The organism is Streptomyces sp. CC228A, from assembly GCF_021390935.1.
Classification (GTDB): Bacteria; Actinomycetota; Actinomycetes; order Streptomycetales; family Streptomycetaceae; genus Streptomyces.
The window spans coordinates 1-115343 of record NZ_JAJPUI010000002.1 but is presented as its reverse complement, the minus strand read 5'-3'; the positions used below and the strand labels follow the sequence as shown (position 1 = coordinate 115343).

The 115343-nt window shown below is 72.7% G+C and carries 70 protein-coding genes, 1 tRNA gene, 3 rRNA genes and 10 pseudogenes (1 of these 84 running past the window's edge); 59 read left to right on the top strand and 25 right to left on the bottom strand.

The genetic code is table 11. From position 1 onward, the window contains the following. Positions 1 to 538, bottom strand: partial view of an adenosine deaminase gene (locus tag L6E17_RS05925; protein WP_236239742.1) — the 5' portion only. The gene continues 488 nt to the left of window position 1, outside the view; 538 of the gene's 1026 nt are visible here — the first part of the coding sequence; the start codon lies at positions 536 to 538; its stop codon lies beyond the left edge, outside the window. Positions 539 to 826: 288 nt separating this feature from the next. Between L6E17_RS05925 and L6E17_RS05920 the strand changes: the two genes are divergently transcribed. Both L6E17_RS05920 and L6E17_RS05915 read left to right on the top strand, forming a co-directional pair. Further along, the gene (locus L6E17_RS05920; protein ID WP_374109005.1) at positions 827 to 1300 is read left to right on the top strand and encodes a DUF4190 domain-containing protein; all 474 of its coding nucleotides are present in this window, start codon (positions 827 to 829) and stop codon (positions 1298 to 1300) included. Positions 1301 to 1696: 396 nt separating this feature from the next. After that, positions 1697 to 2178 (top strand): annotated as a pseudogene (locus L6E17_RS05915) (DUF4190 domain-containing protein). Between the two features lie 464 nt (positions 2179 to 2642). On the opposite strand, the gene L6E17_RS05910 reads toward L6E17_RS05915, so the two are convergent. Beyond that, positions 2643 to 3185 carry an NADAR family protein gene (locus L6E17_RS05910; RefSeq protein WP_236239741.1) on the bottom strand — a complete coding sequence of 181 codons (543 nt, stop codon included), beginning with the start codon at positions 3183 to 3185 and terminating at the stop codon, positions 2643 to 2645. A 175-nt stretch (positions 3186 to 3360) separates the two neighbouring features. Here L6E17_RS05910 and L6E17_RS05905 point away from each other — a divergent pair, with 175 nt between their 5' ends. The 7 genes from L6E17_RS05905 to L6E17_RS30885 all read left to right on the top strand — a co-directional run bounded on the left by L6E17_RS05905 (position 3361) and on the right by L6E17_RS30885 (position 12856). Continuing rightward, positions 3361 to 4923 (top strand): gamma-aminobutyraldehyde dehydrogenase, encoded by a 1563-nt coding sequence (locus tag L6E17_RS05905; RefSeq protein ID WP_236239740.1) that lies wholly within the window; start codon positions 3361 to 3363, stop codon positions 4921 to 4923. Between the two features lie 112 nt (positions 4924 to 5035). Continuing rightward, positions 5036 to 6283, top strand: coding sequence for a spermidine/putrescine ABC transporter substrate-binding protein (locus L6E17_RS05900; protein WP_236239739.1), 1248 nt, complete (start codon positions 5036 to 5038; stop codon positions 6281 to 6283). Positions 6284 to 6446: 163 nt separating this feature from the next. Further along, entirely contained in the window at positions 6447 to 7598 is a 1152-nt protein-coding gene (locus L6E17_RS05895) for an ABC transporter ATP-binding protein (RefSeq protein WP_236239738.1), read from the top strand. Next, positions 7595 to 8530 carry an ABC transporter permease gene (locus tag L6E17_RS05890; RefSeq protein ID WP_236239737.1) on the top strand — a complete coding sequence of 312 codons (936 nt, stop codon included), beginning with the start codon at positions 7595 to 7597 and terminating at the stop codon, positions 8528 to 8530. The genes L6E17_RS05895 and L6E17_RS05890 overlap by 4 nt, the downstream gene beginning before the upstream one ends. Then, positions 8530 to 9336: an ABC transporter permease gene (locus L6E17_RS05885; RefSeq protein WP_236239736.1), complete on the top strand. Its 807-nt coding sequence runs from the start codon at positions 8530 to 8532 to the stop codon at positions 9334 to 9336. Before L6E17_RS05890 ends, L6E17_RS05885 begins: the two co-directional genes overlap by 1 nt. A gap of 29 nt (positions 9337 to 9365) precedes the next feature. Then, the gene (locus L6E17_RS05880) at positions 9366 to 10784 is read left to right on the top strand and encodes an FAD-binding oxidoreductase (RefSeq protein ID WP_236239735.1); all 1419 of its coding nucleotides are present in this window, start codon (positions 9366 to 9368) and stop codon (positions 10782 to 10784) included. A 422-nt stretch (positions 10785 to 11206) separates the two neighbouring features. Beyond that, positions 11207 to 12856 (top strand): PP2C family protein-serine/threonine phosphatase, encoded by a 1650-nt coding sequence (locus tag L6E17_RS30885; RefSeq protein ID WP_236239734.1) that lies wholly within the window; start codon positions 11207 to 11209, stop codon positions 12854 to 12856. 64 nt (positions 12857 to 12920) lie between these two features. Here L6E17_RS30885 and L6E17_RS05870 read toward each other — a convergent pair whose 3' ends face one another. After that, positions 12921 to 13661, bottom strand: a complete 741-nt coding sequence (locus L6E17_RS05870) for a GNAT family N-acetyltransferase (RefSeq protein WP_236239733.1) — start codon at positions 13659 to 13661, stop codon at positions 12921 to 12923. Between the two features lie 384 nt (positions 13662 to 14045). Here L6E17_RS05870 and L6E17_RS05865 point away from each other — a divergent pair. Then, positions 14046 to 14534, top strand: a pseudogene (locus L6E17_RS05865) (hypothetical protein); the annotation flags it as partial. 605 nt (positions 14535 to 15139) lie between these two features. Here the strand turns inward: L6E17_RS05865 and L6E17_RS05860 are convergent. The 3 genes from L6E17_RS05860 to L6E17_RS05850 form a co-directional block, all read right to left on the bottom strand. Next, positions 15140 to 15946, bottom strand: coding sequence for a phosphatase PAP2 family protein (locus tag L6E17_RS05860; RefSeq protein WP_236239732.1), 807 nt, complete (start codon positions 15944 to 15946; stop codon positions 15140 to 15142). A 137-nt stretch (positions 15947 to 16083) separates the two neighbouring features. Beyond that, entirely contained in the window at positions 16084 to 17418 is a 1335-nt protein-coding gene (gene gabT, locus L6E17_RS05855) for a 4-aminobutyrate--2-oxoglutarate transaminase (RefSeq protein ID WP_236239731.1), read from the bottom strand. A 405-nt stretch (positions 17419 to 17823) separates the two neighbouring features. Next, positions 17824 to 18975, bottom strand: coding sequence for a LuxR family transcriptional regulator (locus tag L6E17_RS05850; protein ID WP_236239730.1), 1152 nt, complete (start codon positions 18973 to 18975; stop codon positions 17824 to 17826). Between the two features lie 371 nt (positions 18976 to 19346). Between L6E17_RS05850 and L6E17_RS05845 the strand changes: the two genes are divergently transcribed. The 13 genes and pseudogenes from L6E17_RS05845 to L6E17_RS05785 all read left to right on the top strand — a co-directional run bounded on the left by L6E17_RS05845 (position 19347) and on the right by L6E17_RS05785 (position 38621). Continuing rightward, on the top strand, positions 19347 to 19856 hold the full coding sequence (locus tag L6E17_RS05845) for a stress protein (protein WP_236239729.1): 510 nt from the start codon (positions 19347 to 19349) through the stop codon (positions 19854 to 19856). 275 nt (positions 19857 to 20131) lie between these two features. Next, complete coding sequence (locus tag L6E17_RS05840) at positions 20132 to 20626, top strand: stress protein (RefSeq protein ID WP_236239728.1); 495 nt, start codon at positions 20132 to 20134, stop codon at positions 20624 to 20626. A gap of 87 nt (positions 20627 to 20713) precedes the next feature. Then, positions 20714 to 23143 (top strand): annotated as a pseudogene (locus L6E17_RS05835) (ATP/GTP-binding protein). A gap of 493 nt (positions 23144 to 23636) precedes the next feature. Further along, positions 23637 to 25198 (top strand): annotated as a pseudogene (locus L6E17_RS05830) (PucR family transcriptional regulator). A gap of 606 nt (positions 25199 to 25804) precedes the next feature. Further along, on the top strand, positions 25805 to 26758 hold the full coding sequence (locus L6E17_RS05825) for an EamA family transporter (protein ID WP_236239727.1): 954 nt from the start codon (positions 25805 to 25807) through the stop codon (positions 26756 to 26758). 159 nt (positions 26759 to 26917) lie between these two features. Continuing rightward, on the top strand, positions 26918 to 28363 hold the full coding sequence (locus L6E17_RS05820) for an aldehyde dehydrogenase family protein (protein ID WP_236239726.1): 1446 nt from the start codon (positions 26918 to 26920) through the stop codon (positions 28361 to 28363). A 173-nt stretch (positions 28364 to 28536) separates the two neighbouring features. Next, positions 28537 to 30474, top strand: a complete 1938-nt coding sequence (locus tag L6E17_RS05815; RefSeq protein ID WP_236239725.1) for an acyl-CoA dehydrogenase family protein — start codon at positions 28537 to 28539, stop codon at positions 30472 to 30474. 575 nt (positions 30475 to 31049) lie between these two features. After that, the gene (gene dxr, locus L6E17_RS05810; RefSeq protein WP_236239724.1) at positions 31050 to 32324 is read left to right on the top strand and encodes a 1-deoxy-D-xylulose-5-phosphate reductoisomerase; all 1275 of its coding nucleotides are present in this window, start codon (positions 31050 to 31052) and stop codon (positions 32322 to 32324) included. After that, complete coding sequence (locus L6E17_RS05805; protein WP_236239723.1) at positions 32321 to 33622, top strand: RIP metalloprotease; 1302 nt, start codon at positions 32321 to 32323, stop codon at positions 33620 to 33622. Before dxr ends, L6E17_RS05805 begins: the two co-directional genes overlap by 4 nt. Positions 33623 to 33804: 182 nt before the next feature. Further along, a complete protein-coding gene (gene ispG, locus L6E17_RS05800) occupies positions 33805 to 34959 on the top strand; it encodes a flavodoxin-dependent (E)-4-hydroxy-3-methylbut-2-enyl-diphosphate synthase (RefSeq protein ID WP_236239722.1) in 1155 nt (384 codons plus the stop codon). 430 nt (positions 34960 to 35389) lie between these two features. After that, positions 35390 to 36235 (top strand): GNAT family N-acetyltransferase, encoded by an 846-nt coding sequence (locus L6E17_RS05795; protein WP_236239721.1) that lies wholly within the window; start codon positions 35390 to 35392, stop codon positions 36233 to 36235. A 10-nt stretch (positions 36236 to 36245) separates the two neighbouring features. Beyond that, the gene (locus tag L6E17_RS05790; RefSeq protein ID WP_236239720.1) at positions 36246 to 36803 is read left to right on the top strand and encodes a GNAT family N-acetyltransferase; all 558 of its coding nucleotides are present in this window, start codon (positions 36246 to 36248) and stop codon (positions 36801 to 36803) included. A 111-nt stretch (positions 36804 to 36914) separates the two neighbouring features. Next, positions 36915 to 38621: a proline--tRNA ligase gene (locus tag L6E17_RS05785; RefSeq protein WP_236239719.1), complete on the top strand. Its 1707-nt coding sequence runs from the start codon at positions 36915 to 36917 to the stop codon at positions 38619 to 38621. A 38-nt stretch (positions 38622 to 38659) separates the two neighbouring features. On the opposite strand, the gene L6E17_RS05780 is transcribed toward L6E17_RS05785, so the two are convergent. The 4 genes and pseudogenes from L6E17_RS05780 to L6E17_RS05765 form a co-directional block, all read right to left on the bottom strand. Next, complete coding sequence (locus tag L6E17_RS05780) at positions 38660 to 39619, bottom strand: slipin family protein (protein WP_236239718.1); 960 nt, start codon at positions 39617 to 39619, stop codon at positions 38660 to 38662. Positions 39620 to 40316: 697 nt separating this feature from the next. Further along, a pseudogene (locus tag L6E17_RS05775) lies at positions 40317 to 41229 on the bottom strand (aminoglycoside phosphotransferase family protein). 54 nt (positions 41230 to 41283) lie between these two features. After that, on the bottom strand, positions 41284 to 41700 hold the full coding sequence (locus L6E17_RS05770; RefSeq protein WP_236239717.1) for a ferritin-like domain-containing protein: 417 nt from the start codon (positions 41698 to 41700) through the stop codon (positions 41284 to 41286). After that, a complete protein-coding gene (locus L6E17_RS05765) occupies positions 41697 to 42326 on the bottom strand; it encodes a hypothetical protein (RefSeq protein ID WP_236239716.1) in 630 nt (209 codons plus the stop codon). The genes L6E17_RS05770 and L6E17_RS05765 overlap by 4 nt, the downstream gene beginning before the upstream one ends. A gap of 156 nt (positions 42327 to 42482) precedes the next feature. Here L6E17_RS05765 and rimP point away from each other — a divergent pair, with 156 nt between their 5' ends. From rimP to truB, 7 genes and pseudogenes are all read left to right on the top strand, one after another. Then, on the top strand, positions 42483 to 42980 hold the full coding sequence (rimP, locus tag L6E17_RS05760) for a ribosome maturation factor RimP (RefSeq protein WP_236239715.1): 498 nt from the start codon (positions 42483 to 42485) through the stop codon (positions 42978 to 42980). A gap of 2 nt (positions 42981 to 42982) precedes the next feature. After that, complete coding sequence (gene nusA, locus L6E17_RS05755; RefSeq protein WP_236239714.1) at positions 42983 to 43987, top strand: transcription termination factor NusA; 1005 nt, start codon at positions 42983 to 42985, stop codon at positions 43985 to 43987. 221 nt (positions 43988 to 44208) lie between these two features. Continuing rightward, a complete protein-coding gene (locus L6E17_RS05750; RefSeq protein WP_236239713.1) occupies positions 44209 to 44496 on the top strand; it encodes a YlxR family protein in 288 nt (95 codons plus the stop codon). A 160-nt stretch (positions 44497 to 44656) separates the two neighbouring features. Then, positions 44657 to 47714 (top strand): annotated as a pseudogene (gene infB, locus L6E17_RS05745) (translation initiation factor IF-2). Positions 47715 to 47875: 161 nt separating this feature from the next. Continuing rightward, positions 47876 to 48169, top strand: coding sequence for a DUF503 domain-containing protein (locus L6E17_RS05740; RefSeq protein WP_236239712.1), 294 nt, complete (start codon positions 47876 to 47878; stop codon positions 48167 to 48169). A gap of 61 nt (positions 48170 to 48230) precedes the next feature. Next, on the top strand, positions 48231 to 48692 hold the full coding sequence (rbfA, locus tag L6E17_RS05735; protein ID WP_236239711.1) for a 30S ribosome-binding factor RbfA: 462 nt from the start codon (positions 48231 to 48233) through the stop codon (positions 48690 to 48692). After that, on the top strand, positions 48692 to 49591 hold the full coding sequence (gene truB / locus L6E17_RS05730; protein WP_236239710.1) for a tRNA pseudouridine(55) synthase TruB: 900 nt from the start codon (positions 48692 to 48694) through the stop codon (positions 49589 to 49591). The genes rbfA and truB overlap by 1 nt, the downstream gene beginning before the upstream one ends. 616 nt (positions 49592 to 50207) lie before the next feature. On the opposite strand, the gene L6E17_RS05725 is transcribed toward truB, so the two are convergent. Beyond that, the gene (locus L6E17_RS05725) at positions 50208 to 50810 is read right to left on the bottom strand and encodes a hypothetical protein (protein WP_236239709.1); all 603 of its coding nucleotides are present in this window, start codon (positions 50808 to 50810) and stop codon (positions 50208 to 50210) included. Between the two features lie 451 nt (positions 50811 to 51261). Here L6E17_RS05725 and L6E17_RS05720 point away from each other — a divergent pair, with 451 nt between their 5' ends. From L6E17_RS05720 to L6E17_RS05710, 3 genes are all read left to right on the top strand, one after another. Beyond that, the gene (locus L6E17_RS05720) at positions 51262 to 52458 is read left to right on the top strand and encodes a hypothetical protein (RefSeq protein ID WP_236239708.1); all 1197 of its coding nucleotides are present in this window, start codon (positions 51262 to 51264) and stop codon (positions 52456 to 52458) included. A 148-nt stretch (positions 52459 to 52606) separates the two neighbouring features. Further along, positions 52607 to 54376, top strand: coding sequence for a hypothetical protein (locus L6E17_RS05715; RefSeq protein ID WP_236239707.1), 1770 nt, complete (start codon positions 52607 to 52609; stop codon positions 54374 to 54376). A gap of 58 nt (positions 54377 to 54434) precedes the next feature. Continuing rightward, positions 54435 to 55391 (top strand): bifunctional riboflavin kinase/FAD synthetase, encoded by a 957-nt coding sequence (locus L6E17_RS05710; protein WP_236239706.1) that lies wholly within the window; start codon positions 54435 to 54437, stop codon positions 55389 to 55391. Positions 55392 to 56437: 1046 nt separating this feature from the next. Here L6E17_RS05710 and L6E17_RS30410 read toward each other — a convergent pair. The 4 genes and pseudogenes from L6E17_RS30410 to eccE all read right to left on the bottom strand — a co-directional run. Then, a pseudogene (locus L6E17_RS30410) lies at positions 56438 to 56830 on the bottom strand (MinD/ParA family protein); the annotation flags it as partial. An 11-nt stretch (positions 56831 to 56841) separates the two neighbouring features. Beyond that, positions 56842 to 58860, bottom strand: a complete 2019-nt coding sequence (locus tag L6E17_RS30405; protein WP_268984912.1) for an SCO5717 family growth-regulating ATPase — start codon at positions 58858 to 58860, stop codon at positions 56842 to 56844. Between the two features lie 357 nt (positions 58861 to 59217). Beyond that, the gene (locus L6E17_RS05700; RefSeq protein WP_236239705.1) at positions 59218 to 60051 is read right to left on the bottom strand and encodes a hypothetical protein; all 834 of its coding nucleotides are present in this window, start codon (positions 60049 to 60051) and stop codon (positions 59218 to 59220) included. After that, positions 60051 to 61427, bottom strand: a complete 1377-nt coding sequence (gene eccE / locus L6E17_RS05695) for a type VII secretion protein EccE (RefSeq protein WP_236239704.1) — start codon at positions 61425 to 61427, stop codon at positions 60051 to 60053. The genes L6E17_RS05700 and eccE overlap by 1 nt, the downstream gene beginning before the upstream one ends. 222 nt (positions 61428 to 61649) lie before the next feature. Between eccE and eccB the strand changes: the two genes are divergently transcribed. The 7 genes from eccB (at position 61650) to L6E17_RS05660 (ending at position 68667) form a co-directional block, all read left to right on the top strand. After that, positions 61650 to 63200, top strand: a complete 1551-nt coding sequence (gene eccB, locus L6E17_RS05690) for a type VII secretion protein EccB (protein WP_236239703.1) — start codon at positions 61650 to 61652, stop codon at positions 63198 to 63200. Between the two features lie 383 nt (positions 63201 to 63583). Continuing rightward, positions 63584 to 64696: a type VII secretion-associated serine protease mycosin gene (gene mycP, locus L6E17_RS05685; RefSeq protein WP_374109004.1), complete on the top strand. Its 1113-nt coding sequence runs from the start codon at positions 63584 to 63586 to the stop codon at positions 64694 to 64696. A gap of 90 nt (positions 64697 to 64786) precedes the next feature. Further along, the gene (locus L6E17_RS05680; RefSeq protein ID WP_236239702.1) at positions 64787 to 65215 is read left to right on the top strand and encodes a hypothetical protein; all 429 of its coding nucleotides are present in this window, start codon (positions 64787 to 64789) and stop codon (positions 65213 to 65215) included. Between the two features lie 17 nt (positions 65216 to 65232). Beyond that, complete coding sequence (locus L6E17_RS05675; RefSeq protein WP_236239701.1) at positions 65233 to 66621, top strand: WXG100 family type VII secretion target; 1389 nt, start codon at positions 65233 to 65235, stop codon at positions 66619 to 66621. 10 nt (positions 66622 to 66631) lie between these two features. Next, positions 66632 to 67891, top strand: coding sequence for a S8 family serine peptidase (locus L6E17_RS05670; protein ID WP_236239700.1), 1260 nt, complete (start codon positions 66632 to 66634; stop codon positions 67889 to 67891). 87 nt (positions 67892 to 67978) lie between these two features. After that, a complete protein-coding gene (locus L6E17_RS05665) occupies positions 67979 to 68299 on the top strand; it encodes a WXG100 family type VII secretion target (protein WP_071282378.1) in 321 nt (106 codons plus the stop codon). Positions 68300 to 68361: 62 nt separating this feature from the next. Beyond that, complete coding sequence (locus L6E17_RS05660; RefSeq protein ID WP_236239699.1) at positions 68362 to 68667, top strand: WXG100 family type VII secretion target; 306 nt, start codon at positions 68362 to 68364, stop codon at positions 68665 to 68667. A 147-nt stretch (positions 68668 to 68814) separates the two neighbouring features. Here the strand turns inward: L6E17_RS05660 and L6E17_RS05655 are convergent, their stop codons facing one another. The 7 genes and pseudogenes from L6E17_RS05655 to eccCa form a co-directional block, all read right to left on the bottom strand. Continuing rightward, on the bottom strand, positions 68815 to 69048 hold the full coding sequence (locus L6E17_RS05655; RefSeq protein WP_236239698.1) for a DUF397 domain-containing protein: 234 nt from the start codon (positions 69046 to 69048) through the stop codon (positions 68815 to 68817). A 224-nt stretch (positions 69049 to 69272) separates the two neighbouring features. Further along, positions 69273 to 70229: a hypothetical protein gene (locus L6E17_RS05650; protein ID WP_236239697.1), complete on the bottom strand. Its 957-nt coding sequence runs from the start codon at positions 70227 to 70229 to the stop codon at positions 69273 to 69275. A gap of 265 nt (positions 70230 to 70494) precedes the next feature. Beyond that, positions 70495 to 71340 carry a hypothetical protein gene (locus L6E17_RS05645; protein ID WP_236239696.1) on the bottom strand — a complete coding sequence of 282 codons (846 nt, stop codon included), beginning with the start codon at positions 71338 to 71340 and terminating at the stop codon, positions 70495 to 70497. Positions 71341 to 71509: 169 nt separating this feature from the next. Then, complete coding sequence (locus L6E17_RS05640) at positions 71510 to 72430, bottom strand: hypothetical protein (RefSeq protein ID WP_236239695.1); 921 nt, start codon at positions 72428 to 72430, stop codon at positions 71510 to 71512. Positions 72431 to 72435: 5 nt separating this feature from the next. Continuing rightward, the gene (locus L6E17_RS05635; RefSeq protein WP_236239694.1) at positions 72436 to 74847 is read right to left on the bottom strand and encodes a PPE family protein; all 2412 of its coding nucleotides are present in this window, start codon (positions 74845 to 74847) and stop codon (positions 72436 to 72438) included. 2 nt (positions 74848 to 74849) lie between these two features. Continuing rightward, positions 74850 to 75296: a hypothetical protein gene (locus tag L6E17_RS05630; protein WP_236239693.1), complete on the bottom strand. Its 447-nt coding sequence runs from the start codon at positions 75294 to 75296 to the stop codon at positions 74850 to 74852. A 338-nt stretch (positions 75297 to 75634) separates the two neighbouring features. After that, positions 75635 to 79590 (bottom strand): annotated as a pseudogene (gene eccCa / locus L6E17_RS05625) (type VII secretion protein EccCa). Positions 79591 to 80600: 1010 nt separating this feature from the next. Here eccCa and eccD point away from each other — a divergent pair. The 6 genes and pseudogenes from eccD (at position 80601) to L6E17_RS05595 (ending at position 87864) form a co-directional block, all read left to right on the top strand. After that, positions 80601 to 82072: pseudogene (gene eccD, locus L6E17_RS05620) on the top strand (type VII secretion integral membrane protein EccD). 181 nt (positions 82073 to 82253) lie between these two features. Continuing rightward, complete coding sequence (gene rpsO, locus L6E17_RS05615) at positions 82254 to 82544, top strand: 30S ribosomal protein S15 (RefSeq protein ID WP_071266937.1); 291 nt, start codon at positions 82254 to 82256, stop codon at positions 82542 to 82544. 470 nt (positions 82545 to 83014) lie between these two features. Continuing rightward, positions 83015 to 85246: a polyribonucleotide nucleotidyltransferase gene (locus L6E17_RS05610; protein ID WP_236239692.1), complete on the top strand. Its 2232-nt coding sequence runs from the start codon at positions 83015 to 83017 to the stop codon at positions 85244 to 85246. Next, positions 85243 to 86622 carry a pitrilysin family protein gene (locus L6E17_RS05605; RefSeq protein WP_236239691.1) on the top strand — a complete coding sequence of 460 codons (1380 nt, stop codon included), beginning with the start codon at positions 85243 to 85245 and terminating at the stop codon, positions 86620 to 86622. Before L6E17_RS05610 ends, L6E17_RS05605 begins: the two co-directional genes overlap by 4 nt. Before the next feature lie 37 nt (positions 86623 to 86659). Then, positions 86660 to 87412, top strand: a complete 753-nt coding sequence (gene dapB / locus L6E17_RS05600) for a 4-hydroxy-tetrahydrodipicolinate reductase (RefSeq protein WP_236239690.1) — start codon at positions 86660 to 86662, stop codon at positions 87410 to 87412. Between the two features lie 5 nt (positions 87413 to 87417). Beyond that, positions 87418 to 87864, top strand: coding sequence for a hypothetical protein (locus tag L6E17_RS05595; protein WP_236239689.1), 447 nt, complete (start codon positions 87418 to 87420; stop codon positions 87862 to 87864). Positions 87865 to 88032: 168 nt separating this feature from the next. On the opposite strand, the gene L6E17_RS05590 is transcribed toward L6E17_RS05595, so the two are convergent. Both L6E17_RS05590 and L6E17_RS05585 read right to left on the bottom strand, forming a co-directional pair. Beyond that, positions 88033 to 88644 carry a PH domain-containing protein gene (locus L6E17_RS05590; RefSeq protein WP_236239688.1) on the bottom strand — a complete coding sequence of 204 codons (612 nt, stop codon included), beginning with the start codon at positions 88642 to 88644 and terminating at the stop codon, positions 88033 to 88035. Between the two features lie 95 nt (positions 88645 to 88739). After that, positions 88740 to 88976, bottom strand: coding sequence for a hypothetical protein (locus L6E17_RS05585; protein ID WP_236239687.1), 237 nt, complete (start codon positions 88974 to 88976; stop codon positions 88740 to 88742). Positions 88977 to 89074: 98 nt separating this feature from the next. On the opposite strand from L6E17_RS05585, the gene thyX reads away from it, so the two are divergent. The 7 genes from thyX to L6E17_RS05550 all read left to right on the top strand — a co-directional run bounded on the left by thyX (position 89075) and on the right by L6E17_RS05550 (position 98876). Further along, on the top strand, positions 89075 to 89899 hold the full coding sequence (gene thyX, locus L6E17_RS05580; RefSeq protein WP_236239686.1) for an FAD-dependent thymidylate synthase: 825 nt from the start codon (positions 89075 to 89077) through the stop codon (positions 89897 to 89899). Between the two features lie 197 nt (positions 89900 to 90096). After that, positions 90097 to 90996 (top strand): 4-hydroxy-tetrahydrodipicolinate synthase, encoded by a 900-nt coding sequence (gene dapA, locus L6E17_RS05575; RefSeq protein ID WP_236239685.1) that lies wholly within the window; start codon positions 90097 to 90099, stop codon positions 90994 to 90996. 106 nt (positions 90997 to 91102) lie between these two features. Then, the gene (locus L6E17_RS05570; protein ID WP_236239684.1) at positions 91103 to 92788 is read left to right on the top strand and encodes a ribonuclease J; all 1686 of its coding nucleotides are present in this window, start codon (positions 91103 to 91105) and stop codon (positions 92786 to 92788) included. A 485-nt stretch (positions 92789 to 93273) separates the two neighbouring features. After that, positions 93274 to 94799 (top strand): 16S ribosomal RNA (locus L6E17_RS05565). A 318-nt stretch (positions 94800 to 95117) separates the two neighbouring features. Then, a 23S ribosomal RNA gene (locus L6E17_RS05560) occupies positions 95118 to 98240 on the top strand. A 75-nt stretch (positions 98241 to 98315) separates the two neighbouring features. Beyond that, positions 98316 to 98432, top strand: a 5S ribosomal RNA gene (rrf, locus tag L6E17_RS05555). The 16S, 23S and 5S rRNA genes sit together here with 1 tRNA gene alongside, the layout of an rRNA operon. Before the next feature lie 371 nt (positions 98433 to 98803). Beyond that, positions 98804 to 98876: transfer RNA gene (locus L6E17_RS05550), tRNA-Thr, on the top strand. A gap of 74 nt (positions 98877 to 98950) precedes the next feature. Here the strand turns inward: L6E17_RS05550 and L6E17_RS05545 are convergent. Continuing rightward, the gene (locus L6E17_RS05545) at positions 98951 to 101614 is read right to left on the bottom strand and encodes a SpoIIE family protein phosphatase (protein WP_236239683.1); all 2664 of its coding nucleotides are present in this window, start codon (positions 101612 to 101614) and stop codon (positions 98951 to 98953) included. A gap of 333 nt (positions 101615 to 101947) precedes the next feature. On the opposite strand from L6E17_RS05545, the gene L6E17_RS05540 reads away from it, so the two are divergent. The 6 genes and pseudogenes from L6E17_RS05540 (at position 101948) to pgsA (ending at position 114906) form a co-directional block, all read left to right on the top strand. Next, entirely contained in the window at positions 101948 to 107494 is a 5547-nt protein-coding gene (locus L6E17_RS05540) for a HAMP domain-containing protein (RefSeq protein WP_236239682.1), read from the top strand. A 276-nt stretch (positions 107495 to 107770) separates the two neighbouring features. Beyond that, positions 107771 to 108448 (top strand): two-component system response regulator, encoded by a 678-nt coding sequence (locus L6E17_RS05535; protein ID WP_236239681.1) that lies wholly within the window; start codon positions 107771 to 107773, stop codon positions 108446 to 108448. 144 nt (positions 108449 to 108592) lie between these two features. Then, positions 108593 to 111400, top strand: a pseudogene (locus L6E17_RS31380) (DNA translocase FtsK). A 269-nt stretch (positions 111401 to 111669) separates the two neighbouring features. Further along, positions 111670 to 112503 carry a helix-turn-helix domain-containing protein gene (locus tag L6E17_RS05520; RefSeq protein ID WP_236240369.1) on the top strand — a complete coding sequence of 278 codons (834 nt, stop codon included), beginning with the start codon at positions 111670 to 111672 and terminating at the stop codon, positions 112501 to 112503. 163 nt (positions 112504 to 112666) lie between these two features. Further along, complete coding sequence (gene rimO / locus L6E17_RS05515) at positions 112667 to 114190, top strand: 30S ribosomal protein S12 methylthiotransferase RimO (protein WP_236239678.1); 1524 nt, start codon at positions 112667 to 112669, stop codon at positions 114188 to 114190. Next, the gene (pgsA, locus tag L6E17_RS05510; protein ID WP_236239677.1) at positions 114187 to 114906 is read left to right on the top strand and encodes a CDP-diacylglycerol--glycerol-3-phosphate 3-phosphatidyltransferase; all 720 of its coding nucleotides are present in this window, start codon (positions 114187 to 114189) and stop codon (positions 114904 to 114906) included. Before rimO ends, pgsA begins: the two co-directional genes overlap by 4 nt. Positions 114907 to 115343 lie beyond the last annotated feature (437 nt).

Sequence of the window (115343 nt, the reverse complement as noted above, 5' to 3'; positions counted from 1 at the left end):
GCGGGCGCGGCACGCCGATCTCCGGGCCGCCGAGCCCGAACGACACCAGGCCCTCGGGCCGCAGGTCCACGGCGAGCCTCGCGGTCTCCGCGGCGGCTTCGAGGCCGGCTTCCCCGGGGATGTCGAAGCACCACCGCAGGATCACGCCGAGTTCGGTCTCGGCGGCCCGGCGGGCGTCCTCGATGGCCTCCATGAAGGCCCGCTCGTCGATGCCGCGCCGGGTCGAGCTGTACGGGGTGACGGTGAGCTCCGCGTACCGGATGTTCTGCCGGGCCATGTCCCGGGCCACCTCGTACGTCAGCAGCCGGACGTCCTCGGGGGTGCGGACGAGGTCGACCACCGACAGGTAGACCTCGATGAAGTGCGCGAAGTCGGTGAAGGTGAAGTAGTCCGCCAGTGCCTCGGGGTCCGTGGGGACCTTCGAGTCCGGGTGGCGCGCGGCCAGTTCGGACACGATCCGGGGGGACGCCGAGCCCACGTGGTGGACGTGCAGCTCCGCCTTGGGCAGCCCCGCGATGAAGGGGTGCAGATCGGTCATCGGGGGTCCTTCGTGTGAGGGGGCCGTCCCTGGTCACGGGCCATCGTAAGCGGGTCGTTAGCATGGCCGGACCACGATGGGGGAGGCCATGACAGACAACCACGACCGCAACGACCCCTGGGCGCCGCCGGAGCGGCCGGCCGCCCCGCAGGGCCCCGCCGACGCGGGCGGCCCCGCGGAGCAGGGCCCGGTCGACCTGGGCAAGGCGGGCCCGCCGCCGGTGCACCAGCAGCCGACGGTGGCGTCCATGCCCGCGCCGGGCTTCGCCGCCCCGCAGGGCCCGGCGACGTGCCGCCGCCCCCGGTCGCGCCCGGCGGGCCCGCGCAGCCCGCCCCCGGTGCGTACGGCTATCCGGCACCGCCCGCCGCGGGCCCGCAGGGCGCGTACGGGTACCCGGCGGGCCACCCCGGCTACGGGCCGTACGGCCAGGGCGGTTGGGGCCCGGCCCCCAACAACGGGATGGGCATCACGGCGATGGTGCTCGGCATCGTCTCGCTGGTGACGTGCTGGCTGTGGGGGCTGGGGATCATCCTCGGCGCGCTCGCCCTGGTGTTCGGCATCATCGGGCGGAAGCGGGTGCAGCGCGGCGAGTCGAGCAACGGCGCCTTCGCCACGGCGGGCATCGTGACCGGCTCGGTCGGCATCGTGCTCGGCGCGGTCATCCTGGGCGCCATGATCTGGGCCATCGTCCAGGAGGAGAACCGGAACGGGCAGGACGCCCCGTACCGGACGGCTCCGGTCGCCGCGGAGGCGCCGCGCTAGAGGCGGCGTCCGCACAGCGGCGGCGTCCGGCGGCGGGGCGGACCGGACGGCACCCCCACAGGGGCGGCGCCCCTGTGGGGTGGGTCGGGCGGCGTCCTGTGTGCCGGCGTACGGCGGAACAAGACGGCCGCTGCGGTGCGGTGCGGTGGCGGACTGCGGCTGGTGGACCCGCCGGCGCCCGCAGAGGGGCGGCGTCGGGCGGCGGGGCGGTGGCCACCGGACGTGGCGCTCGGACCGGGACGGCGGGGACGCGGCGCCCGGCGTCCGGGCTGGAACGCGAGGGACTGGACGTGGCGCCCGGACGGGCCGCGGGCGCGCTCCCTGGGGAACAGGCGTCCCCGACCTGATCGCAGGGCCCTACGATGGGCCGACCAGACTCACCGGAGGGGGACACCCATGTCCGATCCCAATCAGCAGCCCGGCGGCTTCGGGCCGAGCCCGTACGCCCAGGGGCAGCAGCCGCAGCCCGGGTACGGCTACCCCGCCCCGGACGCCGGCGCGCAGCCGGGGTACGGCTACCCGGCGCAGCCGCCCGCCCCCGGCTACCCCGCGCCCCCGGCCGGCGCCCCGTACGCCGCGCCCGCGCCGTACGGCGCCGCCCAGCCCGCCAACGGCCTCGGCACGGCCGGTCTGGTGTGCGGCATCATCGGCGTCGTCCTGAACGTGACGGTCGTCCTGTGGTGGGCGGCATCATCCTCGGCATCCTCGCGATCATCTTCGGCGCCGTCGGCCGCGGCAAGGTCAAGCGCGGTGAGGCGACGAACAAGGGCGCGGCCACGTCCGGCCTGGTCCTGGGCATCATCGCGACCGTGCTGCTGCCGTCGATCATCCTGCTGGTCTTCGCCAGCTTCCTCGGTATGGCGGGCGCGGCGGGCTGACCCGCCGCGTACCGCCCTTCCGGCCCTTCCGGGGCCGCGGCCGCGCCGCACGCCGACCGGTGTGCCCCCCTCGCCCGACGCACCCGCGCCGGGTCCTGCGCGCCGGGCCCCGGGCCGGTGCGAGCGGCACCCCGGACCGGCGGTGCGGCGGCTGCCGCGGCCGGTGGCGGCATCGCGCGGCATCGCCCGCGCCCGGCGCGCGGGCGGTGCGCGGACCGCGGCGCGTCTGCTCGTCCGACGGGCGGCACCCCGTATCACGCTGACGGAGCGCCGGGACGGCTGGCCGGACGCCGCCCGCGCCGCCGTCGACGGGCGTCCTGCCGGCGCCGGGCAGTGCGGGCAGGGCCCCGGCGGGTCCGCTCGGCGGCCCGGTCAGGCGGGTCCGCTCGGCGGCCCGGCCCGGCCCGCCCCGTGCCGTCCACCCCGCCGCGGGGCGCGGCGCACCGGCGGACCGGCCGGGCCCGTCAGCGGAGCTGCTCCCGGGCGTCCATCAGGGCGAACCCCAGCAGGTTCAGCCCCCGCCAGCGCGCCGGGTCCGAGGCGCGCTCGTCGTCGGCGGCCAGGCCGATGCCCCAGACGCGGTCCACCGGGCTCGCCTCCACGAGCACACGCCGGCCCGTGTTCAGCAGGTAGTCGCGCAGGTCCGCGTGCTGCCCGAACTTGTGGACGCTGCCGGCCACCACGATGCCGAAGCGCTCCTTCTTCCACACGGCCTCGTCGAAGCCGCGCACCAGCCGCCCCGCCCTCTTCGCCACCGCCGGGTTCGGCGCCAGGAGCGCCTGCCGCTCGGCCTCGGCGTCACCGAAGAGGCGGGCCTTGGCCGCCATCATCCAGTGCTCCGCCGTCGCGTACCGGACCCCGTCGACGGTGAACGGCGCGGGCCACCACTGGCTGAGGCAGGACGCGCCGATCCTGCCGTCCGGCTGCGGGCGGTGCCCCCAGAAGTGCAGGAACTTCACCTTCTCGCCCCTGCTGACCTGCTCGATCAGCCCACCCACTCGTTCCATGCACGCCAGCCTCGCACCCGCCACGGACAGTCCGTACGGGAATTTTCTGCCGCACACGACAGTTGGTCGACCGAATCCGTCGCGTAACCAAAAGGCAACAACGGAATCCCTTGTTGGAGCCTGCGCCCTCTGTCAGGATCGGCACTCAATTCAGGCCGGGACAACGGAGAGCGTCATGGGGAACGGCTGCCGGACAGCCCAGACAGCACAGACACCCGACAAGGCGCAGGACACCGCCGCCGTACAGAAGCGGTTCGCGCCGGGTGCCCAGTACATCGGAGGCCGGCTGCGGCCGGGCACCTCGGGCCGCACCCACACCGTGACCGACCCCGCCACCGGGCGGGAGGTCCTCACCTACGAGCTGGCCGGCACCGCCGACGTGGACGCCGCCGTCGCCGCCGCCCGGGGCGCGTTCCCCGCCTGGGCGGGGGCCACCCCCGCCGAGCGCTCCGACGCCCTGCACCGGTTCGCCGCCGTCCTCGCCGAGCAGGCCGAGGACCTCGCGCGCGCCGAGTCCCTCCAGTGCGGCAAGCCCCTGCGGCTGACCCGGGAGTTCGACGTCCCGGGCACGGTCGACAACACCGCCTTCTTCGCCGGGGCCGCCCGCCGGCTACAGGGCCAGTCAGCCGGCGAGTACAGCGCGGACCACACCTCGTACGTCCGCCGGGAGCCCATCGGGGTCGTCGGTTCCATCGCGCCCTGGAACTACCCCCTCCAGATGGCCGCGTGGAAGATCCTCCCGGCGGTCGCCGCCGGCAACACCATCGTCCTCAAGCCCGCCGAACTCACCCCGCTGACCTCGCTGATGTTCGCCCAGGCGGCCACCGAGGCGGGCATCCCCGACGGGGTGGTCAACATCGTCACCGGCGCCGGCCGGGACGCCGGCGAGCACCTCGTCTCGCACCCCGACGTGGCCATGGCCTCCTTCACCGGCTCCACGGCCGTCGGCCGGCGCGTCGCCGAGCTGGCCACCGCCACCGTCAAGCGCCTCCACCTCGAACTCGGCGGCAAGGCGCCGTTCGTCGTCTTCGACGACGCCGACCTGGAGGCCGCCGTCCACGGCGCCGTGGCGGGCGCGCTCATCAACACCGGCCAGGACTGCACCGCCGCCACCCGGGCCTACGTCCAGCGGCCGCTGTACGACGCCTTCGTCGAGCAGGTCGCCGCCCTCATGGGGACCGTACGGCTCGGCGACCCGTACGAGGCGGGCACCGACCTCGGGCCGCTCGTCAGCCGCGCCCAGCGCGACCGCGTCGCGGGCTTCGTCGACCGGGCCCGCGCGTACGCCACCGTCGTGACCGGGGGAGAGGTCCCCGGCGGCGCCCTGGCCGCCGGCGCCTACTACCCGCCGACCCTGGTCGCCGGAGCCGCCCAGGACAGCGAGATCGTGCAGAGCGAGGTCTTCGGACCGGTCCTCGCCGTGCTGCCCTTCGACACCGACGACGAGGGCCTCGCCCTCGCCAACGACACGCCGTACGGGCTCGCCGCCTCCGCCTGGACCCGCGGCGTGTACCGCGCCGGCCGCGCCACCCGCGAGCTCCAGGCGGGCTGCGTGTGGGTCAACGACCACATCCCGATCATCAGCGAGATGCCGCACGGCGGGTACCGGGCCTCCGGCTTCGGAAAAGACATGTCAACGTATTCCTTCGAGGAGTACACCCAGGTCAAGCACGTCATGTTCGACAACACCGCGGTCGCGAGGAAGGACTGGCACCGCACCGTCTTCGGCGGCCGCTAGGCCGCACCTCACGGACCGCACCGGCACCGCACGGCACGGACGGGGACCGACAGCCCGCAGGGACGCCGCCCGACCAGCGGCCCCGACCCCTCCCTCCCGAAAGGCACAGCGCATGGAGCAGTACGAGCCCGACAGCCTCTCCGCGGCCCAGGTGGCCGCGATGCGGCGGAGCCTGGCGAACGGCAGGGCCTCCCTCACCCGCCGCTCGCTGCTGCGGGCCTCGGGCGTCGGCGCCCTCACCCTCGGCGGCCTCGGAGCCCTGAGCGCCTGCGGCATCCCGCCCGCCAAGCGGGAGGGCCAGGGCACCTCCTCCACGGACCACTCGGCCGCGGAGAAGACCCTCGCCTTCTCCAACTGGACCCAGTACATCGACATCAGCGACGACGAGAAGCACCGCCCCACCCTGGAGGCGTTCACCCGGCGCACCGGCATCAAGGTCAAGTACACCGAGGACATCAACGACAACGTCGAGTTCTTCGGCAAGATCAAACCGCAGCTCGCCGCCGGCCAGGACACCGGCCGCGACCTGATCTGCGTCACCGACTGGCTCGCCGCCCGCATCATCCGCCTCGGCTGGGCCCAGAAGCTCGACCCCGCCAACCTCCCCCACGCCTACGCCCACCTGGCGCCGCAGTTCCGCCGCCCCGACTGGGACCCGGGCCGGGCCTACTCGTACCCCTGGACGGGCATCTCCACCGTCATCGCGTACAACATCAAGGCGACCGGGGGCCGCAAGGTCGACTCCGTCACCCAGCTCCTCGACGACCCGAAGCTCAAGGGCCGCGTCGCCTTCCTCCAGGAGATGCGGGACTCCGTCGGGATGACGCTGCTCGACATGGGCAAGGACCCCGGCAAGGTCACCGACGGCGACTTCGACGCCGCGCTCGGCCGCCTCCAGAAGGGCGTCGACACCAAGCAGATCCGCCGCTTCACCGGCAACGACTACACCGGCGACCTCAGCAAGGGCGACATCGCCGCCTGCCTCGCCTGGGCCGGCGACCTCATCCAGCTCCAGGTCGACAACCCGGACATCCGCTTCGCCATCCCCGCCGCCGGATACATGACCTCCACCGACAACCTCCTGGTGCCCGCGCAGGCCCGGCACAAGACCAACGCCGAGAAGCTCATCGACTACTACTACGAGCTCCCGGTCGCCGCCCAACTCGCCGCCTACATCAACTACGTGTGCCCCGTCGACGGCGTTGCCCCGGAGCTCGCCAAGATCGACCCCGAGCTGGCGTCCAACACGCTGATCCTGCCGGACAAGGCCATGGCCGCGAAGTCGCACGCCTTCCGCTCCCTGAGCACCGAGGAGGAGACGGCGTACGAGGCGAAGTTCGCCAAGCTCATCGGAGCGTAGGCGGGCCGGCGCCCGCACCGGCCGTGCCCGCCCGCACCGGCCGTGCCCGCCCGCACCGGCCGTGCCCGCCTCCGCAGGCCCCGTGCCCGCCCGGGGGGCGTCCACCCCCGGACCCCGAACCCCGCCTGAACGGCGCCCGTCCTCACACCTGGGACCACGACTCATGACGACCGACACCCACGCCGGAGGCGACCTCCGCCTCACCGGCATCAGCAAGACCTACGGCTCCTTCTCCGCCGTCCACCCGCTCGACCTCACCGTCCCCCAGGGCTCCTTCTTCGCCCTCCTCGGCGCCTCCGGCTGCGGCAAGACCACCACCCTGCGCATGATCGCCGGCCTGGAGGACCCCACCACCGGCACGATCCACCTCGGCGACCGCGACGTCACCGAGCTGCCCCCGCACAAGCGGCCCGTCAACACCGTCTTCCAGTCGTACGCGCTCTTCCCGCACCTCGACATCTCCGAGAACATCGCCTTCGGCCTGCGCCGCCGCGGCGTCACCTCGGTGAAGAAGCAGGTCGACGAGATGCTGGAACTCGTCCAGCTCGGCGACAAGGCCAAGCACCGGCCGCACCAGCTGTCCGGCGGCCAGCAGCAGCGCGTGGCCGTCGCCCGCGCCCTCATCAACCACCCCCAGGTGCTCCTCCTCGACGAGCCGCTCGGCGCCCTCGACCTCAAGCTGCGCCGCCAGATGCAGCTGGAGCTCAAGCGCATCCAGACCGAGGTCGGCATCACCTTCGTCCACGTCACCCACGACCAGGAGGAGGCCATGACGATGGCCGACACGGTCGCGGTGATGAACGGCGGCCGCGTCGAGCAGCTCGGCGCGCCCGCCGAGCTCTACGACAACCCGCGCTCCACCTTCGTCGCCAACTTCCTCGGCACGTCCAACCTCATCGAGGCCGAGGTCCTCGAAGCGGGCACCGACGTCACCGTCACCGCGGGCGGCGACACGCTGCGCCTCCCCGCCGACCGGTGCGCCGCGCCCACCGCCGCCGGCGGCACCCTCCTCCTCGGCATCCGCCCGGAGAAGATCACGCTCGCGCACGCCGACGACGCGGACGAGGTCCCCGCCGGACGCAACAAGGTCACCGGCCGCATCTCCGACACCTCCTTCATCGGCGTCTCCACCCAGTACGTCATCGACGGGCCGGCCGGCAGCGGCCTCCAGGTGTACGAGCAGAACATCGAGCGGGACCCGCGGCTCGTCCCCGGCGCCGAGGTCGTCCTGCACTGGAACCCCGCCCACACCTTCGGCCTCGACGCCGCCCAGGACCGCTCCGCCGGCGTGGAGACGGTGGAGGGCGCCGCATGACCGCGCTCACCGGTGCCCCGCCCGCGGCGAAGCCCCCCGCAGCCGCCCCCGCCCTGCGCAAGCGCTCCACCCGCAAACGGCTGGTGCCGTACTGGCTGCTGCTCCCCGGCATCCTGTGGCTGCTGGTGTTCTTCGCGCTGCCGCTCGTCTACCAGGCGTCCACCTCCGTCCAGACCGGCTCCCTGGAACAGGGCTTCACGGTCACCTGGCACTTCCGGACGTACGCGGACGCCCTCGGCGCGTACTACCCGCAGTTCGCGAAGTCCCTGCTGTACGCCGGGACCGCCACCCTGCTGTGCCTGCTGCTGGGCTACCCGCTCGCGTACCTCATCGCGTTCCGCGCGGGACGGTGGCGCCACCTCCTGCTCGTCCTCGTCATCGCCCCCTTCTTCACCAGCTTCCTCATCCGCACGCTGGCCTGGAAGACGATCCTCGCCGACGGCGGCGCGGTGGTCGGGGCCCTCGACGCCCTGCACGTCCTCGACGTCACGAGCGCGCTCGGCATCACCGAGGGCGACCGCGTGCTCGCCACGCCGCTCGCCGTGGTCTGCGGCCTCACGTACAACTTCCTGCCGTTCATGATCCTGCCGCTCTACACCTCGCTGGAGCGCATCGACCCGCGGCTCCACGAAGCCGCCCACGACCTGTACGCCTCGCCCGCCACCACCTTCCGGAAGGTCACCTTCCCGCTGTCCATGCCGGGCGTCGTCTCCGGCACGCTGCTCACCTTCATCCCGGCGAGCGGCGACTACGTCAACGCCGAACTGCTCGGCTCGACCGACACCAAGATGATCGGCAACGTCATCCAGACGCAGTTCCTGCGGGTGCTCGACTACCCCACGGCGGCCGCGCTGTCGTTCATCCTCATGGCCATCGTGCTGATCATGGTCACGGTCTACATCCGCCGGGCCGGAACGGAGGACCTGGTCTGATGCCGCTGCTGCGCTGGATCCGACGGAACCTCGTCGTGCTCGCGGGCCTCCTCACGCTCGCGTACCTCGTCCTGCCGAACATCGTCGTGATGGTGTTCTCCTTCAACCGGCCGCAGGGCCGCTTCAACTACGAGTGGCGGCAGTTCTCCCTCGACGCCTGGAAGGACCCCTGCGGCGCGCCCGACCTGTGCACCGCCCTCGGACTGTCCCTCCAGCTCGCCGCCTGGGCCACCCTCGCCGCCACCGCCCTCGGCACGATGATCGCCTTCGCGCTGGTCCGCTACCGCTTCCGGGCGCGCGGCCTGATCAACTCGCTGATCTTCCTGCCGATGTCGATGCCCGAGGTCGTCATGGCCGCCTCGCTGCTGACCCTCTTCCTCAACATGGGGGCGGAGCTGGGCTTCTGGACGGTCCTCATCGCCCACATCATGTTCTGCCTCAGCTTCGTCGTCGTCGCCGTCAAGGCGCGGGTGATGTCCATGGACCCGCGGCTGGAGGAAGCCGCACGGGACCTCTACGCCGGCCCCGTGCAGACCTTCCTGCGCGTCACCCTGCCGATCGCGGCCCCCGGCATCGCGGCCGGAGCCCTGCTCGCCTTCGCCCTGTCGTTCGACGACTTCATCATCACCAACTTCAACTCCGGCACCACCGTCACCTTCCCGATGTACGTGTGGGGCTCGGCCCAGCGCGGCACACCCGTGCAGATCAACGTCATCGGCACCGCCATGTTCGCCATCGCGGTCCTGGTCGTCGTCGCCGGGCAGTTCCTCGCCGCCCGCCGGAAGCGCACCGAACACCTCAAGTAACACCGGACACCCTGAGGGAGTTGGAAGTCATGGCCCCAGTCGCCATGCGTACCGCTGCACGATCACTCTCGGACGCCCAGCCCGTCCCCTACTGGCTGGAAGACCCCGGCAAGCCCGCCGCGCGGCCCGCCCTCACCGCCACCGAGCACTGCGACCTGCTCGTGGTCGGCGGCGGCTACAGCGGACTGTGGACGGCGCTCCTCGCCAAGGAGCGCGACCCCCGGCGGGACGTGGTGCTCATCGAGGGCCGGGAGGCGGGCTGGGCCGCCTCCGGCCGCAACGGCGGCTTCTGCGCCGCCTCCCTCACCCACGGCTTCGGCAACGGCCTCGCCCGCTGGCCCGGCGAGCTCGCGCAGCTGGAGGAGCTCGGCGCCCGCAACCTCGACGCCATCGAGGCGGCGGTCGCCGCGTACGGCATCGACTGCGACTTCGAGCGGACCGGCGAGATCGACGTCGCCACCGAGCCGCACCAGCTGGCCGAACTGGCCGAGCTGTACGAGGAGGCCGACCGGCTCGGCCTCGCCGACGGCCTGGACCTCCTCGACCGCGACGCCGTGCGCGCCGAGGTCGACTCGCCGACCTTCCTCGGCGGGCTGTGGGACCGGCGCGGCGTCGCCCTGCTGCACCCCGCGAAGCTCGCCTGGGGCCTCAAGCAGGCCTGCCTGGACGCCGGAGTGCGGATCTACGAGAACACCCGGGGGCTGTCCCTCGGCACGTCCGGCGCGTCGATGGCCGTCCGCACCCCGTACGGCCGGGTCCTCGCCCGCCAGGTGGCGCTCGGCACCAACGTCTTCCCCGCCCTGGTGCGGCGCCTGCGCCACTACACCGTGCCCGTGTACGACTACGCCCTCATGACGGAGCCGCTCACCGAGGCGCAGCTGGCCTCCGTCGGGTGGCGGAACCGGCAGGGCCTCGGGGACAGCGCCAACCAGTTCCACTACTTCCGGCTCACCGCCGACCGCCGCATCCTCTGGGGCGGCTACGACGCGATCTACCCCTTCGGCGGCCGGGTCCGCGCCGAGCTGGACCAGCGCCCCGAGACCTACCTGACGCTCGCCGAGCACTTCTTCCGCTGCTTCCCGCAGCTGGAGGGCGTCCGCTTCAGCCACGCGTGGGGCGGGGCCATCGACACCTGCTCCCGCTTCTCCGCGTTCTTCGGCACCGCCCACCGCGGCCGGGTCGCCTACGCGCTGGGGTACACCGGCCTCGGTGTGGGCGCGTCCCGGTTCGGCGCGGACGTGATGCTCGACCTGCTGTCGGGCGAGCCCACCGAGCGCACGGCGCTGGAGATGGTCCGCAGCAAGCCGCTGCCGTTCCCGCCGGAGCCGTTCGCCTGGGCCGGCATCGGCGTGACGAAGTGGTCTCTGGCCCGCGCCGACGCCAACGGCGGCCGGCGCAACCTGTGGCTGCGGGCGATGGACCGGTTCGGCCTCGGCTTCGACAGCTGAGGGCGCCCGCACGGCCGCGGCAGGCACCCGGGCGCCGGGGGAGTGAAGGGCGCGGGGTGCGGGGTGCGGGGTCCGGGGTGCGGACCGGGGGCGGTGCGGACGCGGCGCCTCCGCCTCCTCTGCGGCTCCCGCGGCCCCCGGGGCGCCTCGGAGCGCGGGCCGGCCGCATAGGGCCGTGGCCCCCGCGCTGCCCGCGCCGCCCGGGCGGGCGCGTTTACGATCGGCTCCTCCGGCAACGCGGTAGCTGGTCCACCCGGGCCGCTGCGCGTCCACCCGCGGGGAGGTCACCCCATGACGCAGCCGGGCAACTTCGACGTCGTGTCGCTGAAGGCGTACATCGAACGGGAGACCGAGGCCCTGCGCAGCGACGTGCGGCAGGTGACGGAGGAGGCGGCAGCGCCGCTTCCCGGGACTCCTCCCGGGTGGCGGCGAGGGCCGAGCGCGAGCTCGCCGAGGCGGCCGCGGAGCAGCGGGACCGGGCGGCCGGGGCCGTCGAGCAGTGCCCCTGCGGCCAGGGCGACGGCCCGGTGCACCTGTGCGTCGGTGCGGGCCCGGACCACGACCCGGAGCGGTGCCTGTGCGCCGCGCTGCCCGCCGTCCCCGCGTCCGCCGCGCTCCTGGAACCGGTACGGGACGGCTCCGGCACCGTCACCGACTTCCTCATCCGGGCCGGGAACCACGTCCGCTCCGCCCAGTGGCTGGCCCCGCCGGACCAGCAGGTCGGCCGCAGGTACCTCGCGGCCCTGCCGGGGGCGGCGGCGAGCGGCCTGCGCGACGCGCTGGTCGAGGTGCTGGAGACCGGCAGGGCACTGGGCGGCCTGGTCGTGGACTACACCGAGGAGCGGTTCGGCCGGCTGCGGCGCGTGCAGCTCGTGCACCACGCCGCCCGCTGCGGCGACCGGCTGCTGATGACGTGGCGGCCGGTGCGCAGCCAGGCGGAGCTGCTCACCATCGACGCGCAGCACCTGGCGTCGATGGGCTGGGGCCGGTGGGACCTGCTGTCGGGCACGGTGTCGTGGTCCGAGGGCATGCAGCGGATCTTCCGCGCCGACCCGCAGCTTCCGTGGTCCCTGCTGGAGATGTGCGACGCGGTGCTCCCCGCGGACGTCCAGGCGTTCGGCGAGTTCGCGGCGTCGGTGCTGGCGGGGGAGGAGCCCGCCTGGACCCGGATCCGGTTCAACGTGGTCGGGGAGGTCCGGACGGTGGACCTGCTGGGCAGGCCGGTGGCCGACACCGACGGGCGGCCCTGGGCGGTGCAGATGGTGGCCCGCGATCTCACCCCGCAGATGCGCAGCCGGCGCCGCCTGGTCGCCAAGGAGACGGAGGCCCGCCAGCTGCGGCAGCAGGCGGAGGCCGAGCGCCACGTGGCCTCGGTCCTGCGGGAGGCGGTGCTGCCGACGTACTCCTCGGGACTCGCGGAACTCGGCATCAGCGCGGCCGCCGCCTACCTGCCGGCGGAGGAGGACGCGGCCGTGGGCGGCGACTGGTACAAGTGCCGGCGCCAGCCCGACGGGCAGGCGCTGATCGCGGTGGGCGACGCGCAGGGCCACGGCCTGGACGCGGTGGCCCGCATGGCGCAGCAGCGGTACGCGACGGCCGGGCTGGCGCAGACGGGCGCCAGCCCGGGGTCCGTGGCCACCTGGCTGAACGAGCTGGTGGCCACGGACCCCGCCGCGGCGATGGCGAGCGTGGTCATCGGCCACATCGGCCCCGAGCGGATCCTGCGCTGGGCGTCCGCCGGGCACCCCGCGCCGCTGCTGCTGCGGGACGGCACGGCGTCCGCCCTGCCGACCGAGCACCGGGGCCCCCTCCTCGGCGCACTGCCCGGCCACGTGTACGAGACGGCCGAACTGCCCCTCGCCGACGGCGACCTCCTGCTGCTCTACACCGACGGCGTCGTGGAGCGGCGCGGCCAGGACATCACCGAGGGCGTCGACGCGCTGGCGCGCCGCCTGGTGTCCCTCGGCAGCGCCGAGCCGCAGCGGGTCGTCGACCGGCTGGCGGAGGAGTACGGGAGGGCGTCCCACGAGGACGACGCCTGCCTGCTGGCCGTACGCCTCCGCAGCCCGTAGCCGTAGCGCACGCGGCGTGCACGGCGTGTGGCAGCGACCGTGCCCCGGGCCCGGCAGCCGGGCGTCAGGCGGGCATGAGCCGGCTCGCCGCCGCGTCCGGGTCGCCGTGCGGGTGCCGATCCGGCGCAGGGAAGGACGGGGCGAGCAGCCGCACCTCGTGCCCCGCCGACAGCCGCAGCTCGATGATGGACCGGACGGTCGGCCACTCCTCGCGCAGTACCGAGTAGAACGCCGTGTCGCGCACCACCCCGTCCAGCCCGCGCGAGTGCGCCCGCCGCACGCCCTCGCAGGTGGCGCCGAGCCGCTCGATCGCCGTCCGCGACCGGCTGTTGCGGGCGTCGGCGCGCAGCGAGATCCGCCGCACGCCCCACGTCTCGAAGGCGTGGGCGAACATGAGCAGCTTCGCCTCCGTGTTGGCGCCCGTGCCCCGGGCGCTCGCCGCGATCCACGTGTTGCCGATCTCGGCGGCGTCCGGCACCGCCGTGACGGGATCCCCGAACGGTACGCCCGTGACCGGCGGCCACACCATCGGCCCCCGCCAGTAGTCCAGTTCGACGAACCGGGTGGAACCGATCACCCGCCCGTCGGCGGCGCTGAGCATCGCGAACGGCAGGGCGCGCCCCGCCGCCTGATCGCCCAGCGCCCGGGCGATGTAGTCGCGCGCCGCCTCGGGCCCGTCGGGCACCGGGGTGAAGGCGTACGCGGCACGATCCTGAGCACCGGCCTGGGCGAGGCCCTCCGCGTGGCACATGGCCAGCGGCTCCAGGCGCACCGTGCGCCCGTCGAGGACAACAGGTACTGGCAACGGAACATCGGTCTTTCACGAGCAGGGGAGCTCCCGCGCCGGCGTCGCGGCGCGCGAGTGAGGGAGAGGCTCGCCGGGCGGGGCCGTCCGTGTCACCGACGGGTGTGCACGGGCGGGCTGAACCGATGCGGCACCGGGGCGAGGAGCTCAGTATGCAGCCACGGAACCCCGCTGAACAGAACCCTGGGAGAAGGCGTGCGCACGCGCGGGTGAAACCTCTCACCACGCTTGCCGCGCCCGCTGTGCGCCCCCGTGAGCCCGTTCACTCCTTCGTGGTCTCCCAACCCGCGTAATGATCCGCGGCCACCCCCCTCTCCCTGTGTGAACGCACTGCTCACAGGGGCAGTCACACACGTCCGCAGACGGACAGGGAGGCTGTGCGCGATGACAGGTTCGGGGGCTTCGGGAACGTCCGGCTCCGGCTCGGCCGGGGCGAGGACACCAGAGGCCAGGGCGGCGGTGGAGTGGCTGGTGTCGGTGGCACCGGACCCGGACGCCTGCCGGTGGGAGTGGGAGCGCAGTCCGACGGGGGTCGCGCTGCTGCCGGCCGGGCGGCGCTGGGACGTGCTGATCATCCCGGGCAGGCTCGGCTACCCGACGCTCGACGTGCTCCAGCGCCTCGTCGGCCGGCCCGGCCCGGTCCTCGCGGACTTCGGCGACGCGCGCATGGGCTTCTTCGTCCCGCCGGGCACCGCGGCCCGCTGGGTGGGTACGGGGGTGCGCACCGCCGGCCGGGGCACCTGGATCGTGGTGCCGTACCCGGGGAGGACCACCGGCGGAGTGCGCTGGCTGGTGCTGCCGGACGGCGCCGGCACCCTCACGGATCCCGTGCTGCTGGAACTGGCCCTGCACGAGGCGGCCGGCAGCCTCGCCGGGCACACCCGCAGCGCCGAGGGCGGGACCGCGGCAGGGCGCCCCGGGCACCGGGCCCGGAACGGGGCCGGCAGCCCCGGGCACGGGGGCGGGGCCGGGGCGCGCCCCGGGCACGGGGGCGGCGGTCGCGTCGCCGGGGACGACCCCGCCGACGACCGGGGCGGGGACGCACCCGCGGAGGGCGGAAAGCACCCGCGCGAGCACGCCGAAGACGGCACGGGCGGCACCGTTCGAAGCGGCGGGGACGCACACGGCGACGGCGGGGAGGGGAACGGCGGCGGCACGGGCGGGACGGGCTGAGCGGCGGGGACGCACCCGACGGCGGAGGCGGCGAGGCGGCAGCAGTCGGCGCCGGAGGCGGTGACGTAGTCGGAGGCGACGGCGGAGGCGGTGAGGCGGCAAGAGGCGACCGCCGGGCGAAACGGGCCGGGAGGGCCGGCGGGGTGGGCGGCTGGGGGTGCAACCGGTCGCACGGGCAGCGGCGGAGGCGGCTGGGGGTGACACGGGTCGGGAACGGCGGAGGAGGCCGCCGGGGGTGAAGTGGGCCGGGCGGCCGGTGGCGGAGGGCAGCCGGGTCTGCAGGCCGCCGCCGGGCGGAGCGGGGGTCAGACCGGACCGCTTCGGCGGCCGGAGGCCCTCGCGGAGCTTCGACGGCCGCGTACCGCCCGCAGCAACAGCCCCAGCCCGCTGAACAGCAGCACGCTGCCCACCACGTCCAACGGCCAGTGGTAGCCCCGCAGGACGAGACCGCACCCCGTCGCCGCGACCGCGGCGGCGGCGACCGGCAGCAGCAGGCGCCGGTGCACCAGCAGCGCAGCCCCGCAGTACGCGACGAGGGCGGTGGCCGTGTGCCCCGACGGGTAGTAGCCGGCCGCCTCCGTCAGCGGCCCCGGCCGGGCGAGCAGCAGCTTCAGCGGCACGACCAGGGCGGGGACGAGGACCATGGCCGCGCCCGCGTACAGCGCGTGGGCCCGGCGGCCGCGCCCCACCGCGTAGACCATGGCGGCCAGCAGCACCGGCAGCGCGACGGGCAGCCCGCCGAGATCCGCACCGGCCTCGGTGAGCCAGGCAGGCCCGCGCCCGGCGAGCAGGCGCCCGGCGCGCTCGTCCAGCCGCAGCAGCGGGCCCCGGACGGCGACCTGCCAGGTGACCAGTGCGAACCCGCACAGCAGGAGAACGGCGGAAACGGAAGCCGGCCGCCCAGGAACAGGGGGGAGTGTTCCGGGGCGGCCGCCTGGACCGGTGTGCAGCCGCGCGCCCCGGGGGGTGTGGGGCGGGCGACGGTCCGATCGGTGAGGAGTGCCGGAGCTGGAAGCGCCGGCGGTGTGCGCTGAGGCACGCCCAGGACGGGGCTGGGGAGGCCCCTGCCTGGTGCCGCCCGCAGTCTCCTGCGAGCGGGGTTCTTCTCTCATCCACCACGACCGTACGACACACGGGAGGGGGGCCGACAGCCGGCTTTCCAACCCGCCATCGGCCCCCCACAGCTTCTTCACGTACCCGCCGGTCACCGGCCCGCGGGCACGGTCCGGCCGACCGGCCGGGGGATTCCTCAGACGCGGGCGAACGCGCCCTCGATGATGTCGAGGCCCTCGTTCAGCAGGTCCTCGCCGATGACCAGCGGCGGCAGGAAGCGCAGCACGTTGCCGTAGGTGCCGCAGGTCAGCACGAGCAGGCCCTCCGCGTGGCAGGCCTTCGCCAGCGCGGCGGCGGCCTCCGGGTTCGGCTCCTTGGCCGCCGGGTCCTTCACCAGCTCGATCGCGATCATCGCGCCGCGGCCCCGGATGTCACCGATGATCTCGTACTTCTCCTGCATGGCGGCGAGGCGGCCCTTCATGACCTCCTCGATGCGCTTCGCCTTGCCGTTGAGGTCGAGCTCCTTCATCGTCTCGATGGCGCCGAGCGCACCGGCGCAGGCCACCGGGTTGCCGCCGTAGGTGCCGCCGAGGCCGCCCGCGTGCGCGGCGTCCATGATCTCGGCGCGGCCGGTCACCGCGGCCAGCGGCAGACCGCCCGCGATGCCCTTGGCGGTGGTGATCAGGTCCGGGACGATGCCCTCGTCCTCGCACGCGAACCACTGGCCGGTGCGGCAGAACCCGGACTGGATCTCGTCGGCGACGAAGACGATGCCGTTGTCGTTGGCGAACTTCACGATCTCCGGCAGGAAGCCCTTCGCCGGCTCGATGAAGCCGCCCTCGCCGAGGACCGGCTCGATGATGATCGCGGCCACGTTCTCCGCGCCGACCTGCTTGGTGATCTGGTCGATGGCCTGCTTGGCGGCCTCGGGACCGCAGTTCTCCGGGCCGGTCGGCCAGCGGTAGCCGTACGCCACCGGCACCCGGTACACCTCGGGCGCGAACGGGCCGAAGCCGTGCTTGTACGGCATGTTCTTCGCCGTCAGCGCCATCGTGAGGTTGGTGCGGCCGTGGTAGCCGTGGTCGAAGACGACGACCGCCTGGCGCTTGGTGTGGGCACGGGCGATCTTGACGGCGTTCTCGACGGCCTCGGCGCCGCTGTTGAACAGCGCCGACTTCTTGGCGTGGTCGCCCGGGGTCAGCTCGGCGAGCGCCTCCGCGACCTCCACGTAGCCCTCGTACGGGGTGACCATGAAGCAGGTGTGCGTGAAGTCGGCGAGCTGCGCGGAGGCGCGGCGCACGACGGCCTCGGCGGAGGCGCCGACGGAGGTCACGGCGATGCCGGAGCCGAAGTCGATCAGGCGGTTGCCGTCGACGTCCTCGATGATGCCGCCGCCGGCGCGGGCGGTGAACACCGGCAGCACGGAGCCCACGCCTGCGGCGACCGCGGAGACGCGGCGTGCCTGAAGCTCCTGCGACTTCGGGCCGGGAATGGCGGTGACGACGCGGCGCTCCTGCGGGATTTCGGTCATGCGGGGCTCCTGGGGGTGCTTACGGACGCTATGTCTCTACTTTCTCCCGCAGGCTAGGCCCGGGCAGGCCGACCGGGCATGCGCCGTTCGGGAGTGGTGCGGCGGATCCCGTTGTCCGCCGCGGACATAGCGCGCGCGCCCGCGTGCGCCGTCCTCGCCGGCCGTACCGTCCTTTGCCGGCATTCCGGGCTCGCTGCCGTGCCTGCCGCCGCCCTGGCAGGGCCTGTCTGCCTCGCCGTCATCGCCGTCCTCGCCTGCCGTGCCTGCCGCGCCTGCTGTCCCTGGCTGGGCCTGCCGCTGCCCCGGCTGGGCCTGCGTGCCGTGCCTGCCGCGCCTGCTGCCCCTGGGGAGGACCTCGGCCTCAGAGGGTGCCGCCCGGGGCCGGGTCCGGGGGCGCATCCGTGATCAGCGAGGGCCCAGGGGCGGAGGCGTCCCCGCGTCCGGGAGGGAACCGGCGCCGGCCGGGGGCGTCCCCGTGGCCAGGCGCGGTGCCTGCGCGGCCGCGGGCGCGCCCTCCGAGACCGGAGGCGCGGCGGACGACGGCCCCGCGGCCGTGTGCGGCGGCGCCTCCACGGGCCCGGCCGCGGCCTGCCGGGCGAGCAGGAAGCCCGCCTGGAAGCGGCTGGTCGCGCCGAGCTCCTCCATGAGCTCCGACACGCGCCTGCGGCAGGTCCGCAGCGACATGCCGAGCTTGCGGGCGATCACCTCGTCCTTCGCCCCCGAGACCAGCCACCGGACGACAGCCTCCCGCAGACAGCTCTCGGTGGCCTTCGAGTACGAAGGGGCGAACGGCTCCGCCATGTGCCACAGGTGCCCGAACACCGCCGCGAGGAACGCCACCACGGACGGTTCCCGCACCACCGCGGTCGCCTCGGGGTCGTCCGGCACGGGCAGGAACGCCGCCGCGCCGTCGAACACCAGCAGGCGTCCGAACAGCCCGCCGAGGGTGCGGATCTCCGCCCCCGCACCGCCCACCTCCTCGGCGTACCGCTGCGCCTCCCGGCTGTGCCGGGCCGTGTGCTGGTACAGCACCCGCAGGCGCACCCCCCGCTCCAGCAGCTCCAGGTCGCGGGCCGCCTCGCTGCCGGGCCGCCGGCACCCCGGGTGCCCGACGGGCCGGGCGGTCAGCACCTCCTCGGTACAGCGGGCCGCCGCGTCCGCCACCAGCCGCGCCACCCGGTCGTGCGGCCCCACCACCTCCACCGCGTCCGGGGCCCGCCGCCGGCGGTGCGCCTGCTCGTACACCGGCCCCAGGGCCTCAAGGCGTGCCCTGGCGCGTTCCAGGGCGTCCAGCCGCCGCCGCAGCCGGCCCTCCTCCGGGCCGATCAGCTCGGCCGCCGCGGTGTACGGGCTGACCGCCCTGATCCCCCCGGCCGCCTCCGCGGTGGCGAGCCGGTGGTCCGTCAGCTCCGCCAGCGCCTCCTGCACTTGCCGCTGCGAGACGCCGAGCGCCGCCCGGACGGACTCCGGGGTCGCCGCGCCCCGTTCCAGCAGATGGGCGTAGGCCCGCCGGGCCGTGTCGCCGAGGTCCGACGGCGTACTCGTGAACGTGTTCATCGTGCCCCCTCACCTTCCTGCCAGGCCGCTTGCTGAACGGGGCGGACCCTGGACCGGAGGTCCGTTCCCCACGCATTCTTGAGGCGCCGGGAAAAGGCGCCGGAAAACATCGGCCGCCGTATTACCGGAGCTGAATTCACGTTCAGTCGAAGCAATGGCATGAAGCTCGCTCGGTCTGTCCGTACACCAGGGCGAGGCCCTGCCCCCGCGCCCATCCTAGGAGAGTTGAGACCGCTCTCAATGGTTGCCTGGTGGCGTTTTCCGGACAGCTGTCCTTATCCCGGAAGGGTGCTTTTCCGCCACCCGCGGAATTGCCCTGCGCGACGGGCCGGACCGGGTACTCCGCGAGAAGGAAAGAGGAGAGAACCGTCATGAACCTGCGCCGCAGGCGTATCGCCACCGTCGCCGTCAGCTCGGCCGTCCTCACCGGCCTCGTCCTGCCGACCGCCGCGCTCGCCGCGCCGCCCGGTCCCGCCCCCGCGCAGGGCGTGGTGACCGGCCAGGCGGGAGCCCGGGCGGGGAAGGCGGATGTCGCCGTCGCGATCCTCGACATCACCAAGAAGCTCATCGGCATCGTCACCGACGCGATCGAGCGCAAGCAGAACCGCAGCGGCTATGTGAAGAGCCTCATGGAGGGCGCCTTCTACGAGGCCGGACAGCGGTACAACGTCATGGTCATCAACAACGCCAACCGCCATACCGCGCACCTCAGGGGCGTCGTCTACGACGCCAGGATCAGCGGCATCCACGGCACCTACCGCGTCATCGTCTTCGAGTCCGGCACGTTCACCAACCACGGCGACGGCGGCTGGATCAACTGGGCGTTCCGCGGCTGGTTCGACCGCGACGGCGGCCACGTGACGTTCCGCCGCTCCTGGTGACCGGCGCCGCCGATCCGGCGGGACCCGCCGACCCGGCGGGATCCGTCGCCGCAGCCGAACCCGCCCACCACGTCGCCTCCGCCAGCGCCGCCCGCACGGGCCACCCCGCCGGCCCCCACGGCGCCCGCCCGGCCCCTCCCGGTCGTGCCGCCCATTCCGCCGCCGCCCGCCCCGAACCCCTCACCCGTACGCGCCTCCTGGCCCGCACGTGCCCCCATGCCCGTACCCGTACACGTACCCGTACCGCACCCCGTACCGAAAGGAACCGCGACACCATGCGACGCAGCACCACCCTGGCCGCTCTCGCCCTCACTTCGGCCGCCGTCCTCGGCGGCGCGCTTCCCGCCCAGGCGGCCGAGCGGCCGACAAGCGCGGTCCCCGCCCCCGCCTCCGCCTCCGCCTCCGCCAAGGGCGTCAGCGTGAAGGTCTCCATGGACCAGCTCGGGGCCGGCAACCGCATCGCGGACGCGATCCGGTCCATCAAGACCGACGACCGGGGCCACTTCGTCCGTGAGGCCGTCAACAAGGCCTTCGACGCGGCGGGCGGCCGACACAACGTCATGCTGATGAACCTCAGCCAGGGCTACCAGGAACGCCTCCACGGCAAGCGCCTCTACGCGAACGTCCAGTGGGGCAACATCTACTACGGCCTGTGGATCGCGGAGTCCGGCCGGTTCACCAACCAGGGCGACGGCGGCTGGATCAACTGGGGCTTCAAGGGCTGGTTCGACCGCGACGGCGGCCATGTGACGTTCCGCCGCTCCTGGTGACGCCGCGTCACCCGGGCCGGCACCCGCCGCGGGCACTAGATTGACGGGTGCACGGACGTGTGGGCCTGGCTGGTCAGGGGGCAGGGAATGGACAGGGACGGTACGTCGTACGAGGCACGGGGCGCGCACGCCGATCCCGTACCACGCCCGGCCGCGCCTCCGGAACCGTCCGCCCCGCCCCCGGGGCCGGGCCCGCACCCGCAGGACGGCCCGGCGGCCGCGCCCCCGGTGCCTCCCGTGCCCCGGCACGCGCCCCGCCCGGCTCCCGGCGCCGGCGGCGGCACCAGGGCGGCCTCGGTCCTGGAGTGGCTGCGCACCCCGCGGCCCGAGGCCGAGCCCGGCGTCTGGCGCTTCGGCCACCGCCCGCGGCCCGAGCAGGAACCCGACCTCGTGCCCGCCAGGCAACTCGTCAGCGGCGCGCTCATCGCGTACCTCTGTGGCTGGCTCTTCTGGTCCCTGCTCTGGAACGGCTACCTCCAGTTCGGCTGGATCTTCACCCGCAACTGGTGGGTCCAGCCGATGTTCTGGCTCGTGCCGACCGAGTGGACGAACGTCCACCACCCGCAGTACCCGCTGTTCGTCGTCCTCACCTACCTCTACTACGGCCTCGTGCTGGCCCTGATCGCCTTCGGCATGGGGCGCCTGGGCAACTGGGGCGAGCTGTGGCGCCGCTACGGCGTGCCGCTCTGGCCGCTGTTCGTGCTGCTCCCCGGCGTGTGGCGGGCGATGCCGCGGACCGTGGAGTGGCTGACGTGGTTCTCCAACCTGTACTACGTGGCGCTCACCGCCGCCGTCATCGCGGTCGTCGGCCGCGCCGCCGCTGGCCCGTCGTCGCCCGCCGCGGCCGCCGCGGCGCCCGCGACACGCAGCCGGACAGCCCCGAAGGGGCGGCCGACCCCGCCGAGTGGCCTGACCTGCGGGACGCAGGCCTCACCGAAGCCGCCGCCCGGCTCGCCGAGGCCACCCGCGCGGGCGCGCTCGGCGACGTCGACTACGCGCGCATCCGGCGGGCCTGGGAGGGCGTACGCACCCACCCCGCCCGCCTCGCCGCCTTCACCGAGGCCGTGCGCGCGCACGGCGCCGCCGCCTGCGCCCACCCCTCCGGCCTGCGACCTGCCGACGCGCACCGCCACCCACGACCTCGTCACCGGGCAGGTGCGCATCGGCACGGCCGCCGACCACCCCCGCAACCCCTACGCCCGCCGCACCACCGGCGTCGCCCTCGAACCCCAGCTGCTCGGCACCTCCCTGCTCGCCATCGGCCCCGCCGGGTCGGGCAAGACCGAACGGCTCACCCGACCCGTCACCGAGTCCCTGTGCCTCCAGGCCCTCGCGGGCCGCGCCGCCGTCGTCGCCGTGGCCGCCAGGGGCACCCGCCTCGCCCCCGACGACGCCTTCGACGCGGTCATCGCCGTCGGAGACCCCGAGGCCCGGCACGACCTCGACCTGTACGGCGGCGCCGAGGAGCCCGACGACGCGGCCCGGCTCCTCGCCGAAGCCCTGGCCGGCGACCTCCTCCCGGACACCCGCCGCGCCGCCACCGCCCTGGCCCAGCTCATCGGGCCGTACCGCGCCGCGCACGGCCACTTCCCCGGCGTACCGGAGCTGCGGGAACTCCTCGGCGGCGCCCCCGGCGCCCTCGCCGCGCTGCGCGCCGCCGTCGCCGGCGACCCGGCCCAGCTGCGGGACCTCGACGCGCGGGCCCGGCAGGCCGAGCGCGGGGACGACGTCGCGGTGCTGCTCGCGGAGCGGATCGCCTTCCTGGACCGGCCCGCCTTCGCACACGTCTTCCGCACCGACGGCCCCGCCGCCCGGCGGGAGGCACCCGCCGACCCGTCCCGCAAGGCCCCCGCCCCCACGCCTCCCGCGGACCGCCCCGGGCGGCCCTTCTCCCTGCGGGCCATCGAGCACCCCGTGCGGGTCCGCGTCGACCTGCCGGAGCGCGGCCACGCCGAGGCGTCCCGGATCGTCGCCCGGCTGGTGCTGGCCCAGTTCACCGAGGCCGCGCTCGCCCGCGCCGACCGGTCGCTGTTCGCCTGCCTCGTCCTGGACGACGCCACCGACACCGTCAGCGCCGACGCCGTGCGCGGCATCCAGCGGCTGCGCTCCGCCCACGCGGGCGTCGTCCTGGCGCTGCGCACCCTGGAGGACGTGCCGGAGGCCCTGCGCGGTCCGCTGCTCGGCGCGGTCGGCTGCCGCATGGCGTTCGCGGGGCTGGCGCCCTGGGACGGCGGCCGATTCGCCGAGGTGTGGGGCACCGAATGGGTGCAGACCCGCGACATCACCAACCGGCAGATCATCGCGGACGAGCCGCTGACGCGGTTCCTGCACGCGCTGCGCCGCCTGGTCACGGGCCGCGCCGCCACGGCGGAGGCCGTCACCGTCCGCGAGGTGGAACGGCAGCGCTGGTCCGCCTCCGAGCTGGCGCACGGGGTCCCGGCGGGCCACGCGGTGCTCTCGCTGACCCGGGTCCAGGGCGAGCACGTCCCGCCGCTCCTCGTCGACCTGCGCGGCTGACCGCTCGGCGGCGTCCCGCCCGTACACCGCCACTCGGCCCACATGCCCGCACACCGCCGAGACCGGTAGCCGGCCCCGCTCACCCCCGTCGGCAGGCGGCCGGGCCCGCGCACCGCCGCGCGCCGGCGGAGGGGCCCGTACGGCACGGGTGCCGGAACCGTACGGCCGCGGGGCTGGCGCCGCCCGTACGGCGGCGGCGACCGGGGCCGGTCTGTACGGCAGCGGGGGCCAGGGGCGGGGCCCGTACGACGGGCGGAGGCCGGCGACCGGGCCCGCAGGGCCGCGCACCGTCACGCGCCACCGCGCCACCGCGCACCGGCGACCGGGTCCGGACGGGGGCGGGGGCCGTGCACGCCGCCACCGCGTGCGCCGACCGGAGAGGACGCCCCATGAGCGACAGTCGTACGTCCTGGCAGAATCGAGGAGAGCCGTTCATACGGGACGGCGCAAACCCCCCCCGCACTCCCGCCCCCTCCCGAAGGCCCGCCGGTTCATGCCGCTCACCCTCGCCTCCCTCGTCCAGCACTCGGCGCTCAAGCTCACCGTGCGGGCGGGCGAGGACCGCCTCGACACGCCCGTCCGCTGGGCGCACGTCAGCGAACTCGCCGACCCCGTGCCCTACATGGAGGGCGGCGAGCTGCTGCTGACCACCGCCATGACGCTCGACGCCGAGAACGTCGAGGCGATGCGCCGCTACGTGCGGCACCTCGCCGGCGCGGGGGTCGTCGGTGTCGGCTTCGCCGTGGGCGTCAATTACGACGCCCTTCCCCAGGCGCTGCTGGACGCCGCCCTGGAGGAGGACCTGCCGCTCCTGGAAGTGCCGAGGCGCACCCCGTTCCTCGCCATCTCCAAGGCGGTCTCGGCGGCGCTGGCCGCCGACCAGTACCGCGCGGTCACCGCCGGGTTCGAGGCCCAGCGGGAGCTGACCCGCGCCGCTCTCGCGGAGGGCCCCGACGCGGTCGTCGCCCGCCTCGCGGCGCACGTGGACGGCTGGGCCGCGCTGTACGACGCGTCCGGCGCGGTCGTCGCCGCCGCGCCCGACTGGGCGGCGCGCCGGGCGGCCAGGCTCGCCCCCGACGTGCAGCGGCTGCGTGAGCGCGCCGCGCCGCCACCGCCGTCGTGGGCGGCACCGACGACCGCGTGGAGCTCCAGTCACTGGGCACGGGCCGGCGTGTGCGGGGCGCGCTCGCGGTCGGCACGGGCGCTCCGCTCGGCACGGCGGAGCGGTACGCCGTGCACTCCGCGATCGCCCTGCTGACCCTGACGACGGAGCGCTCGCGCTCGCTGCAGGCCGCCGAGCAGCGGCTGGGCGCGGCCGTGCTGCGGATGCTGCTGGCCGGCCAGCCCGACCACGCCCGCACGGTCGCCGGGGAGCTGTACGGCGGGCTGCTCGACGCCCCGTTCCGGCTGGTCGTCGCCGAGGCCGGGAGCGACCTGGACCCGGCGGCCGAACCGCCGCTCGCGTCCCTCGCGGACACCCTCGAAACCGCCGCCGCGGGTGCGGGCGAGGCCGTGCTGGCCGTGCCCGAGGGCGTCGACCGGCTGGTGGTCCTGGCGGCGGACGGGGGAGCGGTGGTCGCCGCCTGCGAGGCGTACGGGGAGAAGGACGCGGAGGAGGCCGGGGCGTTCCTCGGGCTCTCCGCCCCCACCGGGCCGATAGCCGCGGCGGGCGCGTACAAGCAGGCCGAGCAGGCCCTCTCGGTGGCCCGCCGCCGGGGGAGGACCCTCGTCGAGCACGAGGAGCTCGCGGCGGGTTCCCTGCTGCCCCTCCTCGCGGACGACGCCGTACGGGCTTTCGCGGACGGCATGCTGCGCGCGCTGTACGAGCACGACGCGACCGGCCGCGGCGACCTCGTCGCGTCCCTGCGCGCCTGGCTCTCCCGCCACGGCCAGTGGGACGCCGCGGCGGCGGACCTGGGCGTCCACCGCCACACGCTGCGCTACCGCATGCGGCGCGTCGAGGAGATCCTCGGCCGCTCGCTCGACGACCCGGATGTCCGCATGGAGCTGTGGCTCGCCCTGAAGGCGACGGGGGACCAGCCTCCCGCACCATGAGGGCCCCCGAACCGGCCCGCATCACCCCGGCCCGGGGCCCGGGAACCCCCCAGGCAGAGTGAGCCGACGGGCAGAGTGAGCCGACGGGCAGAGTGATCCGGCGGGCAGAGGGCGCCGTCGGGTAGAAGGAGCCGGCGGGCAGGACGAACCGGCGGGTACGGGCACCCACCGGGCAGGACGAACCGGCGGGTACGGGCACCCACCGGGCAGAGGGCGCCGTCGGGCGCCGGAAGCCACCCACCGGCCGCACCCTCCACGCACCGGCCCCGTCCTTCGGCGCCCGGCCACACCCTCCGCGTACCGGCCCCGCCCTCCGGCGACCGGCCACACCCTCCGCGTACCGGCCCCGCCCTCCGGCGACCGGCCGCATCTCCGCTGCAACCGCTCCATCCCCATGCGCTCGGCCCCGCCCTCCACGCGCCGGCCCCGCCCTCCACGCGCCGGCCCCGCCCTCCACGCGCCGGCCCCGCCCTCCGGCGACCGGCCATCCCCAGCTCCCGTCCTCGTCCCCGATAGCGACCCTGCCTGCCCCCAACACCCACCTCACTGCCCGAATCCGGGCAGAATCTTTGCCATGCCGACCGGTTGATCTTTAGTCTCCTGCTCATGACAACCCCTGCCGCCGAGTCGGTGTCCGCAGCGCCGGTCGACCCGGCCCCTCCCGCCCCCCGCCGCCGCATCACCGGTGCCGTCTGGGCCGCGCTCGCGATCGTGTACGTGGTGTGGGGCTCCACCTACCTCGGTATCCGCGTGGTCGTCGAGACCATGCCGCCCTACCTCTCCGCCGGGGCGCGGTTCGTCACCGCGGGACTGCTGCTCGCCGCGCTGCTCGCCTGGCGGCAGGGGCCGGCCGTGCTCAAGGTGACCCGCGCCCAGCTGGTGTCCGCCTCCGTCGTCGGCCTGCTCCTGCTGGTCGGCGGCAACGGCCTGGTGGTCCTCGCCGAGACCTCCATCCCCTCAGGGCTCGCGGCCCTGCTCATCGCCGTCGTCCCCGCGTGGGTCGTGCTGCTGCGCACCGCGTTCGGCGAGCGGCCCGGCGCCGGCGCGTACCTCGGCGTCCTCCTCGGCCTCGCGGGGCTCGCCGTCCTCACCCTGCCCGGCCTCAGCGGCGACATCCACCTGGGCGGTGTCGTCCTGGTGATCGCCGCGACCCTGCTGTGGTCGACGGGGTCGTTCTCCTCGTCCCGGATACCGATGCCGGGGAACCCCTTCACCGCCAGCGCGTACGAAATGGTGGCCGGGGGCATCGGCTGCCTCCTCGTGGGGCTCGCGCGGGGTGAGCAGCACGGCGCCGACCTCGCCGAGGTGTCCGCCCGGTCCTGGACGGCCTTCGCGTACCTCGTGGTCTTCGGGTCGCTCATCGCGTTCACCGCGTACGCGTGGCTCCTGCAGCGGGCGCCGCTCTCGCTGACCGCCACGTACGCCTACGTGAACCCGGTCGTCGCCGTCCTGCTGGGCGCCCTGATCCTGGACGAGGCGCTGACCTGGCCGCTCGTCGTCGGCGGCACGATCGTGGTCGCCGGGGTGTGCCTGATCGTCAGCACCGAACGGCGTACCTGACCGCCCCCGCATCTGCCGAACCGGCGGATCGGGACCCCCGACCACTCCACGCCGGACAAACCCGGACGCGGCTCCTCGCGCCTACCGTGTCCCCTGAGACCACGCGAACGCGCGGGGAACACCCAACTCCCCCACAACTCGGAAGGGCCCGGGACCGCGATGACCGCCACCCACGCCTTCTGGCTCGCCGGCCGCCAGGCCACCGGCGACGCCACCTTCGACGTCACCTCCCCCTGGGACGGCCGCCTCGTCGGCCAGGTCAGTGTGCCCACGGAGGCCCAGGTCGAAGAGGCCGTGGCCGCCGCCCACGCCGTCCTCGACGAGTTCGCCGCCACTCCCGCGCACGTCCGCGCCGCCGCCCTCGACCACGTCTCGAAGCGGCTCGCCGAGCGCACCGAGGAGATCGCGCAGCTGATCTCCGCGGAGAACGGCAAGCCCGTCAAGTGGGCCCGGGGCGAGGTCGGCCGCGCCGTCTCCGTCTTCCGCTTCGCCGCAGAGGAGGCCCGCCGCTTCAACGGCGGCGACGCCCAGCGCCTCGACACCGACGCCGGCGGCACCGGCCGACTCGCCCTGACCCGCCGCTTCCCCAAGGGCGTCGTCCTCGGCATCGCGCCGTTCAACTTCCCGCTGAACCTGTGCGCCCACAAGGTCGCCCCGGCCATCGCCGTCGGTGCCCCCATCATCCTCAAGCCGGCCCCGGCCACGCCGATCTCCGCGCTGATCCTGGGTGAGCTGCTGGCCGAGACCGACCTGCCGGCCGGCTCCTGGTCCGTCCTGCCGGTGCCCAACGACCGCATGCCGGCCCTGGTCCAGGACGAGCGCCTCCCGGTCATCTCCTTCACCGGCTCCGACAAGGTCGGCTACGCCATCCAGCAGTCCGTGCCGCACAAGCACTGCACCCTGGAGCTCGGCGGCAACGCCGCCGCCGTCGTCCTCGCCGACTGGTCCTCCGAGGAGGACCTGGACTGGGCGGCGACCCGCATCGCCACCTTCTCCAACTACCAGGGCGGCCAGTCCTGCATCTCCGTGCAGCGCGTCATCGCGGACGCGTCGGTGTACGACCGGCTCGTCCCGAAGGTCGTCGCCGCCGTCGAGGCCCAGGGCACCGGCGACCCGTCCGACGACGCCACCGACGTCGGCCCCCTCGTCAGCGAGGACGCCGCCAAGCGGGTGGAGTCCTGGGTGGACGAGGCCGTCAAGGGCGGCGCGAAGCTGCTGACCGGCGGCAAGCGCGAGGGCGCCACCTACGCGCCGACCGTCCTCGCCGACCTGCCCGCGGACGCCACCCTCGCCTGCGAGGAGGTCTTCGGCCCGGTCCTGACCCTGCACCGGGCCGATGGCGAGGCCGCCGCGTTCGCGGAGGTCAACAACTCGAAGTTCGGCCTCCAGACGGGCGTCTTCACCCACGACCTGCAGACCGCCTTCCGCGCCCACCGCGCCCTGGAGGTCGGCGGCGTGATCATCGGCGACGTCCCCTCCTACCGCGCCGACCAGATGCCGTACGGCGGCGCCAAGCAGTCCGGCGTCGGCCGCGAGGGCGTCGCCTACGCGATGGACGACTACACCTACGAGCGGGTCCTGGTCCTCACGGGCCTGGCCCTCTGACAGCCGCCCCTCACCCGGACGGCCCGCAAACCGACGGCCGGAGCCCACTGTGCGGGGGCTCCGGCCGTCTCCTCGTATTTTCGTACGCGCCGTCATCGGGTAATACGGATGGGTAGCCCCGACCGGCAGGACGACCGGTCGGCCGCCCCCGATCCGCGGCGAGGTGAGCCCCCATGCCCGGCCCCCACCAGCAGCCCAGAGTGTCCGAGCGGGAAGCCCGACAGGTTGCCGAGGCGGCCCGCGAGCAGGAGTGGCACAAGCCCAGCTTCGCCAAGGAGCTGTTCCTCGGCCGCTTCCGGCTCGACCTCATCCACCCGCATCCGCTGCCGAGCCCCGAGGACGCCCAGCGCGGCGAGGAGTTCCTCGCCAAGCTCCGCGACTTCTGCGAGACCGAGATCGACGGCGCGCTCATCGAACGCGAGGCCCGCATCCCCGACGCCGTCGTGGACGGACTCAAGGAACTCGGCGCCCTCGGCATGAAGATCGACACCCGGTACGGCGGGCTCGGCCTCACCCAGGTGTACTACAACAAGGCCCTCGCCCTCGTCGGCTCCGTCAGCCCCGCCGTCGGCGCCCTGCTGTCGGCCCATCAGTCGATCGGCGTACCGCAGCCCCTGAAGATCTTCGGCACGCAGGAGCAGAAGGACACCTTCCTGCCGCGCTGCGCCCGCACCGACATCTCCGCGTTCCTCCTCACCGAGCCCGACGTCGGCTCCGACCCGGCCCGGCTGGCCACCACCGCCGTCCCCGACGGCGACGACTACGTCATCGACGGCGTCAAGCTGTGGACCACCAACGGCGTCGTCGCCGACCTCCTGGTCGTCATGGCCCGCGTACCGGCTTCCGAGGGCCACAAGGGCGGCATCACCGCGTTCGTCGTGGAGGCGGCCTCCGAGGGCGTCACCGTCGAGCACCGCAACTCGTTCATGGGGCTGCGCGGCCTGGAGAACGGCGTCACGCGCTTCCACCGGGTCCGCGTGCCCGCCGCGAACCGCATCGGCCCCGAGGGAGCCGGCCTGAAGATCGCCCTGACGACCCTCAACACGGGCCGGCTGTCCCTTCCCGCCATGTGCGCGGGCGCCGGCAAATGGTGCCTGAAGATCGCCCGCGAGTGGAGCGCCGTCCGCGAGCAGTGGGGCAGGCCGGTGGCCCGGCACGAGGCCGTCGGCTCCAAGATCGCCTTCATCGCCGCGACGACCTTCGCCCTCGAAGCCGTCCTCGACCTGTCCAGCCAGATGGCCGACGAGGACCGCAACGACATCCGCATCGAAGCCGCCCTCGCCAAGCTGTACGGCTCCGAGATGGCCTGGCTCATGGCCGACGAACTCGTCCAGATCCGCGGCGGCCGCGGCTACGAGACCGCCGAGTCCCTCGCCGCCCGCGGGGAGCGCCCGGTCCCCGTCGAGCAACTCCTGCGCGACCTGCGCATCAACCGCATCTTCGAGGGCTCCACGGAGATCATGCACCTGCTGATCGCCCGCGAGGCCGTCGACGCGCACCTGTCGGTCGCCGGCGACCTCGTCGACCCCGACAAGCCCCTGGCCGACAAGGCGAGGGCGGGCGCCCAGGCCACCGCCTTCTACGCCCGGTGGCTTCCCAAGCTGGTCGCGGGCCGCGGCCAGGTGCCCGGCGCGTACGCCGAGTTCCATCCGAAGGGCCACCCGGACCTGTCCGCCCACCTCCGCTACGTGGAGCGCACCTCCCGCAGGCTGGCCCGCTCGACGTTCTACGCCATGTCCCGCTGGCAGGGCCGTATGGAGACCAAGCAGGGCTTCCTCGGCCGGATCGTCGACATCGGCGCCGAACTCTTCGCGATGAGCGCGGCCTGCGTCCGCGCCGAACTCCTCCGCTCCCGCGGCGACCACGGGCGGGCCGCCTACGAGCTGGCCGACGCCTTCTGCCGCCAGTCCCGGATTCGGGTCGAGGAGCTGTTCGGCCGCCTGTGGGCCAACACCGACGACCTGGACCGCAAGGTCGTCAAGGGCGTCCTCGCGGACCGCTACACCTGGCTGGAGGAAGGCGTCCTCGACCCCAGCGGCGAAGGCCCCTGGATCGCCGACGCCACCCCGGGGCCCAGTACCCGCCCCAACCTCCACCGCCCCATCCGCTGACCGCCCACGGGCCGACCGCGGGGCGCCGGCCCTCGCGCGGCGTGCGGGCCGGGCCTGGTGACCGCCCCTCGGCCGGCGCCGGGCCACGGTCCTCGTCCGGCGTACGCACCTCGTCCTTCGACTCGGTCGGGTGCGGGCCCCGGTCCTCGTGCGGCGTGCGGGCGCCTGGTCTGCTGTCCTTCGACGGACGGCGGGCACGGGTTCTCGCGTGCCCCGCCTTGGACGGCTGTCCGCCGGTCGGGCGCGGGGCGCCGGCCCTCGCGCGGCGTGCGGGCCTGGTCTGTCGACAGCCGGTAGGGCGCGGGGGCTGCTCCTCGTACCGCGTACGCACCTGGTCCGCCGACCGGCGGCCAGGCGCGGGCGCCGGTCCTCGTACGCCCGTGCGCGGCCCGGTCCGGTGGGTGGCACCCGGCTTCACCCGGTGAGCCCCCGCTCGTACGCCGTGCGCGCCCGTCCGGTGACCGCCCGCCGGGCGCGGCCGGGCGGTCCCCTTGCGCGTACGTGCCCCGCCCGTGCCGCCCGCCCCGGCGGGGGTGCGGGCACGGGCACCCGCCTGATGCCGCAAGAATGGGTCCATGAGCGACAGCGCACCCGCACCCCTCGCCGACCCGCACATCGCCTTCGACCCGTCCGAAGGCCGCCGGGACATCGTCGTCCTCGGCTCCACCGGGTCCATCGGCACCCAGGCAGTCGACCTGGTCCTGCGCAACCCCGACCGGTTCCGCGTCACCGCGCTCTCCGCCGCCGGCGGACGCGCGGGACTGCTCGCCGAGCAGGCGCGCCGGCTCAAGGTGCGCACGGTGGCCGTGGCCCGCGAGGACGCGGTCCCCGCGCTGAGGGAAGCCCTGGCGCAGGCGTACGGCACCGAGCCGCAGCCGGAGATCCTCGCCGGTCCCGACGCCGCGGCCCAGCTCGCCGCGTCCGAGTGCCACACCGTCCTCAACGGCATCACCGGCTCCATCGGCCTCGCCCCCACGCTCGCCGCCCTCGAAGCGGGCCGCACGCTCGCCCTCGCCAACAAGGAGTCGCTCATCGTCGGCGGCCCGCTGGTCAAGGCCATCGCCAAACCCGGGCAGATCATCCCGGTGGACTCCGAGCACGCCGCGCTCTTCCAGGCGCTCGCCTCCGGCACCCGCGCCGACGTCCGCAAGCTGGTCGTCACCGCGTCCGGCGGCCCCTTCCGCGGCCGGACGAAGGCCGAGCTCGCCCACGTCACCCGCGAGGACGCCCTCGCCCACCCGACCTGGGCGATGGGGCCCGTCATCACGGTCAACAGCGCCACGCTCGTCAACAAGGGCCTGGAGGTGATCGAGGCGCACCTGCTGTACGACATCCCGTTCGACCGCATCGAGGTCGTCGTCCACCCCCAGTCGTACGTGCACTCGATGGTGGAGTTCACCGACGGCTCCACCCTCGCCCAGGCCACCCCGCCCGACATGCGCGGCCCCATCGCCATCGGCCTCGGCTGGCCCGAACGCGTCCCGGACGCGGCACCCGCCTTCGACTGGACCAAGGCGTCCACCTGGGAGTTCTTCCCGCTCGACCACGACGCCTTCCCGTCGGTCGGCCTCGCGCGGCACGTCGGCGAGCTCGGCGGGACCGCGCCGGCCGTGTTCAACGCTGCGAACGAGGAGTGCGTCGACGCCTTCCTCGCCGGGCGGCTGCCGTTCGACGCCATCATCGAGACCGTCACCGAGGTCGTCGCCGAGCACGGCACACCCCGGGCGGGAACCTCACTGACGGTGACGGACGTCCTTGAGGCAGAGGACTGGGCCCGGGCCAGGGCCCGCGGACTGGCGGTCGAGGCCGCGAAGACGACAGTGCAGACGGCGGCGGAGGTTCGCGCATGACGGTGTTCCTGTACATCCTCGGCATCGCGCTGTTCGCTGTCGGACTGCTGGTCTCCATCGCCTGGCACGAACTCGGCCACCTGTCCACGGCCAAGCTCTTCGGCATCCGCGTGCCCCAGTACATGGTCGGGTTCGGCCCCACGCTCTGGTCCCGCCACAAGGGGGAGACCGAGTACGGCATCAAGGCCATCCCCATGGGCGGCTACATCCGCATGATCGGCATGTTCCCGCCCGGTGGCGACGGCCGGATCGAGGCCCGGTCCACCTCGCCGTTCCGCGGCATGATCGAGGACGCCCGCGCGGCGGCGTACGAGGAGCTGCAGCCCGGCGACGAGAAGCGGCTCTTCTACACCCGCAAGCCGTGGAAGCGCGTCATCGTCATGTTCGCGGGCCCCTTCATGAACCTGGTGCTCGCCGTCGCGCTCTTCCTCGGCGTCGCCATGACCTTCGGCTTCGCCACCCAGACCACCGAGGTCGCCGGCGTCCAGAAGTGCATCATCCCGCAGAGCGCCCAGCGCGACACCTGCGCGAGCGGCGACGCGGTCTCACCGGCCCACGCCGCCGGCCTCAAGGCCGGCGACCGCATCGTCGCCTTCAACGGGGAGCCCGTCGACGACTGGGACACCCTGTCGGCCCGGATCCGCGACACCATCGGCCCCGCCACCGTCACCGTCGAGCGCGACGGCAGCCGGGTCACCCTCACCCCGACCCTCGCCAGCAACAGCGTCCACGCCAAGGACGCCGACGGCGAGGTGATCCCCGGCAAGTTCGTCGACGCCGGCTACCTCGGCTTCGCCGCCAGGACCGAGATCCTGCCGCTCACCTTCGGCGAGTCCGTCGACCGCATGGGCGACATGATCGAGGACAGCGCCCACGCCGTCGTCGCCCTGCCGTCGAAGATCCCCGACCTGTGGAACGCCACCTTCGGCGACGGCGAACGCAAGGCCGACTCACCGGTCGGCATCGTCGGCGCCGCCCGTATCAGCGGCGAGGTGATGAACCTCGACATGCCGACGCAGAACGTCATCGCGACGTTCCTGCTCGTCCTCGCCACGTTCAACCTGTCGCTGTTCCTGTTCAACATGCTCCCGCTGCTGCCCCTCGACGGCGGCCACATCGCGGGAGCGCTGTGGGAGTCCGTACGCCGGAAGGCCGCCCGGCTGCTGCGGCGCCCCGACCCCGGCCCCTTCGACGTCGCCAAGCTCATGCCCGTCGCATACGTCGTCGCGGGCCTCTTCATCTGCTTCACGCTGCTGGTGCTGCTCGCCGACATCGTGAACCCGGTGAGGATCTCGTAACCGAACACCTGTCACGGGGGACGCACGGCCAGGCGCACACGAGCGCCCGGCCGCCCCCTTCGGGGTGGCACGCATCAGCGCAATGTGCTGGCGGGAGCACGCCACCTGTAACCTCAGAGGCCTGAGCCCGCCGCTTCCAGGACCTCGTCAGGACCTCCCACCATCTTGGGGTTGCACAGCAGATGACCGCGATTTCTCTCGGTATCCCGTCCGTTCCGACCAAGCTCGCCGAGCGCCGCAAGAGCCGGCAGATCCAGGTCGGGACCGTGGCCGTCGGCGGCGACGCTCCCGTGTCGGTCCAGTCGATGACGACGACCCGGACCTCCGACATCGGCGCCACCCTCCAGCAGATTGCCGAGCTGACCGCCTCCGGCTGCCAGATCGTCCGCGTCGCCTGCCCCACGCAGGACGACGCCGACGCCCTCCCGATCATCGCGAAGAAGTCGCAGATCCCGGTGATCGCGGACATCCACTTCCAGCCCAAGTACGTGTTCGCCGCGATCGAGGCCGGCTGCGCGGCGGTCCGCGTCAACCCCGGCAACATCAAGAAGTTCGACGACCAGGTCAAGGAGATCGCCAAGGCCGCCAAGGACCACGGCACGCCGATCCGCATCGGTGTCAACGCCGGCTCCCTGGACAGGCGGCTGCTCCAGAAGTACGGCAAGGCCACCCCCGAGGCGCTCGTCGAGTCCGCCCTGTGGGAGGCGTCCCTCTTCGAGGAGCACGACTTCCACGACATCAAGATCTCGGTCAAGCACAACGACCCGGTCGTCATGGTCAACGCCTACCGCCAGCTCGCCGCGCGCTGCGACTACCCGCTGCACCTCGGCGTCACCGAGGCGGGCCCCGCGTTCCAGGGCACCATCAAGTCCGCCGTCGCCTTCGGCGCGCTGCTCTCCGAGGGCATCGGCGACACCATCCGCGTCTCCCTGTCCGCGCCCCCGGCGGAGGAGGTCAAGGTCGGCATCCAGATCCTGGAGTCCCTGAACCTGCGCCAGCGCCGCCTGGAGATCGTCTCCTGCCCGTCCTGCGGCCGCGCCCAGGTCGACGTGTACAAGCTGGCCGACGAGGTCACCGCCGGCCTGGAGGGCATGGAGGTGCCGCTGCGGGTCGCCGTCATGGGCTGCGTCGTCAACGGCCCGGGCGAGGCCCGCGAGGCCGACCTCGGCGTGGCCTCCGGCAACGGCAAGGGCCAGATCTTCGTCAAGGGCGAGGTCATCAAGACCGTGCCCGAGTCGAAGATCGTCGAGACGCTCATCGAGGAGGCGCTGAAGATCGCCGAGCAGATGGAGAAGGACGGCGTGGCGTCGGGCGAGCCCGAGGTCTCCGTGAGCTGAGGCCGCGCCGCCTCCCCGAACAGGCCCGTGGGCCCCGCCGCGCTTGCGCCGGGGCCCACACTGCTGCGCCGGGGCCCGTGCTGCCCGGGGGCTCCCCGGCCCCCGCGCGGCGGCCCGAACCCGCAGCCCGCCTCCGCCCTGAGCCTCCGCCGCGGAGCCCGATGCCTGCGGAGTCCGACGCACGCGGAGCCCACGCCCGCAGTGCCCACGCCTGCGGAGCCCCACGCCCGCGGAGCCCGCCGCCCGCGGAGCGCCGCGCTCCGCCCGGTGGGGCCGAGCCCAGTCACCGCGCGGGGTCGGCGCCGCCCCCTGCAGCCCGTACGCCGTGCGTCGGGGCGGGCCCCGCGGCGGGCCCGGAGCGGGCGGGAGCCCGCCGTGCCGGAACGCCAGGTACAGTGCGGAGACTGACAGACCACTGGTGAGGCCCCCCGTGTTGACGCACACCACCACCCGGGTCCTCGAACCCGGCGACCTCGGCGCCGCGCTCGCCGTCCTGGAGAGCGAGCCCGTCAACAACGCCTTCGTCACCGCCCGCGTCCGGGCCGCCGGCCTCGACCCCTGGCGGCTCGGCGGCGAGATGTGGGGCTGGTACAGCGAGGGCAGGCTGCGCTCCCTCTGCTACGCGGGCGCCAACCTCGTCCCGATCTGCGCCACCCCCGAGGCCGTACGGGCGTTCGCCGACCGCGCCCGCCGTACCGGCCGCCGCTGCTCCTCCCTCGTCGGACCCGCCGGGCCCACCGCCCAGCTGTGGCAGCTGCTCGAACCGAGCTGGGGCCCCGCCCGGGACGTCCGCCCGCACCAGCCGCTCATGGTCACCGACCAGCCCGCCGCCCGCGTCGAGCCCGACCCGCTGGTCCGCCGCGTCCGCAAGGACGAGATGGACGTGATCATGCCGGCGTGCGTGGCGATGTTCACGGAGGAGGTCGGCGTCTCCCCGATGGCCGGGGACGGGGGGCTGCTCTACCAGGCCCGGGTGGCCGAACTGGTCGGCGCCGGCCGCTCGTTCGCCCGTATCGAGGACGGCAAGGTCGTCTTCAAGGCCGAGATCGGCGCCGCCACCCCGCAGGCCTGCCAGGTGCAGGGCGTGTGGGTCGCGCCCGAGTACCGCGGCCGGGGCCTGTCCGAGACCGGCATGGCCGCCGTCCTGCGGTACGCGCTGGCCGACGTCGCGCCGGTCGTCAGCCTGTACGTCAACGACTACAACGCGCCCGCCCGCGCCGCCTACCGCAGGGTCGGCTTCCGGGAGGTCGGCGCGTTCATGAGCGTGCTGTTCTAGGGTTCGCCCCATGGATGACGACATGGCGGCCGCCGAGCAGGTCACGGTCGGCCCGCTCGACCTGCCCGCACGGGTGGACGAGGCCCTCGCCGTGCAGGCCCTGGCCTTCGGCCTGACCGCGGGCGAGGTCGCGGTACGCCGGCACATCGTGCTCCGCCACATGGCCTGCCCGGGAGCGCGCGCCCTCGGCGCGACCACCCCCGCCGGGCGGCTCGCCGGCTTCGTCTACGGCATGCCCAACGACCGCGCCCACTGGTGGTCGACCGTCGTCCAGCCCTACCTCGTCCGCGAGGGCAACGACGGCTGGCTGGACGACTCCTTCGTCATCACGGAACTGCACGTCCACCCCGACCACCAGGGCCGCGGCATCGGCACCCGGCTCATCACGGCCCTCACCGCCACGGCCCGCGAACCCCGCTCGATCCTCTCCGCCATCGACGCGGAGAGCCCCGCCAGGCGCCTCTACCGGACCCTCGGCTACGTCGACCTGGCCCGCCGCGTCCACTTCCCGAGTGCGACCCGGCCCTACGCGGTGATGGGCGCGGAACTCCCGCTGCGGCACCCGTGAGGCGGTTCGGCGGCCGGGGCCGCGCGGAAACGGGCCCAACTGATTTCCGCCTCCCGCCGTCGCCCGGCTAACCTCCTGCACATCACACTTTTCACCGCAGGAGAGTTCCCCATGGCCCAGGTCCAGCGCATGTCCCGGTTGATGGTCAAGACACTGCGCGACGACCCGGCGGACGCCGAGACGCTCAGCCACAAGCTGCTGGTCCGCGCCGGATACGTCCGCCGCAACGCCGCCGGCATCTGGTCCTGGCTGCCCCTCGGCAAGAAGGTGCTGGAGAACGTCGCCCGCGTCGTGCGCGAGGAGATGGACGCCATCGGCGCCCAGGAGGTCCTGCTGCCCGCGCTGCTCCCCAAGGAGCCGTACGAGGCGACCGGCCGCTGGGACGAGTACGGCGCCGAGCTCTTCCGCCTCAAGGACCGCAAGGGCGCCGAGTACCTCCTCGGCCCCACCCACGAGGAGATCTTCACCCAGCTGGTCAAGGACCAGTGCACGTCCTACAAGGACCTGCCGGTGATCCTCTACCAGATCCAGACGAAGTACCGCGACGAGGCCCGCCCCCGCTCCGGCATCCTGCGCGGCCGCGAGTTCCAGATGAAGGACTCGTACTCCTTCGACACCACCGACGAGGGCCTCGCCGAGTCCTACCGCCTGCACCGCGAGGCGTACGTGCGGATCTTCGAGCGGCTCAACCTGCGGCACAAGATCGTCTCGGCTGTCTCGGGCGCCATGGGCGGCTCCGCCTCCGAGGAGTTCCTCGCCCCCGCGGCCGCCGGCGAGGACACGTTCGTGTACTGCCCGTCCTGCGACTACGCCGCCAACACGGAGGCCGTGACCTTCGCCGGCGGCGAGCCGGTCGACGGCTCCGGGCACGGCCCGGTCGAGGAGCTGGACACCCCCGACACGCCCACCATCGAGACGCTGGCCCGGCACCTGGGCGTCCCCGCCTCCGCCACCCTGAAGAACCTGCTGGTGAAGGTGGACGGCGAGATCGTCGCCGTCGGCGTCCCCGGCGACCGCGAGGTCGACCTCGGCAAGCTGGAGGACCACCTCGCCCCGGCCGTCGTCGAGATGGTCACCGCCGAGGACTTCGAGGGCCGCCCCGACCTCGTACGCGGCTACGTCGGCCCGCAGGGCCTGGACAAGGTCCGCTACGTCGCCGACCCGCGCGTCGCCGCCGGCACCGCCTGGATCACCGGCGCCAACAAGCCCGGCACGCACGCCGCGAACGTCGTCTGCGGCCGCGACTTCACCGTCGACGACTACCTGGACGTCGTCGTGGTGGAGGAGGGCGACCCCTGCCCGAAGTGCGGCACCGGCCTGAAGCTGGACCGGGCCATCGAGATCGGCCACATCTTCCAGCTCGGCCGCAAGTACACCGACGCGTTCCAGCTGGACGTCCTCGGGCAGAACGGCAAGCCGGTCCGGGTCACCATGGGCTCGTACGGCGTCGGCGTCTCCCGCGCGGTCGCCGCGCTCGCCGAGCAGACCGCCGACGACAAGGGCCTGTGCTGGCCGCGTGAGGTGGCCCCGGCCGACGTCCACGTCGTCGCCGCGGGCAAGGCGCTCCAGACCGAGCTGGCCCTGGAGGTCTCCGAGACCCTCGCCGAGGCCGGGCTGCGTGTCATGGTCGACGACCGCGCCGGGGTCTCCCCGGGCGTGAAGTTCACCGACGCGGAACTCATCGGCGTGCCCGCCATCCTGGTCGCGGGCCGCCGCTCGGGCGAGCGCGTCGTCGAACTCAAGGACCGGCGCACCGGTGAGCGCGAGGAGCTGACGGTCGAGGAGGCCGTCGCCCGCCTGACCGCCGCCACCGCGTAACCGCCGCCCGCGCCCCCGCCGGGCTCCGGCCGCGAGGCTCAGAGGCAGCCCGCCGTACCGGCGTCGTCGTCCCGCACCGGGATCGGCGGCGCCGGTGCGCGTGCGGGAGCCGGGGGAGCGGCCTGCCGGGCGAGCTCCTCACGCCGTGCGGGCTCTTCAAGGCGTGCGGGCTCCTCCTCCCGGCGCTCGCCCTCCGCCCGGCCGACCTCACGCGTACGCTCCGGGCGGGACTCCGCCTCCCCGGCCGACCGCTCCAGGAAGCGCAGCAGCTCCACCGGGATCGGGAGCACCAGCGTCGAGTTCTTCTCGGCGGCCACGGCCATGACCGTCTGCAGCAGGCGCAGCTGGAGGGCGGACGGCGTGTCCGCCATCTCGCGGGCCGCGTCCGACAGCTTCTTGGACGCCTGGAACTCCGCGTCCGCGTTGATGAGCCGTGCCCGGCGCTCCCGGTCGGCCTCCGCCTGGCGGGCCATCGACCGCTTCATGGTCTCCGGGAGGGAGACGTCCTTGATCTCGACCCGGTCGATCGTCACGCCCCACTCGACGGCCGGGTTGTCGATCATCAGCTCCAGGCCCTCGTTGAGCTTCTCCCGGTTGGAGAGCAGGTCGTCCAGGTCGCTCTTGCCGATGATGGAGCGCAGCGAGGTCTGCGCGATCTGCGCGACGGCGAAGCGGTAGTCCTCGACGCGGATCACCGCGTCGACCGGGTCGACGACCTTGAAGTAGACCACCGCGTCCACCCGCACCGTCACGTTGTCGTGCGTGATGCCTTCCTGGGCCGGGACCGGCATCGTGACGATCTGCATGTTCACCTTGCGCAGGTGGTCCACGAACGGAACGATCATGGTGAACCCCGGGGGTTTCACCTCTCCGCGGAGCCGCCCGAAGCGCAGGACGACGCCTTGCTCGTACTGCTTGACCACACGGGCGGCCGCAGCCACGTACGCCAGCACGGCCGCCACGGCCAGCACCAGCACGGTCACCAGTTCCTCACCCATATGCCCATAGTGCACCCGTTTGGGTGGATATTGGGCTGTCGCGTGCGAGACCCAGGGGCCGGACCGGTCAAGGGCGTCCCACGGGACGCCGGTGCGGTCAGGATCCCGCCCGTCCGGTTGGCGAGGAGGAGTCAGCCTCCCGGGGGCCGGGCCGCGACCCGACCGGTCCGCGACCAGGGCCTGACGGACCCCGGATGCCCCGCGGCCCACGAGCCGGGGCCGCGCCGAGCGCGGACGCCCGCAGCCGCAGACGCAGCCAGGGCTCCGTTTTCTACTGCCGCGGGCAGGAGCCGACCCGCCTGCGGCCGGGTGCGGTGGCCCCCGGACGCGCCGGCCCCTGCTGCGCAGCCGCAGGCAAGGCGTGCCGCCTTCTGCTGTCGCAGGTGGAGCCGCCGTGGCGGGAGCGCCGCCTGCCGGCCGCCGCCTCCTGCTGCCCGCGGGCAGCAGCCCGCCCGCCTGCGGCCGGGTGCGGTGACCCCGAGATCCGCCGCCCCCGGCTCACAGCCGCAGGCAGGACCCCCGCGTCTTGCCGCCGCAGGCAGGAGTCCCTCCGGGGCCGGCCGGGCCCCGCCGCCCCGCCGCTCCGCCGACCCGTCCGCCTTGGCCCGCAGCCGTCCGCCTTGCCCCATAGCCGTCCGCCCCGGCCCGCAGCCGCCGGCCCCGGCCCGCGGGCGTTCGCGGGGGCGCGCCGCCGTCCTCACAGCCAGCCGGCGAACTCCAGCAGCAGTTCCGCATCCCCCCGGCGCCCCGCGGCGAGCGCCCGCGTCGCGGACTCCGCCGCCCGGAACAGCGCCCAGCCGCGCAACCGCTCGCCGTCGACGTCCAGCGACTCCGCCAGCCCCCGGATCCGCCGCCGTGCCGCGGAGGCACCGGAGTCCGCCGCCACCAGGTCCTCCACCCGGTCCCGGACCAGCCGGGCCAGGTCGTACGCCCGCTCGCCCACCACCGGGTCCGGCCCCACCGCCAGCCACGGCGTCCGCTCCCCGGCCAGCACCTTGCCCTGCCGGAAGCAGCCGTGCAGCAGCAGCGCCTCCGACGTACCCGCCAGCAGCTCCTCGCGCGCGCCTCCAGGGCCGCCGCCACCAGCGGGCCGGCCGCCCGTCCGACCGGTACGCCTCCATGGCCGCGGCCTGCCGCCCCGTACGCTCGGCGACCGACGCGAAGCCGTGCCCCTCCGGGGGCTCCACCCACAGCTTGCGTACCGTGCCCGCCGCCTCCAGCAGGGCCTTCGCCCCCGGCAGGGCCCGCAGCGACACCTCCGGCTGCAGCCGCTCCAGGAGCAGCCCGGCGCCCGGCCCCGGCGCGTCCAGCAGGCGCACCGCGCCCCAGCCGTTCCAGTGGGCCAGCGCGGCGCGCTCCTGCTCCGGGGCGGCGCACGGCGGGGCCAGCTTCAGCGCGCCCGGCTCGCCGTCCGGCCGGCGCACGAGGACCACGAGGCTGCTGCGGCCGCCGGGTTCCACAACGCGCTCGGCCGCGACGCCGTGGGCGGCCAGGGCCTCGCGCAGCAGCGCCGGGAGCCGGTCCAGCCACGGTTCGCTCGCGGCGGGGTCGGCCGCTTCCCGCAGTGCCCGGACGAGCCGGCGCGGTGGTTCAAAGGCGGCGTCAGCCATACGTGTCGGTGTTTCCTCTCGTGAGCCGCGTCGGCCTGCGCGGGCCGTCGGGGCTCACGACCGCTCGGCGAGCCCAGGAAAGGCTACGCCGCTGCCCCGCCAGCGCACCGCCCGCACGGCCGCCTCCCGCAGGGCGCCCGCCGCGTCCCGCCGCGCGGCCCCGCCGGAGGCCCGTACGAGATCGGCGTACACGGCCGCCACCCGCTCCTCCAGTTCGGCGGCGAGCCGCACCGCGGCGTCCCCGTCCGCGACCGGGAACGGCAGGGCGTACGCGGCGGCCGCCGCGGCGGGCGTCCCGCCCAGGTCGCGCACGGTCCGGCCCAGGGCGTCCCGGCGCGCGCGGTGCGCCGCGTGCGCGGCGGCGGCCTCCGCCTGCCGGTCGCCGCCGAGGCGGGCGCCGACCACCCCGTACCCGTACACGGCGGCGTGCTCGGCGGCCAGAGCGGCCTGGGCCGCCTCCAGCGGGCTCATGACGCGCCGCCCTCGGCCGGTGCGGCCAGCAGGTAGGCGTGCGCGGCCGACGCGGCGGCCACCGAGGCCAGCAGCCGCGCCAGCTCCGGCGGCGCGCCGTCCAGTGCCTCGGTGTGCGCGCCGGCGGTACGCGACGCCAGCGCGGCGAGCTCCTTCAGCACCACCGACGGATCGGCGGGCGGCCCCGGCGGGTCGCCGGCGGCCGAAGGCGACGGCGCCGCCGCGTCCCGCGCGGCCCCCGCACCCGCGGAAGCCGCCGCCGGAGCGCCCGCGGCCCCGGGCGGGGCGTCCGGCGGGGCGGCCCCGCCCGGCGGAGGTGACGGCGGCGGTGATGCGGGGTCGAGCGCCGCCACATGGCGGGCCGCGGCCTCCCGCAGCGGGGCGAGGCGGGGCCGGAGCGCGGCATGGGCGGCGATGGCGGCGTCGTACCCGGCGAGCAGATCCCGGCTCACCCCCGCCGACCTGCGCCGCAGCGCCTCCTCCGCGCGGCGGGCCCGGTCCGCCGCAGAGGGGCGGCGCGGCGCGGGCCGATCGCCCCCGCCGCCGGAGCAGCCGCCGAGCAACCCGGCAGCCGCCGCACCCGTCGCGGCGAGCGCGCGCCGGCGCGTCGTCCCCGTGCGCTCCACGCGTCACTCCTTCAGGTGGGCCCTTCGAAGATCACCGGACGCGAGCGTACCCGCGGCTCGTCCGGACGTGGACGGCAACACCCCCCGGGACCGGATACCCTGTCGTCTGACACGCGACGAACCCACAACAGCACACGCGGCCGAGGAGTCACCCGGATGAGCACCACCCAGAACGAAAGGCTGCGCGGGCTGCTGGAACCGCTGGTCAGCGCCAGGCATCTCGATCTGGAAGACATCGAGGTGTCCCGGGCCGGCCGCCGACGGGTGCTGAGGGTGATCGTCGACTCGGACGCCGGTGTGGAACTCGACGCCTGCGCCGAACTGAGCCGCGCCATCTCCGACACGCTGGACGAGACGGACGCGATGGGCGACGGCGAGTACGTCCTCGAAGTCAGCTCGCCGGGCGCCGACCGCCCCCTCACCGAGCACCGCCACTTCGTACGGGCCACCGGCCGCCTCGTCAAGCTGCACCTGCACGACGGAGCCGCGGTCGTCGCCCGCGTCCTCGACGTCGACGACGAGGGACTCGACCTGGAGGTGCCGGGGCTGAAGGGCCGCAAGCCCACCACCCGCCGCGTGGAGTTCCCCGAGATCGCCAAGGCGCGCGTGGAGATCGAGTTCAGCCGCAAGGACCAGAAGGAAGAGGAGGCGTAGCCGTGGACATCGATGTGAAGCTTCTCAGGGGCTTGGCACAGGAGAAGGAGATCCCCTTCGAGCTGCTGGTCGAGGCGATCGAGTCGGCCCTCCTCATCGCCTACCACCGCACCGAGGGAGCCCGCCGCCACGCCCGCGCCGTGCTGGACCGGCAGACCGGCCACGTGACGGTGTGGGCGAAGGAGGACCCGTCCGAGCTGGAGGAGGGCCAGGAGCCCAAGGAGTTCGACGACACCCCGTCGGACTTCGGCCGGATCGCCGCCACCACCGCCCGCCAGGTCATCCAGCAGCGGCTGCGGGACGCCGAGAACGACGTCACCTTCGGCGAGTACGCCCGCCGCGAGGGCGATGTCGTCGCCGGTGTCGTGCAGCAGGGCAAGGACCCCAAGAACGTCCTGGTCAAGCTGGACGACAAGCTGGAGGCCGTGCTCCCCGTGCAGGAGCAGGTGCCCGGCGAGGACTACACGCACGGCCTGCGCCTGCGGACCTACGTCGTCCGCGTCGCCAAGGGCGTGCGCGGCCCGTCGGTCACCCTCTCCCGCACCCACCCGAACCTCGTGAAGAAGCTCTTCGCGCTGGAGGTCCCGGAGATCGCCGACGGCTCCGTCGAGATCGCCGCGATCGCCCGCGAGGCCGGCCACCGCACGAAGATCGCCGTGCGCTCCACCCGCGCCGGGCTCAACGCCAAGGGCGCCTGCATCGGCCCGATGGGCGGCCGCGTCCGCAACGTCATGGCCGAACTGCTCGGCGAGAAGATCGACATCGTCGACTGGTCCGACGACCCCGCCGAGATGGTGGCCAACGCGCTGTCCCCGGCCCGGGTCTCCAAGGTCGAGATCGTCGACATGTCCACCCGGTCCGCCCGGGTGACCGTGCCGGACTACCAGCTGTCGCTGGCGATCGGCAAGGAGGGCCAGAACGCCCGCCTCGCCGCCCGCCTCACCGGCTGGCGCATCGACATCCGCCCGGACACCGAGCAGCAGCCCGCGGGCCCCGCGGAGGACTGACCCGACCACCCGTACGGACGCCGGCAGGCGACCGACCCGGAGCCGCGCCCCGGTGGGCGGCCCCGGCGGGGACCGTACGGGAATACGGTGGCGCGCGGTCACGTTGAGCCACCACAGCAGCACGACGTGGTCACCGCGGTGATCACGATCGAGATCACGACAACAGCCGTTCGATTTCCGCCCCCCAAGGGCGGAGTCGGTACGGGGAGGTAGACTTAAGCGTGTCTGGCCGGACGCATGCCTGCGCACGCCCTGAGCGCACCTGCGTGGGGTGCCGGGAGCGGGCGGCCAAGAGCGAGCTGCTGCGCATCGTGGCGGTCGAGGGCGCGTGCGTCCCCGACCCACGCGGTACGCTGCCCGGTCGGGGTGCATACGTGCACCCCGTCCCGTCCTGCATCGATCTGGCGGTCCGCCGCCGGGCGTTCCCCCGGTCCCTCCGGGTCCAGGGTCCGCTCGACACCGCGGGCGTCCGCCACCACGTCGAGCAGGCGACACCGCAAGAAGAGTAAGAAGAAGTACGGCGCGGAGACCCGACCGGGTCCCCCGCGCGGTTCAGGTACCTCGCGAGTGGAAGTAGGTCGAGATTGCGATGAGCACTCGATGAGTACGCGATGAGTACGCCCATGAAGTAGCGACGGTCCGGCGGTAACCGGACCTCAAAGGAGCGAAGTGGCTAAGGTCCGGGTATACGAACTCGCCAAGGAGTTCGGTGTGGAGAGCAAGGTCGTCATGGCCAAGCTCCAGGAACTCGGTGAATTCGTCCGTTCGGCGTCCTCGACCATCGAGGCGCCGGTCGTCCGCAAGTTGACCGACGCTTTGCAGGGACCCGGCGCTGGTGCCGGCAAGTCCGCTGCCAAGCCCGGCGCGCCCCGCAAGGCCGCGCCCCCCGCCCCCGCCGCGCCCCGCGCGGGTGGCACCCTCGTCCGCCAGGCCCGCCCCGCCGTCCCCGGCGCAGGCGGCACGCCCGGCTGCCCCGAAGCCCGGCCCCGCGGCGCCCAAGCCCGCGGCCGCCGAGAAGCCCGCCGCGCCCGCCGCCGGCGGCCGCCCGTCCCCGGGCCCCAAGCCCGGCCCGGCGGCCCCGAAGGCTCCGGCCCCGGCGCCGGCGAAGCCCGAGTTCACCGCGCCTCCGGCGGCTCCCGCCGCCGGTCCCCGGCCCGGTGGCCCGGCCCCCGGCCCGCGTCCGGCCGCGCGTCCGCAGGCGTCCGGGCAGGGCGGCGGCCGCCCCGGCGGTCCGAAGCCCGGCCCCGCGGCCCCGCGCCCGGGTGCCCGTCCGGCCGGTCCCCGTCCGGGCAACAACCCCTTCAGCACCGGTGGCTCCACCGGCATGGCGCGCCCGCAGGCGCCCCGTCCCGGCGGCGCGCCGCGTCCCGGCGGCGGCCAGGGCGGTCCCCGTCCGCAGGCCGCAGGCCAGGGCGGCCCGCGTCCCCAGGCCCCCGGCGGCCAGCGCCCCACCCCCGGCTCGATGCCGCGCCCGCAGGCCCCGCGCCCGGGTGGCGGTCCCGCCGGTCCCCGTCCGAACCCCGGCATGATGCCGCAGCGCCCCGCTGCGGGCGGCCCGCGTCCGGGTCCCGGCGGCGGTCGCGGTCCCGCGGCCGGCGGTCGTCCCGGCGGCGGCGGGGGCGGTCGTCCCGGCTTCGCCGGACGCCCTGCCGGTCCCGGCGGCGGCGGTCGCCCGGGTGGCGGCGGCGGCTTCGGCGGCCCGCGTCCCGGTGGCGGCGGCGGCTTCGGCGGCGGCCCCGGTGGCGGCGGTCGTCCCGGCGGCTTCGGCGGTCGTCCCGGTGGTCCGGGCGGTCGCGGCGGCACGCAGGGCGCCTTCGGCCGCCCCGGCGGCCCCGCGCGCCGCGGTCGCAAGTCGAAGCGGCAGAGGCGCCAGGAGTACGAGGCCATGCAGGCCCCGTCCGTGGGCGGCGTGATGCTGCCTCGCGGCAACGGCGAGACCGTTCGCCTGTCGCGCGGTGCGTCCCTCACCGACTTCGCGGAGAAGATCAACGCCAACCCGGCGTCGCTCGTCGCGGTCATGATGAACCTCGGCGAGATGGTCACCGCCACGCAGTCCGTCTCCGACGAGACGCTGCAGCTCCTCGGCGACGAGATGAACTACACGGTCCAGATCGTGTCGCCGGAGGAGGAGGACCGCGAGCTGCTGGAGTCCTTCGACCTCGAATGGGGCGAGGACGAGGGCGGCGAGGAGTACCTCGTCGCGCGTCCGCCGGTCGTGACCGTCATGGGTCACGTCGACCACGGTAAGACCCGGCTCCTCGACGCCATCCGCAAGACCAACGTGGTCGCGGGCGAGGCCGGCGGCATCACCCAGCACATCGGTGCCTACCAGGTGGCCACCCAGGTCAACGACGAGGACCGGAAGATCACCTTCATCGACACCCCGGGTCACGAGGCGTTCACCGCCATGCGTGCCCGCGGTGCCAAGTCCACCGACATCGCGATCCTCGTGGTCGCGGCCAACGACGGCGTCATGCCGCAGACGGTCGAGGCGCTCAACCACGCCAAGGCCGCGGACGTGCCGATCGTGGTCGCGGTCAACAAGATCGACGTCGAGGGCGCGGACCCGACGAAGGTGCGCGGTCAGCTGACCGAGTACGGCCTGGTGGCAGAGGAGTACGGCGGCGACACCATGTTCGTCGACATCTCCGCCAAGCAGGGCCTGAACATCGACAAGCTGCTCGAGGCCGTGGTCCTCACCGCCGACGCGGCGCTGGACCTGCGGGCCAACCCGGAGCAGGACGCGCAGGGCATCGCGATCGAGTCCCACCTCGACCGCGGCCGCGGTGCCGTCGCGACCATCCTGGTCCAGCGCGGCACGCTGCGCGTCGGTGACACGATGGTCGTCGGCGACGCCTACGGCCGTGTCCGGGCGATGCTCGACGACAAGGGCAACAACGTCGAGGAGGCCACTCCGTCGACACCGGTCCTGGTCCTGGGTCTCACCAACGTCCCGGGCGCCGGCGACAACTTCCTCGTCGTCGACGAGGACCGCACGGCCCGCCAGATCGCCGAGAAGCGCGCGGCACGCGAGCGCAACGCGGCCTTCGCCAAGCGGGTCCGCCGGGTGTCCCTGGAAGACCTCGACAAGGTCCTCAAGGCCGGTCAGATCCAGGAACTCAACCTCATCATCAAGGGCGACGCGTCCGGTTCGGTCGAGGCCCTCGAGTCCTCGCTGCTCCAGCTCGACGTCGGTGAAGAGGTCGACATCCGGGTCCTGCACCGCGGTGTGGGTGCGGTCACCGAGTCCGACATCGACCTGGCGATGGGCTCCGACGCCATCGTCATCGGCTTCAACGTCCGCGCGGCCGGCCGTGCCGCGCAGATGGCGGAGCGCGAGGGCGTCGACGTCCGCTACTACTCGGTGATCTACCAGGCCATCGAGGAGATCGAGGCGGCCCTCAAGGGTCTGCTCAAGCCGGAGTACGAAGAGGTCGAGCTGGGCACGGCGGAGATCCGCGAGGTCTTCCGCTCGTCCAAGCTGGGCAACATCGCGGGTGTCCTCATCCGCTCCGGCGAGGTCAAGCGGAACACCAAGGCGCGCCTCATCCGCGACGGCAAGGTCATCGCGGAGAACCTCACCATCGAGGGCCTGCGTCGCTTCAAGGACGACGTCACCGAGATCCGCGAAGGGTTCGAGGGCGGTATCAACCTCGGCAACTTCAACGACATCAAGGTCGACGACGTCATCGCGACGTACGAGATGCGCGAGAAGAAGCGCGCCTGATCCAGGCGGGCTGGCTCGCCTGACCCGGGCGAGCGGGTGCCGGGGCCGGTCGGCGGAGGAATTCCGTCGATCGGCCCCGGCCGCTGCGTGTACGGTTCTGATGGCCCTGCCAAGCGGTTGGCAGGCCATCGAACCCGAACCGGCGGGACATCCGGGCACACATGTATGTGGGGACTCTGTCCTTCGACCTGCTCCTCGGCGACGTACGGTCGCTGAAGGAGAAGCGGTCCGCCGTCCGGCCGATCGTCGCCGAACTCCAGCGGAAGTTCGGAGTGAGCGCGGCGGAGACCGGCAACCAGAACCTGCACCGCCGCGCCGAGATCGGCGTGGCGATGGTGAGCGGGGACGCCGGGCACCTCACCGGGGTACTCGACCGGTGCGAGCGGCTCGTCGCCGCCCGGCCCGAGGTGGAACTGCTGTCCGTGCGGCGGCGGATGCACACCGACGAAGAGTGAGCTCTGTCGAGCTCTCCGAGACTTTTGAGTTTGTACGCAAGACGGAAGAGGAGAAGGACCAGTGGCCGACAACGCGCGGGCCCGCAAGCTGGCCGATCGCATTCAGGTCGTGGTCGCGGAGATGCTGAGGGGGCGCATCAAGGATCCGCGGCTGGGCTTCGTGACCGTCACGGACGCCCGTGTCACGGGTGACCTGCGGGAGGCCACGGTCTTCTACACGGTCTACGGCGACGACGAGGAGCGCGCCGCCACCGCGGCCGCCCTGGAGTCCGCCAAGGGCATCCTCCGCTCGGAGGTCGGGCGGCAGACCGGGGTCAAGTTCACGCCGACCCTGACCTTCGTCCCGGACGCCCTGCCGGACAACGCCCGCACCATCGAGGACCTCCTCGACCGGGCGCGGGCCATGGACGCCGAGGTGCGGCAGGCCGCGACCGGCAAGACCTTCGCCGGCGAGGCCGACCCGTACCGCAAGCCGGAGGACGAGGCGGCGGACGACACCGACGAGGACGGCGCCGGCACCTGATGAGCAGCACCGCACGCACGCCCGACGGCCTGGTCATCGTCGACAAGCCGTCGGGCTTCACCTCTCATGACGTCGTCGCCAAGATGCGGGGCATCGCCCGCACCCGGCGCGTGGGCCACGCGGGCACCCTGGACCCCATGGCCACCGGCGTCCTCGTCCTGGGTGTCGAGAAGGCCACCAAGCTGCTCGGCCACCTCGCGCTCACCGAGAAGGAGTACCTGGGCACCATCCGCCTGGGCCAGACCACCGTCACCGACGACGCAGAGGGCGAGACCACCTCGTCCACCGACGCGTCCGCCGTGACACGGGAGGCCGTCGACGCCGCGGTGGCCAAGCTGACCGGCGACATCATGCAGGTGCCGTCCAAGGTCAGCGCCATCAAGATCGACGGCAAGCGGTCCTACGCGCGGGTGCGCGGCGGCGAGGACTTCGACATCCCGGCCCGCCCCGTCACCGTGTCCCAGTTCACGGTGTACGACATGCGGCACGACGTGGCGGACGACGGCACCCCCGTGGTCGACCTCGTCGTGTCGGTGGTGTGCTCCTCCGGCACCTACATCCGGGCCCTCGCCCGCGACGTCGGCGCGGACCTGGGCGTGGGCGGCCACCTCACCGCCCTGCGCCGCACCCGCGTCGGCCCGTACGGGCTGGACGCGGCGCGCACCCTGGACCAGCTCCAGGAGCAGCTCACCGTCATGCCCATCGCCGAGGCGGCGGCCGCGGCCTTCCCCCGCTGGGAGGTCGACGAGCGCCGGGCGAAGCTGCTGCTCAACGGGGTGCGCATCGACATGCCGCCGCACGGCAGCAACCCGGTCGCCGTCTTCGACCCGGCAGGCCGCTTCCTGGCCCTCGTGGAGGACCGCGGCGGCAAGGCCAAGAGCCTCGCCGTCTTCGGCTGACCCGCGCACCCGCGCCACCCCTCCGCCGTGCCACGGCCGGCTCCCGCCCCGGCGGCCGGCCACCGGTCCGGGGAGGGGTGGCGGTCGCGGCTGCGGTGCCGGGGAGGGACGGCGGTGGCGGCTGCCGGTCCCGGGTGCGCGCCTCCGCACCGGCACGACATTGGCCGGCCGGGCCGCGGCCATGGCTGCGGCCACCGGCCCGGGGAGCGGCGGCGGCCGCGGCCACCGTCGCTCGCTGCCCTGGGCGGATCGGCGCTGCGCGGGCGGTCGGTCCTCGGCCGCTCGGCCGGGACGGTCGGCTGCCGCCCTCACCGCGGGGACGCCTCCGTGCTGGTGGTCGGGTGCGACCTGGCGGGTCCCCGTCGGCCGGCTCGGGGCTGCTTCCCAGCGGACGACGTGTTGCCGCCGGCTGCCCGGCTGCCCGGCTGCCCGGGTGGCCTCGGCGGCTGGTGGCCGGGAATCGCCGGCCGCTGCTGACCCGGGACGGGATCGTTCACCCGTCCGGACGGGCGCTCGGAGCGAAGACCGGGGCACCAGGGGGCGCGTTTCCCCGACCGGCTTCTCCGCCTGATCACCGCGGACCTACGGTCGGACCATGCCACGCACGGACCGGACATCACTGGTACGGCTCTGTGACCAGACGGGCAGGCCGCGCGGCACCGGCTTCGTCGCCGACGACCTCGGCACGGTCGTCACCGGCCACGAGACGGTGGACGGCCTGGAACGGGTCGTCGTCGAGGTCCCCGGCGGCCCCGCACACACGGCCGAGCTGCCCGCCATCACCGCGCTGCCCGGCCAGGCCCTCGCCCTCGTCCGCACCGAAGGGCTCGCCGTCCCCCCGCTCCCCGTCACCACCCGTCCCGCCCCCGCCGCGGGCTCGTACGTACGGATCCACGCCCACGGCCTGCGCGAGGCCCGAATCCTCGGCACGGCACGGGCCACCTATCCGGCGACGGACCGCGACCACACCGTGGACGGCGCCCTGGAGCTGGCCATCGGCACCGACGGCAGCGAAGCGCTGCGGCGCGCCGGCGAGGCCGCCGGAGGCCCCGTCGTGGACGCCGCGACCGGTGCCGTGATCGCCGTCCTCGGCGCCACCCTGCACACCGACCACCGCGCACCCGCCCTGGCCGTCCCACTCGTCCCCGCAGCCGCCCGCGACCCCCACGGACCGCTGGCCGCGCTGCTGCGCCGCAACGCCGCCTGCGCCCCCGCGCACGGCGCCGACCTGAACCTCGCGGGCGTGGTGCAGCTCTGTGCCGCGACCGTGCCCCCACCGGATCCCCGGGCCGTCACCCGGCCGCGCCTCTCCCGGGAGCTGGACCGCTTCACCCGGGACGGCGGCGCGGCGGCCGCCGCGGTCTGCGCGGTGGTGGGGCCGCCCGGCAGCGGACGGACCACCGAACTCACGGCTCTCGCCGCCCGGCGGGCCCCGGCGCCCACCCTCCACCTGCGGGGCACCGACCTGGACCCCGCCGACACCTCCCTGGCCGACGCGATCGGGCGGGCCCTGCGGCAGGCGGCCCGTACCGTCGGCGCATCCCCCGAGACCCGGCCCCACCGCCCGGCCACGCGGCGGACTGCCCGGAAGAAGCCCTGCCCGAGCGGGCCGCCGGCGGCCCCGCGCGGGCGGCCGCCCCCTGGTCGTCCTGCTCGACGGCGCCGACCTGATGCCGGCGGCCCTCGCGCACCGGCTGCCCGCGTGGACGGCCCGCACCCTCGGCTGGCTGCGCGACCACGGAGCCCGGCTCCTGGTCTCCTGCGGGCCCGAGTTCTGGGAGACCGCGGGCGCGCTCTTCCCCGCCTGCGCCCTGCACCGGCCCGACGAACCCGCCGAGCGGCTCCCCGGCGCCGTACCCACCGGAGAGCTCACCGAGCGGGAGGCGGAGATCGCCCGGGAGCGGTACGGCCTGGCGGAGGCGTCCGTCGCCGCCGAGTGCGCGCGGCACCCGCTCGCACTGCGGCTGCTCGCCGACGTCCGGGCCGCGCTGCCCGGCGCGCTGCCCGGAGCACCCGGCCGTACGGAGATCCTCGCCGCCCACACCGACCTGCTGTGCCTCCGTGCCGCACAGCGGATCGCCCAAGGCGAGCGGGCGGGGGACGCAGCCGCCGTGCGGCGGCTCGCCGCCGCGCTGGCCGGGCAGGTGCACCGGGCCGCCCGCCGCTGCCTCGCCGCCGCGGACGGCGCACTGGACCGGGAATCCTTCCACGCGCTGTTCCCCCGGTCGCCGGGCTGGGCCGCCGCGGTGCTCGCCGAAGGGCTGCTGGTACCCGCCGGGTCCGGCTACCGCTTCGCCCACGAGGAGCTCGCCGACTGGCTCCAGGCGGTCCACACCGACCTCGACTCGGCGCTGGACGCTCTCGTCCACGGCCCCGCGGCCGCCGCCCAGCCCCCGGCCCTCCTCCCTCCGCCCGCTCCCGATCCCGCGGTGCCCGCGCAGCGGGCCGGCACGGGGCGGGCAGCGCCGTCGGCTCCGGAACCGGCCCCGACCAGCCGGCCCGTGAGGACGGCCACTTGCCGGGCCAGGGCGCCCCGCGGCCTCCCGCAGCAGCGGGCGCCGACCGGCCGCACACGCCGGCCGCTCCCGTGCCCGGGCCGTACGCGTCCGGGGCGCATGCGGCGGAGCCTGTGCCGGAGCCGCGCCTACCCGATCCGCCCGCGCCCGGGCCGTCGCCGCCACCGTCTGCATCGGGCCCGTACGCCTACGCCTCGGGCGCCCCCGGGCCGATGCCCGAGCCGCACTTGCCCGGGCTGTCACCGCCGGCCCCGTACGCATCGGGCCCGTACGCCCCCGGGCCGTACGGCTGCGAGGCGGCCGCGGGCGGGCCGTACGCCGCTGCGCCGGTCGTCCCCCGGGACGGGGTGACCGGTCCGTGCGTGTCGGGGGCGGGGGTGGCCGCGATGGGCGCCCCCGGCGGGCACGGGGACCCCGGCGCGGAGACCGGGCGCGGCGCCCTCCTCCGGGGCTGGGCCCGGCAGCCGGGGACACCGGCATCCAGCAGGCGGGCGGCGCGGTGCACGTGCCGCGCCGGTGCGTGGGCGTGGTCGTCCAGGCCCTGCTGCGCGAGGAGGCCACCCGGGGCGCCGCCGTCCTCGCCCGGCGCCTGGGGCGGCTGGTCGACGCGGCCTGGGCGGGCACGGGCCCCCGCCCCGCCTCCGGGCCGGCCGGGGACGACCCCGGCTGGTGGGCCGCCAGACTGCTGCAAGGGACCCTGCTGCGGGTACGCGACGCCCGGCCGTACGGCGGCGTGCTGCGGCAGCTCGCGGGACGGATCGCCACGCACCCGCCGGGACGGCCGGGCGGCCCCGACGGGGTCGGCGGCACCCGGGACTTCGGGCCCTGGTTCTGGGAGCGGCTGCGGCTCGGCGAGGACGAGCGGCTGGAACTCTTCCGGCGGCTCCTGCCCGCCGACGGCCCGGCGGCCCTCCACGGCGCCGCCCGGCCCCGCTACCTGGAGGCCGTCGCCCTGCGGCTCGCCGCCGACCCCCGGGGCGTCCAGCCGCTGCTGTGCCGCTGGTTCACCGACGAGCGCACCCTGCGGGCCGAGCCCGGCACGACCGCGCCACCGACCGTCGCCGGAGTGGCCCAGGCACTCCTCTACACGCACCGCGACCTGGCCGTCGACGACCTGTGCGAGGCCCTCGTCGCCACGGCCCACCCCCGGGCCACGGAACTGCTCACCCGCCTCACCCGCGACGAGCCGTCCGCCCTGTGCCGGGCCGTCGACCGCTGGGCGCACGACGACGACCGCCCCGCCCGCCGCGCGGCCGCGGCCGCCTACGGCAGGCTGCTGGCCGAGCACGCCGCGGACGGCGCGGACCGGGAGCCGCTGCGGTACGCCGCCCGCGCCCTGCTGGCCCGCCCCGGCGACCGGGCGCTGCACGGCGCCGCCCTCGCCGTGCTGGTCCGCGACCCGCACGCGCGGGCCCGTCACCTGCCGCGCGCCCTGGCCGCGTTCCGGGACGGCGCCCCCGGCATGACCGCCGCGGCCGTCGCCACCGCCCTGACGACCCATCCGGAGGCGGTCCTCGCGGCGTTCGCCGCCCGGCTGCGGGACGACCGCGGAGCCGCCGACGCACTGGACGCCCTCGCCGCCGTACGCGTCCCCGCGCTGGCCCGGCGGGCGGCCGCGCTGGTCCGCGGCTACGCCGACCGGCACCCCGAAGGCGCCGGGCACGTGGCGGCGTACACCGCCCGGCGGCTGGAGCAGGGCCGGGCCGCCCGCGCCACGCTGCTCCCGCTGGTGGCGGAGCTGGCCCGGTACGGCAGCCGCGCGGTTCGCGAGGCCCTCGCGGGGGTCCTCACGGCGCAGGCGGCAGACCCCGACGGGCTGCGCGCGGAACTCCTCGCCGTGCTCCTCGACGCGCCGCACCCCGACGACGGGGGCGTGGACGCGGCGGAGGCGGTGCTGCGGGCGGCGGCGCTCGGGGCCGCCGGGCGGCCCGAGCAGCGGACCCGCGAGCTGGTGCTGCGCAGCGGACGGCTGATGCGCCGCGTCCCCGCCGGCGCCGCCCGCTTCGACCGCCGGCTCGCCGGGCTCGCCCGGGACGTGCCGGGCTTCGCCGTGCTGCTGAGCGGGTGGATGGCGCGCGAGCCGCGCCGGTGGGAGGCGCTCGTCTCGGCCGGGGCGCGCCGCGCTGTCGAGCGGCTCGCCGCGCCCGGCCCTGACCCTGCGCCCGTGGCCGACCCGGCCGGCGGGCCCGGTCCCGTACCCGTACCGGCACTGAGTGCGATGCCGATGCGGGCCGGACGACGCGGGCATGGCACCCTTAGACCTGCGTAAGCGGTCATGGCGTCTTGACGTAACTGACGTACACGGGTTCGGGCGAGGAGCGGTCACAGTGCAGCGCTGGCGAGGCTTGGAGGAGATTCCCCAGGACTGGGGGCGCAGCGTCGTCACCATCGGTTCCTACGACGGTGTCCACCGCGGGCACCAGCTGATCATCGGCCGGGCCGTGGAGCGCGCCCGCGAGCTGGGCGTTCCCGCCGTGGTCGTCACCTTCGACCCGCACCCCTCCGAGGTGGTCCGGCCGGGCAGCCACCCGCCGCTGCTGGCCCCGCACCACCGGCGCGCGGAGCTGATGGGCGAACTGGGCGTCGATGCGGTGCTGGTGCTGCCGTTCACCGCGGAGTTCTCGCAGCTGTCCCCGGCGGACTTCATCGTGAAGGTGCTCGTGGACAAGCTCCACGCCCGCGCGGTGGTGGAGGGCCCCAACTTCCGCTTCGGCCACCGCGCCGCCGGGAACGTCGACTACCTGGCGGAGCTCGGCGCCACCTACGACTACGAGGTGGAGGTCGTCGACCTGTACGTGACCGGCGAGGCGGGCGACGGCCGGCCGTTCTCCTCCACGCTGGTCCGCGGCCTGGTCGCCGAGGGGGACGTGACGGGCGCGGCCGAGATCCTCGGCCGGCCGCACCGCGTCGAGGGCGTGGTGGTACGCGGCGCGCAGCGCGGCCGCGAACTGGGCTACCCGACGGCGAACGTGGAGACGCTGCCGTACACGGCGGTCCCGGCGGACGGCGTCTACGCGGGCTGGCTCACCGCGGACGGCGAGCGCATGCCGGCGGCGATCTCCGTGGGCACGAACCCGCAGTTCGACGGGAAGGAGCGGACGGTGGAGGCGTACGCCATCGACCGCGTCGGACTCGACCTGTACGGGCAGCACGTGGCCGTGGACTTCCTCTCCTTCGTCCGCGGGCAGCAGAAGTTCGCGTCGATCGGCGAACTCCTGGAGGCCATCGCGGCCGACGTGGCGCAGTGCCGGGAGGCCACGGCGGCGTACGACGCGCAGCGGTAGCCGCCCACCGCAGGACTGACGGCGAGGGGCCCGCACCCAAGGACGGTGCGGGCCCCTCGCCTGTCTGCTCCCCGGCGGCTACTGCTGGGCCTGCGGCGGCTGCTGCGGTGCCTGCGGCGGCTGCTGCGGCCAGCCTGCGGGCGGGGTCGGCTGCGGGGCGGCGGCCTGCGGGTCGTGCTGCCCGCCCGGCTGCTGCGGCCACCCCTGCGGGGGAACGCCCGGCTGACCGGGCTGACCGGGCTGACCGGGCTGCGCGGGCTGACCGGGCTGCGCGGGGGCGTGCGGGTGCGCCGGCTGCGGCTGGCCGGGCGCGGGCGGCTGTGCGCCGCCGTACGGCGGGGCCGGGTACGGCTGGGCGGGGCTGCTGCCGGGGTACCCGGGCTGCGGGGGTGGACAGGCTGCCCGTGCAGGCCCGGCTGGCCCGGTGCCGGCTGGCCCTGGGCCGGGGGCAGGCCGGGCATTCCGGGCCGGCCCGCTGCGGCAGGGGGCTGACCGGGCGGTACCGGCTGGCCCGGCGTCCCCGGCTGGGCGGCGAACGGCTGCCCGGGCAGGCCCGGTTGGCCGGGAACGCCGCCCGGCAGGCCCTGGGCCGGGGGCTGGCCCGGTACGCCATGGCCGGGCAGCGGCGGAGCCACCTGCGGCGGCAGCCCGCCCTGGCCGTCGCCGGTCCACAGGCCCTGCGCCTGCTGCGCCCGTACGAAGTCCTCCGCCACCATCACCGCGAGCTGGAAGTACGCCTCCCGGGTCTTCGGCCGCATCATGTCGAGGTCCACCTCGGCACCGGCCGCCAGGTGCTCGTCGAACGGCACGACCAGGACGCCCCGGCAGCGGGTCTGGAAGTGCGCGACGATGTCCTCCACCTTGATCATCTTGCCGGTCTCGCGGACGCCCGAGATGACCGTGATGGACCGCTGCACCAGGTCCGCGTACCCGTGCGCGTGGAGCCAGTCCAGCGTGGTGGAGGCACTGGAGGCGCCGTCCACCGACGGGGTGGAGATGATGATCAACTGGTCGGCGAGGTCCAGCACCCCGCGCATCGCGCTGTACAGCAGGCCCGTGCCCGAGTCCGTGAGGATGATCGGGTACTGCTTGCCGAGCACGTCGATCGCCCGCCGGTAGTCCTCGTCGTTGAACGTCGTCGACACGGCCGGGTCCACGTCGTTGGCGAGGATCTCCAGCCCGGACGGCGCCTGCGAGGTGAACCGGCGGATGTCCATGTACGAGTTGAGGTACGGGATCGCCTGCACAAGGTCGCGGATGGTGGCCCCGGTCTCGCGCCGCACACGGCGGCCGAGCGTGCCGGCGTCCGGGTTGGCATCGATTGCCAGGATCTTGTCCTGCCGCTCGCTGGCGAGGGTGGCCCCCAGCGCGGTCGTCGTCGTGGTCTTCCCGACACCGCCCTTGAGGGAGATGACCGCGATCCGGTAGCACGAGAGCACCGGCGTGCGGATCAGCTGGAGCTTGCGCTGCCGCTCCTGCTCCTCCTTCTTGCCGCCCAGCTTGAACCGGGACGCCGCGGACGGGACCCGGCTGCTCTTCGGCTTCTGCTTGCTGTTCCTGAGCAGCCGGTCCGACGACAGCTCCACGGCCGCCGTGTACCCGAGCGGCGCGCCCGGCACGGAACGCTCGCGCTGGTCGTGCGTGACCGCCGCGGGCCAGGCGCCCCCGACCCTCGGGTCCGGTGCTCCGGGGTGCGCCTGCGGCGGTACCGGCGCCTGCTGCCCGGAAACGCCGGGCTGCCCCGGGTGGGCAGGCTGGGCGGGCTGGCCCGGGTGGGCAGGTTGGGCGGGCTGGGCCGAGTGGGGCTGTCCGCCGGGCTGTCCCGGTTGGGGGAAGCCGTATCCGCCGTGCGGCGGCTGGGCCTGCTGCGGCCCGCCGGGGTGGGGGAAGCCGTATCCGCCCTGGGGCGCCGCCGGCTGCGGCCCGCCGGGCTGGGGAAGCCGGGCTGCGGGGCCCCGTACCCCGCCTGGTGCGCAGCCGGGGCGGGGCCGCCGGGTGCGGGCGGGCCGGGCGGCACGGCCCCGGGCTGGGGAAGCCGTAGCCGCCCTGCGGCACGGAAGGTCCGGCCGCCGGACCGGCAGGCGTCGGCGCGGCCGGCGGCCAACCGGCCCCGGCACCCGGTACGGCAGCCGCCGGGGGCGCCGTCGGCGCGGCCGACTGCTCGTCGCTGGGCGCCTGTACGGGCCACTGCGGCGCACTGGCCGGTGCGCCCGCCGCGGCGGCGGGCTGGAAGGCGGGCGGCAGCGGGGGCAGGCCGGCGACCGGCGGAGCGGGCGCCACCGGCTGCGACGCCCCGGCGTCCGCAGCGGCAGCACCGGAGGGCGCACCCTCCGCGGGCACGGCGCCACCGGGCACGCCCTGCGGCGGTGCGGCGTCCGCAGCCGCGGGCACGGCCCCCGGGGCGCCGTCCGAGGGCAGGCTGCCATGGGGCGCGGCGTCTGGGGAACTGCCGTCTTCCGCAGCACCCTGCGACACGGCGACACCCCCGAGGCGCCGGCGCCGTCCGAGTCGGCGGGGGAACCGGGGGAACCGGAGGCGTCGGAAGGACCGGAGGCGCCCGGCATGTCGGTACCGCCGGATGCTTCCGTGTCGCCGTGCGCTTCCGCGCCCCCGGGCGCATCCGCCGCGCCCGCCGGGCCGTCGGACCCGCCCGGTGCCTCTGGCGTGCTGTCGGCGGCTGCCTGAGCCGGCGTGTCCTCGTCCGCCTTCGGTGACGGCGCGTCTCCGCGGTCGGCGCCGCCCGTCCCGGCGTCCCGCCACGAAGTGCCGCCGGAGTCCGCGGAGTCCGCGGGCGTCGCGGGGAACGCCTGGCCCTGCGGGCCTTCGTACCCGGGTGAGCCGTCGGCGCCGCCCGGGGCGTCCGCGGAGGTCTGCGCGTGCGGGAAGTCCCCGGCGTGCGCGGAGCCCTGCCCGTGTGGGAAGTCCCCGGCGGCCGTCGAGTCGCCGCGCAGCCCCTGGGGGCCGTCCGCGCCCGCGCCGTCCGGCGTGCCGGAAGCGCCGCCGTCCGCAGGGCGGCCGAACGCGTCGCCGCCCGTCGGCGCGGCCGCGGGCTCCGCCGTGCCGGGCTTCGGCGCCGGGGCCGAGAAGAGCATGGTGGCGTCGCTCTCCGCAGCGCCGGCCGTGTGCTGCCCGGCGGGGGCGGCCGGGGGTGCGTCGTCCAGCTCGACTGGAAGCCGCCGTCCGCGGGAAGGGGCGGGACGACGACCGGCGGGCCCGTCGGCGGCGGAGGCGGCGGTGTCACACCGGCCGGGTCTCCACCGGGAGCGGCGCCGCCGACCGGCCCCGTGCCCCCCGCGTTCTGCGTGTACCAGGCGGGCGGGGTGTAGTCGATGGTGAACTCACCCGTCACCTCGACGGCATCCGCGTCGGACTGATCGTCGGCGTGAGGCACGCGCCATCCCTCGCGGATCTCGTCCCGATCGCCGTTCACTTTGCCTCCTGGTGTGGTCGAGCACCCTTGTCCGGTCATGGGTGGGGTGGGGCGACCGTTCCTGTTCGTTCGTCCGTTCCGTCCACCCGGCGCACCCTCCCCTGCCCTTCCCCTGGGTGCTCACGGTCCCGTGCGGGCCGACGGTCGGCTCCTCCCACCCTAATCGCCTCCGGTGGCCGTCCGTCAGGCCCGTCCGCCGGTACGCGAACCGCAGCCGAGCCCCGCACCACCCCGTACGCGCCCTTACCGGACAAGGCCGTGCCCGAGCGCCGGGCAAGCGGTGCCGAACGCCGAGCTTTCCGTGTCCGGCGGCGGCGGTCCGGTGCGGGGCGTGCGCGCGGGGCGTACGCGCCGCCGTCAGCGGCGTACCCGCGCCGCCGCCCCGGGGAACGCGCGTCAGTCCATCCGCCGGGCCGCGCCCAGCAATCCGGCTTCCGCGTCGGTGGGCTGGGTCATCACGAAGCGCCGGTCACTGCCGGAACTCCAGAGCGTCACCCCGTCCGCGAGCGTGGAGAGGGTCTGCGACTCGCTCCGCGGGAGCTTCAGCAGCCAGCCGATCCGCGCGGCCTCGTCCGGGGACACCCGCTGCACACCCACCAGCGACGCCTTCTCCAGCAACCGCGGGGCCGCCGGGCTCAGGTAGGGCAGCAGCGTGATGACGGACTGCCAGGGCGCGGAGACCACCCTTCCGCGCGGAGGGCGCATCCCGCAGTCCCGCACGATGAGCACCGGGCTGCCCGCGGACGCGCCCTGCGGCGGCACACGCCCCACGTCGTGCAGGGTCACACACGGCAGCCCGCCGCCCGCGGCCTGCACGAGCGCGGTCCACGCCGCCGCGCGTCCCGTCTCCACGGCCACGCGGGTACCCGTGGCCGCCGCGCGCAGCGCCAGGACCTGGGCGGTCCACAGGCCGCCGATGAGCGTGACGTCGTACGGCTCCGACTGGTTGATGCCGAGCACGGCGGGCCGGTTCTCGGGGTCGATGCCGATCACCACGCCGTCGTCACCCACTGGCAGGCCCAGGGCGTCCAGGCTCTCCCGGGGGAAGGCGTGCCGCTGGCGGCGGGGGCCGACGAGGCCGAACCCGAACCGCGCGCGTCCCCGCTGCCTGTCCCGCGGACCCTCCTGCCCCTCCTGCCGGGGGACGTGCTGCGCGAACTGCTGGGGGGCCTGCGGGTGCCGGCCGGTGGACGGGGGGAACTGCGGGGAGAACTGCTGCGGCGCCGACATCAGCGGGCACCGCCCAGCGGAAGCGTGGCGAGCATCGCCGGCAGCTGCTCGCGGTCGAGCCGGACGAGCCCGGTCCGCACGCCGCGGGCTGCCCGCTCCAACTCGTGGCGCGACGCGACCAGTTCCTCGTCGCTGCCCCCGGTGATCCGTACGTAACCGGTCACGCCGACCTCCTGCCGGTCGCCGCCGCCGCTGAGGGTGAGGCTGAACGTCGTGGCGAGCGCCGGTATCGACGTCAGCAGCGCCACGAGTTGCGGCATCGACGCGCCGCCCTCCCCGAACTGGGGCCAGCGCCCCACCCAGTAGGTGGTGTGGCGGCGGTCGTCGCAGCGCCACGTGCGCGAGGTCTCCTGGGTGCGGCGGCCCGGCGCGCGGTCCCGGTCGGTCCGCGTCAGCGCCCGCGGGTTGGCGCACACGGACGTGGCCAGCGCCGACACGAGCCCCTGCTCGGACAGCACCGAGGCCCGGAAGCCCGCCCCCGCCAGCCGGCTCGCGAGCTGGTCCGCGGCGCGCAGCAGGCATTTCTGAGCACCCGTCAGGCCGCCGCCGCGCGCGGCGACGGCCTCGGAGCACAGCTCCGGGTCCAGCTTCAGCGCGATCCAGGTGATGCGCACGGCGGGGGAGCCCGTCCGCTCCTGCAGCGGCGCGTAGTTGCGCACGGCGACCGAGTCCGCCGGAAGGTACGGGGCGGGCGCGGGCTGCGTGTGCTGGACGATCTGCGCCGACTCCAGCCGTATCCCGTCCACCTCCAGCGCGTCCCGGACCAGCCCGAGCGGCAGCGGCCGCTGCGTACGGTCCCGGCGCAGCGCGGTCCCGTCCGCCTCCACCTGGAGGACGGCCGTCAGGAACGTGCCGTCGCCGACCATCCCGACCGGCCGACGGTCCCGGTCGCTGAAGGAATAGGTGCGCAGCGACGGATCGCACTCCACGACGGGTGCGAGACCCGGCTCCGTGCCCGGCGGGACGGTCAACGACGCGGCCCGGCGCGTACGGGCCCGCAGGGCGACGATCGTGGCCAGCCACTCCGGCAGCGACCGCCGGTGCCGGCGCACCACCGCGAGCAGCACGAGCAGCGCGGCGACCGCACCCGCCGGCACCAGGGCCAGGGGGTGCACCGCCCACGCCACCAGCAGCAGCGCGGCGGCCACCTCGATCAGCACGAGCTGCTGCAGCCGGAACGCCCCCACGCGCCCCTGCCGACCGCTCAGGCGCGGCGCGGAGGCAGCGGCGGAGGACGTACGGGAACGGGAGCCGCGGGCCGACGCCCGGGGGCCGGACGCGGACGGCTCCGGTGCGGGCCTGGTCGGCGGCGCCTCCCGCGACGGCACCGGAGACGGCGCTGTCGCGGCACGCCGCGTACGCGTCGCGGAAGCCATGATGGAGATCCCCCGAATCCAACCCGATCTGCGCGGCCCGCCAGGGCGCTGGCGGCGGCATCACCCTACCCGCCCCCTGACGGCCTTCCCATGGCAGGCATAGTAGGGGGCCGGTCCGACAACGGGGCTGCGGGCGCCGCGCCCGGCACCCCGGCGGACACGGTTGCGTCACACGGCACCTGGCGCCGCCTGGCGCCGGCACACGGGGATCTTCGGGGACTTATGGCATCACGGCGGGACGAGCTCAACGCGTACACCTTCGCGAAGAAGCGCATGGTGGCCGCATTCCTCCAACCCTCGCCCTCCGGCACGGAGGAGGGGGCGCCGCGGCCGCTGCGGGCGGTGCTGCCCGGGCTGATCGTCGGCGCCCTCGTGCTGGCCGGGTTCGGCGCCTGGGGCATGTTCAAACCCAAGGCGCCCAAGGGCTGGGACGCGCCCGGCACCAAGGTCATCGTCGGCAAGCAGTCCACGACCCGGTACGTCGTGCTGACGACCGGCAAGGGCAAGGACAGGAAGACGCTGCTGCACCCGGTGCTGAACCTGGCGTCGGCCCGGCTGCTGCTGGACCCCAGCAAGTTCGACGTCATCCAGGTCAGCGACGACGTCCTGGACGCCGGAAAGCCGCCCCGCGGCCCGATCCTCGGCATCCCGTACGCCCCCGACCGGCTGCCCGGCGCGGCGGAGGCGGCCAAGGCGAAGCGGTGGGCGGTGTGCGTCCAGCCGGGCGGCGGCAAGGGCTCCAGCGTGCAGAAGGCCGCCTTCGTCCTCGCCGAACGGGACTTCGGCCGCACGGACGGCGAGGAGCGCCTCAAGGACGGCGAAGTCCTCTACGTGCAGGGCCAGAAGGGCGTCCGCTACCTCGTCGACGCGAGCGGCACGAAGTACGAGGTGCGGGGCGGCGCGTCCGACGCGACCGTCCTCACCCGGGCGCTCGTCGGCGACAAGGAGCCCCAACAGGTGACGGAGGACTGGCTGGGCACCCTGCACACCGGCAGCCCCGTCGAGTTCCCCGCGCTCTCCGGCACCGTCGGCGTGCCCGCCGGCGTCGGAGGAGGCCTCAGCAGGGAGCAGGACCGTGTCGGCATGGTCCTGAAGGCCGAGACGGGCGCCGGGCCGCAGCACTACGTCGTACTCCAGGGCGCGGTGCGGCCGGTCTCCGACTTCACGGCCTGGCTGCTGATCAACTCGCCGCAGACGGACGGCCTCGACATGGCAGGCAAGGCGTCCGACGTCGACAACGCCTCCTTCCAGCCCGATGCGACGCCCTTCGCGGGCGACCGCCGCTGGCCCGCGGAGCGCGCCGTGCAGGTCAACTCCACCCGTGGGGAAGGGGCCCGCGACACGGTGTGCAGCGTGCTGCGCAAGGTCGACGACAAGGGCCGCACGACACTGTCCACCTGGGCCGGCACCCGCTACCCGGCCGAGATCACGGTGGGCGGCAGCAGCACGTACGTCACCCCGGGCACCGGCCTGCTGTACACGCAGGTCCAGGGGGAGCAGACACGGCCCGACGGCTCCCTGTTCCTCGTCACCGACACCGGCCTGCGCTACGCGGTGCAGGCGAACGGCGACAGCGACAAGCGGCGCTCCGACATCGGCGCGGGGGGCCAGGAGCAGCAGCCGGCGGACGGCCGACCGGTGCCCAGCGAGGCGCAGAAGAAGCTGGGCTACGAGAGCGTGACACCGTCGCCCGTGCCGATCAGCTGGTCGTCGTTCCTGTCCAAGGGCCCCCGGCTGGACACGAACAGCGCACGCCAGCCGCAGGGTTCCTGAGGGGGCGGGCCATGCGCGACACGAAGCGGACCCGCATCGCCGGCGCCCGGGGCGCCGCTGACGCCGGACGCGGCCCTGGCGCCCGGCGATACCCCGGTACTTGGCGCAGCCCCGGCACCCGGTACGCCACCGCTCCCCGGCGTACCGCCGACGCTCGATGCTCCTCCGACGCCGGGCGCGGCTCCGGTACCGGTGGCATCCCCGGCACCCGGCGCACCCGCGGCCTCGCCGCCCTCCTGGCCGCCGCGGCGCTCCTGCTGCCGTACCCGGCGACGGCGACGGCAGCGGCGACGGCGGCGGCAGCACCGGCAGCCGCAGCGTACGAGAGCACCACGGGGGCGGCCCCACTCCGCCTGGACGGCGTCGGCGAGTGCACTTTCCCGATGCCGAAGCAGATCGAGGGCACTCCGTGGCCCCTCCAGCGGGTGCTGCTCGACGAACTGTGGGCGGACACCAAGGGCAAGGGGGTGCGCGTCGCCGTCATCGACACCGGCGTGGACACCGTCAACCCGCAGCTGAAGCCGGCCGTGGACGCCTCCGCGGGCGCCGACTTCCTGACGCCGGAGAAGGACGGCGGCGACCGCAGCAAGCGCGGCAGGACCAACGGCACCGTCGACGAGGTGGGGCACGGCACGAAGGTGGCCGGCATCATCGCGGCCAGACCCCGCAAGGGCACCGGCTTCGTCGGTATCGCGCCGGAGGCCACGATCATCCCGATCCGGCAGAACGACGAGAAGAACAGCGGCACGTCGAAGACGATGGCCCAGGCGATCGAGCACGCCGTCGCCAAGGGCGCCCACGTGATCAACATCTCACAGGACACGACGCAGGCCCTCAGTGCCGACTCCGACCTGGCGCAGGCGGTCAGGAAGGCCCTGGAGGCGGATGTCGTCGTCGTCGCGTCCGCGGGCAACGACGGCCTGGACGGCAAGGCCAAGAACACCTACCCCGCGGCCTTCCCCGGCGTCCTCGCCGTCGGCGCGTCCGACCGCAACAACGAACGCGCACCGTTCTCGCAGGCCGGGCCGTTCCTCGGGGTGGCGGCCCCAGGCGTCGACATCGTCTCCACGGTGCCCGGCGGCGGCCAGTGCACCGACAACGGCACCAGCTTCTCCGCTCCGTACGTGGCGGGCGTGGCGGCGCTGCTGCGCGCCAAGTACCCTTCCTGGACGCCCCGCCAGGTCGCCGCCCGCATCCAGCAGACCGCGGAACGCTCGATCAATGGACGGGACGACTACGTCGGCTGGGGTGTCGTCGACCCGGTCCGCGCCCTGGCGGGCGAGCCCGACATGGCGCCGATCGAGGCCCCGAGCCCCGACCCGGCCCCGCCGAAGGCCCCCGCCCCGGAACCCGTGCGCGTGGCCCTGGCGGAGACCGCCCAGGAACGCACCGAGCGCCTGGCGACGTACGCGCTCGGCATCGCGGCGGTCCTCGTGGCCGTGGTCACCGGGACGGCGACGGTCATCCGGGACAGCAGGCGCGGAAGGCACCGCTGAAGGCCCGGTGAGGGAAACACGTGTTGGATGAATCGAGCACGCTGACTAGAGTGATCGCCGATTCACAAGTGTGACTAGGGGGACACCGAAGTGGAAGCACCGATCGGGGGCGGTGGCGGCAACGACGGCCTGGACGTCAAGGTGGTCACGCTCCAGACGTTCAAGAACCGCGTCGACGAACTCCTCACCTCTCTCGCCGAGTCACCCGCGGAGCCGGGGAAGATCAGCGAGCAGAAGGTCACCGCGGACGCGTACGGCACGGGATTCAGCGCGGCGAAGGATTTGCACTCGGGATACGAGAAGGTCCGTGCTCGGCTTGAGGACCTGTCCAAGGCGTTCGGCGACACGATCGAGGCCCTCGGGATCGCTGTCCAGGTCGCCGACAAGGGCTACTCCGGCGTCGACGCCGAGATCAAGGAACGCTACCTGGCGATCGCGAAGCGCCACCGCGAGGTCTACGGACAGCAGGCGCCGAACAAGACCGAGGGATCCACGGCGGACACCGCCCAGATCGGCTGACGGGGGAACACGAAGACATGTCAGGAGAGTTCGAGGGCAAGTCCCTGGACGCCCTGTACGCGATGATCCGCTCGGCCAAGCCGGGCGACCTCACCAAGGCGGGCAACGCCCTGGAGGCGGCAGCCCCGCAGATCATCAAGATTGCGGCGGACCTGCGGGTCTACTTCGACAAGGTCCAGTGGCAGGGCGCGGGCGGCGACGCCTTCCGCGTGTGGGGCGCCGACATGGTGTCCGAGACACTGAAGCTCAGCGACTTCACGACCACGGTCGGCCAGGAGATGCAGCGCGCGGGCCAGGCCCTCAGCGAGGCCCAGAAGTCCATGCCGGAACCGGCGGGGCAGTGCTACGCGGACCCGGAGAAGGAACAGGCCCGCATCAAGGACGAGACGGGCCCGAAGCTCCAGGAAGCCATCCGCCAGATGGAGCGGCTGACGTCGTACTACAAGACGGCGAAGACGCGGATGGAGTCGGAGGAGGAGCCGAAGTTCACGCCTCCGAGGCTTGACGTCAAGGGTGCTGGTACTCCGTACGGTGGTGGGGGCAGCGCCCCCCAGGGAAGCGGGGCGAGCAGCCAGTACGCCGGTGGTACAGGGCCGTCATCCTCCACGGCGCAGTACGGCGCTTCCGGACCCTCCTTGACCGGGCCGGCTTCGGCAGGCCCCGGCGGCAGCCCGTCCTGGACCTCACCGGAGCACCGGGTGTCCGGACCTGGTGCGGTCTTGCTCCCCGACGAGCACGTGGGGACGAACCTCGACTCCGTGGTCATGACGCCTGTCCAGGAAGCGGTAGGCCGTAGCGGCACCCCGCCTGGTCCTACGCAACCGACGGGGCCGGGACCCGGCGGACCTGCCCTGCTTCCACCGGTCGCACCGGTCAGCAGCCCGCAAACCGGCTCTCTGCCATCGCGCGGACCTGTGGCGCCTGGGGTTGGCGTCCCGCGCGGCCCGCTGCCCGGTGTGACGGGTCCGGTCGGCCCCACCCGGGTCGGAGCGCCGGACGGCATCCACGGCGGCCAGCCCGTGACGGGAAGAGGCGGCACCTCGCCCCTGGGACCCCGGCTGCCCATGGGTACGGTCGTGGGGGAGGAGCGGGGCGCCCTCGGACGCGGCCCGATGGGGATGGCCGGTCCTGGCGCCGGTTTCCAGGGGGCGCCGGGCACCGGGGGCGGAGCGGGCCGCCGCCTGGCCGTCCAGCCTGGCGGAACCGTCAGTGGCGCCCCGGCGTCCGGTGCAGTGGGACGCGGCCATTTCACGCCCGGCGGTACGGGCCTGGTCCGACCGCCCGCCTCCACGACCCCGGGACCGGCGCAGCGCCGCGAGGCCGCAGCCCGTCCGGACTACCTGACGGAGGACGAGGAGACCTGGACCGCAGGTCGCCGCAGTGTCGTCCCTCCCGTCATCGACTAGGAGCCCACCGATGTCCCCCCTTGCCCGAGCCCGCGGCGGCCGTGTGATCGGCCTGCTCGGCATCCTCATGGCGGTCCTCGCAGCGACCTTCACCGTCGTTGCGCCCACAGCCCGCGCGGACGACCTGCGCTCCCGGCATTGGTACCTGGACGCGATGAAGGCCGAGGACATGTGGAAGGTGTCCACGGGCAAGGGGATCACTGTCGCGGTCGTGGACAGCGGAGTGGACTCGACGGTGCCCGAACTCCGCGGAAAGGTCCTCCCGGGCCGTAACTTCTATGACGCGGGAGGCGGCCTCGGGCGCGTGGACGAGCGGGACACCGACCGGCATGGCACCAACATGGCCAGCACCATCGCCGGCACTGGAGCAGGCGGTGGCGTGCAGGGGCTGGCTCCAGGCGCCACGATCCTGCCGGTCTACGTGGGGCCCTTCGTCTCCTTCGGTTTCAAGCCAGCGGCGGACGGCATCCGCTACGCCGTGGACGAGGGCGCCCGCATCATCAACATGTCGTTCACGGGCACGCCCAGCCCTAGTGAAGCGAAGGACTGGCAGGACGCAGTCGACTACGCCCGACGCAAGGGGGCGTTGCTGTTCGCAGGCACTGGGAACACCGGCACCGGGACACCGGGTTACCCGGCAGCCAGCCCGGGCGTGGTCGCCGTCGGAGCGGTCGGCTCCACCGGCAAGGTGTCGAAGTTCTCCGACTACGGTGATCATGTGGCCCTGGCCGCACCGGGCGAGAAAATCCCCGCCCGGTGCGATGAGGACAAGACCCGCTTCTGCGATTCGTCCGGCACGAGCTTCGCCACCGCCATCGCCTCCGCCGCCGCCGCCCTGATCTGGTCCGCCCACCCCGACTGGACCGCCAACCAGGTCCTCCGCGTCATGATGGAGACCGCCGGGGCCAACGGCCCTGTGCCCAGCATCTACATCGGGTACGGAGCGGTCCGTCCTTCCCAGGTGCTGCTGGAAGGCAAGGGCGACCCTGGACCGGCCGATGTCGACCCGCTGCTGGAAGCGCGGAAGAAGAACCCGCCGGCCGGGGGCGCCGATGCAGGCCCCAGCGGCAGCCCCACGCCCGAGGACACGGCGACGGACGCCGCAGGCGACCCCGCCAAGTCACCCCAGGCCGCTGCCCCCGATCCGGAAGCGGGGTCCGGGGAGAGCGGCTCACCGCTCTGGGCCACCGTTGCGAGCGTCGCGGCCGTCGCCGTCGTCGTCGTAGTCGGTGTCGCCATCGTGCTGAGCGTACGCCGAAGGAAGGCGTAGCCCTCCGCGACTGCTCAGCCGCAACCGGCGGGGCCCGCAGGACAGGGTGCCCCGCCCACTCACCCACCCTTCGACAAGGAGCTTTACGTGACCGACGACTTCAAGCTCGTACAGGAAGCGGTCAAGGACGCCCAGGGCATCATCGCGGAGACCGGCAGGCAGGTCACCACGCAGGCCCGGCAGATGGCCGACATCCTGGAGACCTGCGCCGCGGGCTGGCAGGGCGCCGGCGCCGCCGGCTTCAAGACCGCGCAGAAGCTGCTCAACGAGGACCACGACGCGATCCGTCGCCTGCTGGATGTCCTGCACAACGCGGTGGGCCAGACCCGCAACCTCACCTCGGAGAACGACATCGAGGTCCTCCAGACGTTCCAGAACGCCGCCAAGTCGGCGCTGAACGGCGTCTGAGCCCTCCGTCGGCCCCGTCGACACGCACACCCGACAAGCACCGGACACAGAAGGAGAACAGCATGGCCGACGATCTCGGGACCAAGGTACGGTACAGCAGCATCGACGAGATGGCCCGCGTGCTGCGCGCCCTCGCCAAGGACACCAGGAACGACCTGGCGCGCATGGACCAGGCCATCAAGAAGGTGACCGAGACCTGGGACGGTGAGGCCAAGGCCAAGTACCTCGACCTGCAGAAGAAGTACACGAAGCGGGCCGAGGACATCGAGCGCCGACTCAGCCAGATCGCCAACCTGATGGAGGGCGGCAAGGACAAGTACCGCGCGACCGACAAGAAGTCGTCGGCCTTGTTCACCGAGTCCTTCTGACGCACCTCCCCACGGGGGGAGTGAAGGGGCATGCCCGGCTCGGGCATGCCCCTTCTCGCGTCCGGAAGCAGCCGGCGGGGGACTGCGGCGCGGTGGCGCGCACACACCCCCGCCGACTACTGGACGGGTTGTTACGCCCGCGGCCGCCTACTGCAGGTCGAACTCCCCGTCCTTGGCGCCGAGGACGAAGGCGCGCCACTCGGCCTCGGTGTACCGCAGCACGGTGTCCGGCTCCAGCGAGGACCGCATGGCGACGGCCCCGCCCGGCAGGTACGCGATCTCGACCCGTTCCTCGTCCGGGCTGGTACCGGGGGCGCCATGCCACTCCACCCCACTGATGTCGAGCGCGTACAGCTCGTCCTTCTCCTGCTGAGTGCCCATCGAGCGCGTTCCCTTCGTGGTGCTGTCGGCGCGGTCAGCGGCTTGCGGTCCAATTATCCGCAGGTGGCGAGGGGTACGACAGCGAAAGCCGCCAACTCGCCCCGTCGGTGGCATCCGCCGAACGGCGCCGGCGCCGGCCACGGCCGGTAGGCCAACGGCCGCGGCGGCACCGAGGGGTGGTCGGGCCCGGGCCGCCTCCTGCCCGCAGGAGCGGGTGCATGCGCTCAGGGGCACCCGAGAGCTCGCTGCGCGGCCGCGACGAACCGGTCCCTCAGCTCCGCATCGGACGGGAACCCGGCGGCCGCCCGCTCCTCCGGACTCCAGTAGCCGGCGTCGTCGAGCGCGACGTACGTGTCCCGCCCTTGGCACTGGACATGCGCGACCCGCGTGCCGCCGAAGGAGGCGGTGAGTGCCTCGTGCTGCACGACCGCGAACCGCGCGAACGGCACCGGCCCGCCCGGGCGGGAGAACGTCAGGTCGCAGAACCACCCGCCCGGATCGAGCGAGCCCGCGGACTGCTGCCGTACGGACTTCCCGAGGTCACCGCTCATCTTCGGCAGCGCGAACCCCGGCAGCCCGCACACCTCGCCGAAGTCCGCGGCGGCCAGGGGCGAAGGGCCAGCGGGCTCACCGAGCACGACATCAGCTCCGGAGGCGCAACCGGACCGCTCTGCCAGCCCCGCGGCGGCATCCCCGAGAACCCGCGCCAGGGCTTCCGGGTCGGCTTCGGCCTTGATGACGGACACCTTCAGCACGGAACGGCCCACACCACCCGACGACCCACCGACCACTCCGGCGCATGCCTCCGGCAGCGCCACCCAACCCCCGTGCCGATCCACCGCCCCAGCCGTCCGGGAGCCGACCATCACCGTCATGGCGCCGGACACACCCCACAGATCACGCTCGAAGGGGAAACGCGCCGACTCGGCAGCGGGGCTGAGAATGAAGGCGACACCATCCTCACCGGCGACCTTCACCTCACAGGAGCCGGGAGCGTGGTCGGTACTGCTCACTCGCCCGGCACCGCCCAACACGTCCTGGGCGTCCCCGGCTCTCACCCACCCATGGCACACGGTGCCGGGGCCGAAAACATTGGTGGTCCGGTCCAGCACGAGGCCGCCCGCCAGTACGGCGAGCACGGCGACGCTTGCAAGGCCCTTCCACAACTGCGAACGCTGCACGGCTTCCTTCCCGTTGTACGGTTCTGCTGCGCCCTCTGTGGCGTTCGTCGGTGCCGGCACCGGAGCTGACCGTTTCACGATCAAGACGGGCCGCCGGATCCTCCGACGCGATCGACGGCAGCGGGAAACCCGCCACGCCGCACACGGCGCGCCGGTCCGTCGACGACGAGACCGGTGTCGTGTCCGGTTCCGCCGAGACCTGCACCTCGTCTGCCACGAGGATTGATTCCCTTCCTGAGTCGGCACCCGGACGCGTCACTTCGCGCTATCCAGCTCTGCCGGTGCAGCCGTATTCCTTGCCTACCGCGCTCACAAAGGAGGCGAACAGGTCCGAAGACCCTGGAGAGCCCGGGCTCTCCCACGTGCGGGTGAGCTGCGGACCCACTTCCATGGCGAAGTAGGTCTCCACCCCTCCGCAGTCGGCGACGATGTGGAGGTCGTCGAAGCCGGACACCTGCCGGCCGTCAATCGGGGACTTCTCGGAGAACGCGTCCGACTTCTTCATGCCGGCGACGAAAGTGGGATCCTGCACGACCGCGTAGGTGGCGAAGCCCCGTGTCCTGGCGGACTCGTCGGAGCCGGCCTGGTCCATCAACCGGTTCGGCGTCTCCACAGTGAGCTTCGCCAGGGCGTCGCGATCCGCTGAGTGCTCGGAGGTGACAGTTGCCACCACTCTGACGAGATCGCGATCGCTGCAGGCAGGCGGCAGCCACGTCCATGCCCGGTGCTCCCCGGTCACAGCTCCGCTCGACTCACCGGAGAAGAACGTGGTGGTGCCGGAGTAGGTCGATCCGTTGTGTGTGAAAGGAAAGTCCGCGCGATCCACGGAGGCGTAGACGTGGAGTTCCTGATCAGCGAGCCAGGGAAGAGCAGAGGTGCGGCTGATCCGGCAGTCCATGGAGAAACTCGGCCCGGTGGCGTCGGCTCCATCACTGGAGAGCTTCCCCCTGTGCGGAAGTACATCTGCCACCGATTGCGAGGAGATCAGATCGCCGCACAGCTCGCCGTGACCGAAGAAGCCGGTGGCGTACACGAAGTGCAGCCCTGATCCGATGAGCGCAAAGGTCACAAAGGAAGCCGCTGTCTTCCTTCGCCGCGAGGTGCCGGCCATGCTGCCTTTCGGTCATTACCCGTGACTTCGGGTTCGTCTTCTCGGGGTATCGACTCTCGGAAGCGGTTGATGATCGCCCGGTTCTCTACGTGGTGCAGGTGCGATCGCGAGGTCGGTGCGCCGTACTCTCTGAGCCCGAACTGGCCTACGGGTGTCCTCGCAATGCCGGTCAGTAGGGCCCTGCGTGGAATTCATAGCTGCGCCGTAGTTCTTCCACGATCTCCGCCATGCGGGCCGCTGTTTCGGGCGTCTGCGGCACGCCGACTTCAGCGGCACGTTCGTGCAACTCCTGCGTCAAGTGCGGTAGGCCGTAGCGCGTCTCGTCCTTGCGCAAAGCCGTTGCTCGCTCATCGCTGCCCTCTTTGTAACGGTCAGCCATGGCCCTGCCTGCTGCATAACGCATCTTGCCGGCAGCCTGGCCTGCTGCGCCGGCCAGGCCGAACGCCTTGTCAGGAACCTGTGGCTTTCCCGGTTCCTGCTGTGGCGCTGCCACGAGGGCGGCTCTGTCCAGCTGGCTGATCTCGCGCTCGATCTCTTTGCCGATGGCCTCGCGGACCTTCTGGAAGGCGGCTTCGTCCGGTGCCAGGAGCACCAGGAAATCTCCCAGTTCCTGCTTGTCGAGGTCGATGTCGTTGGGCTCGGTGGAGACTGTCTCCGATGCGTAGCTCACCTGGCTGCCGAGGATCTGGTACACATCGCTGCGGTAGTAGGTGAGTGCATTCGCCAGGTTCTTGCGAATTTCCGGCGCCACATGCTTGCCCCCGGCTCCCTTTTCGCGGGTGTACTCGGTGACCACGATTTCCAGAGCCCGACTGTTTTCTTCCGGCAGAGTCTTGGTGGGGGACTCTGGGGCAGGCTGCCCCGCCGGCTTCCCGGTGATTGCGGTCTCGAGTGCGGATCCGCATGCGTCGACAGGTCCAGAGGGGGATGCGGTTCCCGTTTCCGACAGTACGGCCCAGCAATCCGCAGCCCCATGATCGGTCTGTGCTCGCCCGAACCACATCCAGGCCCCCGCCGCGGTCGTCGCTGCGAGAATGACGGCAAGTGGAATGAACGATCTCCGGCTCTTCTTGCGGATGGTACTGGTCATAGCTGTCACCTCCGCTCTCCAGCAGACCCTTCGGCGCGGTTGATGCCCATGCCGTACGAGGACTCTGCCCATCGGCGAATATCGCCCAGGCGCCCTTCGCGACTCTTGATGTCTTCTTGCGAAATCATGAGGGACTCCGCACGGGTGTTGATCATTTGCTCTAGGCGAGGATATCCGTTCCTCTCGTAGTGCTCGATCAGTTGTTCCTTGGTTTTTCCTGCCACATCGTTGTTCAGGGCTTCGGCGTGCTTCCCTGTGCCGATGTCTATCATGCGTTGGATCGTATCGCCGACAACAGGGATCCCGGTGACCGGTATGCCGGACGTGTGATAGTTGTAAACCTTCGCCCAGTTGTTCTGGGATATCTGGTTGTCCCGTTGGTCACCCAATACGTCGGCCCGGATGTAATCCAGCTGGCCCATCGTCTTCCCGGCGTCGTGAGCGATCCCTCTGGCGGCGTCGTTCTCTCCCTTGGGTGTGTGCTTGAAATCATCGGCCGTCAGGTTGCCGATGCGTTCACTGATATGCCCGATCTGCGAGTCGTGCACTACGCGGAAGGCGCCCCCGTCTTCGGCGACGCCTCGGATGAACCGGTTCATGGTTTCCGTACTTACGGACAGGCCGTTTGTGTCGGTGGCATAGCCGGCTCCAGTGAGGTCGACCTGGGACACGAGGATCTCGTGCACATCCGCCGGATAGTACGCGAGGGAGTTCGCCATGTTCACCCGGATGTTCTCCGGCATGGCGCTCTGGTCGACCTTCGTGATCTCCGCGTACGACGTGATGACGTCTTGCAGCACGCGCGCCTGCGCGGCCGTGTGCTTCGTGAAGTCCTCCGGGACGGGGGTTCCGGGAGCGTGGCCGGTGGTGGCGGCTTCTAGAGCGGCGCCGAAGCCCACATGACTGTCGGCGTCCAGGACATCCCCTCGGTAGACCGGCATGCCGTCCTTGTGGGACGCCTTGTACTCGTTGACGACCTCCCAGTCGCGCTTTGTCTGGAGGTACTCGAGATTGTCGTCGAACTTCCGGATGCCTCGGTCGCCTTCCGCGGGCCAATAGCTCTGGGAGTCGAAATAGGCCGTCGCGGCATCAGGCGTTCTGCTCATCACGCCCAGGAGGCCGTCGAGGGGGTCATTGGCGAACCAGCCATCGGTCTTACCGGGCTTCTGGGCGTCGAACTTGTGGTCGACATCCCAGATGTTCTTGTCGCCGCCCCGGGTGGGATCCTCTGCCGTTCGTATGCCTTCGGCAAGGTCGAGGAGGAACGGTGCGCTGTACCCGTCACCGTGCTGCATCAAGGTGACAAGGCTCTGGTAGCCCAGAGCCTTCTGATCGCCGATGGTGGCTCGGTGCACCTGCGTCGCGATGGTGTCGTACTCCTTGGTGCCGGCCTTTCTGATGTCCTCCGTCCACGTGTCGTAGAACCGGCCGTTGTCCGACGAGCGCCATTTCGCGAACTCCTCGGCGTAGGCCCGGGAGCCCACCTCCAGGACCTTGCCGTCCCTCTTGAACGGGGGGACCTGTGTCGCTGCCGAGATGGTGTTCGCCAGGCCCTTCTGCACCGCGAGGTACGAGCCCCTTTCCTTCGTGCTCTCGAAGTACGCGAAGTCGTTGAGCTTGTTGGCCAGCTTGAGCGTCCCGTCGGCGCCCAGGCTGGAAAGGAACGTCTGGCCCCACTTCGTGCGGTGCTCGAAGGCCTCGTTGTTGTTGTCGCGCAGGATGCGGGAGAGGTTGTCGACCTCCGCCGTCGACACCTTGTCGCCGTTGTTGAGCCGGGTGGTGACGTCCTTCGCGTACTCCAGCTCGTACTGCTCGATGTCGCTCTTGGCGCCCGCGTTGAAGCCGTTGGGCGTGGCGTCCTTGCCGCCGGACTCCTTGTTGCTGTCCTTCACCGCGGTCGTCAGCGCCAGCTTCACCCCGGCGTCCGCGTCCTCGAACGCCTTGACGTACTTCTGGATCTGCTGCTCCCAGCTCTGCGCCGCCCGGTTGTACTGGGCGAGCAGGGTCTGGCCGTCGGGGTCGTGGACGAGGGCCCGCTTCACGTCTGCGGACAGGTCGGGGCGTACGGAGCCCTCGGCGTCCACGGCCATCTTGTCCTTGCGGGCGTCCGCGACCACGGACTCCAGCCGCTGCTTCAGTTCCGTGAACTGCCCGTGGGCGTCCCGCAGGAGCCCGGCGATGGCCCTGGCCTGGGTCTGGGCCGCGCCGTACTCGTACTGGGTGCCCTCGAAGTTGGCGTAGGCCCTGCTCTGGGCGAGTCCCTGCCAGTTGCCGGCGCCGAGGGACAGTCCCTTGGTCGCCGCCGCGTAGGCGGACTCGGCCTTCTTGAGCTCGGCGGCCATGTCGTCCCACGCCTTGGCGGCGGCGGTGAGCTTGCCGTAGTCGGTCGACATGACCTTCTTGTAGGTGAGCGCCATGTCTACCGCACCCCTCCGTACGGAGCCGAGAAGGGATCAGGCTTCAGCAGCGGACTGAAGTCGCTGTAGACCTCGAAGTCCTGGCCCAGGAAGTTCCTGCGCACCACGCGGAGGTTGTGCGCCTCGGTGGACAGGCGGCCCAGCAGGTTCTTGACCTGCGTGTCCCAGGTCGTCGCGACGGTCTTGAGGCCCGCGGCCGTGTCCCAGCCCGAGAAGGCCGTGGTCGCCTCGGTCGTCTCCTCGTCGGCCGTCTTCGCCGCGGTGGAGGTCTGCGTCCTGACCTCGCCCTCCAGTTTGCCCGCGGCTTCCTTCTTCTTCGCCGGGTCGGAGCCGAAGTCCGGCGAACCGCCCCCGCCCCCCGGCGCGGCCGCCTGGTTCAGCCGCGTCGCGGAGGTCTGGCGGGTGGCAGCCTCAGTGCGCAGCTGTGCCCATTCCTCTTCGAATCCCATCGTTCTTCCCCCGTCCGGTACACGAACCGAAGTGGCCGAGCTGATGATCGAATGTCCGACAGTTGTATCAAGCCACGGTGGCGGGGGCCCAACGCCCTTGCCCCCGCCACCGAACGCACACATCCGCCCCACAGGTCGCGTACGGCCCCCGGACGGCGAGGAGCCCCGCCGGCCAAGGCCCCCGCCCCCAAAGGCGCCGCCCCGCCCCCGAAGGCACCGCCCCGCCGGCCCAGGCAGCACCCCGCCACCCAAGGCCCCCGCCCCCAAAGGCACCGCGCCGTCGGCCAACAGCACCCCGCCGGCCCAAGGCACCGCCCCCGCCCGCCCGAGGCCCCGCCTCACGCGTCCGGCATCCGCCCCAGCTGGACCAGCGACGTGCCGCCCTTGCGTGAGACGTAGTAGCCGCGGCCCGGCGGCATCGGGTGCGGGCGGACCATGCCCAGCAGGTCGCCCTCCTGCGGGTCGCCCGACATGACGACGCCCTGCGCGCCCAGCTCCCTGATGCGCTGCATGAACGCGTCGTACATGGCGCGCGACGCGCCCGCCGTCGAGCGGGCGATGATGAAGCGGACACCCGTGTCCCGGGCGAACGGCAGGTACTCCTCCAGCGGACCCAGCGGGTTGCCGGAGCTCGTCGCCACCAGGTCGAAGTCGTCGATCATGATGAAGATCTGCGGCCCCGACCACCAGCTGCGGTCCCGCAGCTGCTGCGGCGTGACGTCCGTCGGCGGCTGGCGGCGCTGGAACACCCCGGCCAGCGCCTCCATGTGCATCTGCAGGGAGCTCGCCATCGGCGCGTACTCCAGCAGGTGCTGCTCCGGCAGCGCGCCGAGCAGTGCCCGCCGGTAGTCGCCGACCACCAGCTTCGCCTCGTCCGGGCTGTACCGCTCGGAGATCTGCTTGGCCAGCAGCCGCAGCAGGTTCGTCTTGCCGGACTCGCTCTCGCCGAAGACCAGGAAGAACGGGTCCGTCTCGAAGTCGACGAACACCGGCGCCAGGTTCGTCTCGTCGATGCCGATCGCCACACCCTGCCGGGGGAAGTCCCAGCCGCTCGGCAGCCGGTCCGCGGGCACCGAGCGCGGCAGCAGCCGCACCGCGGGCGCCGCCGGGCCGGACCAGGAGGACCGCACCGTCCGGACGAAGGCGGCGGTCGCCTCGGGCAGGTCCGCCGGGCTGCTCGACGCGTCGATACGCGGCAGCGCCCCCATGAAGTGCAGCTTCTGCGGCACCTGGCCGCGGCCCGGCACCCCGGTCGGTACGTTCGCGGCGACCCGCCGGTCGAACTCCGAGTCCATCGTGTCGCCCAGGCGCAGCTCCAGCCGGCCCAGCACCAGGTCCTTGATCGACGCCCGCAGCTCCATGTACCGGGTCGCGGTGATCACGACGTGGACGCCGTAGCCGAGGCCCCGCGTCACGATGTCGGTGATCCGCTCGTCGAGGCCCTCGTGGTCGTTGCGGAACGTGCCCCAGCCGTCGATGACCAGGAACACGTCGCCCCACGCCTCTCCCGGCAGCTCGCCCGCCGCCCGCTTGCGCCGGTAGGTCGCCATGGAGTCGATGTTGTGCGCGCGGAAGAACTCCTCCCGGCGGTTCAGCACCCCGAGGACCTCGGAGACGGTGCGCCGCACCCGCTCCGGGTCGAGCCGGGACGCCACCCCGCCCACGTGCGGCAGGTCCGCCAGCGAGGACATGCCGCCGCCGCCGAAGTCCAGCCCGTAGAACTGCACCTCGCTCGGCGTGTGCGTCAGCGCGAACGACGCGATCAGGGCCCGCACCAGCGTGGACTTGCCGGACTGCGGGCCGCCCACCACCAGCAGGTGCCCGGCCGCCCCGGAGAAGTCCTGGTAGAGCACCTCACGCCGCTGCTCGAACGGCTTGTCGATCAGGCCGAGCGGAACCACCAGGCCGCCCGGACGGTGGTACTCCGTCGCCGTGAATCCCCGGTCCGCCGTGGGGGCGAGCCCCGGCAGCAGCTGGTCGAGCGGCGGAGCCTGGTCCAGCGGCGGCAGCCACACCTGGTGGGCCGGCACGCCCTGCCCCTCCAGCCGGCGCACGATCACGTCCAGCACCGTGTCGGCCAGCGCCTCGTCCTCCTCCGGCACCGCCGCGGCCGCGACCGCCGCCGGGTCGGGCGCCGCGTACACCACGGGCACCGGCGCGGCCGTGAACAGCACGGGCCGCCGCTCGACGGCCGGTTGGCCGCCCGTCACCCGAGGCCCGCCGGAGCGGTACGCCCCCGACACGTACGCCGCCTTGAAGCGGACCATCTCGTCCGTGCCGAACTTCAGGTACCCCGAGCCGGGCACCGACGGCAGGTGGTACGCGTCCGGCACGCCCAGCGCCGTACGGGACTCCGCCGCGGAGAACGTCCGCAGGCCGATGCGGTACGACAGGTACGTGTCGAGGCCGCGCAGCCGGCCCTCCTCCAGACGCTGCGAGGCCAGCAGCAGGTGCACACCCAGCGACCGGCCGATGCGGCCGATCTGGATGAACATGTCGATGAAGTCCGGCTTCGCCGTCAGGAGTTCGGAGAACTCGTCGATGACCAGGACCAGCGAGGCCAGCGGTTCCAGGGCCGCACCCGCCGCGCGGGCCTTCTCGTAGTCGTGGATGTTCGCGAAGTTGCCGGACGCGCGCAGCAGTTCCTGCCGCCGCTGCAGCTCGCCGCGGATCGCGTCGCCCATGCGGTCCACCAGGGTCAGGTCGTCCGCCAGGTTGGTGATGACCGCGGCCACGTGCGGCATCTGCGACATGCCGGCGAAGGTGGCGCCGCCCTTGAAGTCGGCGAGGACGAAGTTCAGGGTCTCCGAGGAGTGCGTGACCGCCAGCCCCAGCACCAGCGTGCGCAGCAGCTCCGACTTGCCGGAGCCCGTCGCGCCCACGCACAGCCCGTGCGGGCCCATGCCCTCCTGCGCCGCTTCCTTCAGGTCGAGCATGACCGGGGCGCCGTCCTCGCCCACGCCGATCGGCACCCGCAGCCGCTCCGCCGTCGACCGCGGCCGCCAGGTCCGCGCCACGTCCACGGACGAGGCGTCACCGAGGTTCAGCAGGTCCGTGAAGTCCAGGTTCGCCAGCAGCGGCTCGTCGTCGTCGCCCCCGCCCATGCGCAGCGGCGCCAACTGGCGCGCCAGCGCCTCCGCGGCCTCCGGCGCCAGCGCGTCCGGCACGCCCAGGTACGCGTACCCGGCGCCCGACTCCAGCCGCAGCCGCCCGGGGCGCACCACGACGGACAGGCCGCCGCGCGGCTCGTCCAGTTCGCCGCCGACGACCTCGATGATGGTGACGCCCTGGAGCCCCTCCGGTGCCGCGAAGAGCGACTCCGGGGGCACGATCCCGCCGTCCAGCACCACCACGATGTGCGGCTGGTCCAGCAGCGGGGCGCCGTCCCGGCTGAACCGCGGCCGGCCGTCCAGCCTGTCCCGCAGCAGCTCCTCCAGCTCCCCGAGGTCGTCGCCGAACAGCCGCCGGGTGCGGCCCCGTCGACGCGGCCGGGCGCCTGCGCGTGCGGCAGCCACTTCGTCCAGTCCCAGCGGGCCGCCGCGGCCGGCCCCGCCACCACGGCGACGACCAGGTCCTCCGGGGACTGCAGCGTCACGAGCTGCGCCACCATCGCCCTGGCCGCGGCGTGCGCCGACTGGGGCTCACCGGACACCGTCACGTGGTAGAAGGCCCGCATCGACACGGCCATCGGCAGCCCGTCCAGCGAGCCGTGCACCGCGAGGAAGCGCTGCATCGCGCCCGCGCACAGCGGTTCCAGCTCGTCGACGGGGGCCGTGTCGGGGGCCACGAGGGGCGTCGCCAGCTGCTGGGCGCCGAGCCCGATGCGGACCTGGCCGAAGTCGCCGTCGCCGATGCGCCGCTCCCACAGCCGCGACCCCTCGGCCACGATCGACCAGAGCTGCTCGGGGGAGGGGTGCAGGTAGAACTGCGCGTCCCGCTGGGCCCGCGCGGTCCTGCGCACCGTGCGCCGGGTCTGGGCGAGGTACTTGAGGTAGTCGCGCCGCACGTCGGCGATCTCGCCCTGGGTGCCGCGGCGGTAGCGGACGAGCTGGGCGATGACCATGCCGATGGTCGACACCAGCATCAGCATGCCCATGATCCGCATGAAGGGCGGCATGTTCGGCATGAAGAAGAAGACGACGGAGGACCCCATGCCCAGCATGGGCAGGAGCTGCATGAGCATGCCCTCCTGCTGCCCGCGGGGCAGTTCGGGAGGGGACTCCAGTTTCAGGTCCTCCGTGGGGACTTCCGGCGGAAGCGACCTCGGCGGGCGTTTGACGACGATCTGGCTCACCCGAGCATCCATCCCTCGATACGGACGAAGACGGACGGCAGTCCCGCACCGGCGCCCCCGCGACAGGTTCGGCTCGCGGCTTCGGTCACGACACGGACCCCGCCCGGTTGCCCTGACGGGTCGCGGCCGCGAAGTGGCCCGGCCGCGCCGCGGGTTCCCGAGTGCCGGACCCCGTACGGGGCCCGCCCGGCGGAGCCGCCGCGGCACCGTACCGGCCGCAGAGCCGGTCCGGCACGCCCGACGCTGCCGGAGCCCGCCCGGAAGGCGCCCGCCCGGAAGGCGCCCGCCCGGAAGGCGCCCGCCCGGAAGGCGCCCGCCCTGACCGGCGGCCGCCGCCCGCAGGCCGCCGCCGGGACGGCTGCCCGGGGCCCGACGGCCGGCCGGCAGCGCCTGCCGCCACCCGACGGCCCGGCGTCCAGCCGACCCGGCGGCGGACCGCCGGCGCCGACCGCCCGACGGGCGACCACCCTGCGGCGACCCCTCGGCGGAGCCGCCCGACAGCGGGCCGACCCGACGCACACACGCCGTGCGCCCGCCGCCCTGCGGCCGCGGGCCCGACGGTCGCACCCGCCCTGCCGGGGCAGATGCCCGCCGCCGGGCGCCGGCCCCGGCCCGCCCACCCGGGCGCTCACCCGGCCGAAGGCCGCCGCGCACGGTTGCCCGCCTGACGGTTGCCCGCCTGACGGCTGCCCGCCCGGCGACCGGCCGTCCGAAGAGCGGCCACCCGCCCGCACCGGCCACCGCACGGCCCGGAAAGCCGCACACCAGGCACCCATGAGCCACCGTCACCACGAAGTCCGCGGATTCCCCCGCGCCGCGGAGCGCGCCCGCGTACGACGGACGTCCACCGCGATCGCGGACGCCCCCTCGGCTCCGGCCGCCCGGCCGGCGCCGCGGACGCCGCCCGCGCGACGGTGATCCTACTTGCAGGTCCTCACACCGCTCCCCGGTAGGGTGACGCGCGCACCGTGCGCAACCGCGAATCCGGGATTAACAGGGGGTCCAGACACGTGAGTACGAGCGCAGCGACCGGCTTCTGCCGCGTCACCGTCGTCGCGCCCGACAGCCGCATCGACGTGGCGCTCCCCGAGGACATCGCGGTCGCCGACATCCACCCCGTCATCCTGCGCCTCACCGGCCAGACCCAGGCCGTCGCCACCCCGACCGGCTACCACCTGGTGCGCCGCGACGGGACGGTGCTCGACGGGGCGCGCACCCTGGTCGCCCAGCAGGTCCTCGACGGCGAGGTACTGCTGCTGCGGCCGTTCGCGCAGTCCCTGCCCCCGGCCGTCTTCGACGACGTCGCCGACGCGGTCGCCTCGGCCGTCACCCGGGACCGCCACCTGTGGCGCGACGACATGCTGCGCGGCGCCGGCCTCGTCGGCGCCGTCCTGCTGCTGCTCCTGATGGGCTTCGTCCTCTGGTACGCGGACCCCGTCCGCCACGACATGCACGGGCTGCCCGGCATCGTCGCCGGCGCCGCCGGACTACTGCTCACCGCCTTCGCGGGGGTACGGGCGCGGGTGTACGGGGACCGGTCCGCGGCCGTCGCCTTCGGCCTGGGCGCCCTGCCGCTGCTGCTCGTCGCCGGCTCCGGCATCATCGGCCCGGACGCCGGGCACGGCCCCGGCCGCCTGCAGTTCCTGCTGGGCTGCGTGACCGTCCTCGTCGCCGCCGTCACGCTCGTCGCCCTCGCCCCCGGCGGCGACGCGCCCTTCGTCGCGGCCACCTTCGTCGCCGTCGCCGCCACCCTCGCCACGTTCGCCGCCATCCTCACCGAGGCGTCCGCCACCGCCACCGCGGCGGTCTGCGCCCCCGTCGCGGTCGGGCTCGTCGCGTTCCTGCCGGGCCTGTCGGCCCGCTTCGCCCGGCTGCCCATCGGCTACGCGGCCCCCGCGGGCCGTCCGCCGACTTCGACGCCGACGGCGACGCGGACGCCCGGCCCGGGGCCCAGCCCGTCGAGGCCGACCGGATCGCCGTCCAGGCGCGCCGCGGCCACGAGCTGCTGCTGGGCCTCGTGGGCGGCTGCGCGGCCCTCGTCGTCGGCTCGGCCGCCGTCCTCGGCTTCGCCGGCAGCGTGTGGGGGCAGCTCCTCGCCCTCGCGGCGGGACTCGCCATGCTGCTGCGGGCCCGGCTCTTCCGCTACACCTCGCAGGTGGCCTGCGCCCTCGTGGCGGGCCTCGCCGCGATCGGGCTGCTCGTCCTCGGCCTGGCCCTCAACCCGCCGGCGGACCTCGTCAGGGAGTTCCTCCAGTACGGTGACCGGGGCGGCCTCGACATCCGCACGGTGTGGCTGGCCGCCGCCCTGGCCGCCGGGGCCGCGCTGGCCACCGCGGTCGGGCTCGTCATCCCCAGGAAGGGCCTGTCCCCGTTCTGGGGCCGCCTCCTCGACCTCGTCGAGGGTGCCGTGCTGCTCTCCCTGGTGCCGCTGTGCCTGGCGGTGCTCGACGTGTACTCCGCCGCCCGCTCCCTCACCAGCTGACGGCCCCCGGGAAGGGCCGCTCCACGGGCTGGTACGCTGTGTGACGGCCGTTTGTGTACGCGCCCCCGGATCATCTGGGAGCAGCGCCCATCGCGCCTCCGCCCGACGAGTCACGGAAGCCCCCCTGAGAAGCAGACCAGGGGCACTCGCGGGCGCTTCGAACACATCACGAGGAGTACGCGTGTCTCTCGACGCCGCCACGAAGAAGCAGATCATCGCCGAGTTCGGCACCAAGGAGGGCGACACCGGCTCCCCCGAGGTCCAGGTCGCGCTGCTGTCCCGCCGCATCTCGGACCTGACCGAGCACCTCAAGGCCCACAAGCACGACCACCACTCCCGCCGTGGTCTGCTGATCCTGGTCGGTCAGCGCCGCCGCCTGCTGCAGTACCTGGCCAAGAAGGACATCCAGCGCTTCCGCGCGCTGGTCGAGCGCCTCGGCATCCGCCGCGGTGCGGCCGGCGGCGCCAAGTAAGACGCCGTGAAGGGAGCGGTTCCCGACCGACCGGGAGCCGCTCCCTTCGCCGTATACGCGGCACGGAGCCGTACGCACCAAGGCGTGCGGCAGCCGGCCGCACGGCACCGGGGCACGGACGTACCGGCGCGGGCGCGCAGTCGCGGACCCCCTCAGAGGGGCGTGCGCGGGCGCATTCGACGTACGTGCACATGCGATCCTGGGCCCTGGCTCAGTAATCTGGTCGCACAACGCCATAACGACAACACCATGAACGCCGTCAGCGCGGGTACGACCGACGCTGAGGGCACAGGAGAGACCGCCTCGCCGCCGCCGGTCCTCGGTAGTGGCCCCCGGGCACCACCCGCACGGGTGCACCCGGGTGCTTCGATCGAAGACCGGCCCGCACACAAGGCGCGATCCCTCCACCCCCGTCCCGCGCCACACGGGCGCAGGGACGCAAAGACGACACACAAACGGAGAAACCACTGGTGGAGAACGAGACCCACTACGCCGAGGCCGTCATCGACAACGGCTCCTTCGGCACCCGCACCATCCGCTTCGAGACGGGCCGCCTCGCCCGTCAGGCCGCCGGCTCCGCCGTGGCCTACCTGGACGACGACACCATGGTGCTGTCGGCCACCACCGCGTCGAAGCAGCCCAAGGACCAGCTCGACTTCTTCCCCCTGACGGTGGACGTCGAGGAGCGGATGTACGCGGCCGGCAAGATCCCCGGCTCCTTCTTCCGCCGCGAGGGCCGGCCCTCCGAGGACGCCATCCTCACCTGCCGCCTCATCGACCGCCCGCTGCGCCCGTCCTTCAAGAAGGGCCTGCGCAACGAGATCCAGGTCGTCGCGACGATCATGGCGCTCAACCCCGACCACCTGTACGACGTGGTCGCCATCAACGCCGCCTCCGCGTCGACCCAGCTCGCCGGCCTGCCCTTCTCCGGCCCGATCGGCGGCGTCCGCGTCGCTCTGATCCGCGGCCAGTGGGTGGCCTTCCCCACCCACAGCGAGCTGGAGGACGCCGTCTTCGACATGGTCGTCGCCGGCCGTGTGCTGGAGGACGGCGACGTCGCGATCATGATGGTCGAGGCCGAGGCCACCGAGAAGACGATCACCCTCGTCGAGGGCGGCGCCGAGGCGCCGACCGAGGAGGTCGTCGCAGCCGGCCTGGACGCCGCGAAGCCGTTCATCAAGGTCCTGTGCAAGGCGCAGTCCGACCTCGCCGCGAAGGCCGCGAAGCCGGTCGGCGAGTTCCCGATCTTCCTGGACTACCAGGACGACGTCCTGGAGGCGCTCACCGCCGCCGTCAGGACCGAGCTCGCCCAGGCCCTCACCATCGCGGGCAAGCAGGAGCGCGAGGCCGAGCTGGACCGCGTCAAGGCCGTCGCCGCCGAGAAGCTGCTGCCGCAGTTCGAAGGCCGCGAGAAGGAGATCTCCGCGGCGTACCGCTCCCTGACCAAGAGCCTGGTCCGCGAGCGCGTCATCAAGGACAAGGTCCGCATCGACGGCCGCGGCCTCACCGACATCCGCACCCTGGCCGCCGAGGTCGAGGCCATCCCGCGGGTGCACGGCTCCGCCCTGTTCGAGCGCGGCGAGACCCAGATCCTGGGCGTCACCACGCTGAACATGCTGCGCATGGAGCAGATGCTGGACACCCTCTCCCCGGTGACCCGCAAGCGCTACATGCACAACTACAACTTCCCGCCGTACTCCACCGGCGAGACCGGCCGCGTCGGCTCCCCGAAGCGCCGCGAGATCGGCCACGGAGCCCTCGCCGAGCGGGCCCTCGTCCCGGTCCTGCCGACCCGCGAGGAGTTCCCGTACGCGATCCGCCAGGTGTCCGAGGCCCTCAGCTCCAACGGCTCGACGTCCATGGGCTCGGTCTGCGCCTCCACCATGTCGCTGCTGAACGCCGGTGTGCCGCTCAAGGCCCCGGTCGCCGGCATCGCCATGGGCCTGATCTCCCAGGAGATCGACGGCCAGACCCACTACGTCACCCTCACCGACATCCTCGGTGCGGAGGACGCCTTCGGCGACATGGACTTCAAGGTCGCCGGCACGAAGGACTTCGTCACCGCCCTCCAGCTCGACACCAAGCTGGACGGCATCCCGGCCTCCGTCCTGGCCGCGGCCCTCAAGCAGGCCCGCGACGCCCGCCTCCACATCCTCGACGTGATGATGGAAGCGATCGACCGCCCGGACGAGATGTCCCCGAACGCCCCGCGGATCATCACCGTCAAGATCCCCGTGGACAAGATCGGTGAGGTCATCGGCCCCAAGGGCAAGATGATCAACCAGATCCAGGAGGACACCGGCGCCGAGATCACCATCGAGGACGACGGCACGATCTACATCGGCGCCGCCGACGGCCCGGCCGCCGAGGCCGCCCGCGCCACGATCAACAGCATCGCCAACCCCACCATGCCGGAGGTCGGCGAGCGCTACCTGGGCACGGTCGTCAAGACCACCACCTTCGGTGCGTTCGTCTCGCTCCTCCCGGGCAAGGACGGCCTGCTGCACATCTCGCAGATCCGCAAGCTCGCCGGCGGCAAGCGCGTGGAGAACGTCGAGGACGTGCTCGCGGTGGGCTCCAAGGTCCAGGTGGAGATCGCCGAGATCGACCAGCGCGGCAAGCTCTCCCTCATCCCGGTCCTCGCCGACGACGAGGCCGCCGAGGGTTCCGACTCCGACACGAAGGCTGACGCCGACCAGTGACGTCCCGCAGTCTCCGGCTGACGGCCCGCACCTCCTCGGAGGCGCGGGCCGTCGCCCGTACCCAAACGCTTCTCCCCGGCAAGGACGGCATCGGCACCGTCCGCCGCACCACCCTCCCCGGCGGCCTGCGCGTCGTCACCGAGACCCTGCCGTCGGTGCGCTCCGCCACCTTCGGCATCTGGGCGCACGTCGGCTCCCGCGACGAGACGCCCGCGCTCAACGGCGCCACCCACTACCTGGAGCACCTCCTCTTCAAGGGCACCCGCCGGCGGTCCGCCCTCGACATCTCCGCCGCCGTCGACGCGGTCGGCGGCGAGATGAACGCCTTCACGGCGAAGGAGTACACCTGCTACTACGCGCGCGTGCTGGACACCGACCTGCCGCTCGCCATCGACGTCGTCTGCGACATGCTCACCGGGTCCCTGGTCCGCGAGGAGGACGTCGACGCCGAGCGCGGCGTGATCCTCGAAGAGATCGCGATGACCGAGGACGACCCCGGCGACGTCGTCCACGACCTCTTCGCCGCCACCATGTTCGGCGACACCCCGCTGGGCCGCCCGGTCCTCGGCACCGTCGACACGGTCAACGGCCTGACGCGCGACCAGATCGCCCGCTTCTACCGGAAGCACTACGACCCGACCCACCTCGTGGTCGCCGCCGCCGGCAACATCGACCACGCCACCGTCGTCCGGCTGGTCCGCCGCGCCTTCGAGCAGGCCGGCGCGCTCTCCCGCACCGACGCCGTCCCCGTCGCCCCGCGCGACGGCCGGCGGGCCATCCGCACCGCCGGCCGCGTCGAGCTGCTGAACCGCAGGACCGAGCAGGCCCACGTCGTCCTCGGCATGCCCGGCTACGCCCGCACCGACGACCGCCGCTGGACCCTCGGCGTGCTGAACACCGCCCTCGGCGGCGGCATGTCCTCCCGCCTGTTCCAGGAGGTCCGGGAGAAGCGCGGACTGGCCTACAGCGTCTACTCGTACACCTCGGGCTTCGCCGACTGCGGCCTGTTCGGCGTGTACGCGGGCTGCCGGCCCAACCAGGTCCACGACGTGCTGCGCATCTGCCGCGACGAACTCGACCGGGTCGCCCGCGAGGGGCTCACCGACGACGAGGTCCAGCGGGCCATCGGCCAGCTCAAGGGCTCCACCGTCCTCGGCCTGGAGGACACCGGCGCGCTGATGAACCGCATCGGCAAGAGCGAGCTGTGCTGGGGCGACCAGATGTCCGTCGACGACATGCTCGCCCGCATCGCCGCCGTGACCCCCGACGACGTACGGGACGTCGCCGCCGACCTGCTCAGCCGGCGCCCCTCCCTCGCCGTGATCGGCCCGCTCAGGGACAAACAGGCGGACCGCCTCGAAGAAGCCGTCTCCTGACCAGCCGGAAACCCGCACCTCCCGTAAGGAAGCAAGCATGAGCAAGCTGCGCGTGGCCGTCCTCGGCGCCAAGGGCCGCATCGGCTCCGAGGCCGTACGGGCCGTGGAGGCCGCCGACGACATGGAACTCGTCGCGGCCCTCGGCCGGGGCGACGACCTGGACGTCCTCACCGACACCGGCGCCCAGGTCGCCGTCGAGCTGACCACCCCCGACTCGGTGATGGGGAACCTCGACTTCTGCGTACGCCACGGCATCCACGCCGTCGTCGGCACCACCGGCTGGACCGACGAGCGCCTCGCGCAGCTCACCTCGTGGCTGCACGCCTCACCGGAAACCGGCGTCCTCATCGCGCCGAACTTCTCCATCGGCGCCGTGCTGACCATGAAGTTCGCACAGATCGCCGCCCCGTACTTCGAGTCCGCCGAGGTCGTCGAGCTGCACCACCCCAGGAAGGTCGACGCGCCCTCCGGCACCGCGACCCGCACCGCCCAGCTCATCGCCGCCGCCCGGGCGGAGGCCGGCTGCGCCCCGCAGCCCGACGCCACCACGACCGCACTCGACGGAGCGCGCGGCGCCGACGTCGACGGCGTCCCCGTGCACGCCGTACGGCTCCGGGGCCTGCTGGCCCACCAGGAAGTGCTGCTCGGCGCCGAGGGGGAGACCCTCACCATCCGCCACGACTCGCTGCACCACAGCAGCTTCATGCCGGGCATCCTGCTGGGCTGCCGCCGCGTCGTCACCGCCCCGGGCCTCACCTTCGGCCTGGAGCACTTCCTCGACCTCGGATGACCGGCATGGGTGCGAAGATCTCCTACTTCGTCATGGCCGCCTTCCTGGTCGTGTACTTCGTCCTGGTCGGCGGCCGCGGCGTGGCCCTGATCCAGCAGGGCACGGCCCTGACTGCGGCCCTCGGGGTCTCGGCGCTGGTCCTGCCCGCCATCGGCGTCTGGTTCCTCTGGGTGAACACCCGGTTCGTCACCCGCGCCAACCGCCTCGCGGCGGAGCTGGAGGCGGAGGGCGGGCTGCCCGTCGACGAGCTGCGCCGCCTCCCGGGCGGCCACATCGACCGCGACTCGGCGGACGAGGTGTTCGCGCGGCGCCGCGCCGAGACGGAGGACTCACCGGACGACTGGCGCTGCTGGTTCCGTCTCGCCGTCGCCTACCGGGACGCCCGGGACACCCCGCGCGCCCGCAAGGCGATGCAGCGGGCCATCGCCCTGCACACGTCCGCCCGGCACTGACCCCGCCGAGCACGGCGGGCGGCCGCTCGGCGCGGCAGCCGGGCCCGTCCACCGGGTGACGCGACGCTCGGGCGGCCGGGCGCCGTGCTGTCGGCAGCACGGCACGGCGGTGGCACCTGAAGCCCGTACGGCCGGTCGGGCCGCCGCGCGACCGGCCGAGGGGCCGGGTCAGGCGCGTACGCGGGTCCGGCCTGCGGGCACCGCGGCCGCGGCGACGGCAGGGCCCGCGTGCGGCCCGTACTCGGCGTTCCACGCCTCCACGGTGTCCGCGGCCCGGTCGAAGGCCTCCACCCGGGCCAGGAAGTCCGCGTTGTGGTCGGTGAGCAGCGTCATCGGCTCGCCGTCGGCGCCGTGCCGCACCAGCACGAGGGCCTGCCCCTGCACGGTGCGGGGCAGACCCAGCCAGCGCACCGGCTGCTGCACCGTCCGCATGGAGGCGACCCGGGACCACGGCACGGTCACCGTGCGGAAGAACCGCACCCGCCGCACCCCCTCCCGGCTCACCCACGTGCCGACCCGCAGCAGCCGCAGGGCGACCAGCAGCACCGCGGCCGCGGCCCCGGCGCACGTACCGGCCGCCGCGGCGTCCCCGGCCAGGGCGATGACCAGGGTGGCCAGCAGCATGAAGGCCGTGACGAGCAGCGCCACCGCGGCCGCGGCGACCCGCCACGGGCCCGGACGGTAAGGACGGCGCCACTGGTCGTGGTCGTCGAAGGGCAGGGCCAAGTCGTCGCCGTCGGCTCCATAAGCACGGTCGGCCGTCAGAAAAGGCAGGGGCACGACTGATCCTTCACTCTTGCGCACGCTCGTTCGGGCTGTGCCCGGTGAGGCTACCCAGCCCCTGCGCGCACGGCCACAGCAGGGGCCCGTACGCGTCAGCGGCCGTCGGCGGCCTCGGACTGCTGCGCGGGCCCGGCCGCGGGGCCGGACTGCAACGCCGGCATCCCGAACAGCAGCGACCCCACCAGGCCCGCCACCGCAGTCAGCCCGATCAATGTACGACCCGCTATCTGCGACAGCGTCGGACGCGGGCGCGGCGGAGGGGTGACGTTGCTGCGGAAGCTGTCGGTCTCCGCGGTGAACGCGAACGGGACGGCCTCGGGGCGGGACATGAGGGCGGGCCTCCTTCGAGGAGCGGCTGCCAGGACGTGGGGCTCACCCGTACAGACGCACGAACGCGCCGTTTGGTGCCCAAGGTGCCGGAAGTCCGATGTCGGAGCCTGGCCGTAGAGTGGGCGCGGCCCGAGCGACGTGTGACAGGAAGGACCCGTCGGTGACCGACATCACCCCCGCAGGCAAGACCGAAGAGGCGCAGGACGTGAAGCCCGGCTTCCGCAGCGACGTGACCGTCGAGCTGGTCAAGCACAGCGCCTCCGACACCGACGTGCTGTGGGCCGCCCGGGTCTCCACCGCGGGCGAGCAGTCGCTCGACGAGCTGAAGAAGGACCCGGAGCGCTCGAAGGGCCTGATCAACTTCCTCATGCGGGACCGGCACGGCAGCCCGTTCGAGCACAACTCGATGACGTTCTTCATCAGCGCCCCGATCTTCGTGTTCCGCGAGTTCATGCGGCACCGCGCGGGCTGGTCGTACAACGAGGAATCGGGCCGCTACCGCGAGCTGCAGCCGGTCTTCTACGTCCCGGACGCCTCACGCAAGCTCGTCCAGGAGGGCCGCCCCGGCAAGTACGTCTTCGTCGAGGGCTCGCCGGAGCAGCACGAGCTGACCTCCCGCGCCATGGAGCAGTCGTACGTCCAGGCCTACGAGGCGTACCAGGAGATGCTCGCCGCCGGCATCGCCCGCGAGGTCGCCCGCTCGGTGCTCCCCGTCGGCCTGTACTCCTCCATGTACGCCACCTGCAACGCCCGCTCGCTGATGCACTTCCTCGGCCTGCGCACCCAGCACGAGCTGGCCAGGGTGCCGTCCTTCCCGCAGCGGGAGATCGAGATGGTCGGCGAGAAGATGGAGGCGCACTGGGCGCAGCTCATGCCGCTCACCCACGCGGCGTTCAACCACAACGGCCGCGTCGCACCGTGAGGCCGTCGTGACCGATCCGGTACAGATGTACGGATCAGCCGTCCGAAGTGTCCGTATTGCGGCATTCTGAGAAGTTCATCTAGCCTGATCAATACGGACCCGGCACTGCTTGAACCCCCGAGCAGGCAGTGCCGGGCTCCCCTTCCGTACGTCCCCGAGGGGACGCCGCGCGCTGAGCAGCGAGTAGCGTGTTACCCATGGCTCCGATCTCCACTCCGCAGACCCCCTTCGGACGGGTCCTCACCGCTATGGTCACGCCGTTTACGGCGGACGGCGCGCTCGACCTCGACGGCGCACAGCGGCTCGCCGCCCATCTGGTGGACGCAGGCAACGACGGCCTGGTCGTCAACGGCACCACCGGCGAGTCCCCGACCACCAGCGACGCGGAGAAAGACCAGCTCGTACGGGCGGTCCTGGAGGCGGTCGGCGACCGGGCCCACGTCGTCGCCGGCATCGGCACCAACGACACCCGGCACACCCTGGAACTGGCCCGCGCCGCCGAGCGCGCCGGCGCGCACGGCCTGCTCGCCGTCACGCCGTACTACAACAAGCCCCCGCAAGAGGGCCTGTACCGCCACTTCACAGCCATCGCGGACGCCACAGAGCTCCCCGTGATGCTGTACGACATCCCCGGCCGCAGTGGCGTGCCCATCGACACGGAGACGATCGTCCGCCTCGCGGAGCACCCCAGGATCGTCGCCAACAAGGACGCCAAGGGCGACCTCGGCCGGGCCAGCTGGGCCATCGCCCGCTCCGGTCTCGCCTGGTACTCCGGCGACGACATGCTCAACCTGCCGCTGCTGTCCGTCGGCGCCGTCGGCTTCGTCTCCGTCGTCGGCCACGTCGTCACCCCGGAGCTGCGCGCCCTCCTGGAAGCGCACCTCAGCGGCGACGTCCAGAAGGCCACCGAGGTCCACCAGCAGCTGCTGCCCGTCTACACCGGCATGTTCCGCACCCAGGGCGTGATCACCACCAAGGCCGCGCTCGCCCTGCAGGGCCTGCCCGCCGGGCCGCTGCGCCTGCCCCTCGTGGAGCTGTCCCCGGGGCAGACCGCGCAGCTCCAGGCGGACCTCGCGGCGGGCGGCGTCGCCCTGTGACGGCGACCGGCACACGACTTCACAACTGAACAGTCCACCCACCCCTACGAAGTCACACGCGCCACGTGTCTCAGCGGCACGTGGCGCGTGTGGTGAGGAGAGACTTTTGAGCCATCCGCACCCTGAACTCGGCGCTCCGCCCCGCCTCCCCGCGGGCGCTCTGCGCGTCACGCCCCTCGGCGGTCTCGGCGAGATCGGCCGGAACATGACGGTCTTCGAGTACGACGGCCGCCTGCTGATCGTCGACTGCGGTGTCCTCTTCCCGGAGGAGGAGCAGCCGGGCGTCGACCTGATCCTGCCGGACTTCACCACGCTGCGGGACCGTCTCGACGACATCGAGGCGATCGTCCTCACGCACGGCCACGAGGACCACATCGGCGGCGTCCCCTACCTGCTGCGCCTGAAGCCGGACATCCCGCTGATCGGCTCCAAGCTGACCCTCGCCCTGATCGAGGCGAAGCTGCAGGAGCACCGCATCCGGCCGTACACCCTGGAGGTCGCGGAGGGCGACCGGGAGCAGATGGGATCCTTCGACTGCGAGTTCATCGCGGTCAACCACTCCATCCCGGACGCCCTGGCCGTGGCCATCCGCACCCCCGCGGGTCTGGTCGTGCACACCGGCGACTTCAAGATGGACCAGCTGCCGCTGGACAGCCGCCTCACCGACCTGCACGCCTTCGCGCGCCTCAGCGAGGAGGGCATCGACCTCCTGCTGTCGGACTCGACGAACGCCGAGGTGCCCGGCTTCACCGCCCACGAGCGCGACATCTCGAACGTCATGCGCTCGGTCTTCGCGGGCGCTCAGCGCCGCATCATCGTGGCCAGCTTCGCCAGCCACGTGCACCGCATCCAGCAGGTCCTGGACGCCGCGTACGAGTACGGCAGGAAGGTCGCGTTCGTCGGCCGCTCGATGGTCCGGAACATGGGCATCGCCCGCGACCTGGGCTACCTGCGCGTCCCGCCGGGCCTCGTCGTCGACGTGAAGACCCTCGACGACCTCCCCGAGCACGAGGTCGTGCTGATCTGCACGGGTTCCCAGGGCGAGCCGATGGCGGCACTGTCCCGCATGGCCAACCGGGACCACCAGATCCGCATCGTGCAGGGCGACACCGTGATCCTGGCGTCCTCGCTCATCCCGGGCAACGAGAACGCGGTCTACCGCGTGATCAACGGCCTGACCCGGTGGGGCGCGAACGTCGTCCACAAGGGCAACGCCAAGGTGCACGTCTCCGGCCACGCCTCGGCCGGCGAGCTGCTGTACTTCTACAACATCTGCAAGCCCAGGAACCTGATGCCGGTCCACGGCGAATGGCGCCACCTGCGGGCCAACGCCGAGCTGGGCGCCCTCACCGGCGTCCCCAAGGACCGGATCGTCATCGCCGAGGACGGTGTCGTCGTCGACCTCATCGACGGCAGGGCCAGGATCACGGGCAAGGTCCAGGCCGGGTACGTGTACGTGGACGGCCTGTCCGTCGGCGATGTCACGGAGGTGCACCTCAAGGACCGCCGCATCCTGGGCGAGGAAGGCATCGTCTCGGTGTTCGTCGTGGTCGACTCCACGACGGGCAAGATCGTCGGCGGCCCGCACGTCCAGGCCCGCGGTTCCGGCATCGACGACGGAGCCTTCGACGAGGTCCTCCCGAAGATCGAGGAGGCCCTGAACCGGTCGGCGCAGGACGGTGTGGTCGAGCCCCACCAGCTCCAGCAGCTGATCCGCCGCACGATCGGCAAGTGGGTCTCCGACGGCTACCGCCGCCGGCCGATGATCCTGCCGGTGGTCGTGGAGGTCTGACGCCTCGTCGGCTGCGCACGGGAGCGGGGCGCCCTCGATTTGCATCGGGGCGCTCCGCTCCAGTACGTTTACGGCTCCGCCCGCCGGGGAACCCGCGGCGCCATGCGCGCCCGGACCGTGATCCGGCGGACCGGGAAATCCGACTCAGAAACTCTGATAAAGTCGGATCAGCCGAAAGGCAAAGGCCCTCCAACGGCCACCGGAAACGAAATCCGAACCGGAAACGGAACGGGAAAAGGATCTGGTAAGGTTGGAAACACCGAAGGGAAGCGCCCGGAGGAAAGCCCGAGAGGGTGAGTACGAAGGAAGCGTCCGTTCCTTGAGAACTCAACAGCGTGCCAAAAGTCAACGCCAGATATGTTGATAACCCCGTCTCTTGGAGACGAGGTTCCTTTGAAAAACACAGCGAGGACGCTGTGAACCGGGAGATTATTCCTCTCCCGGTTCCGCTCAACGCGAGTGTTGACCCGGATCACCGGGAAGCATTCACGGAGAGTTTGATCCTGGCTCAGGACGAACGCTGGCGGCGTGCTTAACACATGCAAGTCGAACGATGAACCACTTCGGTGGGGATTAGTGGCGAACGGGTGAGTAACACGTGGGCAATCTGCCCTGCACTCTGGGACAAGCCCTGGAAACGGGGTCTAATACCGGATACGACCACTTCAGGCATCTGATGGTGGTGGAAAGCTCCGGCGGTGCAGGATGAGCCCGCGGCCTATCAGCTTGTTGGTGAGGTAACGGCTCACCAAGGCGACGACGGGTAGCCGGCCTGAGAGGGCGACCGGCCACACTGGGACTGAGACACGGCCCAGACTCCTACGGGAGGCAGCAGTGGGGAATATTGCACAATGGGCGAAAGCCTGATGCAGCGACGCCGCGTGAGGGATGACGGCCTTCGGGTTGTAAACCTCTTTCAGCAGGGAAGAAGCGAAAGTGACGGTACCTGCAGAAGAAGCGCCGGCTAACTACGTGCCAGCAGCCGCGGTAATACGTAGGGCGCAAGCGTTGTCCGGAATTATTGGGCGTAAAGAGCTCGTAGGCGGCCTGTCACGTCGGTTGTGAAAGCCCGGGGCTTAACCCCGGGTCTGCAGTCGATACGGGCAGGCTAGAGTTCGGTAGGGGAGATCGGAATTCCTGGTGTAGCGGTGAAATGCGCAGATATCAGGAGGAACACCGGTGGCGAAGGCGGATCTCTGGGCCGATACTGACGCTGAGGAGCGAAAGCGTGGGGAGCGAACAGGATTAGATACCCTGGTAGTCCACGCCGTAAACGTTGGGAACTAGGTGTGGGCGACATTCCACGTCGTCCGTGCCGCAGCTAACGCATTAAGTTCCCCGCCTGGGGAGTACGGCCGCAAGGCTAAAACTCAAAGGAATTGACGGGGGCCCGCACAAGCGGCGGAGCATGTGGCTTAATTCGACGCAACGCGAAGAACCTTACCAAGGCTTGACATACACCGGAAACATCTAGAGATAGGTGCCCCCTTGTGGTCGGTGTACAGGTGGTGCATGGCTGTCGTCAGCTCGTGTCGTGAGATGTTGGGTTAAGTCCCGCAACGAGCGCAACCCTTGTCCCGTGTTGCCAGCAGGCCCTTGTGGTGCTGGGGACTCACGGGAGACCGCCGGGGTCAACTCGGAGGAAGGTGGGGACGACGTCAAGTCATCATGCCCCTTATGTCTTGGGCTGCACACGTGCTACAATGGCCGGTACAAAGAGCTGCGATACCGTGAGGTGGAGCGAATCTCAAAAAGCCGGTCTCAGTTCGGATTGGGGTCTGCAACTCGACCCCATGAAGTCGGAGTCGCTAGTAATCGCAGATCAGCATTGCTGCGGTGAATACGTTCCCGGGCCTTGTACACACCGCCCGTCACGTCACGAAAGTCGGTAACACCCGAAGCCGGTGGCCCAACCCCTTGTGGGAGGGAGCTGTCGAAGGTGGGACTGGCGATTGGGACGAAGTCGTAACAAGGTAGCCGTACCGGAAGGTGCGGCTGGATCACCTCCTTTCTAAGGAGCACTTCTCACCGAGCACCTGGTGCTTGGTCAGAGGCCAGTACATCAGCGAGTGTCTGATGCTGGTTGCTCATGGGTGGAACGTTGACTATTCGGCCTGGTGCATGGGTCGAAGACCGCTAGTACTGCCTCGTCAGGGGCGTGGAACGTGTGATCTTCGGACGTGGCCGGGTCGGGCGCGCTGTTGGGTGTCTGAGGGTGCGAGCGTTGCTTGCCCTTCATGCGCCGGCCCCAGTGAACTCGCTGCTTTGTGGCGGGGTGATGGGTGGCTGGTCGTTGCTTGAGAACTGCACAGTGGACGCGAGCATCTGTGGCCAAGTTTTTAAGGGCGCACGGTGGATGCCTTGGCACCAGGAACCGATGAAGGACGTGGGAGGCCGCGATAGGCCCCGGGGAGCTGTCAACCGAGCTGTGATCCGGGGGTGTCCGAATGGGGAAACCCGGCAGTCGTCATGGGCTGTCACCCGCTGCTGAACACATAGGCAGTGTGGAGGGAACGCGGGGAAGTGAAACATCTCAGTACCCGCAGGAAGAGAAAACAACCGTGATTCCGGGAGTAGTGGCGAGCGAAACTGGATGAGGCCAAACCGTATGTGTGTGATACCCGGCAGGGGTTGCGCATGCGGGGTTGTGGGATCTCTCTTCTGTTGTCTGCCGGCAACAGGGCGAGTCAGAAACCGTTGATGTAGGCGAAGGACATGCGAAAGGTCCGGCGTAGAGGGTAAGACCCCCGTAGCTGAAACATCAGCGGCTTGCTTGAGAGACACCCAAGTAGCACGGGGCCCGAGAAATCCCGTGTGAATCTGGCGGGACCACCCGCTAAGCCTAAATATTCCCTGGTGACCGATAGCGGATAGTACCGTGAGGGAATGGTGAAAAGTACCGCGGGAGCGGAGTGAAATAGTACCTGAAACCGTGTGCCTACAAGCCGTGGGAGCGTCGCGCAAGGACTTGTCCTTGCGTCGTGACTGCGTGCCTTTTGAAGAATGAGCCTGCGAGTTTGCGGTGTGTTGCGAGGTTAACCCGTGTGGGGTAGCCGTAGCGAAAGCGAGTCCGAATAGGGCGTTTCAGTAGCACGCTCAAGACCCGAAGCGGAGTGATCTAGCCATGGGCAGGTTGAAGCGGAGGTAAGACTTCGTGGAGGACCGAACCCACCAGGGTTGAAAACCTGGGGGATGACCTGTGGTTAGGGGTGAAAGGCCAATCAAACTCCGTGATAGCTGGTTCTCCCCGAAATGCATTTAGGTGCAGCGTCGTGTGTTTCTTGCCGGAGGTAGAGCACTGGATAGGCGATGGGCCCTACCGGGTTACTGACCTTAGCCAAACTCCGAATGCCGGTAAGTGAGAGCGCGGCAGTGAGACTGTGGGGGATAAGCTCCATGGTCGAGAGGGAAACAGCCCAGAGCATCGACTAAGGCCCCTAAGCGTACGCTAAGTGGGAAAGGATGTGGAGTCGCAGAGACAACCAGGAGGTTGGCTTAGAAGCAGCCACCCTTGAAAGAGTGCGTAATAGCTCACTGGTCAAGTGATTCCGCGCCGACAATGTAGCGGGGCTCAAGCGTACCGCCGAAGTCGTGTCATTGCAGCATGAGGGCCAACGCCCGCTGTGATGGGTAGGGGAGCGTCGTGTGCCGGGTGAAGCAGCACCGGAAGGTAGTTGTGGACGGTTCACGAGTGAGAATGCAGGCATGAGTAGCGATACACACGTGGGAAACGTGTGCGCCGATTGACTAAGGGTTCCTGGGTCAAGCTGATCTGCCCAGGGTAAGTCGGGACCTAAGGCGAGGCCGACAGGCGTAGTCGATGGACAACCGGTTGATATTCCGGTACCCGCTTTGAAGCGCCAACGCTGAATCCAGCGATGCTAAGCCCGTGAAGCCGCCGGCTGAGTCTTCGGACGAGGTCGGAGTGGTGGAGCCGGTGAACCGGACTGGTAGTAGGTGAGTGATGGGGTGACGCAGGAAGGTAGTCCAGCCCGGGCGGTGGTTGTCCCGGGGTAAGGGTGTAGCCCGAGGGGTAGGTAAATCCGTCCCTCATGTAAGGGTGAGACCTGATGCCGAGCCGATTGTGGCGAAGTGGATGATCCTATGCTGTCGAGAAAAGCCTCTAGCGAGTTTCATGGCGGCCCGTACCCTAAACCGACTCAGGTGGTCAGGTAGAGAATACCGAGGCGTTCGGGTGAACTATGGTTAAGGAACTCGGCAAAATGCCCCCGTAACTTCGGGAGAAGGGGGGCCATGTCTGGTGATGGCACGTGCTGCCGGAGCTGGGTGTGGCCGCAGAGACCAGCGAGAAGCGACTGTTTACTAAAAACACAGGTCCGTGCGAAGCCGTAAGGCGATGTATACGGACTGACGCCTGCCCGGTGCTGGAACGTTAAGGGGACCGGTTAGCTCCATTTCGGTGGGGCGAAGCTGAGAACTTAAGCGCCAGTAAACGGCGGTGGTAACTATAACCATCCTAAGGTAGCGAAATTCCTTGTCGGGTAAGTTCCGACCTGCACGAATGGCGTAACGACTTCTCGACTGTCTCAACCATAGGCCCGGTGAAATTGCACTACGAGTAAAGATGCTCGTTTCGCGCAGCAGGACGGAAAGACCCCGGGACCTTTACTACAGTTTGATATTGGTGTTCGGTTCGGCTTGTGTAGGATAGGTGGGAGACTGTGAAGCTTGGACGCCAGTTCAGGTGGAGTCGTCCTTGAAATACCACTCTGGTCGTGCTGGATGTCTAACCTGGGTCCGTGATCCGGATCAGGGACAGTGTCTGATGGGTAGTTTAACTGGGGCGGTTGCCTCCTAAAGGGTAACGGAGGCGCCCAAAGGTTCCCTCAGCCTGGTTGGCAATCAGGTGTTGAGTGTAAGTGCACAAGGGAGCTTGACTGTGAGACCGACGGGTCGAGCAGGGACGAAAGTCGGGACTAGTGATCCGGCGGTGGCTTGTGGAAGCGCCGTCGCTCAACGGATAAAAGGTACCCCGGGGATAACAGGCTGATCTTCCCCAAGAGTCCATATCGACGGGATGGTTTGGCACCTCGATGTCGGCTCGTCGCATCCTGGGGCTGGAGTCGGTCCCAAGGGTTGGGCTGTTCGCCCATTAAAGCGGTACGCGAGCTGGGTTTAGAACGTCGTGAGACAGTTCGGTCCCTATCCGCTGTGCGCGTAGGAATATTGAGAAGGGCTGTCCCTAGTACGAGAGGACCGGGACGGACGAACCTCTGGTGTGCCAGTTGTTCTGCCAAGGGCATGGCTGGTTGGCTACGTTCGGGAGGGATAACCGCTGAAAGCATCTAAGCGGGAAGCCTGCTTCGAGATGAGTATTCCCACCCACTTGATGGGGTAAGGCTCCCAGTAGACGACTGGGTTGATAGGCCGGATATGGAAGCACCGTGAGGTGTGGAGTTGACCGGTACTAATAGGCCGAGGGCTTGTCCTCAGTTGCTCGCGTCCACTGTGTTAGTTCTGAAGTAACGAACTCCCTTTGCCGGTTGAGTTGTTATCTTCATAGTGTTTCGGTGGTCATAGCGTTAGGGAAACGCCCGGTTACATTCCGAACCCGGAAGCTAAGCCTTTCAGCGCCGATGGTACTGCAGGGGGGACCCTGTGGGAGAGTAGGACGCCGCCGAACAATTTGTGGGGGAGCCCCGCACCTTATGGTGCGGGGCTTCCTGCATTTCCGGACCTGCTGGCCTCCTGGTCAGGGCTGCCATCCGTCGCGCCCGTCACTCGGGCCGGCGCGGTCGCCACCGGGCGCCAACGGAAAGCCCCCCGCCGGGGATCGGTCCACCTCGCCCGCCAGCCCGGCCGGCTCCCAGCCACTCTGGCCCCGCCCCGGGCAGGCACCGCGAGGCCATCGCGTAGCCCCACCTGTGGCATGCCCCCGGAAGCCGGCGTGACAGCCGTCACTTTCGGCCCCAGAGGCGGTGGATGGTGCGGAGCGGGTCGGCTTTCGGGGTATGATCTATTCCGTTGCCGCGAGGGAAACCCCGCGAACGACAAGCCCCTATAGCTCAGTCGGCAGAGCGTCTCCATGGTAAGGAGAAGGTCAACGGTTCGATTCCGTTTGGGGGCTCAGAACGAACGAAGGCCCCCCGCCACACGGCGGGGGGCCTTCGTCATGCCCGGCGGAAGGTACCGACGGGCGGGCTACTGGTGGTGCGGCTCCGGCACGCGCATGGTGAGGATCGCCATGTCGTCGGACGCCGGCTCCGCGGCGAAGCGCTCCACGGCCCGCAGGACGCGGGCGGCCACCGCCCCGGCCGTCAGGCCCGTACACGAGCGCAGGACGTCCGCCAGGCCGTCGTCACCCAGCATGCGGGCACCCTCGCGGCGCTCCGTGACCCCGTCCGTGACGCACAGCAGGACGTCGCCCGGGTCCAGGGACACCGTCTGCTCGTACAGCTCCAGGTCGTCCATGACGCCGAGCAGCGGCTGAGGGTCAGCGGCCGGCTCCACCGTGCCGTCCTGGCGCAGGCGCAGCGGCAGCGGGTGCCCGGCGCACACCACCTTCAGCAGGGCGCTGCCGTCCTCCTGCGGCCACAGCTCGCCGTACAGCAGGGTCAGGAAGCGGCTGCGGGCGCCCTCGTCGAGGATCGCCGCGTTCAGGCGCTCCAGCACCGCCGGGCCGCCGAAGCCCTCGCGGGCCAGCAGGCGCAGCGCGTGCCGGGCCAGCCCCGTCACGGCCGCCGCCTCCGGGCCCGTACCGCACACGTCGCCGATCGCGAAGCCGTACGCCTCGTCCCGGATGGGGAAGACGTCGTAGAAGTCGCCGCCCACCTCGTTGCCCTCGCCTGCCGCGCGGTAGATGACGTCGACCTCGACGCCCGGGATCTGCGGCAGGCCCGGCGGGAGCAGGCTGCGCTGCAGGGACTGGCTGATGGACACGCGCTCGCTGTAGAGCCGGGCGTTGTCCAGGGCCAGTGCCGCACGGCGGGACAGGTCCTCGGCGAGCTCCAGGATCTCCTGGCGGAAGTGGTCGTCCGCGGGCTTGCCGAGCGTCAGCATGCCGATGACGCGGTTGCGGGCCACCAGGGGCAGTACCACCGTCTCCCCGCCGACGGCGGTCGCTGTGTGCAGCGTCGTGGCGATGCCGGAGGACAGCGGGGCCGACGCCTCCTGGCCCAGCTCCTGCACGGACGCGCGCAGGGCGGCCCGGTGGGCGGCCTCCGCGGGGGCGTTCCACACGCGGGCGCCCGGCGTCGGCACCGGCTCCGGGGGCGCGATGGACGACAGGAGCTCCTTCAGGCCGTCGATGCGCTCCTCGTCCTCGTGCAGCACGTACGACAGATACGGATCGGAGGACTGGTCGGCGATCGTATAGACGGCGCACCAGGTCGCCAGGGTGGGGACCGTCATCTGCGCCATGAGGGCCAGGGTCTGGTCCCGGTCGAGCGTCCCGGCCAGCAGGTCGGACGCCTCGACGAGGAAGCTGAGGGAGCCGCGGCGCAGCCGCTCCAGCTCGCCGAGCCGGGCCGACTCGACGGCCAGGGCGATGCGGTCGGCGGCGAACTGGAGGCGCAGGGCCTCCTTGTTCGCGTAGCGGCGCGGAGCCTCCGCGGCCACCCCGAGGGAGCCCGTCAAACGGCCCTCCACCTTCAGCGGCACGGTGACGACGGACCGCATGCCCGTGCCGCTGAGGAGCGGCACGGCCCCCGGGACGGCCGCCAGGTCCTCGTGGACGGCCGGCATGCGGGCGGAGGCGTACCGGCTGGTGCCCGCCTCGACGGGGACGCGGGCGAAGCGCTGGCGGGCCGAGGGCAGCCCCGTGGAGGCGCGCACCTCCAGCTCGGTCTCGTCGTCCGTGGCGAGGAGCAGGAACGCGGCGTCGCCGTCCAGCATGTCCCGGGCGCGCTCCACCGTGCGCTGCAGGAGCCCGTCGAGGTCGTCGGGGGCGGGGGAGCCGATGAACACCTCGAACGGGTCGGCGCTGCGGCCCTCGCCTGACGCGTCGCCGCCGGCGGAGGCGGTGGCCCTGGCCGGGGTCTGCAGGACGGCCCGCTCGTCGTCGCGTACGAGCAGGCAGACCGTCGACGGCTCGCCCTGGGTGTCGCGGACCCGCAGGTGGGACGCGTACACCGGGAGCACGCGGCCGTCGGCGCCGCGCAGGCCGTAGCTGCCCTCCCAGCGGGACAGCTGCAGCGCCTCGGCCAGGCCGGTGCCGGTGCCGGGGGTGTGCGGCCAGGCCGCGAAGTCGCCGAGCTGCTTGCCGACGACCTGGTCCGCGGCGTAACCGAAGAGGCTCTCCGCATCGTCGTTCCACGCGGTGATCGCGCCGGACGGGTCGACCTGGAGGACGGCGACGCGGACCCGCTCGTCGGCCACGGGCAGCAGCGCGGTGGGCACGGCGGGGCCCGCGTGGCGGGTGCCGACCGGGCGCTCCGGCAGGTCCAGCTGGAACCAGACGTTCTTGCTGGCGGGGGAGTAGTCGACGCCCCAGCGGGAAGCGAGGGCGGAGCACAGCAGCAGGCCGCGGCCGTTCTCGCGGTCGAGGGCGGCGACGGGCCGGCCCGCGCCCTGGAGCGGCACCTCGCGCTCGGGGTAGTGGTCGGCGACCTCGACCCGTACGCCCTGCTCGGTGCGCAGGCACAGGACATCGGCCGCGGTGCCGGCGTGGATCACGGCGTTGGTGACGAGTTCGCTGGTCAGGACCACGGCGTCGTCCACCACGTCACCGTGTCCCCAGCCTTGGAGGGTGTCCCGGACGAAGGCCCGGGCGGCCGCGACGGACCGCCCCACAGGTTCGAAGCTGGCAGCCGCCCGCGCGGTGATCACAGAACTCCTCGTACGCGTCTCGACGCCCGGCTCCGCCATGATCGGCCTGCCCCTCCCGGTACCCGGTGGTCGTGTTGCGCCGTGCCCGCCCCCGCCGGGCGGACCGGGGCGGTTGGACAGCCGCATGCCAGGTTACTTACCTTCGCAGTCCGGGCGGATGGTGGTCACCGCTGTTTCCGTCCCCCGGGTGCGGGGACGGTATGCGAAGCTGCCGAACTGTTATGGCCTGGTTGGGTTGCAGTGAAACACTGGGAAGGCTTCCAGCTACAGCCGGGGCAGGGGCCCGGCGACGGGCGTCCGGCAGTGGTTGCGGAGCGCGAGCATCCGAGTACGAACCAGGGCAGTACGGTCGACCCTTGCGGGAGGGACACGGTGGAGTCTGGCGTGGCGGCGCGAGGCGGCAGCACGCGCGCGAAGGGCGGACGGTCCCGGAGCAGCAGCGGAACCGTCGAGGTGGACGCCGCTGCACTGGAGCGGCTGCTGGCGGCGCTGGTGTCGATGCGCGACGGCAATTTCCGCAGGCGGCTCACCGTGACCGGCGAGGGGACGATGGCGGAGATCGCCGCCGTCTTCAACGAGGTCGCGGACCGCAAGCTGCATCTGACCGGTGAGATCCAGCGGGTACGGCGCGTGGTCGGCCGCGAGGGCAAGCTCGCGGAGCGGCTGGAGGTGGGCGCCAGCGAAGGCGCCTGGGCGACGGCCATCGAGGCGGCGAACGCCCTGGTCGACGACCTGACCCGGCCGGTGTCCGAGGTGGGCCGGGTGCTGGCCGCCGTCGCGGACGGCGACCTGCAGCAGCGGATGGAGCTGCGCTCCGACGCGCAGGACCAGGCGGGGCGGCCGCTGCGCGGCGAGTTCCTGAAGGTCGCGAGGACCGTGAACAACCTCGTCGACCAGTTGTCGACGTTCACGGACGAGGTCACACGGGTCGCCCTCGAAGTGGGGACGGAGGGCAAGCTCGGCGGGCAGGCGCAGGTGCGCGGGGTGTCCGGGTCGTGGAAGGACCTCACGGACTCCGTCAACACGATGGCGTACCGGCTCACCGCCCAGGTCCGCGACATCGCGCTGGTGACCACGGCCGTCGCCAAGGGCGACCTGTCCCGCAAGGTCACGGTGCATGTGGCCGGCGAGATGCTGGAGCTGAAGAACACCGTCAACACGATGGTGGACCAGCTGTCCTCGTTCTCCTCCGAGGTGACGCGGGTCGCCCGGGAGGTCGGTACGGAGGGCGAGCTGGGCGGCCAGGCCGAGGTGCCGGGCGTCGCGGGCGTGTGGAAGGACCTCACGGACTCCGTCAACACGATGGCGGGCAACCTCACCTCGCAGGTGCGCGGTATCGCGGAGGTGACGACGGCGGTCGCGAACGGCGACCTGTCCCAGAAGGTCACGGTGAGCGCGCGGGGCGAGGTCGCGCAGCTCGCGGACACCATCAACCAGATGACCGAGACGCTCCGCACCTTCGCCGACGAGGTGACCCGGGTCGCGCGGGAGGTCGGCGTCGAGGGGCTGCTGGGCGGCCAGGCGCAGGTGCCGGGTGCGGCGGGGACGTGGAAGGACCTGACGGATTCGGTCAACACGGCGTTCCGGAACCTGACGGGTCAGGTGCGGGACATCGCGCAGGTGACGACGGCGGTGGCGAACGGCGACCTGTCGCAGAAGGTCACCGTCGATGTCGCGGGCGAGATGCTGGAGTTGAAGAACACCGTCAACACGATGGTGGACCAGCTGTCCGCGTTCGGCTCCGAAGTGACGCGTGTGGCACGCGAGGTGGGTGTCGAGGGCCGGCTCGGCGGTCAGGCGGAGGTGCCGGGTGCGGCGGGGACGTGGAAGGACCTGACGGATTCGGTCAACACGGCGTTCCGGAACCTGACGGGTCAGGTGCGGGACATCGCGCAGGTGACGACGGCGGTGGCGAACGGCGACCTGTCGCAGAAGGTCACCGTCGATGTCGCGGGCGAGATGCTGGAGTTGAAGAACACCGTCAACACGATGGTGGCGCAGCTCTCGTCGTTCGCCGACCAGGTGACGCGGATGGCGCGGGACGTGGGCACCGAGGGCCGGCTCGGCGGCCAGGCCCGCGTCGACGGCGTGTCCGGCACGTGGAAGGAGCTCACCGACTCCGTCAACTTCATGGCCGGCAACCTCACCTCGCAGGTGCGGCAGATCGCCCAGGTGACGACGGCGGTGGCGCGGGGCGACCTGTCGCAGAAGATCGACGTGGACGCGCGCGGCGAGATCCTGGAGCTGAAGAACACCATCAACACGATGGTCGACCAGCTGTCCGCGTTCGCCGAGCAGGTGACCAGGGTGGCCCGCGAGGTGGGCACCGACGGGCGGCTCGGCGGCCAGGCGCAGGTGCCCGGCGTGGCCGGTGTGTGGCGCGACCTGACGGACTCGGTGAACGGCATGGCCGGGAACCTCACCGCCCAGGTCCGTAACATCGCCCAGGTCGCCACGGCGGTGGCGCGCGGCGACCTGTCGCAGAAGATCGACGTGGACGCGCGCGGCGAGATCCTGGAGCTGAAGAACACCCTCAACACGATGGTGGACCAGCTGTCCTCCTTCGCGGAGGAGGTGACCAGGGTGGCCCGCGAGGTGGGTACGGAGGGCATCCTGGGCGGCCAGGCCGAGGTGCAGGGCGTCTCGGGCACCTGGAAGGACCTCACCCAGTCCGTCAACTCGATGGCGAACAACCTCACGTCGCAGGTGCGCAACATCGCCGAGGTGACGACGGCGGTCGCGCGCGGCGACCTGTCGAAGAAGATCACCGTCGACGCGCGGGGGGAGATCCTCGACCTCGTCACCACGGTGAACACGATGGTCGACCAGCTGTCGAACTTCGCGGACGAGGTGACCCGGGTGGCCCGTGAGGTGGGCACCGAGGGCATCCTCGGCGGCCAGGCCCGGGTGCGCGGTGTCACGGGCATCTGGAAGGACCTCAGCGACAACGTCAACGTGATGGCCAACAACCTCACCTCGCAGGTGCGCAACATCTCGCGGGTGTCGTCGGCCGTCGCCAACGGCGACCTTACGAAGAAGGTCACCGTCGAGGCGCGCGGCGAGGTCGCCGAACTCGCGGACACCGTGAACACGATGGTGACCACGCTGTCGTCGTTCGCGGACGAGGTGACCCGGGTGGCCCGTGAGGTGGGCACCGAGGGCGAGCTGGGCGGCCAGGCCCGGGTGCCCGGGGTGTCGGGCACCTGGAAGGACCTGACCGAGTCGGTGAACTCGATGGCGTCCAACCTCACCGGCCAGGTGCGCCAGATCGCCGCCGTGACCACCGCCATCGCGAAGGGCGACCTCACCAAGAAGATCGACATCGACGCCCGCGGGGAGATCCTCCAGCTGAAGAACACCATCAACACGATGGTCGACCAGCTGTCCTCGTTCGCCGAGGAGGTCACCCGGGTGGCCCGTGAGGTGGGCACCGAGGGCATCCTCGGCGGCCAGGCCCGCGTCCGGGACGTCGACGGGACGTGGCGCGACCTGACCGAGTCCGTGAACGAGATGGCCGGCAACCTCACCCGGCAGGTGCGCGCCATCGCGGCCGTCGCCACCGCGGTGACCCGCGGCGACCTCAACCTGAAGATCGACGTGGACGCGTCCGGGGAGATCCAGGTCCTCCAGGACAACATCAACACCATGATCGCCAACCTGCGCGACACCACCCTCGCCAACGAGGAGCAGGACTGGCTGAAGGGCAACCTGGCCCGGATCTCCGGCCTCATGCAGGGCCGCCGCGACCTGGACGACGTGGCCTCGCTGATCATGAGCGAGCTGACGCCGGTGGTCTCGGCGCAGCACGGGGCGTTCTTCCTGGCGGTGCCCACCGGCGGCGGCACCGAGCCCGGCGGCGACGAGGACGGCGCGTACGAGCTGCGCATGCGCGCCAGCTACGGCTACTCCGCCGGGGCCATGCCGACCGCCTTCCGGCCCGGCGAGACCCTCATCGGCACGGCGGCCGAGGAGAAGCGCACCATCCAGGTCAACGTGCCCCCGGGCTACCTGAAGATCGCCTCCGGTCTCGGGGAGGCCGCGCCCGCGCACGTGATCGTGCTCCCGGTGCTGTTCGAGGGGAAGGTCCTCGGCGTGATCGAGCTGGCGTCGTTCCAGCCGTTCACCCAGATCCAGCGGGACTTCCTCAACCAGATCGCGGAGATGATCGCCACGAGCGTCAACACCATCAGCGTCAACAGCAAGACCGAGGTCCTGCTGCAGCAGTCGCAGGAGCTCACCGAGCAGCTCAAGGAGCGGTCCGCGGAGCTGGAGAGCCGGCAGAAGGCGCTCCAGGAGTCCAACGCCGAGCTGGAGGAGAAGGCCGAGCTGCTGGCCCGCCAGAACCGCGACATCGAGGTGAAGAACACCGAGATCGAGGAGGCCCGGCAGGTGCTGGAGGAGCGGGCGGAGCAGCTCGCCGTGTCCATGCGATACAAGTCCGAGTTCCTCGCCAACATGTCGCACGAGCTGCGCACCCCGCTCAACTCGCTGCTCATCCTGGCGAAGCTGCTCGCGGACAACGCGGACGCCAACCTGTCGCCGAAGCAGGTCGAGTTCGCCGAGACGATCCACGGCGCGGGCTCCGACCTGCTCCAGCTGATCAACGACATCCTCGACCTGTCGAAGGTCGAGGCGGGCAAGATGGACGTCAGCCCGACGCGGATCGCGCTGGTGCAGCTCGTCGACTACGTGGAGGCCACCTTCCGGCCGCTCACCGCGGAGAAGGGCCTCGACTTCTCCGTACGGGTCTCGCCGGAGCTGCCGGCCACGCTGCACACCGACGAGCAGCGGCTGCTGCAGGTGCTGCGCAACCTGCTGTCGAACGCGGTCAAGTTCACCGACACGGGCGCCGTGGAGCTGGTGATCCGCCCGGCGAAGGCCGACGTGCCGGCGTCGATCCGGGAGCAGCTGCTGGAGGCCGGCTCGCTGAGCGACCCGGACGCGGACCTGATCGCGTTCTCCGTGACGGACACCGGCATCGGGATCGCCGCGAGCAAGATGCGGGTGATCTTCGAGGCGTTCAAGCAGGCGGACGGGACGACCAGCCGCAAGTACGGCGGCACCGGGCTCGGCCTGTCGATCAGCCGGGAGATCGCCCGCCTGCTGGGCGGCGAGATCCACGCGCAGAGCGAACCGGGCCGCGGCTCGACCTTCACGCTGTACCTGCCGCTGCACGCCAACGAGCTGCCGCCGCACGGGTACGGGCCGAGGGCGCACGCCCCGCAGGAGCCGCTGCCCGGCGGGGCCGAGGAGGCGGGTGCCGCCGCGGCCCCGCAGCCGAAGCCGCAGGCCCCCGGGCGGACCGCGCCGGCTGCGGCGGTGCCGGGAACGGAGCCCGCGCCGCAGGTCCAGCCCCCGGGCGCGCGGCCCGCGGGCGCCGGGTCGGGCGGCGGGCTGGCGCGGCACCGGCGCCGGACGGCGGGCACGGCGCAGCGGCGGCCCTCGCTGCCCGGGCAGGGCGTGCCGGGAGCCGACCGGAACGGCGGCCAGGAGACCGGGACGGCCGGCCAGGAGGCGCCGGAGCCGAGGCGCAGCTTCCAGTTCGGCGGTGAGAAGGTGCTCATCGTCGACGACGACATCCGCAACGTCTTCGCGCTCACGAGCGTGCTGGAGCAGCACGGTCTGACGGTGCTGTACGCGGAGAACGGCCGGGAGGGCATCGAGGTGCTGGAGCAGCACGACGACGTGGCGGTCGTGCTCATGGACATCATGATGCCGGAGATGGACGGGTACGCGACGACGACGGCGATCCGGCGCATGCCGCAGTTCGCCGGCCTGCCGATCATCGCGCTGACGGCGAAGGCGATGAAGGGCGACCGGGAGAAGGCCATCGACTCCGGGGCCTCCGACTACGTCACGAAGCCCGTCGACCCGGACCACCTGCTCTCCGTGATGGACCAGTGGATGCGCGGAGCGTGATCGCCTGAGGGGGACGGAAGCGGGCAGGCCGCACGCGTGAGGCGGGCGGGGCCGGGACCTCCGGCCCCGCTTCGGCTGACGACGTGTGAGACCCCGGCATCCGGGGAACCTTCTGGTCTCGCGCCGCGTTTCCGGTACGTGCACAGTGACATCGCGGTGACAGGGTGTGGCGACAGGTGGGGTGCGGCTACCATGACCGGCACAAGGACGGACGGCGGAAGGGAGTCGTCCCCTGGGGCGGCGCCCGGCCAACTGCCGGGGCGAGGAGGACGGGCCATGGTGCAGAAGGCCAAGATCCTCCTGGTCGATGACCGGCCGGAGAATCTGCTGGCGCTGGAGGCGATCCTCTCCGCGCTCGATCAGACGCTGGTCCGGGCATCGTCAGGGGAGGAAGCGCTCAAGGCGCTGCTGACGGACGATTTCGCGGTCATCCTGCTGGACGTCCAGATGCCGGGGATGGACGGCTTCGAGACGGCCGCGCACATCAAGCGGCGGGAGCGGACCCGGGACATCCCGATCATCTTCCTCACCGCGATCAACCACGGCCCCCACCACACCTTCCGCGGCTACGCGGCGGGTGCCGTCGACTACATCTCCAAGCCCTTCGACCCGTGGGTGCTGAGGGCCAAGGTCTCCGTCTTCGTCGAGCTGTACATGAAGAACTGCCAGCTCCGCGAGCAGGCCGCGCTGCTGCGGCTGCAGCTGGAGGGCGCGGGCGGCGGCCAGAGCCCCGCGGCAGCCAAGGAGTCCGCCGGGGTCCTCGCCGAGCTGTCCGCGCGGCTCGCTGCGGTCGAGGAGCAGGCGGAGGCGCTGTCCAAGCAGTTGGAGGGGGAGAACGCCGACGCGGCGGCCGTCGCCACCGCCGCCCACCTGGAGCGCAAGCTCACCGGGCTGCGGCGGGCACTGGACGCCCTGGAACCCGGCACCGGGAACGGCGGCCCGCAACCCGAGTGAGCAGCGCGTCAGGGACCCGCTGCCTGCCGCCTCCTGAAGAACGGTCAGCAGTCACGTCACCCTCCCGGCACTCCGGGAGCGACACGAACGGGTGAAGCAGGCGGACGCGTGTCCCCCGCCGCTCACACCGGTAACCTCACCCCCATGGCCTCACGTACGTCCGGCAAGGGTTCCCAGGACACGGCGGGCACCGCGAAGCCGCGCGCCGGCCGTACGACCGGCGGCGCCGCGAAGAAGGCGGCACCCGCGAAGCCCTCCGCCAAGAAGTCCACCGCGCGCCCCGCACCCGCCAGGAAGCCCGCGGTGAAGAAGGTCCCCGCCAAGAAGGCCGCGGCGGCGAGGCCCGCCCCGTCGCCGACCGGCGGGGTCTACCGGGTCGTCCGGGCCGTGTGGCTCGGCCTCGCCCACGCCCTGGGCGCGATGCTGCGGGGCATAGGGCGCGGAGCCAAGGGCCTGGACCCCGCGCACCGCAAGGACGGGCTGGCGCTGCTGCTCATCGGCCTCGCCCTGATCATCGCCGCCGGCACCTGGGCCAACCTGCAGGGACCCGTCGGCGACCTCGTCGACATGCTGGTCACCGGCTCCTTCGGCCGGCTCGACCTGCTCGTCCCGCTGCTCGTCGGCGCCATGGCCGTCCGGCTGATCCTCCACCCCGAGAAGCCCGAGGCCAACGGCCGTATCGTCGTCGGCCTGTCCGCACTGGTCGTGGGCGTGCTCGGGCAGGTCCACATCGCGTGCGGCGCTCCCGGGCGGGACGCGGGCGCGCAGGCCATGCAGGATGCCGGCGGCCTCATCGGCTGGGCGGCCTCCACCCCGCTCGTGTTCCTGATGAGCGAGGTCCTCGCCGTACCGATGCTCCTCCTGCTCACCGTGTTCGGGCTGCTCGTCGTGACGGCGACCCCGGTCAACGCCATCCCGCGGCGGCTGCGCGCCCTCGGGGAGCGCCTCGGTGTCGTCGAGCCGCGCGAACGCGTGGCGGGCGGCGACGACCTGCGGTACGACGAGCAGTGGCGCGACGCGCTGCCGCCCGCTCCCGCGGTCGCGCCGGCGCCTCCTCGGCGGCCGGCGGGCACGACCCGGAGCAGGCGGAGGAGGAGGCGCTGTCCCGGCGCCGGCGGCCCCGTACGCGCGGGGCCGGCGCCGCCGGTGCGGCGGCACCCGGCTTCGAGCGGTCCCCGGACGCCGTCGACCTCGCCGCGGCCGCCGCGGCCGACCTGGACGGCGCCGTCCTCAACGGCATGCCGCCCTCGCCGCTGGTCGCCGACCTGACGCGGGACGTCACCGCCGACCGGGACAGGGCCCGCGGCGCGGCGGCCGAAGGAGCGCCCGCGGCCGTACCGCCGGCGCGCGGGGGCGCGCAAGGGGGCGCCAGGGGCCGCGCCGCCGGGGGCGGTGCCGGATCTGACGAAGCCCGCGCCTGTACGGGACGAGGACCGGCCGCTGCCGGCGCGGGCCGAGCAGCTCCGGCTGTCCGGGGACGTCACCTACGCGCTGCCCTCCCTGGATCTGCTGGAGCGCGGCGGTCCGGGCAAGACCCGCAGCGCCGCCAACGACGCCATCGTGGCGTCCCTGCGGAACGTGTTCACCGAGTTCAAGGTCGACGCCGACGTCACCGGCTTCACCCGGGGCCCGACGGTCACCCGGTACGAGGTGGAGCTCGGCCCCGCCGTGAAGGTGGAGCGGATCACGGCGCTGACCAAGAACATCGCCTACGCCGTGGCCAGCCCGGACGTGCGGATCATCTCGCCGATCCCCGGCAAGTCCGCCGTCGGTATCGAGATCCCGAACACCGACCGCGAGATGGTCAAGCTGGGCGACGTGCTGCGGCTGGCCGAAGCCGCGGGGGACGACCACCCGATGCTGGTGGGGCTCGGCAAGGACGTCGAGGGCGGCTACGTGATGGCCAACCTGGCGACCATGCCCCACGTGCTGGTCGCCGGCGCCACCGGCTCCGGCAAGTCGTCCTGCATCAACTGCCTCATCACGTCGATCATGATGCGGGCCACCCCGGAGGACGTGCGGATGGTGCTCGTCGACCCGAAGCGGGTGGAGCTCACTGCCTACGAGGGCATCCCGCACCTGATCACGCCGATCATCACCAACCCCAAGCGCGCCGCCGAGGCCCTCCAGTGGGTGGTGCGCGAGATGGACCTGCGCTACGACGACCTCGCGGCGTTCGGCTACCGGCACATCGACGACTTCAACGCCGCCGTGCGCAGCGGCAAGCTGAAGACCCCCGAGGGCAGCGAGCGCGAGCTTCAGCCGTACCCGTACCTCCTGGTCATCGTGGACGAGCTGGCGGACCTGATGATGGTGGCCCCGCGGGACGTGGAGGACGCGATCGTCCGCATCACGCAGCTCGCGCGGGCCGCCGGCATCCACCTGGTGCTGGCCACCCAGCGGCCGTCCGTCGACGTCGTCACGGGCCTGATCAAGGCGAACGTGCCGTCGCGGCTGGCCTTCGCCACCTCCTCGCTGGCCGACAGCCGGGTCATCCTCGACCAGGCGGGCGCGGAGAAGCTCATCGGCAAGGGCGACGGGCTGTTCCTGCCGATGGGCGCCAACAAGCCCGTGCGGCTCCAGGGCGCCTTCGTGACGGAGGAGGAGGTCGCCGAGGTCGTCCGGCACTGCAAGGACCAGATGGCGCCGGTCTTCCGGGACGACGTCACCACCGGGACCAAGCAGAAGAAGGAGATCGACGAGGAGATCGGCGACGACCTGGACCTGCTGTGCCAGGCGGCCGAACTGGTCGTCACCACCCAGTTCGGCTCCACGTCCATGCTGCAGCGCAAGCTCCGCGTCGGCTTCGCGAAGGCCGGACGGCTGATGGACCTCATGGAGTCGCGCGGCATCGTGGGGCCGAGCGAGGGGTCCAAGGCGCGGGACGTACTCGTGAAGCCGGACGAGCTCGACGGGGTGCTGGCGGTCATCCGAGGCGAGGGCGGCGACTGAGGAAGCGCAGAAAGGGAGGGTTCCGTCACCGGTCCGTGACCGTCGTCCCGGCCGTGTCCCACCCGTAAGGGAACTGTGAGCAACCGTTTCCCGTGGACGATCGTCAAGTTGGACGAGGGAGCGCACAATATGTGTCTCCCCCGGACAGCGCTGCGGGCCGCCGGCCATTCCGATGGCGTACAAACGGCGTCCGCCCGGTTGCTCCACCCTTTCGCACCACCCCTAGACTGAACCTCCAGCAGGTGGCTACACGCTCGAAAGGCGCCCTCGTGTCCATCGGCAACTCCCCCGAAGACGACCGGCCTTCGACCCCCGACCCGATCGAGGACGACCGGCCCTCGATCGGCCGCGCCCTACGGCAGGCCCGCATCGACGCCGGGCTCACCGTCGAGGAGGTCAGCAACTCCACCCGTGTGCGCGTCCCCATCGTGCACGCGATCGAGGAGGACGACTTCTCGCGGTGCGGCGGCGACGTGTACGCCCGCGGCCACGTCCGCACGCTCGCCCGAGCCGTGGGCCTCGACCCCGCGGCGCTGGTCGAGCAGTACGACGCGGCGCACGGCGGCCGTCCCGCCCCCACCCCCGCCGCCCCGCTGTTCGAGGCAGAACGCATCCGGCCCGAGCGGCGCCGGCCCAACTGGACCGCCGCCATGGTCGCCGCGATCGTCGTGGTCATCGGCTTCGTCGGCTTCACGCTGTTCGGCCGCGACGCCGGCGGCGCGAAGTCCGTGGCCGAGGGCCCGGCCGTGACGCCCAGCACCGCGCCCAAGACGGTCCGTCCCACGCCCCCCGAGCCGACCCCGCCCGCCCCGTCAGAAAGCGCGATCGCCGCCGTGCCGCAGGACAAGGTGACGGTCAAGCTGACCGCCATCGACGACAAGAGCTGGATCTCCGCCAAGGCCCGCGACGGCAAGCTGCTCTTCGACGGACTGCTCCTGAAGGGTGACTCCAAGACCTTCCAGGACGACGAGCGGCTCGACCTCATCCTCGGCAACGCGGGGGCGATCGAGCTCTTCGTCAACGGCAAGAAGGTCGAGGACGAGTTCGCGCCGGGCGCCGTGGAGCGCCTCTCCTACACCAAGGGCGACCCGCAGGCCGGCTGAGCCCGACCCTTTCCGCGGGCGCCCTCCTCAGGCCCCGCCCGGCCCCCGCCCGACCGGGGGCCGGGCGGGGCCTGAGCGGTGAGAGGGGTGACACACGGGGCCGCGGGGCCGGCGGCGGACCTGTGCGCCGGACGGGCTGCCGGGACGAAGTAGTCTTGAGTCCATGCCCGAACGCCGTACCGTCGCCCTTGTCACCCTTGGCTGCGCCCGTAACGAGGTGGACTCGGAGGAGCTCGCAGGCCGCCTGGCAGCGGACGGCTGGGAGCTCGTCGAAGACGCCTCCGACGCCGACGTCGCCGTCGTCAACACCTGCGGATTCGTCGAAGCCGCCAAGAAGGACTCCGTCGACGCCCTCCTGGAGGCGAACGACCTCAAGGACCACGGCCGCACCCAGGCCGTCGTCGCCGTCGGCTGCATGGCCGAAAGGTACGGCAAGGAGCTCGCCGAGGCGCTGCCCGAGGCCGACGGCGTGCTCGGCTTCGACGACTACGCCGACATCTCCGACCGCCTCCAGACCATCCTCAGCGGCGGCGGCCACGCCGCCCACACCCCCCGCGACCGGCGCAAGCTGCTCCCGCTGAGCCCCGTCGAGCGCCAGGGCGCCGCCGCCTCCGTCGCCCTGCCCGGCCACGGTGCCCCGCAGAGCGCCGACGCGCCCGGCGCCCCCGCGGTGGAGGACCTGCCGGAAGGCGTCGCACCGGCGTCCGGGCCGCGCGCCCCGCTCCGCCGCCGCCTGGCCGCGAGCCCCGTCGCCTCCGTGAAGCTGGCCTCCGGCTGCGACCGGCGCTGCTCCTTCTGCGCCATCCCGTCCTTCCGCGGCTCCTTCGTCTCCCGCCGCCCCGGCGACGTGCTGAACGAGACGCGCTGGCTCGCGGAGGAGGGCGTGAAGGAGATCATGCTGGTCTCCGAGAACAACACCTCGTACGGCAAGGACCTCGGCGACATCCGCCTGCTGGAGACCCTGCTGCCGGAGCTCGCCGCCGTCGACGGCATCGAGCGGATCCGGGTCAGCTACCTGCAGCCCGCCGAGATGCGGCCCGGCCTCATCGACGTCCTCACGTCGACGGAGAAGGTCGCCCCCTACTTCGACCTGTCGTTCCAGCACTCGGCCCCCGCCGTGCTGCGCGCCATGCGGCGCTTCGGCGACACCGACCGCTTCCTGGAGCTCCTGGACACCATCCGCGGCAAGGCGCCGCAGGCGGGCGTGCGGTCCAACTTCATCGTCGGGTTCCCCGGCGAGTCCGAGGAGGACTTCGCCGAGCTCGAACGCTTCCTCACCCACGCGCGGCTGGACGCCATCGGCGTCTTCGGCTACTCCGACGAGGACGGCACCGAGGCCGCCACGTACGGGGACAAGCTGGACCAGGAGCTCGTCGACGCGCGGCTGGCGCACCTGTCGCGGCTCGCCGAGGAGCTCACCGCGCAGCGCGCCGAGGAGCGGCTCGGAGAGACCCTGGAGGTGCTCGTCGAGTCGGTCGAGGACGACGGCGCGGTGCCGCTCGACGAGGACGAGTACGCGGCCGCAGGCCGCGCCGCCCACCAGGCGCCCGAGACCGACGGGCAGGTCCTCTTCACGACGGACGCGGGCCTCGCGGTCGGCCGCATGGTCAGGGCCAAGGTGGTGGGCACGGAAGGCGTCGACCTGGTGGCCGAGGTGATCGACGTGGCCGAGGAGGCGGGCAGATGACCGGTGTCCCGGCGTCCGCCGCGGGCGGAACGGGGAGGAAAGCGCCCGGAGGCAAGCTGGGGGCGGCCGCGGTCAACCAGGCCAGCCTGTGGAACATCGCCAACATCCTCACCATGATCCGGCTGGTGCTGGTGCCCGGCTTCGTGGTGCTGCTGCTCCAGGACGGCGGCTACGACCCGGCCTGGCGCGCCTGGGCCTGGGCGGCCTTCGCCGTCGCCATGATCACGGACGTGTTCGACGGCCACCTGGCCCGCACGTACAACCTCGTCACGGACTTCGGGAAGATCGCGGATCCGATCGCCGACAAGGCGATCATGGCGGCCGGCCTGATCTGCCTGTCCGCGCTCGAAGAGCTGCCGTGGTGGGTGACCGGCGTGATCCTCGCCCGGGAGCTCGGCATCACCCTCATGCGGTTCTGGGTGATCCGGCACGGTGTCATCCCGGCCAGCCGCGGTGGGAAGGTGAAGACCCTGGCCCAGGGCACGGCGGTGGGCATGTACGTGCTCGCGCTCACCGGCCCGCTCGCCACCCTCCGCTGGTGGGTGATGGCCGTCGCCGTGGTGCTCACCGTGGCCACGGGGCTCGACTACGTGCGTCAGGCGATCGTGCTGCGCCGCAGGGGCCTGGCCGAGGAGCGGGAGCGGCAGCAGGCCGCGGCCGCTCCCGGCGCGGACGCCTCCGCGGACGCCGAGACCCCCGCGGAGCCGCTGCGGTGACTCCGGGCAGATGCCCTCGCGGGCGCTTCGCCGTGTGGTGCGACTGCGAACGCATGGCGACACCAGGCAGGTGGCCGCAGGATACGGCCGCTGCGGGCGACGCTGGCCAGAAGGTGTGGGACCCGCGCAGACGCAGCTCGCCTGGGCGGAACTACCGTCGGCGGACCGGCTGGGCCGCCGTAGCGCTACGGTGGGCCACCGCGGCGTGACGCCGGTCATGCGGCGCAGTAAGGGAAGTACCGCGTCCGTGCGACAGGAGGTGTCATAGCCCGAGCCACGACACGACCCCCGCCTGGTGGAGCTGATCGCCCGGGCCGACGACCGGGGCCTGGCGGCCTCCGCGCTCGCCTGCCTGGACCGCTGCCTGCCGCTCCTCGTCCCGGAGGCCGCCGACCAGCTGCGCCCCCTGTGGGTGGGCGTCGCGCGCGGCGGGGACG

Bases quoted from the DNA above. Each gene is read 5' to 3' on its own strand.
- L6E17_RS05545 (WP_236239683.1), bottom strand. From the start codon at position 101,614: ATGGCGGAGCCGGGCGTCGAGACGCGTACGAGGAGTTCTGTGATCACC.
- L6E17_RS05770 (WP_236239717.1), bottom strand. From the start codon at position 41,700: ATGAGCCCGCTGGAGGCGGCCCAGGCCGCTCTGGCCGCCGAGCACGCC.
- L6E17_RS05740 (WP_236239712.1), top strand. From the start codon at position 47,876: ATGTATGTGGGGACTCTGTCCTTCGACCTGCTCCTCGGCGACGTACGG.
- L6E17_RS05885 (WP_236239736.1), top strand. From the start codon at position 8,530: ATGCCGCTGCTGCGCTGGATCCGACGGAACCTCGTCGTGCTCGCGGGC.
- L6E17_RS05880 (WP_236239735.1), top strand. From the start codon at position 9,366: ATGGCCCCAGTCGCCATGCGTACCGCTGCACGATCACTCTCGGACGCC.
- L6E17_RS30405 (WP_268984912.1), bottom strand. From the start codon at position 58,860: ATGACCGGACAAGGGTGCTCGACCACACCAGGAGGCAAAGTGAACGGC.
- eccE (WP_236239704.1), bottom strand. From the start codon at position 61,427: ATGGCTTCCGCGACGCGTACGCGGCGTGCCGCGACAGCGCCGTCTCCG.
- L6E17_RS05670 (WP_236239700.1), top strand. From the start codon at position 66,632: ATGTCCCCCCTTGCCCGAGCCCGCGGCGGCCGTGTGATCGGCCTGCTC.
- L6E17_RS05720 (WP_236239708.1), top strand. From the start codon at position 51,262: ATGCCGGCGGCCCTCGCGCACCGGCTGCCCGCGTGGACGGCCCGCACC.
- L6E17_RS05790 (WP_236239720.1), top strand. From the start codon at position 36,246: ATGGATGACGACATGGCGGCCGCCGAGCAGGTCACGGTCGGCCCGCTC.
- L6E17_RS05905 (WP_236239740.1), top strand. From the start codon at position 3,361: ATGGGGAACGGCTGCCGGACAGCCCAGACAGCACAGACACCCGACAAG.
- L6E17_RS05815 (WP_236239725.1), top strand. From the start codon at position 28,537: ATGCCCGGCCCCCACCAGCAGCCCAGAGTGTCCGAGCGGGAAGCCCGA.
- L6E17_RS05895 (WP_236239738.1), top strand. From the start codon at position 6,447: ATGACGACCGACACCCACGCCGGAGGCGACCTCCGCCTCACCGGCATC.
- L6E17_RS05630 (WP_236239693.1), bottom strand. From the start codon at position 75,296: ATGGGATTCGAAGAGGAATGGGCACAGCTGCGCACTGAGGCTGCCACC.
- L6E17_RS05675 (WP_236239701.1), top strand. From the start codon at position 65,233: ATGTCAGGAGAGTTCGAGGGCAAGTCCCTGGACGCCCTGTACGCGATG.
- rimO (WP_236239678.1), top strand. From the start codon at position 112,667: ATGCCCGAACGCCGTACCGTCGCCCTTGTCACCCTTGGCTGCGCCCGT.
- L6E17_RS05900 (WP_236239739.1), top strand. From the start codon at position 5,036: ATGGAGCAGTACGAGCCCGACAGCCTCTCCGCGGCCCAGGTGGCCGCG.
- rimP (WP_236239715.1), top strand. From the start codon at position 42,483: ATGAGCACCACCCAGAACGAAAGGCTGCGCGGGCTGCTGGAACCGCTG.
- L6E17_RS05910 (WP_236239741.1), bottom strand. From the start codon at position 3,185: ATGGAACGAGTGGGTGGGCTGATCGAGCAGGTCAGCAGGGGCGAGAAG.
- eccB (WP_236239703.1), top strand. From the start codon at position 61,650: ATGGCATCACGGCGGGACGAGCTCAACGCGTACACCTTCGCGAAGAAG.
- L6E17_RS05635 (WP_236239694.1), bottom strand. From the start codon at position 74,847: ATGGCGCTCACCTACAAGAAGGTCATGTCGACCGACTACGGCAAGCTC.
- dapA (WP_236239685.1), top strand. From the start codon at position 90,097: ATGGCTCCGATCTCCACTCCGCAGACCCCCTTCGGACGGGTCCTCACC.
- dapB (WP_236239690.1), top strand. From the start codon at position 86,660: ATGAGCAAGCTGCGCGTGGCCGTCCTCGGCGCCAAGGGCCGCATCGGC.
- L6E17_RS05860 (WP_236239732.1), bottom strand. From the start codon at position 15,946: ATGAGAGAAGAACCCCGCTCGCAGGAGACTGCGGGCGGCACCAGGCAG.
- L6E17_RS05595 (WP_236239689.1), top strand. From the start codon at position 87,418: ATGGGTGCGAAGATCTCCTACTTCGTCATGGCCGCCTTCCTGGTCGTG.
- truB (WP_236239710.1), top strand. From the start codon at position 48,692: ATGAGCAGCACCGCACGCACGCCCGACGGCCTGGTCATCGTCGACAAG.
- L6E17_RS05840 (WP_236239728.1), top strand. From the start codon at position 20,132: ATGCGACGCAGCACCACCCTGGCCGCTCTCGCCCTCACTTCGGCCGCC.
- L6E17_RS05890 (WP_236239737.1), top strand. From the start codon at position 7,595: ATGACCGCGCTCACCGGTGCCCCGCCCGCGGCGAAGCCCCCCGCAGCC.
- L6E17_RS05660 (WP_236239699.1), top strand. From the start codon at position 68,362: ATGGCCGACGATCTCGGGACCAAGGTACGGTACAGCAGCATCGACGAG.
- L6E17_RS05820 (WP_236239726.1), top strand. From the start codon at position 26,918: ATGACCGCCACCCACGCCTTCTGGCTCGCCGGCCGCCAGGCCACCGGC.
- L6E17_RS05640 (WP_236239695.1), bottom strand. From the start codon at position 72,430: ATGACCAGTACCATCCGCAAGAAGAGCCGGAGATCGTTCATTCCACTT.
- dxr (WP_236239724.1), top strand. From the start codon at position 31,050: ATGAGCGACAGCGCACCCGCACCCCTCGCCGACCCGCACATCGCCTTC.
- ispG (WP_236239722.1), top strand. From the start codon at position 33,805: ATGACCGCGATTTCTCTCGGTATCCCGTCCGTTCCGACCAAGCTCGCC.
- pgsA (WP_236239677.1), top strand. From the start codon at position 114,187: ATGACCGGTGTCCCGGCGTCCGCCGCGGGCGGAACGGGGAGGAAAGCG.
- gabT (WP_236239731.1), bottom strand. From the start codon at position 17,418: ATGACCGAAATCCCGCAGGAGCGCCGCGTCGTCACCGCCATTCCCGGC.
- L6E17_RS05845 (WP_236239729.1), top strand. From the start codon at position 19,347: ATGAACCTGCGCCGCAGGCGTATCGCCACCGTCGCCGTCAGCTCGGCC.
- L6E17_RS05805 (WP_236239723.1), top strand. From the start codon at position 32,321: ATGACGGTGTTCCTGTACATCCTCGGCATCGCGCTGTTCGCTGTCGGA.
- L6E17_RS05645 (WP_236239696.1), bottom strand. From the start codon at position 71,340: ATGGCCGGCACCTCGCGGCGAAGGAAGACAGCGGCTTCCTTTGTGACC.
- L6E17_RS05780 (WP_236239718.1), bottom strand. From the start codon at position 39,619: ATGGGTGAGGAACTGGTGACCGTGCTGGTGCTGGCCGTGGCGGCCGTG.
- L6E17_RS05585 (WP_236239687.1), bottom strand. From the start codon at position 88,976: ATGTCCCGCCCCGAGGCCGTCCCGTTCGCGTTCACCGCGGAGACCGAC.
- L6E17_RS05700 (WP_236239705.1), bottom strand. From the start codon at position 60,051: ATGTCGGCGCCGCAGCAGTTCTCCCCGCAGTTCCCCCCGTCCACCGGC.
- L6E17_RS05850 (WP_236239730.1), bottom strand. From the start codon at position 18,975: ATGAACACGTTCACGAGTACGCCGTCGGACCTCGGCGACACGGCCCGG.
- thyX (WP_236239686.1), top strand. From the start codon at position 89,075: ATGTCGGAGCCTGGCCGTAGAGTGGGCGCGGCCCGAGCGACGTGTGAC.
- mycP (WP_374109004.1), top strand. From the start codon at position 63,584: ATGCCGAAGCAGATCGAGGGCACTCCGTGGCCCCTCCAGCGGGTGCTG.
- L6E17_RS05825 (WP_236239727.1), top strand. From the start codon at position 25,805: ATGACAACCCCTGCCGCCGAGTCGGTGTCCGCAGCGCCGGTCGACCCG.
- L6E17_RS05535 (WP_236239681.1), top strand. From the start codon at position 107,771: ATGGTGCAGAAGGCCAAGATCCTCCTGGTCGATGACCGGCCGGAGAAT.
- L6E17_RS05785 (WP_236239719.1), top strand. From the start codon at position 36,915: ATGGCCCAGGTCCAGCGCATGTCCCGGTTGATGGTCAAGACACTGCGC.
- L6E17_RS05655 (WP_236239698.1), bottom strand. From the start codon at position 69,048: ATGGGCACTCAGCAGGAGAAGGACGAGCTGTACGCGCTCGACATCAGT.